100 protein-coding genes, 1 tRNA gene, 1 other RNA gene and 2 pseudogenes (1 of these 104 only partly in view) are annotated in these 114,750 nt (G+C 67.7%); 42 read left to right on the forward strand and 62 right to left on the reverse strand.

Annotated features, from left to right (window positions below; all coding sequences use genetic code 11):
• Positions 1-117: 117 nt before the first annotated feature.
• Positions 118-1,209: a 2Fe-2S iron-sulfur cluster-binding protein gene (locus tag ABQJ56_RS09720; RefSeq protein ID WP_437343415.1), complete on the reverse strand. Its 1,092-nt coding sequence runs from the start codon at positions 1,207-1,209 to the stop codon at positions 118-120.
• Between the two features lie 25 nt (positions 1,210-1,234).
• Here ABQJ56_RS09720 and ABQJ56_RS09725 point away from each other — a divergent pair.
• The 3 genes and pseudogenes from ABQJ56_RS09725 (at position 1,235) to ABQJ56_RS09735 (ending at position 3,222) form a co-directional block, all read left to right on the forward strand.
• A pseudogene (locus tag ABQJ56_RS09725) lies at positions 1,235-1,673 on the forward strand (hotdog fold thioesterase).
• A 114-nt stretch (positions 1,674-1,787) separates the two neighbouring features.
• The gene (locus ABQJ56_RS09730; RefSeq protein WP_367844823.1) at positions 1,788-2,741 is read left to right on the forward strand and encodes a serine/threonine protein kinase; all 954 of its coding nucleotides are present in this window, start codon (positions 1,788-1,790) and stop codon (positions 2,739-2,741) included.
• Positions 2,742-2,787: 46 nt separating this feature from the next.
• Positions 2,788-3,222, forward strand: a complete 435-nt coding sequence (locus ABQJ56_RS09735; RefSeq protein WP_367844824.1) for a hypothetical protein — start codon at positions 2,788-2,790, stop codon at positions 3,220-3,222.
• Positions 3,223-3,310: 88 nt separating this feature from the next.
• On the opposite strand, the gene ABQJ56_RS09740 is transcribed toward ABQJ56_RS09735, so the two are convergent.
• The 5 genes from ABQJ56_RS09740 to ABQJ56_RS09760 all read right to left on the reverse strand — a co-directional run bounded on the left by ABQJ56_RS09740 (position 3,311) and on the right by ABQJ56_RS09760 (position 7,136).
• On the reverse strand, positions 3,311-4,594 hold the full coding sequence (locus tag ABQJ56_RS09740; RefSeq protein WP_367844825.1) for a sensor histidine kinase: 1,284 nt from the start codon (positions 4,592-4,594) through the stop codon (positions 3,311-3,313).
• Entirely contained in the window at positions 4,578-5,264 is a 687-nt protein-coding gene (locus ABQJ56_RS09745; RefSeq protein WP_367844826.1) for a response regulator transcription factor, read from the reverse strand. Before ABQJ56_RS09745 ends, ABQJ56_RS09740 begins: the two co-directional genes overlap by 17 nt.
• 349 nt (positions 5,265-5,613) lie before the next feature.
• Positions 5,614-6,519 (reverse strand): 30S ribosomal protein S6--L-glutamate ligase, encoded by a 906-nt coding sequence (gene rimK, locus ABQJ56_RS09750; RefSeq protein ID WP_367844827.1) that lies wholly within the window; start codon positions 6,517-6,519, stop codon positions 5,614-5,616.
• Positions 6,516-6,968, reverse strand: a complete 453-nt coding sequence (locus ABQJ56_RS09755; protein ID WP_367844828.1) for an ATP-dependent zinc protease family protein — start codon at positions 6,966-6,968, stop codon at positions 6,516-6,518. Before ABQJ56_RS09755 ends, rimK begins: the two co-directional genes overlap by 4 nt.
• Positions 6,969-7,062: 94 nt before the next feature.
• A tRNA-Gly gene (locus ABQJ56_RS09760) sits at positions 7,063-7,136 on the reverse strand.
• A gap of 252 nt (positions 7,137-7,388) precedes the next feature.
• Here ABQJ56_RS09760 and ABQJ56_RS09765 point away from each other — a divergent pair.
• The 5 genes from ABQJ56_RS09765 to ABQJ56_RS09785 all read left to right on the forward strand — a co-directional run bounded on the left by ABQJ56_RS09765 (position 7,389) and on the right by ABQJ56_RS09785 (position 14,087).
• Positions 7,389-9,560 carry a DUF6600 domain-containing protein gene (locus ABQJ56_RS09765; RefSeq protein WP_367844829.1) on the forward strand — a complete coding sequence of 724 codons (2,172 nt, stop codon included), beginning with the start codon at positions 7,389-7,391 and terminating at the stop codon, positions 9,558-9,560.
• Between the two features lie 10 nt (positions 9,561-9,570).
• The gene (thiS, locus tag ABQJ56_RS09770) at positions 9,571-9,849 is read left to right on the forward strand and encodes a sulfur carrier protein ThiS (protein WP_437343416.1); all 279 of its coding nucleotides are present in this window, start codon (positions 9,571-9,573) and stop codon (positions 9,847-9,849) included.
• Positions 9,850-9,916: 67 nt separating this feature from the next.
• A complete protein-coding gene (locus ABQJ56_RS09775) occupies positions 9,917-10,717 on the forward strand; it encodes a thiazole synthase (protein ID WP_367844830.1) in 801 nt (266 codons plus the stop codon).
• A 248-nt stretch (positions 10,718-10,965) separates the two neighbouring features.
• Complete coding sequence (trmB, locus tag ABQJ56_RS09780; RefSeq protein ID WP_367844831.1) at positions 10,966-11,670, forward strand: tRNA (guanosine(46)-N7)-methyltransferase TrmB; 705 nt, start codon at positions 10,966-10,968, stop codon at positions 11,668-11,670.
• Between the two features lie 599 nt (positions 11,671-12,269).
• Entirely contained in the window at positions 12,270-14,087 is a 1,818-nt protein-coding gene (locus ABQJ56_RS09785; protein WP_367844993.1) for an SLC13 family permease, read from the forward strand.
• 166 nt (positions 14,088-14,253) lie between these two features.
• On the opposite strand, the gene ABQJ56_RS09790 is transcribed toward ABQJ56_RS09785, so the two are convergent.
• From ABQJ56_RS09790 to ABQJ56_RS09860, 15 genes are all read right to left on the reverse strand, one after another.
• The gene (locus tag ABQJ56_RS09790; RefSeq protein ID WP_367844832.1) at positions 14,254-14,988 is read right to left on the reverse strand and encodes a nucleotidyl transferase AbiEii/AbiGii toxin family protein; all 735 of its coding nucleotides are present in this window, start codon (positions 14,986-14,988) and stop codon (positions 14,254-14,256) included.
• The gene (locus ABQJ56_RS09795) at positions 14,981-15,613 is read right to left on the reverse strand and encodes a helix-turn-helix domain-containing protein (RefSeq protein ID WP_367844833.1); all 633 of its coding nucleotides are present in this window, start codon (positions 15,611-15,613) and stop codon (positions 14,981-14,983) included. Before ABQJ56_RS09795 ends, ABQJ56_RS09790 begins: the two co-directional genes overlap by 8 nt.
• Before the next feature lie 479 nt (positions 15,614-16,092).
• Positions 16,093-16,803 carry a phosphatase PAP2 family protein gene (locus ABQJ56_RS09800; protein WP_367844834.1) on the reverse strand — a complete coding sequence of 237 codons (711 nt, stop codon included), beginning with the start codon at positions 16,801-16,803 and terminating at the stop codon, positions 16,093-16,095.
• 82 nt (positions 16,804-16,885) lie between these two features.
• Positions 16,886-17,860, reverse strand: a complete 975-nt coding sequence (gene galE, locus ABQJ56_RS09805) for a UDP-glucose 4-epimerase GalE (protein ID WP_367844835.1) — start codon at positions 17,858-17,860, stop codon at positions 16,886-16,888.
• 85 nt (positions 17,861-17,945) lie between these two features.
• Positions 17,946-19,106 carry a hypothetical protein gene (locus ABQJ56_RS09810; RefSeq protein ID WP_367844836.1) on the reverse strand — a complete coding sequence of 387 codons (1,161 nt, stop codon included), beginning with the start codon at positions 19,104-19,106 and terminating at the stop codon, positions 17,946-17,948.
• A gap of 124 nt (positions 19,107-19,230) precedes the next feature.
• Positions 19,231-20,685: a hypothetical protein gene (locus ABQJ56_RS09815; protein ID WP_367844837.1), complete on the reverse strand. Its 1,455-nt coding sequence runs from the start codon at positions 20,683-20,685 to the stop codon at positions 19,231-19,233.
• A complete protein-coding gene (locus tag ABQJ56_RS09820) occupies positions 20,648-21,178 on the reverse strand; it encodes a serine O-acetyltransferase (protein WP_367844838.1) in 531 nt (176 codons plus the stop codon). The genes ABQJ56_RS09815 and ABQJ56_RS09820 overlap by 38 nt, the downstream gene beginning before the upstream one ends.
• A 2-nt stretch (positions 21,179-21,180) precedes the next feature.
• A complete protein-coding gene (locus tag ABQJ56_RS09825) occupies positions 21,181-21,723 on the reverse strand; it encodes an acyltransferase (RefSeq protein ID WP_367844839.1) in 543 nt (180 codons plus the stop codon).
• Entirely contained in the window at positions 21,720-22,532 is an 813-nt protein-coding gene (locus ABQJ56_RS09830) for a glycosyltransferase (RefSeq protein WP_367844840.1), read from the reverse strand. Before ABQJ56_RS09830 ends, ABQJ56_RS09825 begins: the two co-directional genes overlap by 4 nt.
• Complete coding sequence (locus ABQJ56_RS09835; RefSeq protein ID WP_367844841.1) at positions 22,529-23,677, reverse strand: glycosyltransferase; 1,149 nt, start codon at positions 23,675-23,677, stop codon at positions 22,529-22,531. Before ABQJ56_RS09835 ends, ABQJ56_RS09830 begins: the two co-directional genes overlap by 4 nt.
• Entirely contained in the window at positions 23,667-24,800 is a 1,134-nt protein-coding gene (locus tag ABQJ56_RS09840; RefSeq protein WP_367844842.1) for an EpsG family protein, read from the reverse strand. Before ABQJ56_RS09840 ends, ABQJ56_RS09835 begins: the two co-directional genes overlap by 11 nt.
• A 216-nt stretch (positions 24,801-25,016) precedes the next feature.
• Positions 25,017-26,360, reverse strand: coding sequence for a UDP-glucose dehydrogenase family protein (locus ABQJ56_RS09845; protein ID WP_367844843.1), 1,344 nt, complete (start codon positions 26,358-26,360; stop codon positions 25,017-25,019).
• 122 nt (positions 26,361-26,482) lie between these two features.
• The gene (locus tag ABQJ56_RS09850) at positions 26,483-27,907 is read right to left on the reverse strand and encodes an undecaprenyl-phosphate glucose phosphotransferase (protein ID WP_367844844.1); all 1,425 of its coding nucleotides are present in this window, start codon (positions 27,905-27,907) and stop codon (positions 26,483-26,485) included.
• Positions 27,908-28,835: 928 nt separating this feature from the next.
• Complete coding sequence (locus ABQJ56_RS09855; RefSeq protein WP_367844845.1) at positions 28,836-31,040, reverse strand: polysaccharide biosynthesis tyrosine autokinase; 2,205 nt, start codon at positions 31,038-31,040, stop codon at positions 28,836-28,838.
• A gap of 45 nt (positions 31,041-31,085) precedes the next feature.
• Positions 31,086-31,523 (reverse strand): low molecular weight protein-tyrosine-phosphatase, encoded by a 438-nt coding sequence (locus tag ABQJ56_RS09860; RefSeq protein WP_367844846.1) that lies wholly within the window; start codon positions 31,521-31,523, stop codon positions 31,086-31,088.
• A gap of 636 nt (positions 31,524-32,159) precedes the next feature.
• Between ABQJ56_RS09860 and ABQJ56_RS09865 the strand changes: the two genes are divergently transcribed.
• The 6 genes from ABQJ56_RS09865 to ABQJ56_RS09890 all read left to right on the forward strand — a co-directional run bounded on the left by ABQJ56_RS09865 (position 32,160) and on the right by ABQJ56_RS09890 (position 38,760).
• On the forward strand, positions 32,160-32,474 hold the full coding sequence (locus tag ABQJ56_RS09865) for a hypothetical protein (protein WP_367844847.1): 315 nt from the start codon (positions 32,160-32,162) through the stop codon (positions 32,472-32,474).
• A 124-nt stretch (positions 32,475-32,598) separates the two neighbouring features.
• On the forward strand, positions 32,599-33,702 hold the full coding sequence (locus ABQJ56_RS09870; protein ID WP_367844848.1) for a polysaccharide biosynthesis/export family protein: 1,104 nt from the start codon (positions 32,599-32,601) through the stop codon (positions 33,700-33,702).
• 35 nt (positions 33,703-33,737) lie between these two features.
• Entirely contained in the window at positions 33,738-34,445 is a 708-nt protein-coding gene (locus ABQJ56_RS09875; RefSeq protein WP_367844849.1) for a YjbF family lipoprotein, read from the forward strand.
• Complete coding sequence (locus tag ABQJ56_RS09880) at positions 34,442-35,212, forward strand: capsule biosynthesis GfcC family protein (protein WP_367844850.1); 771 nt, start codon at positions 34,442-34,444, stop codon at positions 35,210-35,212. The genes ABQJ56_RS09875 and ABQJ56_RS09880 overlap by 4 nt, the downstream gene beginning before the upstream one ends.
• Positions 35,213-35,265: 53 nt before the next feature.
• Positions 35,266-37,380 (forward strand): YjbH domain-containing protein, encoded by a 2,115-nt coding sequence (locus ABQJ56_RS09885; RefSeq protein WP_367844851.1) that lies wholly within the window; start codon positions 35,266-35,268, stop codon positions 37,378-37,380.
• A 27-nt stretch (positions 37,381-37,407) separates the two neighbouring features.
• Positions 37,408-38,760, forward strand: a complete 1,353-nt coding sequence (locus ABQJ56_RS09890) for a phosphohexomutase domain-containing protein (protein ID WP_367844852.1) — start codon at positions 37,408-37,410, stop codon at positions 38,758-38,760.
• Between the two features lie 13 nt (positions 38,761-38,773).
• Here ABQJ56_RS09890 and ABQJ56_RS09895 read toward each other — a convergent pair whose 3' ends face one another.
• Positions 38,774-39,124, reverse strand: coding sequence for a Rieske (2Fe-2S) protein (locus tag ABQJ56_RS09895; protein ID WP_367844853.1), 351 nt, complete (start codon positions 39,122-39,124; stop codon positions 38,774-38,776).
• 78 nt (positions 39,125-39,202) lie between these two features.
• Here ABQJ56_RS09895 and ABQJ56_RS09900 point away from each other — a divergent pair, with 78 nt between their 5' ends.
• The 4 genes from ABQJ56_RS09900 (at position 39,203) to ABQJ56_RS09915 (ending at position 43,131) form a co-directional block, all read left to right on the forward strand.
• Entirely contained in the window at positions 39,203-39,475 is a 273-nt protein-coding gene (locus tag ABQJ56_RS09900) for a hypothetical protein (RefSeq protein ID WP_367844854.1), read from the forward strand.
• A 68-nt stretch (positions 39,476-39,543) separates the two neighbouring features.
• A complete protein-coding gene (locus tag ABQJ56_RS09905; protein WP_367844855.1) occupies positions 39,544-40,416 on the forward strand; it encodes a methylated-DNA--[protein]-cysteine S-methyltransferase in 873 nt (290 codons plus the stop codon).
• 253 nt (positions 40,417-40,669) lie between these two features.
• Complete coding sequence (yedA, locus tag ABQJ56_RS09910; protein WP_367844856.1) at positions 40,670-41,590, forward strand: drug/metabolite exporter YedA; 921 nt, start codon at positions 40,670-40,672, stop codon at positions 41,588-41,590.
• Between the two features lie 149 nt (positions 41,591-41,739).
• On the forward strand, positions 41,740-43,131 hold the full coding sequence (locus ABQJ56_RS09915) for a short-chain fatty acid transporter (protein WP_437343418.1): 1,392 nt from the start codon (positions 41,740-41,742) through the stop codon (positions 43,129-43,131).
• A gap of 138 nt (positions 43,132-43,269) precedes the next feature.
• Here the strand turns inward: ABQJ56_RS09915 and ABQJ56_RS09920 are convergent, their stop codons facing one another.
• The 4 genes from ABQJ56_RS09920 to ABQJ56_RS09935 form a co-directional block, all read right to left on the reverse strand.
• On the reverse strand, positions 43,270-44,589 hold the full coding sequence (locus ABQJ56_RS09920; protein ID WP_367844858.1) for an ABC transporter permease: 1,320 nt from the start codon (positions 44,587-44,589) through the stop codon (positions 43,270-43,272).
• 10 nt (positions 44,590-44,599) lie between these two features.
• A complete protein-coding gene (locus ABQJ56_RS09925) occupies positions 44,600-45,766 on the reverse strand; it encodes an ABC transporter permease (protein WP_367844859.1) in 1,167 nt (388 codons plus the stop codon).
• Between the two features lie 262 nt (positions 45,767-46,028).
• Positions 46,029-46,715: an ABC transporter ATP-binding protein gene (locus ABQJ56_RS09930; protein WP_367844860.1), complete on the reverse strand. Its 687-nt coding sequence runs from the start codon at positions 46,713-46,715 to the stop codon at positions 46,029-46,031.
• Between the two features lie 100 nt (positions 46,716-46,815).
• Complete coding sequence (locus ABQJ56_RS09935) at positions 46,816-48,057, reverse strand: efflux RND transporter periplasmic adaptor subunit (protein WP_367844861.1); 1,242 nt, start codon at positions 48,055-48,057, stop codon at positions 46,816-46,818.
• 200 nt (positions 48,058-48,257) lie between these two features.
• Here ABQJ56_RS09935 and ABQJ56_RS09940 point away from each other — a divergent pair, with 200 nt between their 5' ends.
• The 4 genes from ABQJ56_RS09940 (at position 48,258) to ABQJ56_RS09955 (ending at position 51,585) form a co-directional block, all read left to right on the forward strand.
• On the forward strand, positions 48,258-48,806 hold the full coding sequence (locus tag ABQJ56_RS09940; RefSeq protein WP_367844862.1) for a hypothetical protein: 549 nt from the start codon (positions 48,258-48,260) through the stop codon (positions 48,804-48,806).
• Positions 48,807-48,834: 28 nt separating this feature from the next.
• Entirely contained in the window at positions 48,835-49,521 is a 687-nt protein-coding gene (locus tag ABQJ56_RS09945) for a fumarylacetoacetate hydrolase family protein (protein WP_367844863.1), read from the forward strand.
• 101 nt (positions 49,522-49,622) lie between these two features.
• A complete protein-coding gene (mscL, locus tag ABQJ56_RS09950) occupies positions 49,623-50,033 on the forward strand; it encodes a large-conductance mechanosensitive channel protein MscL (RefSeq protein WP_367844864.1) in 411 nt (136 codons plus the stop codon).
• Positions 50,034-50,148: 115 nt separating this feature from the next.
• Entirely contained in the window at positions 50,149-51,585 is a 1,437-nt protein-coding gene (locus ABQJ56_RS09955; protein ID WP_367844865.1) for a M20/M25/M40 family metallo-hydrolase, read from the forward strand.
• Between the two features lie 57 nt (positions 51,586-51,642).
• Here the strand turns inward: ABQJ56_RS09955 and ABQJ56_RS09960 are convergent, their stop codons facing one another.
• The 3 genes from ABQJ56_RS09960 to ABQJ56_RS09970 all read right to left on the reverse strand — a co-directional run bounded on the left by ABQJ56_RS09960 (position 51,643) and on the right by ABQJ56_RS09970 (position 56,820).
• Positions 51,643-54,747 carry an efflux RND transporter permease subunit gene (locus ABQJ56_RS09960; protein ID WP_367844866.1) on the reverse strand — a complete coding sequence of 1,035 codons (3,105 nt, stop codon included), beginning with the start codon at positions 54,745-54,747 and terminating at the stop codon, positions 51,643-51,645.
• Positions 54,748-55,012: 265 nt separating this feature from the next.
• Positions 55,013-56,140, reverse strand: coding sequence for an efflux RND transporter periplasmic adaptor subunit (locus ABQJ56_RS09965; RefSeq protein WP_367844867.1), 1,128 nt, complete (start codon positions 56,138-56,140; stop codon positions 55,013-55,015).
• Between the two features lie 215 nt (positions 56,141-56,355).
• The gene (locus tag ABQJ56_RS09970) at positions 56,356-56,820 is read right to left on the reverse strand and encodes a MarR family winged helix-turn-helix transcriptional regulator (RefSeq protein WP_367844868.1); all 465 of its coding nucleotides are present in this window, start codon (positions 56,818-56,820) and stop codon (positions 56,356-56,358) included.
• A 57-nt stretch (positions 56,821-56,877) separates the two neighbouring features.
• On the opposite strand from ABQJ56_RS09970, the gene ABQJ56_RS09975 reads away from it, so the two are divergent.
• Positions 56,878-57,399, forward strand: coding sequence for an O-acetyl-ADP-ribose deacetylase (locus ABQJ56_RS09975; RefSeq protein WP_367844869.1), 522 nt, complete (start codon positions 56,878-56,880; stop codon positions 57,397-57,399).
• Here the strand turns inward: ABQJ56_RS09975 and ABQJ56_RS09980 are convergent.
• From ABQJ56_RS09980 to ABQJ56_RS10030, 11 genes are all read right to left on the reverse strand, one after another.
• Positions 57,386-59,122, reverse strand: a complete 1,737-nt coding sequence (locus ABQJ56_RS09980) for a BatD family protein (RefSeq protein ID WP_367844870.1) — start codon at positions 59,120-59,122, stop codon at positions 57,386-57,388. The two genes, ABQJ56_RS09975 and ABQJ56_RS09980, sit on opposite strands and share 14 nt — an antisense overlap.
• A gap of 86 nt (positions 59,123-59,208) precedes the next feature.
• Positions 59,209-61,194 carry a tetratricopeptide repeat protein gene (locus ABQJ56_RS09985; RefSeq protein WP_367844871.1) on the reverse strand — a complete coding sequence of 662 codons (1,986 nt, stop codon included), beginning with the start codon at positions 61,192-61,194 and terminating at the stop codon, positions 59,209-59,211.
• Positions 61,191-62,171: a VWA domain-containing protein gene (locus ABQJ56_RS09990; RefSeq protein WP_367844872.1), complete on the reverse strand. Its 981-nt coding sequence runs from the start codon at positions 62,169-62,171 to the stop codon at positions 61,191-61,193. Before ABQJ56_RS09990 ends, ABQJ56_RS09985 begins: the two co-directional genes overlap by 4 nt.
• Positions 62,164-62,682 (reverse strand): DUF4381 family protein, encoded by a 519-nt coding sequence (locus tag ABQJ56_RS09995; protein ID WP_367844873.1) that lies wholly within the window; start codon positions 62,680-62,682, stop codon positions 62,164-62,166. Before ABQJ56_RS09995 ends, ABQJ56_RS09990 begins: the two co-directional genes overlap by 8 nt.
• On the reverse strand, positions 62,679-63,614 hold the full coding sequence (locus ABQJ56_RS10000; RefSeq protein ID WP_367844874.1) for a DUF58 domain-containing protein: 936 nt from the start codon (positions 63,612-63,614) through the stop codon (positions 62,679-62,681). Before ABQJ56_RS10000 ends, ABQJ56_RS09995 begins: the two co-directional genes overlap by 4 nt.
• Entirely contained in the window at positions 63,611-64,606 is a 996-nt protein-coding gene (locus ABQJ56_RS10005; RefSeq protein WP_367844875.1) for an AAA family ATPase, read from the reverse strand. The genes ABQJ56_RS10000 and ABQJ56_RS10005 overlap by 4 nt, the downstream gene beginning before the upstream one ends.
• A 139-nt stretch (positions 64,607-64,745) precedes the next feature.
• Positions 64,746-66,971 (reverse strand): type IV pilus secretin PilQ, encoded by a 2,226-nt coding sequence (locus ABQJ56_RS10010; protein ID WP_367844877.1) that lies wholly within the window; start codon positions 66,969-66,971, stop codon positions 64,746-64,748.
• A gap of 56 nt (positions 66,972-67,027) precedes the next feature.
• The gene (locus ABQJ56_RS10015) at positions 67,028-67,567 is read right to left on the reverse strand and encodes a pilus assembly protein PilP (protein WP_367844878.1); all 540 of its coding nucleotides are present in this window, start codon (positions 67,565-67,567) and stop codon (positions 67,028-67,030) included.
• Positions 67,567-68,229 carry a type IV pilus inner membrane component PilO gene (locus tag ABQJ56_RS10020; protein WP_367844879.1) on the reverse strand — a complete coding sequence of 221 codons (663 nt, stop codon included), beginning with the start codon at positions 68,227-68,229 and terminating at the stop codon, positions 67,567-67,569. The genes ABQJ56_RS10015 and ABQJ56_RS10020 overlap by 1 nt, the downstream gene beginning before the upstream one ends.
• Entirely contained in the window at positions 68,226-68,948 is a 723-nt protein-coding gene (locus ABQJ56_RS10025) for a PilN domain-containing protein (RefSeq protein WP_367844880.1), read from the reverse strand. Before ABQJ56_RS10025 ends, ABQJ56_RS10020 begins: the two co-directional genes overlap by 4 nt.
• A complete protein-coding gene (locus ABQJ56_RS10030) occupies positions 68,948-70,006 on the reverse strand; it encodes a pilus assembly protein PilM (RefSeq protein ID WP_077485010.1) in 1,059 nt (352 codons plus the stop codon). The genes ABQJ56_RS10025 and ABQJ56_RS10030 overlap by 1 nt, the downstream gene beginning before the upstream one ends.
• 306 nt (positions 70,007-70,312) lie before the next feature.
• Between ABQJ56_RS10030 and ABQJ56_RS10035 the strand changes: the two genes are divergently transcribed.
• Positions 70,313-72,856 (forward strand): penicillin-binding protein 1A, encoded by a 2,544-nt coding sequence (locus ABQJ56_RS10035; protein ID WP_367844881.1) that lies wholly within the window; start codon positions 70,313-70,315, stop codon positions 72,854-72,856.
• A 70-nt stretch (positions 72,857-72,926) separates the two neighbouring features.
• Entirely contained in the window at positions 72,927-73,601 is a 675-nt protein-coding gene (locus ABQJ56_RS10040) for a hypothetical protein (protein WP_367844882.1), read from the forward strand.
• Positions 73,602-73,686: 85 nt separating this feature from the next.
• On the opposite strand, the gene ABQJ56_RS10045 is transcribed toward ABQJ56_RS10040, so the two are convergent.
• The 7 genes from ABQJ56_RS10045 to rpoZ form a co-directional block, all read right to left on the reverse strand.
• The gene (locus ABQJ56_RS10045) at positions 73,687-74,982 is read right to left on the reverse strand and encodes a citrate synthase (RefSeq protein ID WP_367844883.1); all 1,296 of its coding nucleotides are present in this window, start codon (positions 74,980-74,982) and stop codon (positions 73,687-73,689) included.
• Positions 74,983-75,226: 244 nt separating this feature from the next.
• Entirely contained in the window at positions 75,227-75,472 is a 246-nt protein-coding gene (locus tag ABQJ56_RS10050) for a type B 50S ribosomal protein L31 (protein WP_367844884.1), read from the reverse strand.
• A 74-nt stretch (positions 75,473-75,546) separates the two neighbouring features.
• The gene (locus tag ABQJ56_RS10055) at positions 75,547-76,479 is read right to left on the reverse strand and encodes a nucleoside hydrolase (protein WP_367844885.1); all 933 of its coding nucleotides are present in this window, start codon (positions 76,477-76,479) and stop codon (positions 75,547-75,549) included.
• Between the two features lie 96 nt (positions 76,480-76,575).
• Positions 76,576-78,675 (reverse strand): ATP-dependent DNA helicase RecG, encoded by a 2,100-nt coding sequence (recG, locus tag ABQJ56_RS10060; RefSeq protein WP_367844886.1) that lies wholly within the window; start codon positions 78,673-78,675, stop codon positions 76,576-76,578.
• Positions 78,676-78,691: 16 nt separating this feature from the next.
• Entirely contained in the window at positions 78,692-79,075 is a 384-nt protein-coding gene (locus tag ABQJ56_RS10065) for a RidA family protein (protein ID WP_367844887.1), read from the reverse strand.
• 78 nt (positions 79,076-79,153) lie between these two features.
• Entirely contained in the window at positions 79,154-81,322 is a 2,169-nt protein-coding gene (locus tag ABQJ56_RS10070) for a RelA/SpoT family protein (RefSeq protein ID WP_367844888.1), read from the reverse strand.
• 127 nt (positions 81,323-81,449) lie between these two features.
• Positions 81,450-81,740, reverse strand: coding sequence for a DNA-directed RNA polymerase subunit omega (gene rpoZ, locus ABQJ56_RS10075; RefSeq protein WP_077484992.1), 291 nt, complete (start codon positions 81,738-81,740; stop codon positions 81,450-81,452).
• Positions 81,741-81,946: 206 nt separating this feature from the next.
• On the opposite strand from rpoZ, the gene ABQJ56_RS10080 reads away from it, so the two are divergent.
• On the forward strand, positions 81,947-82,792 hold the full coding sequence (locus ABQJ56_RS10080; RefSeq protein ID WP_367844889.1) for an MlaA family lipoprotein: 846 nt from the start codon (positions 81,947-81,949) through the stop codon (positions 82,790-82,792).
• Positions 82,793-82,863: 71 nt separating this feature from the next.
• Here the strand turns inward: ABQJ56_RS10080 and ABQJ56_RS10085 are convergent, their stop codons facing one another.
• The 6 genes from ABQJ56_RS10085 to gmk all read right to left on the reverse strand — a co-directional run bounded on the left by ABQJ56_RS10085 (position 82,864) and on the right by gmk (position 87,243).
• Complete coding sequence (locus tag ABQJ56_RS10085; RefSeq protein ID WP_367844890.1) at positions 82,864-83,172, reverse strand: STAS domain-containing protein; 309 nt, start codon at positions 83,170-83,172, stop codon at positions 82,864-82,866.
• Positions 83,162-83,836 carry an MlaC/ttg2D family ABC transporter substrate-binding protein gene (locus ABQJ56_RS10090; RefSeq protein WP_367844891.1) on the reverse strand — a complete coding sequence of 225 codons (675 nt, stop codon included), beginning with the start codon at positions 83,834-83,836 and terminating at the stop codon, positions 83,162-83,164. Before ABQJ56_RS10090 ends, ABQJ56_RS10085 begins: the two co-directional genes overlap by 11 nt.
• A gap of 29 nt (positions 83,837-83,865) precedes the next feature.
• Positions 83,866-84,735, reverse strand: a complete 870-nt coding sequence (gene mlaD, locus ABQJ56_RS10095; protein ID WP_367844892.1) for an outer membrane lipid asymmetry maintenance protein MlaD — start codon at positions 84,733-84,735, stop codon at positions 83,866-83,868.
• Between the two features lie 180 nt (positions 84,736-84,915).
• Positions 84,916-85,689: a lipid asymmetry maintenance ABC transporter permease subunit MlaE gene (gene mlaE, locus ABQJ56_RS10100; protein WP_367844894.1), complete on the reverse strand. Its 774-nt coding sequence runs from the start codon at positions 85,687-85,689 to the stop codon at positions 84,916-84,918.
• On the reverse strand, positions 85,686-86,513 hold the full coding sequence (locus ABQJ56_RS10105) for an ABC transporter ATP-binding protein (RefSeq protein WP_367844895.1): 828 nt from the start codon (positions 86,511-86,513) through the stop codon (positions 85,686-85,688). The genes mlaE and ABQJ56_RS10105 overlap by 4 nt, the downstream gene beginning before the upstream one ends.
• A gap of 70 nt (positions 86,514-86,583) precedes the next feature.
• Positions 86,584-87,243, reverse strand: coding sequence for a guanylate kinase (gene gmk, locus ABQJ56_RS10110; protein ID WP_367844994.1), 660 nt, complete (start codon positions 87,241-87,243; stop codon positions 86,584-86,586).
• Between the two features lie 327 nt (positions 87,244-87,570).
• Here gmk and ABQJ56_RS10115 point away from each other — a divergent pair, with 327 nt between their 5' ends.
• Positions 87,571-88,470: a hypothetical protein gene (locus ABQJ56_RS10115; RefSeq protein WP_367844896.1), complete on the forward strand. Its 900-nt coding sequence runs from the start codon at positions 87,571-87,573 to the stop codon at positions 88,468-88,470.
• 220 nt (positions 88,471-88,690) lie between these two features.
• Here ABQJ56_RS10115 and ABQJ56_RS10120 read toward each other — a convergent pair whose 3' ends face one another.
• Positions 88,691-89,548, reverse strand: a complete 858-nt coding sequence (locus tag ABQJ56_RS10120; protein WP_367844897.1) for a YicC/YloC family endoribonuclease — start codon at positions 89,546-89,548, stop codon at positions 88,691-88,693.
• 69 nt (positions 89,549-89,617) lie between these two features.
• Between ABQJ56_RS10120 and rph the strand changes: the two genes are divergently transcribed.
• The 5 genes from rph (at position 89,618) to ABQJ56_RS10145 (ending at position 95,049) form a co-directional block, all read left to right on the forward strand.
• Positions 89,618-90,358 (forward strand): ribonuclease PH, encoded by a 741-nt coding sequence (rph, locus tag ABQJ56_RS10125; RefSeq protein ID WP_367844898.1) that lies wholly within the window; start codon positions 89,618-89,620, stop codon positions 90,356-90,358.
• Between the two features lie 93 nt (positions 90,359-90,451).
• Positions 90,452-91,054, forward strand: coding sequence for an RdgB/HAM1 family non-canonical purine NTP pyrophosphatase (gene rdgB, locus ABQJ56_RS10130; protein ID WP_367844899.1), 603 nt, complete (start codon positions 90,452-90,454; stop codon positions 91,052-91,054).
• On the forward strand, positions 91,051-92,217 hold the full coding sequence (hemW, locus tag ABQJ56_RS10135) for a radical SAM family heme chaperone HemW (protein WP_367844900.1): 1,167 nt from the start codon (positions 91,051-91,053) through the stop codon (positions 92,215-92,217). Before rdgB ends, hemW begins: the two co-directional genes overlap by 4 nt.
• A 91-nt stretch (positions 92,218-92,308) precedes the next feature.
• Positions 92,309-94,723, forward strand: coding sequence for a DUF1631 family protein (locus tag ABQJ56_RS10140; protein WP_367844901.1), 2,415 nt, complete (start codon positions 92,309-92,311; stop codon positions 94,721-94,723).
• The gene (locus tag ABQJ56_RS10145) at positions 94,720-95,049 is read left to right on the forward strand and encodes a PilZ domain-containing protein (protein ID WP_367844902.1); all 330 of its coding nucleotides are present in this window, start codon (positions 94,720-94,722) and stop codon (positions 95,047-95,049) included. Before ABQJ56_RS10140 ends, ABQJ56_RS10145 begins: the two co-directional genes overlap by 4 nt.
• Before the next feature lie 33 nt (positions 95,050-95,082).
• Here the strand turns inward: ABQJ56_RS10145 and ABQJ56_RS10150 are convergent, their stop codons facing one another.
• A complete protein-coding gene (locus ABQJ56_RS10150; RefSeq protein WP_367844903.1) occupies positions 95,083-96,705 on the reverse strand; it encodes a tryptophan halogenase family protein in 1,623 nt (540 codons plus the stop codon).
• A gap of 128 nt (positions 96,706-96,833) precedes the next feature.
• On the opposite strand from ABQJ56_RS10150, the gene pepQ reads away from it, so the two are divergent.
• Entirely contained in the window at positions 96,834-98,153 is a 1,320-nt protein-coding gene (gene pepQ, locus ABQJ56_RS10155) for a Xaa-Pro dipeptidase (protein WP_367844904.1), read from the forward strand.
• 88 nt (positions 98,154-98,241) lie between these two features.
• Here pepQ and ABQJ56_RS10160 read toward each other — a convergent pair whose 3' ends face one another.
• Together ABQJ56_RS10160 and ABQJ56_RS10165 are read right to left on the reverse strand one after the other, a co-directional pair.
• Positions 98,242-99,573, reverse strand: a complete 1,332-nt coding sequence (locus ABQJ56_RS10160) for an aminopeptidase P N-terminal domain-containing protein (RefSeq protein ID WP_367844905.1) — start codon at positions 99,571-99,573, stop codon at positions 98,242-98,244.
• A gap of 8 nt (positions 99,574-99,581) precedes the next feature.
• Complete coding sequence (locus ABQJ56_RS10165) at positions 99,582-100,145, reverse strand: UPF0149 family protein (RefSeq protein ID WP_367844906.1); 564 nt, start codon at positions 100,143-100,145, stop codon at positions 99,582-99,584.
• Positions 100,146-100,268: 123 nt separating this feature from the next.
• Here ABQJ56_RS10165 and ABQJ56_RS10170 point away from each other — a divergent pair, with 123 nt between their 5' ends.
• The 6 genes from ABQJ56_RS10170 (at position 100,269) to rpiA (ending at position 103,296) form a co-directional block, all read left to right on the forward strand.
• The gene (locus tag ABQJ56_RS10170; protein ID WP_367844907.1) at positions 100,269-100,508 is read left to right on the forward strand and encodes a TIGR02449 family protein; all 240 of its coding nucleotides are present in this window, start codon (positions 100,269-100,271) and stop codon (positions 100,506-100,508) included.
• A gap of 4 nt (positions 100,509-100,512) precedes the next feature.
• Positions 100,513-100,863: a cell division protein ZapA gene (locus tag ABQJ56_RS10175; RefSeq protein WP_367844908.1), complete on the forward strand. Its 351-nt coding sequence runs from the start codon at positions 100,513-100,515 to the stop codon at positions 100,861-100,863.
• Positions 100,864-100,875: 12 nt separating this feature from the next.
• Positions 100,876-101,062, forward strand: a non-coding RNA gene (gene ssrS / locus ABQJ56_RS10180) — 6S RNA.
• Between the two features lie 331 nt (positions 101,063-101,393).
• Complete coding sequence (locus ABQJ56_RS10185; protein WP_367844909.1) at positions 101,394-102,014, forward strand: 5-formyltetrahydrofolate cyclo-ligase; 621 nt, start codon at positions 101,394-101,396, stop codon at positions 102,012-102,014.
• Positions 102,011-102,478 (forward strand): EVE domain-containing protein, encoded by a 468-nt coding sequence (locus tag ABQJ56_RS10190; protein WP_367844910.1) that lies wholly within the window; start codon positions 102,011-102,013, stop codon positions 102,476-102,478. Before ABQJ56_RS10185 ends, ABQJ56_RS10190 begins: the two co-directional genes overlap by 4 nt.
• A 176-nt stretch (positions 102,479-102,654) precedes the next feature.
• Positions 102,655-103,296: a ribose-5-phosphate isomerase RpiA gene (gene rpiA, locus ABQJ56_RS10195; RefSeq protein WP_367844911.1), complete on the forward strand. Its 642-nt coding sequence runs from the start codon at positions 102,655-102,657 to the stop codon at positions 103,294-103,296.
• 60 nt (positions 103,297-103,356) lie between these two features.
• Here the strand turns inward: rpiA and ABQJ56_RS10200 are convergent, their stop codons facing one another.
• The 3 genes and pseudogenes from ABQJ56_RS10200 to ABQJ56_RS10210 form a co-directional block, all read right to left on the reverse strand.
• Positions 103,357-104,715 carry an alkaline phosphatase family protein gene (locus ABQJ56_RS10200; RefSeq protein WP_367844912.1) on the reverse strand — a complete coding sequence of 453 codons (1,359 nt, stop codon included), beginning with the start codon at positions 104,713-104,715 and terminating at the stop codon, positions 103,357-103,359.
• A 94-nt stretch (positions 104,716-104,809) separates the two neighbouring features.
• A complete protein-coding gene (locus ABQJ56_RS10205; protein WP_367844913.1) occupies positions 104,810-106,411 on the reverse strand; it encodes a glycoside hydrolase family 30 protein in 1,602 nt (533 codons plus the stop codon).
• Positions 106,412-106,600: 189 nt separating this feature from the next.
• A pseudogene (locus ABQJ56_RS10210) lies at positions 106,601-109,524 on the reverse strand (TonB-dependent receptor).
• Positions 109,525-109,772: 248 nt separating this feature from the next.
• Here ABQJ56_RS10210 and ABQJ56_RS10215 point away from each other — a divergent pair.
• Positions 109,773-110,006: a hypothetical protein gene (locus ABQJ56_RS10215; protein WP_367844914.1), complete on the forward strand. Its 234-nt coding sequence runs from the start codon at positions 109,773-109,775 to the stop codon at positions 110,004-110,006.
• Between the two features lie 67 nt (positions 110,007-110,073).
• Here the strand turns inward: ABQJ56_RS10215 and ABQJ56_RS10220 are convergent, their stop codons facing one another.
• Complete coding sequence (locus tag ABQJ56_RS10220; protein ID WP_367844915.1) at positions 110,074-112,014, reverse strand: chloride channel protein; 1,941 nt, start codon at positions 112,012-112,014, stop codon at positions 110,074-110,076.
• A gap of 282 nt (positions 112,015-112,296) precedes the next feature.
• Positions 112,297-112,626: a hypothetical protein gene (locus ABQJ56_RS10225; protein WP_367844916.1), complete on the reverse strand. Its 330-nt coding sequence runs from the start codon at positions 112,624-112,626 to the stop codon at positions 112,297-112,299.
• Between the two features lie 247 nt (positions 112,627-112,873).
• Here ABQJ56_RS10225 and ABQJ56_RS10230 point away from each other — a divergent pair, with 247 nt between their 5' ends.
• Both ABQJ56_RS10230 and ABQJ56_RS10235 read left to right on the forward strand, forming a co-directional pair.
• On the forward strand, positions 112,874-114,616 hold the full coding sequence (locus ABQJ56_RS10230) for a phospholipase C (protein WP_367844917.1): 1,743 nt from the start codon (positions 112,874-112,876) through the stop codon (positions 114,614-114,616).
• Between the two features lie 74 nt (positions 114,617-114,690).
• Positions 114,691-114,750, forward strand: partial view of a cytochrome-c peroxidase gene (locus ABQJ56_RS10235; RefSeq protein ID WP_367844918.1) — the 5' end (the start) only. 1,338 nt of this gene lie beyond the right edge of the window; 60 of the gene's 1,398 nt are visible here — the first part of the coding sequence; its start codon is at positions 114,691-114,693; its stop codon lies beyond the right edge, outside the window.

A 114,750-nucleotide genomic window follows, 5' to 3' on the forward strand; every position in this document is an offset into this window, starting at 1 on the left:
AAGTGCGCCAAGGTCGCCATCACCGCCTGCATGCGCGTCCTCCTCACCCGCCTCAACGCCATGGCCCGTGACCGCACCGAATGGAGAGTGCCCAACCCGGGGTGAAGACAGTTGCTCCTACGCGTGGAATCCCGCGCGGCTGGCGATGATCTGCGCCAGCACGTCCGGCGCATAGTCGAACGAGTCGTAGTACAGCCGGTCCTCCGGCAGCCCCGCCGCCACGAAGCGATGGCGGGCGATGTCGATCATCGCGGGCGGGCCGCTCATGTAGATGTCGTGGCCGGAGAGGTCGGGATGATCTGACAGCACCGCCTCGTGCACCAGTCCCGTACGCAGCGGTGCGGCGGCGAGCGGCGCCATGTCGGACAGCACCGCATGGAAACGCAGCTGACGCGCCTGCCTTTGCCAGCCTTCGATCTGCGTCCGCAGGTACAGGTCTTCCGCGTGCCGCACGCCCCAGTACACGTCCATCGCGCGGCGCGTGCCCAGCGCGAGGAAGTGCTCGACGATGGCCTTCACCGGCGCGATGCCGGTGCCGCCGGCCACGAAGATCATCGGCCGTTCCGAATCCTCGCGCGCCACGAAGGTGCCCAGCGGCCCCTCGATGCGCAGCGTGTCGCCCACGGCGAGCTCATCGGCCACGCGCGAGGTGAAGCCGCCGCCGGCGACGTGGCGCACGTGCAGCTCGATCGTGCCATCCGGCTGCGGCCCGTTGGCGATCGAGAACGGCCGGCGTCTGTCCTCGTCCAGCAGCACGTCAAGGTACTGCCCCGGCAGCCACTGCAGCCGCGGCTCGCCGTCGACGGGCCGCAGGTGCAGCCCGGTCACGTCCGGTGCCAGCAGGTGCTTCCCGGTCACGCGCACGCCGAGCTGGCGGCGTGCGATGTCCTCCACCGAGGCCACCTCGCGCGCCTCCAGCAGCAGGTCGCTGGCCGGCACCGCCTGGCACAGCAGCACGGCATGATGGGCACGTTCGTCCGCATCCAGCGCCAGCGGCGGGTTGCGCGGATACCCGCAACGGCCGGCCAGCAGGGTGGCCTTGCAACTGCCGCAGACGCCGGCGCGACACGAGTACGGCAAGGCAATGCCGGCGCGTTGTGCGGCTTCCAGCACGGTTTCGCCCGCGGCCACGTCGAAACGGCGGCCGGTGCTTTGCAGGGTGACGGTGAACACGCGCGCATTGTCGCCGCGATGGCGGTCGGCCGACAATGGAGGCCTTCAGGCGAGGACGGGCATGAGCATCTGGCAGCAGGACACCGATCTGGTGCGCATCAACGCGTGGAGCACGAACACCCTGATGGAGGCGTTGGGCATCCGCATCACCGACGTCGGCGAGGACTGGCTGCGCGGCACCATGCCGGTGGACCGCCGCACCCACCAGCCCTACGGCCTGCTGCACGGTGGCGCCTCGGTGGCGCTGGCCGAGACGCTGGGCAGCTCCGCGGCGATGCTCACGCTCGATCCGGCGAAATTCCGCGCGGTGGGCCTGGAGATCAATGCGAACCACGTGCGCGGCGTGCGCGAAGGCACCGTCACCGGCACCGCGAAGGCGCTGCACCTGGGCCGCAGCACCCAGCTGTGGGAGATCCGCATCGAGTGATGAGCGGCAGAAGCTGGTGTGCGTGTCGCGCATCACCATGGCGGTGGTGCCGGTCGAGGCGGCGGCCAAGTGAGGCACGCGCACGGTTTTACTCCCTCTCCCCATAGGGAGAGGAGGCGAACGCGCCGTGCGGGCCCGCATGCCCGTGTACCCTGCCGCCTGAGCACCTTCGAACATGGAACTTCACATGATTGAAGCGGAAGCCGCCCCCTACGCCACCCTCACCCCGGACCTCGTCCTGGATGCCGTCAATGCCTGCGGCCTGTGGCCGGACGGCCGCCTGCTCGCGCTCAACAGCTACGAGAACCGCGTGTGGCAGGTGGGCATCGAGGACGCCGCGCCGGTGATCGCGAAGTTCTATCGGCCCGGACGCTGGAGCGATGCGGCCATCCTCGAAGAACACGCGTTTGCACAGGAGCTGGTCGCGGACGAAGTACCGATGGTGGCGCCGCTCGAATCCGGCGGCCGCACCCTGCTGCACCACGGCGGCTTCCGCTACGCACTGGCGCCGCGCCGCGGCGGCCGCGCGCCGACGCTGGAATCGCGCGAGCAGCTGGAGTGGCTGGGCCGCCTGCTCGCGCGCCTGCATGCGGTGGGCGCGCGGCGCGCCTTCGCGCATCGCGGCACGCTCGACCGCGCCACGCTGATCGCGCAGCCGATGCAGGCCGTGCTGGCCTCGTCGCTGCTGCCCGTGCATCTGCAGGCCGCCTACCGCAGCGCCGCGCAGCGGCTCGACGCGGCGGTGGTCGCGCGCTTCGACGCCACGGGTCCGGTGCGCACGCTGCGCCTGCATGGCGACTGCCACCCCGGCAACATCCTGTGGACCGACGCCGGCCCGCACTTCGTCGACCTCGACGACGCGCGCACGGGTCCCGCGGTACAGGACTTGTGGATGCTCGCCAGCGACGACGCGGCGATGCGCGCGCTGCTGGACGGCTACACCCAGCTGCGCGACTTCGACCACGCGGAACTCGCCCTGGTGCCCGCGCTGCGCGCGATGCGCCAGCTGCACTACGCCGGCTGGATCGCCCTGCGCTGGCACGACCCCGCCTTCCCCGCCGCGTTCCCGTTCGCCGCGGAGGCGCGCTGGTGGGACGAGCACATCGCCGACCTGCACGAACTGGCCGACACGCTCGCTTGAACTCCTCGCCTACAATGCCTCCCCGTTTTCCCGGAGCCAGTCCACCATGCGCCTGTTGCTGTTCCGCCTGATCGGCATCCTCGAAGTGGCCGGTGGCTGCTACGGCATGATCCAGATGCTGTACTGCCTGCTGCCGTTCCGCGCGCACGACAGCGTGCTCGCGCTGATCGGGCTGGCGCTGTATGCCTTTGTGCTGGTGGCCGGCGTGCTGCTGCTGGAGAACAGCGAGCGCGGCGTGCGCTGGTCGGGCTGGGCGCAGCTGCTGCAGCTGCCGCTGATCGCCACGCCGGTCTTCAGCTGGGCGCTGCACTGCGGTGGTTACGTCAACGTGTTCGCCACGCTGCATCTGCCGCCGCACCTGGGGCTGGCCGCGCACTTCGGCAGCCAGGCTTTCGTGCTCGCCGTCGGCGGTCCCGCCGCCGCGCACCTCGGCATCAACCTGCTGGCGCTGCTGTCGTGGCTGGCGTTGAAGCTGCGCTGAGCTTGCAGGGCCCTCCCTGTGCGCGAATGCTCCCGGCCTCGACCAGGCGCCGGAGCCATCGCGCACGGGGTGCGCTCCCGCGCAGGGTTCAGCCGAACACGATCGTGGCGATCGCGCCATTGGTGTCGGTGCGCGGACGCATCGACACTTCCCAGCCGTAGAGCTCGCACAGCCGCCGCACGATGGCGAGGCCCAGGCCCGCGCCGCTGCCGCCCGCGCCTTCGCCGCGCACACCGCGCTGGAACAGCTTCTCGGCATCCTCCGGCTTGATGCCGGGGCCGGTGTCGACCACCTCGACGCGGCCTGCGCCCACTTCCACCCGCACCGTGCCTTCCAGCGTGTACTTGATCGCGTTGCCGATCAGGTTGGTAAGCGCCACCGACAGCACCGAGGCCGGCGCGTTGACGCTGACCGGCTCGCGCGCCGCCAGCTCGATCTCCAGCGGCTTGCCGCGCACCTGCGGGCGCTGGCTCTCGATCACGTCGGCAGCGACCCTGGCCACCTCGGTGGTCTCGCCGCGGGTGGGGCCGCGCCGCTCGGCACGCGACAGCAGCAGCAGCGCCTCGATCAGCTCGGTGGCCTGGCGCGAGGCGCGCTCGATGCGCTTCAGGCGCTCGCGCAGCTTGTCGGTGAGGTCGGGCGAGCCCTGCAGCAGCTCGGTGGTGCTGGCGATCACCGCCAGCGGCGTGCGCAGCTCGTGGCTGACGTCGGAGTTGAACTCGCGGTCGCGCTCCACCATCGCGGTGAGGCGCGCCGCATACTCGTCCAGCGCGTGCGCCAGTTCGCCCACCTCGTCGTCGGCGAAATGCTGCGCCAGCGGCTCGGCCTTGCCGGCCTTGCGGAAATCGCGCAGGCGCTGCGCGAGCTGGCTGACCGGCTTGAGCACCTTGCGCGACAGCCACAGGCCGATCGCCAGCGACAGCAGGCTGAACAGCAACACCACTGCGAACAACGAAGTCACCAACTGGCGCTTGCCCAGCTCCTCGCGGCTCACGTCGTAGCGCACGAAGCCGATGATGCCATCCTTGCGCCGCACCGCCAGCTTGTAATGCCGCAGCACGCCGTTGGCGTCGGCCTCGGTGATGTCGTGCACTCCCGTACTGAGGTCCTGCCAGGCCAAAGGCATCTTGTAGAGCGTGCGGTCGCTCTTGAACCAAGCCTCCAGCAGTTCGGAGTGCGTCTGCTGGTCGGGGTGCGCAATGATCTGATCCACTGCCTGGTCGACGTCGTGCTGCAACGCCGACACCACCAGCTGGTCCTCGACCTTGGAGCGCACGTACAGCGAGGCGACGGCAAACAACACGCTGAGGCCGAAGCCGAACAGCGCGAAGGAGAGGACCAGGCGGAAACGGAGCTTACGCCTGGATTGCATCCGGCTCGACCATCCGGTAGCCGATACCGTGCCGCGTGTGGATCAGCGGCTTGTCGAAGGGCTTGTCGATCGCCGCGCGCAGGCCATGGATGTGCACGCGCAGCGAATCGGAGTCGGGCAGCTCCTCTCCCCACACCTTCTGCTCCAGATCCTGCCGCGTCACCACCGAGGGGCTGGCTTCCATCAGCGCCTGCAGCAGCTTGAGGCCGATCGGGTTGAGCTGGATCGCCTTGCCGGCGCGGCTCACGGTGAGCGTGTCGAGGTTGTAGGTGAGGTCGGCCACCTTGAGCACGCGGCTCTGCGGACCCTTGCCGCGGCGCGCCAGCACTTCCAGCCGCGCGGACAGCTCCTGCAACGCGAACGGCTTGGTCATGTAGTCGTCGGCGCCGGACTCGAAGCCGGTGAGCTTCTGCTCCAGCGCGTCGCGCGCGGTGAGCATCAGGATCGGCGTCTGCTTGTGCGCCTCGTGGCGCAGCTTCTTCGCCACCTCCAGGCCGTCCATGCCGGGCAGTGTGAGGTCGAGCACGATCACGTCGAAATCGTGCACCACCGCCAGATGCAGGCCGGTGACGCCGTCGCCGGCGAAGTCCACCACATGGCCACGATCTTCCAGATAGTCGCCGATGTTGGTCGCGATATCGCTGTTGTCTTCGATCACCAGTACGCGCATGCGCCGCTCCGCGATGCCGCCGGCGACATGGGCCGGCTCCGGCCGCAAGCTTAACATTTGCGCCGCACAACCCACCGTGAAGCCTTGAATCTTGAATCGAAGCGGCTTTTCCTGAGGAGTGCGGCCATGGACGGCCGCCCGTTTGACTTTCGCGTTCACGGCCGAACGCACAAATACACCAAGAAAAAACCCGGATGTGCCGGCTGGTCGCCGTCGCATCCGGGCACAGGCTCGTCCCGTTACCGCCATCCACCGTCATCGAACCTCGCGGCACGCTTACGGCACATCGACAGCGGTATCGTTTATAGAAGCTCGCGGGTTACGACCCGGTTAACCCACCGCGCGGCGTTCATCTCGCATTTGCCCTGCCGCGACGCGCACCACCGACCTGCGTCTCCAGCAACGCGATGATTGCGTCGGCCACGTCCACGCCGGTCGCCGCCTCGATGCCTTCCAGTCCGGGCGAAGCGTTCACCTCCAGCACCAGCGGCCCGCGATCCGAACGCAGCAGGTCGACGCCGGAGATGCCCAATCCCATCGCGGCAGCGGCACGCACCGCGATGCGCCTCTCCGCGGCGCTCAGCTTCACCGCCGCCGCGCTGCCGCCGCGATGCAGGTTGGCGCGGAAGTCGCCCGCATTGGCTTCGCGCTGCATCGCCGCCACCACCTTGCCGCCGACCACGAAGCAGCGCAGGTCGCAGCCCTTGGCCTCGGCGATGAACTCCTGCACCAGGAAATTCGCGTACAGGCCGCGGAACGCCTCGATCACGCTCTGCGAGGCACTGCGCTTTTCCGCCAGCACCACGCCGGTGCCCTGGCTGCCCTCGTTGAGCTTGATCACGTGCGGCGGTTCGCCCAGCATCGCGAGCAGATCCTCGGTGTCGTCGGGGTTGTCGCCGAACACGGTGACCGGCATCGCGATGCCCTGCGCGGCGAGGATCTGCAGGCTGCGCAGCTTGTCGCGCGCGCGCAGCACCGCGTCGGAGGAATTCGGCGTGTACACGCCCATCGTCTCCAGCTGGCGCAACACCGCGGTGCCGTAGAACGTGCTCTGCGTGCCGATGCGCGGGATCGCCGCATCGAGATCGCGCACCGGCTTGCCCTTGTAGCGGATCGCCACGCTGTCCGGCGCGATCCGCACGTAGCAGCGCAACGGGTCAAGCACGCGCACCACGTGGCCGCGCGCACGCGCCGCGTCCACCAGGCGCTGGGTCGAGTACAAGCGGGTGTTGCGCGAGAGGATGGCGATCTTCATGGACGGTCCGTGGCCGCCAGCGGCAGCCGGGGCTGGGTGTAGGCGCGCGCCGGGTCGACCGCGAAGCGCCCGTGCAGGGCGCTGCGGCCGAGCAGCATGGGAAACAGCAGGTGGCGCCGATCGGTCAGGTTGATGTCGGCCGCGAAGCGTCGCCCCGCCAGCAGGATCTCGCTGCGGATGAACCAGCGCTCGGTGCGGCGGCCGCCGGTGTCGGTGACCACGCGCCGGTCCAGCGCCGGCGCCTCGCAATGCACTTCGCCCGATGCGTGCCGTCCGGTGCGCACGATGAAGCGCAACCACACCGCGCCGTCGCGCTGGAAGCTTTCCAGCGTCTCCACGTGCAGCGCGCTGCTGCGCGCACCGGTATCGAGCTTGGCCTTGAGCTGGGCGATGCCCAGCTGCGGCAGCGCCAGCCGCTCGCGCCAGCCCAGCACGAGCGGACCCGGCACGATCTGACACGGGGTGGTCGGATCCGTCATCGGTGTCGGCGCACTCGCTGGGGTGGCGATGGGGGCGGCGCCTGGCCATTGCGGCGGAAGGCAATGGAGCGGGTGAAGGGAATCGAACCCTCGTCAGTAGCTTGGGAAGCTACAGCTCTACCATTGAGCTACACCCGCGTCGGCCCGCGGATGGTAACCCGGGAAATGGCGCGGTGGGAATCGTCGACCGGCGTTCCCGCATGAATCGCCGCCGGCCGGCGGATATCCGCCGGCTGAACCATCGATGGGGCCGGTGCGGAAAACTAAGCCGGCCCTAATCCCCTCCATGGGCATAATCGGATCGTCAATGCACGTCGCGCAACGTGCCCTGGGGCCGAATGGCAATCGCGCCATGCCGGTCCGCGTTGCGCCTGGAACCGGGAGACTCCGATGCGTGTGCCTGCTTTTCTGCTTGCTTCGTTGCGCCGCGGCTGGCGGCCGCTGGCCGTGCTGCTGCTGTGCGTGGTGGCCGGACTGGCCCAGGCGCAATCCGCCGACACCGATGGCAGCGCGCCACCGGATCGGGTGGCGCGGCTGTCCTACATCGCCGGCGATCTCGGTTTCCTGCCCGCCGGCAGCCAGGACTGGGCCGGCGCCGACCTCAACCGGCCGCTGACCACCGGCGACCGCCTCTCCACCGGCGACGACGCCCGCGCCGAACTGGAGCTGGGCGGCGCCAGCCTGCGCATGGCCGGCGGCAGCGACTTCGGCCTGCTCAACCTCAACGACAACCTCGCCCAGATGGAGCTGACCCAGGGCACGCTGAACCTCAGCGTGCGCCACCTCGACCAGGGCCAGAGCTACGAGATCGATACGCCGACGCTGGCACTGGTAGTCAGCAGCCCCGGCACCATCCGCGTGGACGTGGACAACAACGGCAGCGGCACCCGCGTCACCGTGTTCAACGGCCAGGCCACGGTCTACGGCGAGAACGATGCCCGGCACGACGTCATCCAGGGCCGCAGCTACCAGTTCGACGACGCCTCGCTGGCGGCGCTCGCGGTCAGCGACATCGGCGGCGGCGATGCCTTCGATGCGTGGTGCAGCGAGCGCGACCGGCGCTACGCGCAATCCGCGGCGGATCCCCATGTCTCCGCCGACGTGGTCGGCTACCAGGACCTGGATGAATACGGCAGCTGGCAGGACTCGCCGGACTACGGCGCGGTCTGGTATCCCAGCCAGGTGCCGGTGGACTGGGCGCCGTACCGTGACGGCCACTGGGCGTACATCGCGCCGTGGGGCTGGACCTGGGTGGATGCCGCGCCATGGGGCTTCGCGCCGTACCACTACGGCCGCTGGGCCTGGGTCCGCGGCGCCTGGGGCTGGATCCCCGGGCCGCGGCTGGCACGGCCGGTGTATGCGCCGGCACTGGTGGCCTTCGTGGGCGGTGGCGGCTGGGGCGTGTCGGTCGGCATCGGCGGCGCGCCGGTGGGCTGGTTCCCGCTGGGCCCGGGCGAGATCTACAACCCGTGGTACCACTGCGACCGCGCGTACTACCGGCGCGTCAACGTCACCAACATCTACGTGCGAAACGCCGGCTACCGCAACACGGTCATCAACCATATCGACAGCCGGTACGACGACTACCGCGAAGGACGCGTACCGCCGAACCTGCGCTACGCGAACCGCGCCGCGCCACGCGGCTTCACCGCGGTGTCCGGCGCGACCTTCGCCGGCGGCCAGCGCGTGCAGCGCGGCCTGCTGCGCGTCGATCCGCACCGGCTCGCCGCCGCGCCGGTGCTGGCTCGCGGCATGGCCACGGTGCGCCCCGACCTGCGCAGCGCGGCACCGGCACGCAGCCCGCGGACACCGACCGCCGATTTCCGCCGCAACGTGGTGGCGCACACGCCGCCGCCGGCCATGCTGCCCGCGGTGCACGCGAACTTCGCCCCGGCGGGCGGGCGCACGCCGCAACGCATGCCCGCGCCGTTCGCCAACGTGCGCGTGCTGGACAACCGCGGCACGGCGCGCCCCGTCGCTGCGCCGCAAGGCGAATCGGCCCGCGTCGCACCGGCACAGCCGCGCACGATGCGCGCCCCGGATGCCCCTGCCGGGCTTCCGGACGTGCGCCGGGTGGAACCCGCACCGGCGCAGGCAGGTGCACTGCCTTCGGCCCGCTTCGCCCATCCGTACACCAACGGGCGCGGCCTGCCCGCGGCCGAACCGATCCGCCGCGCCGAGCCCGCTGCGGCGCCGCGCCCCGGCGTGAGCTACATCGCAGGGCCGGAGCAACCGCGCCCGCAGCCGGAAAGCCGCGGCGAGCGCCCGGCCAACGCCTTGCCGCAACCGCCACGCTTCGAACGCGCACCTGCACAGGCTGCGCCGATGGAACGCGCCCCCGCGCCGGCCTACACGCCGCCGCGCCCGGCGTACCAGCCGCAGCGTGAATACAGCCGGCCGGCATACCAGCCGCAACGCGAATACGCCCAGCCGTCCTATCAGCCACCGCGCGAATTCGCCCAGCCTCGCCACGAGGCTCCGCGTCCCGCCGCGCAGGGACAGCAAGGGCATGCCGCGCCGGAGCACAGCGCGCCACCGCCGCGCAAGGACGAGCAGCACTGAGATCGTCGCCTTGTCGCTCGCCCGCCGCGGCGACAAGGCGACCCTGCCCCGATTCGGCACCGATGGCGCCAGCGGCTACAATGGGCGCATGCAGATCACGCTCAACGGCCAGCCGCACGTTTGCGCTCCCGCCACCACCATCGTCCAGCTGCTGGAAGCGGCCGGCTACGGCGGTCGCCGCGTGGCCGTGGAGCTGAACCACGAGATCGTGCCGCGCAGCCAGCACGCCAGCCGCACGCTCGCCGAAGGCGACCAGGTCGAGATCGTCCAGGCCATCGGCGGCGGGTGAGTCCGCACACCCGGTTCCCGCATCCCCGCGACGTTCGCGCCGGACGCCGCCCTCGCAAGGCATCCCCATGAACCTCAAGACCTTCGACGTCGCCGATCCGCTGGTCATCGCCGGCAAAAGCTATGCCTCGCGCCTGCTCACCGGCACCGGCAAGTACAAGGATTTCGACGAAACCCGCCGCGCCTCGCAGGCCGCCGGCGCGGAAATCGTCACCGTGGCGATCCGCCGCGTGAACGTCGGCCAGGACGCGAACGCGCCCAGCCTGCTCGACGCGCTGCCGCCCGACGAATTCACCCTGCTGCCGAACACCGCCGGCTGCTACAACGCCGTGGACGCGGTGCGCACCTGCAAGCTGGCGCGCGAGCTTCTGGACGGCCACAAGCTGGTGAAGCTGGAGGTGCTGGGCGACCAGCGCACGCTGTTCCCCGACGTGGTGGAAACGCTGAAGGCCGCCGAGACCCTGGTCGCCGACGGCTTCGACGTGATGGTCTACACCTCGGACGACCCGATCCTGGCCAAGCGGCTGGAGGAAATCGGCTGCGTGGCGGTGATGCCGCTGGCCGCGCCGATCGGCTCGGGCCTGGGCATCCAGAACCGCTACAACCTGCTGGAGATCGTGGAGAACGCGAAGGTGCCGATCATCGTCGACGCCGGTGTGGGCACCGCCTCGGACGCCGCGGTGGCGATGGAGCTGGGCTGCGACGGCGTGCTGATGAACACCGCCATCGCCGGCGCGAAGGACCCGGTGCTGATGGCGCACGCGATGAAGCTGGCGATCGAGGCCGGCCGCGCCGCGTTCAAGGCCGGCCGCATCCCGCGCAAGCGCTACGCCTCGGCCTCCAGCCCGATCGACGGCACCATCGGCTGATCCGCTGCCTTCTCCCCTCTCCCTCCGGGAGAGGGGCTGGGGGAGAGGGTGCGGCTGGAACGCTGCGTTTGGGTCTTGCGCAAGGCTCCACCCGCTCGCTCCGTCCGCACCCTCTTCCGCCTGGATTCGCGCCATCCTTGGCGCCCCCCCTTCGGGGCCAGCTTCGCTGTTCCGCAGGCGCCTCGGCACCTGCAGGTCGGCACCCTCTCCCGAAGGGAGAGGGTTCACTCGCCAGTTTTCCGCCTGTCATGACCGACACCTCGCCCACCGAACACCTCCGCCGCGTCCGCAGCTTCGTGCTGCGCGAAGGCCGCATGACGCCGGCGCAGCAGCGCGCCTTCGACGAGCACTGGGCGCGCTACGGCATCGACTACAGCGGCGCCGCGCAGGACTATGCCGCGCGCTTCGGCAGGTCGGCACCGCTGGTGCTGGAGATCGGCTTCGGCAACGGCGAGGCGCTGGCCTGGGCCAGCGAGCACGATCCGGCGCGCGACTATCTCGGCGTGGAGGTGCACGGCCCGGGCGTGGGCCGGCTGATGAACGCGCTGGCCGCGCGCGACGCGCGCAACGTGCGCCTGTACAAGCATGACGCGGTGGAAGTGCTGGAGCACGAGATCCCGCCCGGCACGCTGGCCGAGGCGCGCATCTGGTTCCCCGACCCCTGGCACAAGAAGCGCCACAACAAGCGCCGCATCATCCAGCCCGCCTTCGTCGCCCTGCTCGCCTCGCGCATGGCGCCCGACGGCCTGCTGCACCTGGCCACCGACTGGCAGCCCTATGCCGAACACATGCTGGCAACGATGGAAGCCGCGCCCGACTGGCACAACGCCGTCGCACCCGGCCAGTACGCCGGGAAGCCGGCATGGCGCATCGAGACCCACTTCGAGCGGCGCGGCTTGAAGCTGGGGCACGGGGTGTGGGACCTGCTGTATCGGCGTGCTCCAATGAAGTGAAAGCCACGCCGCCCGTTGGGCGGCGTCTCGTTTGCTCCCTCTCCCCTGCGGGGAGAGGGGGGCCCCCCCCCCCCACGCTGCGGAAGCGCCCGCTCGAAGCAACCATCACCGCAAGCCCCGGCCCCTCACCCTGCCCTCTCCCCGAAGGGGAGAGGGGACAGCACTTCCTTGCTCCCAGGACAGGGGCATCCATGGCCCTTCCCCGCATCCCAAAGAAGCGGGGTTCCGCCCGGCTCCCTCTCCCCTGCGGGGAGAGGGTTGGGGTGAGGGGCCACGCTGCGAAAGTGCCCGTTCGAAGCAACCATCAACGCAAGCCTTGTCCCCTCACCCTGCCCTCTCCCCGAGGGGGAGAGGGGACAGCACTTCCCCGCTCCCAGGACAGGAGCATCCATGGCCTCTTCCCCGCGTCCCAAAAGAGAGAGAGGGGCGATCGTGCGCATGGCCCGTGGTTCACCAGCCCTTGCATCGCGCCGCTTATACTTGCGCGAACCTGCCAGGGACGAGCGCCGCAGCGTGAATTCGCCACTGCCACCCCGCATCCATCCACATCCGACGCCCTGCCGGGAAGCGCGCTAGTGCCGCTTACGCTCACCCCCGAAATGATCCTGGTGCTCGGGCTGGTGGGCTTCACCATGCTGATGCTGGTGCTGGAGTGGATCCGCGCCGACATGGTGGCGCTCTTGGTGGTGGTGGTGATCGGCCTCACCGGGGTGATTCCCTCCGACCGCGTGTTCAACGGCTTCGCCGGCAACGCGGTGATCGCGATCATCGCGATCATGATCATGGGCGAGGGGCTGGACCGTGCCGGCGTGCTCAACCTCACCGCGCACATGGTGATGCGGCTGGCCAAGGGCATGGAGTCGCGCCTGGGCGTGGTCATCAACATCATGGCCAGCCTGTTCAGCGCGGTGATCCCCAGCCAGGCGCTGGCCGCGCTGATGATCCCGGTATCCAGCCGCCTGTCCGCGCGCACCGGCGTGCCGCTGTCGCGGCTGCTGCTGCCGATGGCGTTCTGCATCCTCACCGCCACCAACACCACGCTGATCGCGAACTCGCCGCTGATCGTGCTGAACGACCTGATCGCCAGCGCGAACGCGAACCTGCTGCCGGGCGCGCACACGATCCCGAAGTTCGGCCTGTTCAGCGTCACTCCCGCCGGCCTCGCGCTGGCCGCGGTGGGCGTGGCGTATTTCTACTTCTTCGGCCGCAAGCTGCTGCCCGGCCACGAGGACGAACGGCTGAAGGTGACGCCCGGCCGCACCGAGAGCTACTTCGCCGACACCTACGGCATCGTGGGCGAGACCGCCGAGCTCACCGTCACCGCCGAGAGCCCGCTGGTGGGCATGAGCATCGGCGAGGCCGAGGCCTTGCACGACGCGCCGCTGATCCTGGCGATCAAGAGCGGCAACGAGGCGCGCATGGCGCCGCCGGCCGACCACGTGATCTGGGTGGGCTCGGTGCTCGGCGTGCTGGGCCCGCGCGAGCAGCTCAACCGCTTCGCCAACAACCAGCTGTGCCGGCTCTCCACCCGCATGCGCCAGCTGGCCGAGCTGTTCAACCCCACCCGCGCGGGCATTTCCGAAGTGGTGATTCCGCCGGTGTCGCGCTTCATCAAGCACACCGTGGGCGAACTGCGGCTGCGCAAGCGCTTCGGCATCTCGGTGCTGGCGGTGAACCGCGGCGACCAGGTGCTGCGCGACGACGTGCGCGCGGTGACCCTGCGCGCGGGCGACACCGTGGTGGTGCACAGCACCTGGCGCGACCTCTCGCTGGCGGCGGAGGACAAGGACCTCGTCGTCGTCACCGACATCCCGAAGGAAGAACAGCGTCCCGGCAAGATCTGGCAGGCGGTGGGCTTCTTCGTGCTGGCCAAGTGCCTGGCGCTGTTCACCAACCTCGACCTGTCGGTGGCGATGATGACCGGCGCGATCGGCATGCTGCTCAGCGGCGTGCTGAACATGGACGAGGCCTACAAGGCGGTGAACTGGAAGACGATCTTCGTCACCGCCTGCCTGATCCCGCTGGGCTGGTCGATGGACTCCACCGGCACCGCGGCGTGGCTGGCGCAGTACGTGCTGCACTACCTGGGCAGCGCCTCGCCGTGGGTGCTGCAGGCCACGCTGGCCGTGCTCACCCTGCTGTTCTCGCAGGTGATGTCCAACGTGGGCGCCACCGTGATGATGGTGCCGATCGCGATCTCGGTGGCGGTGGCCACCGGCGGCAACCCGTCGGCCTACGCGCTGATCGTGGCGGTGTCCTCGTCCAACACCTTCCTGCTCAGCTCCGGCCACCCCGCGCTGATGATGGTCACCGGCCCCGGCGGCTACAAGGGCAGGGATTTCCTGCGCGTGGGTGCGCCACTCACCCTGGCGATGCTGATCGTCACCCTGGTCTCGATCAACCTGCTGTTCCGCTGAGCCGCCAGCCACGCCCCAACGGACGCCCGCGCCCGCATGCAGGCAGTGTTCCGGGTTCAAGGCTCGTCATCCCGGCGAAGGCCGGGATCCAGCGGCTTTCACCACGCCGCGAAGGCATTCGATTCCGGTCTTTTCCGACATGACGGCCAGCAGGGTCGCTCTTGGCTCAATCCGCCGTCGGCGACTCCCCTGCCACGCGCTCCAGCCGTCGACGCAACACGCGCAGGCGTTGCTGCAGCACGGCAGGCGGCATCGCCATCGCCAGGGTGCGGATGCAGCGTTCGAGGTGCGCCGGCCGTTCGCGCAAGGCATCGAGCGCGCGTCGCATGTCTTCGACGACGGCATCGCCATAAGCCTGCCCGGCCTTGTCCAGCGCAGCGCGCAGGCGGCGCGGCGGCAGGCCCATCATCGCCAGGTCGATCGCGTCGCGTGAAAAAGCGCTGTCGTCGCGCCAACGGTCGGCATTCGCGAGCAGTTTGCTGGCGGCAAGATCGACCGTCGTGAGCGTGGCAATGTCGCATACGACATCACTGCGCGCAGGCTCGTCCAGCGCGATCCGCGCCTCCCTGATGATTTCGAATTTGATGCGCACGTCGTCCACCAGCAACGCCGTGCGGATGCCGTACTGGTCGGCACGGATGTCTCGGGCAAGCACGACCGGCCGCGCATCCGCGTGCAACAGCGCATCGATGTTCGCGGCACCAGCCAGGCGCTGGCGCAACTGCCGGTAGCCATCGGGATCGGAGACCAGGAAGTCGATGTCGACCGACTCGCGGTATTCGCCATGGCGCAGCGCGATGGCCGTGCCGCCGCCAAACCAGCACTTGAGTTCGCGCAACTTCGCACCGTCGAGCGCGTCCAGGATCCGGGCGATGCGCCGATGATGCGGCCGCTCAAACACGCAGGTCGTCCGCACCGTACACCTCGCGCAAGGCATCGATCAGAGCACGCTCCTCCGGCTCCAGCAACTCCGGCTGCAGATGCCTCCAGTTGCGCTGGTACAAACCGAGCGCCTCGCGCGGAGACACGGCTTGGGTCGCATCGCCGACCTGCCATGCAAGGCTCCGGAGCTGCGGGTAATCGTCCAACCGGATGTGCAGTGGCAGCCCGACGTCGAGCGGATATTCCGCAACCGGCGATGACGCATCCTTGGCTTGCAGGCGCAGATCCATGCCGAGCACGCGCGCGGCGGCGAGCAAGGAGCCCAACGCAACCGTGGCTTCACCCTTTTCCAGCCGATGCCACGTGATGCGAGAGACCTGCGCCGCCTCGGCCGCCGCAGCCATGCTGATGCCCAGCGCCTTGCGCCGCGCGCGCAAGGCAGCGCCCAGCATCACGCTCCCGAGAGCCGGGGCCGCATGGGGATGAGCGTCTGCAGGAGGCATGTATCCATCTCGAATAGTGTTTCCCAAAATATACAAAATCGACAATTTGTCAATTGTGAGATACATTTTATGGTCGATCCGCCCCGCAAGCGCGCCGCTTGCCAGCATCTCCACCTGCGCCCAACAGCCCACGCTGGACATTCAGCCCATTCACAAACAGGCACCTCGACTCCAGTCGGCGTGCGCAATCAGGCAAGCATCGTCGTTCCGCGAAAGGAATCAGGCACACCACGGAACATCGGCATCCGATCGCCGGTACGGCCTTTGCCAGGGGGCCATGGCCCTCACCGGGCGTACATGAACAGGCATCCGCGGCGCCACATCAATACAGACTGTGACGTGGTGGTCACCCATCGGAATTCCATACCCGGAGAATGGCCGCACTCGACCGCATCGCGGTCCGCGTCTACAGGGGGCGTGAATCATGCTTGTCTTCGTACTTGGAGTTTCCTTGGGCGCCTGCCTGGGTGTCATCGTGGCCGGGCTGTGCGTGTCGCTCAGCAGGAGCGAGTCGATCTCCTGAGCCGCCGCCGTTCGTCCCTTTGGCGGGCCTGAGGCAAACGGATATTGCGCCAGCCGCCGGCTGACCCGCCCCCATCGCATCGATTCATCGCGGCAGGTCAGTGATGCAGATGGGCACGGAGGTGCAGCTGCCCGTTGGCGGCAAGGCTGCTGGCCACGCGGGTCAACAACTGTTGCGACGGGAAGCGCTGCCCGTAGACCCAGGGCAACGCCAGCAGCAGCGAGAGCAGCAACGGCCAGGCCCGCAGCGGCAGTTTCCACGCGCGCCAGGACCACGCCAGCCACGCCGCGCTCGCCAGCGCACCCAGCGACCAGCCCAACACGATCTCCGGGATCGAGTGCGCATCCAGCGCCACCCGCGACCAGGCAATCGCGGCAGCCAGCAGCATGCCCACGGCCACGGCCAGCAGGCGCACACCGTTGCGGGCACCGCCCGCCAGCAGCGCCAGCAGGGTGGGCCACGACAAGGCCGCCATCGCGCTGTGCCCGCTCAACCCCGTGTAATCCAGGCCCGGCAAACCGATGCCCCAGACCATGAAGAGCAGCTTGCTGCCCACCACCACGCCGCCGACGCCACATACGGCCAACAGCCAACCCAGCGCGAGGCCACGGGTCGCACGCGATACCAGCAACCACGCCACCATCAACGCAACGCAGGGAAGGATCACCGCGCTGTCGCCCAGCGCGGTGAGGTGCAGCCAGGTCGAACGGTCCAGCAGGATCAGCACCACGCCCCCGGCCACGCCAACGCCCTCGTAGAAGCGCGCCCCGTGCGCGATGACTCTACCCTGCAACCCACCCGAGAGCATCGCAGACAGAGCCTGCCCCGGACTTGTGCCGGGGGCGCGCCTCTACGGCCTTGGCGGGATGCGATGCGCATGGCGCTCCCCATCAGAAGCGCGGATCGCCGTGCCAGCGCCACGCACTCGCGATGATCGGCGCCAGCTCGGTGTACTGCGGCCGCCAGCCCAAGGCATTGCGCGCCTTGGCGCTGGCGGCGACCAGCACCGCGGGGTCTCCAGCTCGGCGTGGCGCCAGTTCGTGGGGGATCGCGCGGCCAGTCACCTGCTGCGCGGCGGAGATCACCTCGCGCACCGAGAAGCCGCAGCCATTGCCCAGGTTGAACACGTGCGCGCCATCGTTCGCGTCCATGTACGCCAATGCCAGCTCGTGTGCCTGGGCAAGATCATCCACGTGCACGTAGTCGCGCACGCAGGTGCCATCGGGCGTGGGGTAATCGTCACCGAATACCTTCAGCGCCGGCCCGGTACCCAGCGCCGCGCGCAACACGTTCGGGATCAGGTGGGTTTCCGGCGTATGCGCCTCGCCGATCTCGCCATCCGGGCTGGCGCCGGCCGCATTGAAGTAACGCAACGCCACCGAGCGCAGCCCGTATGCATGGGCTGCATCGGCCAGCATGCGCTCGACCATCAGCTTGCTGGCGCCGTAGGGGTTGATCGGCGCCGTGGGGTGATCCTCGTCGATCAGGGCCGACGTCGGCTGTCCATACACCGCCGCGGTCGAGGAGAACACCAGACATTCGACCCCATGTCGCTGCATCGCATCCAACAGATGCAACGTGCCCACCACATTGTTGGCGTAATACGCATAGGGCTGCTGCATCGATTCGCCCACCAGCGAACGTGCACAGAAGTGCATCACCGCATCGAAGTGCTGTCCCCTGAAAACGCGTTCCAACGAGGCCGAGTCCAGCAGGTCCGCCTCGATCAGCTCGCCCCACAGCACTGCCTTCTGATGGCCGGTGGAAAGATTGTCTAGAACGACAACCCGATGACCAAAGCTCGCGAGGTACTTCGCCATGTGGCTACCGATATAGCCTGCTCCACCGCAAAGCAAAATCTTCATTAATCATTTACTCTAATGAACAACCGAATATTGCGGGTGAGATCGGCCGGTGCATGACCAAGGTGATGACCTCAGGGCACTTTCACTACTGAAGCAAAGAAGGATCGAGCGCCAAACGTCCACTCGCCGTTAGACTGCCGCACTGATAAAGGCTGAATGGGTCGACCGATTTCGCCCACGGATCCGTGTTCCACCCAAAATATATCAGACCCTTAAGTCTTCCCTGCTCAACGTACGGCTTGAAGTCTCCCATCATTTCTCTCACCAACGTTACCCGCTCACTGTCGTTCACAGGGCACATCGTATCCTGCAACTTGAAACCCCACTCCGTAATCCAACACGGCTTGCCGATCTCGCTCCCTGGTGGATGGCAACGAGCCAACACAAATTGTGCTAGGCGACGCCGACGTCCTGCCGCCGCGAGAGGATCCCCAGGATGATCGCTCCATGGATAAACGTGAACGGCATAACCATCCACCCATTGATCTAGGCCATGTGCACGCAGGAAGTCTAATGTAGCGTTTAGGCTGACAAGCCCGGGGGTATGTTTGCTCAGCGGCCCCTCGGGCCCCTCATACGCACCAAATCCGGCGGTGAGGATGGGTGTAGTGCGATTCACCCGAGTGTGATCGCGAACATTTTTAACCTGGGCAAGAATCTTCAGATACTGAAGATAACCTTTCGCAATCTGTTGTGCCCCCGGATCGTGCTCAAGGTCTTCCAGACTAAACTGCCTACTTTCGCTTGGCACTGGAAAATCTGGATTGAACCCGGCCATGTTGATCTCGTTACCGATCTCCATGGCCTCAAGCTTCACCCCAGCTGCATCAAGCTTGGCCAGAACGCTGGAAAATTTAGCCTTGAAAAGATCGGGGTCAAGAGCGGACAGTGGGTGCCCGCTCCACATGTTCGAGTACGTCGACTTCTGATAGGTCCGAGTGGGCGCGCCGACCTGATAGGCGTCTAGGAAGCTGACGATCCAGTCGATCCGGATCCCCATCGCATAGGCCCGTCGGGCGAAATCTACTCCATCATCGGTGGCTGGAATGCCGGAACGGATGACAGTGACGCCGGCAGACTTGATCGCCTTGAGCATATCATTCTGCCGCACCACCGAAAGATGATTGACATTAACGACGTTGACACCTATGACCACATTAGCGGCGCAACATGCGGGCACACTGCACAAGAGAATGACCAGAGCACCCATGAGATCCCAAAGCCAACCCGACACTTTTGAACTCATCATAGTCATTCTTCCGGCAATCACTCGAAGCATAAGTGCTTCTTTAGAAGCACTGAATCCAACCGCAAAACCATTACCGAATACGCGTGTAAAGATGCGTAGTTTTCACTCGGCCACTCCAAGCTCAAACCGTAACCCACTTCTTCCGCAAGATCGGCACATCCGCGAGCACGAAAACAGCCACATATGACACCCCGCCAATCATGCACAGCAGCAAGAACTTGCCAGCGGTCGAGAATCCGGAAGTCATTGCGAGTAATGTCAATCCATAAGCACACGTGCTGCAAATCAGGATACGTAGCATAGGCCCCCATGCTACCAGTCTCGTGGAGATGTGTCGCACCATGAGCTTCGCCACTAGGCAACTAACCAAAACCGACAAAACCACAATCCCAGCTACCGATTCAACAGACCATGACCCTACCAAATTGAGCACAGCCACTAACAACATAAATGCCACAAACGTCGAAATCGGAGCGACACATGACCGTTTGGGTTGCTTAGCAACAAAGAACGCCGGATCCACACCAAATTGACGAAACGCCAAAAGCCCAGCACCAATAACCGCCCAGACATAGCACCTACTGAAGCCGTCTACCAGACTAACCGGAACGAGTAATGCTGCCAATTCCCGCGCACCACACGCCATGCCAACGGCAGGGAATATCAGAGAAGCGACGGTGACAAGATGAGTCTTCAACACTCCCTCCCGCCCACCCTCTCCATCGGCCTGGTCGTATGCCCGGACAGAAATCTGTAGAAAAAGGACGTTTATGGCCAAGCCCGCGATGGCAAACACCTTGAGGGCCAGATCTAGAGCAAAAATGAATGCCGCAGAATCGGTAGGCGCCAATGTTCTAGCCACTGCAGTACGCGCAACTGCCGGGAAGGCAAAAGTAAACACACTCGATGCGGCAGTGAATGCGCCATAGGAAGCAAGCTCCTTGGCTCGCGCGCTGAGACCCGTGAACTCTTTCCTACGAAACTGAAGCGCATCATGAAATCGTCTGGCCACTATTGTTGCGGCCAGCCACAAGGCAAGCGACATACCCGCCATGACACCAACAGCCGTCCTGAACGTGACGGCAGCCAACAACGCGCAAGTTACAAGCAGCCCCCCCCTACTCAGCCCAAGTCGCGCATAGCTTCCATTGGAAAACTGGGCTCGATGGTAGGCGAGCTCGCCATCGAGCCGTCCTTGGAGCACGGCGTACTGAAGAGTTGTGGCAGCAAGCATGAAAGCCGAACGCCACCAACTCCCAATAACAAGTATCAATACGATCGCCAGCAGAGCAACGGACACCAGCCCATAGGCCGCTCTGAGTAGTTTCGTCGATTCGCCACTAGTGGCCCCCTCTCCCGTGAACCGAATCACAGAAGTCCTCAACCAGTCAAAAGACAGAGAGGCAATAAGTTGCGCATAACCGAGTGCCACAGCAAACTCGGTATACTGCACAGGATTTAGCAATCTTGGAAGCAGAAGCTGGATAATCAACGCGGCAACATTCGCCGCCGCGATGGCCAGCAGAAGATAAAAAGAGCTACGCATGGGATACGTCCATGCGTGCTTGTTGCTCATTTCGGCAAACCGCATTGCTTGGGATCGTCCTCGAAACTACCAAGCCTGCGCCAATTACCGATCGATTACCGATCACGATCGCACCGAATACCACGGCGTTTGCATAAATCTGTACGTCATCACAAATACAAGGATACGCTGGAGGGCCTGCCTTACGGGACGTCCCAAGCGTCACGTGCTGGTAGATTGTTACCCTATCGCCAACCACCACACCCTCGCCGATAACAATACCCACCGCATGAGGCAGACAGAGGCCTGGGCCAATACAGGCTCGGGGCGAGATGTGACACGCAGCCAAACGAATATTGCGCAACCACAGCCACTTGCTAACCAAGCGTCCCACTGCGCCGCGGTTGAGAAGCGCGCGCGACAAACGATAGCGAAAGATTGCTTTGACGCTGTGCGAAACAAGAAGCGCCTTCAATACCGCCACATTGCCCTTTGCGCCAGTATTAACAAGGACGTCCTGCTGCAGGTCATACCAAATTGCCATGGTTAGCGAACCTTCCTCAGGCCACCACCTTGGGGTACATAAACTCCCGCCTCACGCGTGGATACAGACACGGTTGTGCCCGACCCGATGATTGACCTATCAGCCAATTGCGTACCTTTCAGCACGACTACATTCGATCCAAGCCAGCAGCCCTGGCCGATCTCTACATCACGCTCCACAAACTGCGAATGATCGACAAGGAAATCCGACGATATCACGTGATCATGATCATAGATTTTCACGCCCTCGCCCATAAGGACATCAGCGCCAATGGAAATGCGGCTTCTACTATTGATGGATACACCTTGATTGAGGAATACACCGGAACCGATCCAGACATGTCCACCATCACAAAAGATCTGGCCACATCCTCGCGTCTTCACACGCCCGAAAACAAGGGTACCGCCCCGTCGAAGCCGAACCGACACCCGAGGACCCAGCCCAAGTAAAGGGCCACGGAATGCACTCCGGTACATCAACTTGTAAAATACGAATCGCGACGCCGAAACGAGAACATAATGAACCCTGACGAAGATTTCGATCACGCGTGCCCCCTCCGCTTCAGCGCATGGACGAAACGATAGGGTATAGCGAGAAGAGCGAGAGTCATTCCAACGCCAATCATTTTGCTCAGAGTTAACGGGTGCCGATATCGCCATTGCACGCGCAAGCGTGCAAGCAATTGCTGGCGTCGCCGACTCAATGAAATTCCCGCTGGGTCCACCTGATATTTGAGAAGAACTTTTGGAACGTTACACACACTGTGACCAGTAGCAATCGCTCTTCGCAGGAACTCATAATCTTGGGCGACAGCGAAGGATTCGTCATAGAGACCAATCTCGGCAAAGAGTGCTGTACGAACCATCCATGCCGGGTGTGCTATGCATGAATTGCGATGAAGGAACCGATTCACTTCGGTTATTGTTGTCGGAGGCTGATAAAGAAAAAGCCTGCGCCCGGTCTGCACATCGACGTAGTCTGCCCACGAACCGACGAGCCATAGATCAGGATGATCCCTCAAATAATCTAGTTGCTCCTGCAGACGCCCGGAAATATTTTCATCGCCTGCATCAATACGGCAAATGAAGCCGTAACCCAGGGCCTGAATCCTCTTCAACCCGACATTCAGTGCTCGTGTTAGCCCCTTATTGGAATCGAGTCTAACAACTTCCACATTTGGATCGCTTGCATAATGCTCTAGTGACGTTGCCGATCCATCATCTACAATCACAATTGCGATCTCGCTTGAATCACCTCTCACGCTCTCGAGAGTACGCTGCAATGAGGGGCTGTCCCTGTTGCACGCGATCAAAACAACGGCTTTGTTGGAATTCAAATTGGGCCGTACGCTCACGGGCTGATTTCCTTATAGAGCTTGTACGTCGCAGACAGCATCGCGTCCGGAGAAAACACCTCTCGGCAGAACTCCTTGGCTCTTTTGCCAATAGCCTGCCATTCCTCCACGGTAGTTGCCTTAAGGATAGAGGCAAGCTCGTACGCCGTGCCGCTATCGAATCGCTTACCGGAAACACCTTCGATCACGGCTTCTGGCAACGAGCTCGCCCCCGAACTCAAGACTGGCGTTCCCAAACACATGGCTTCGAGTGGCGCCAACGCGAAACCTTCCCAACGACTCGGCACGACGAGAACCGTGGCACTACGCATGTGCTCGTACACCACCTCGGGCGGCTGCCAGCCCAGCGCATCGACGCCCGCCGGAATAGGGGCATCACCTCTGCGCTTCCTAACAGCCTCACCGATCAGAGTGAAGTGGATGGCTTCATTTTTCAACAAATCAATCGACTCGACCAGAATATCAAAACCCTTTTGGTGATCGAATCGACCAACGAAGAGGACTCTATATTCGCCAGGTCGCACACTTAGTCTATGGTCGGCGTCGTCTAACCGTGGATGTGCGTTATAGATTAGCCTGATCTTGCGCTCAGAAATTCTGGCCCCCTTGGCCAGAGCAAGCTCATGCTTGCTTAGGCATACCACGCGATCGCATAATTTACTTAGAATAAACTCTACGCCTCGATAGAGCGCGTTGGCCAAACCATGTCCCGATCTATCGAACGACCACCCGTGCGCGGTGTAAGCCACCGACACTTCACGCTTCAACCACTTCCTGGCGAGAACAAGTCGCACAACCATACCGGCAAACGTACTGTGGGCGTGGACAACGTGAGGTCGGTATATCTTAATCTGCGCGTGAAGCGCGATGGCCAGCCGAACAAGCGACTGGAAGTTGCGGCCACTTCGCCTGTAGGCCACTGAGGTTACTCTCTGATTCAACCCCGAAATTGGATGCTCCTCAGGGTGCAATACCGAGTGAAAAAGGACGGTGTCGTCACCACCATTGGCAATGTCCCTGATGGCTGAGCCAACCCCTCCCCTGCACGTCTCCGCGACATGCAACACCCGAATGACATCTGTACAAATGTTCTCCGCCACCAACTCTCTGACCTTATTAATTTGTCGCCCAAGGTTATTTGGCATGATTAGTTAAACCAAGGGTGTACGTACTGCTTTCCTGAGAAAAGACAAGAACACCCATTGCAATAAAGACCGAAGCCAGAATTACACGCTTCAAAATACCTGCACGAGGCACAAACCGCTGTAGGAAAGCCCAAGACATCAAAGGAGCAAAGAAAAGTTGATTGGTAATGAATCGCTCAGATAGAGTCGGCACACTCACCCCCACCAACACCATTCCGCTGAATAGCAAAAAGCATGCGGACACTACGGGCCACTCTACGACCAGATCGAAGGAGATCACAAATATAAGTATCAACAAGACGGACAAGGCAAAATTGAAAGTATGATAGATCTCGCCAAAGTTGGTAACACCTTGAGAGTAGTATGCGGCCTTGTCAGAAATCGACATCAAGCCCCCGAGCGCTCCCATACGCTGGGCCAGCAACAAGATTAGATGTGATAGCGCAACGCAAGCCACAAAGAAGATAATGGCCCGGCTTTTACTATTGATCCGCAAAGCCCATATGCCAGGCAGAAGCAAGAATATTATTGATGACCAATGAAGGCCTATCGCAAGCACCACCAATAGCGCAGCCAATGTGTATGAGCGGCGATGGAAATAATAAACGCCAACAATACCGATTGGATATGACATCACCTGCCGAATTATGTTTCCGAAATACACTGCCTCATATGAAAACAGAAGCATCACGAAAATAACTGCCGGGGCCCCGCTTTCCTTGGACATCCGTGAATATGCGATTCCGGATAGACCGAATGTCAGGGTGTATACCAAGACAAGCCACAAAGATCCCGAATTGATGAATGGGCGCCATAATGCTTGCAGTGGCCAAAAGAGGACCTCAGTGTTGCCGAAATACTGAATCCCAATCGCGTGCGCAGTTGCCACATCCCTCAAAGCCATGAAAGTTGTCACGTACTTTGGCGTATCCGATCCACCATTAATTGGCCGTAAACCGATGAAGTAGAGACCGACTATATAAGCCGCCAAGACGCACAGCCAGTCGAACACCCGACGTCCATTGACGCGCTCTGAGGCATTGCCGGACATACCGCCAACAATGAAGAAGAGCATAGTCGCAAAACTGCCAGCGAGAAAAATGCTCCAGTTTTCAAGGTCCATTACACACCCTCTATTGCTTACGGTCTCTTTAACTGAATGACTCTTCCCTGTCTAAACGAAGAACCTCACGCCCCTGTCAGAAATTTTGTCTAATTATGCATTCATAAAAAAGAAGCGATGCCATCTACAGGTGGAACGTAATTAATGAGGGCTGACTATGAATATGGCGTAAAGGCACCAATCAGGGATATGTTGATTTCGCATAGAATCCCCGGATCAACGATTCGGCGACGCACTACGCCCACGACCAATTCCGTAATAGCTAAAACCCATTGCCTCAATTTCTTGAGGCTGATAGATATTTCGACCATCGAAAATCACACGATCAGCCAAGACAATTTGCAGATTCAAAAAATCGGGACTGCGGAACTGCTTCCACTCCGTCACCACAACCAGGGCATCAGCACCCTGCAACGCAGCCTGTGCCGAGTCGCACAACTCTAGATCACTGCGCTCACCGAAGATGCGCCGGGCCTCATGCCTTGCTTCTGGGTCATACGCTCGAACTTTCGCGCCAGTAGCCCACAGCTTCGCCAGCAGAGCCTGACTGGAGGCGGCTCGCATGTCGTCGGTGTTCGGCTTGAATGCCAGTCCCCACACAGCAAACGTCTTACCCGCTAGTGCCCCGCGGTAATGCCGTTCGATCAACTCAAACAGGTGACCTTTCTGGCTTTCGTTGACTGCTTCGACTGCGTTCAGCAGTCGCGCGTCGTAGCCCATCTGCTGTGCGGTGCGCGCCAGCGCCTGCACGTCCTTCGGGAAGCACGAGCCGCCGTAGCCGGCACCTGGGTAGATGAAATGCCAGCCGATGCGCGGGTCCGAACCGATGCCCTGGCGCACCATCTCCACATCGGCGCCCACGCGCTCGGCAATGTTGGCGATCTCGTTCATGAAGCTGATCTTGGTGGCCAACATGGCATTGGCCGCGTATTTGGTCAGCTCGGCCGAGCGCACGTCCATCACCACCAGACGATCGTGGTTGCGGTTGAACGGCGCATAGAGGTGGCGCAACTTTTCCACCGCGAGGCTGCTGTCGGCGCCGATCACGATGCGGTCCGGCCGCATGAAATCGTTGATGGCGTCGCCTTCCTTGAGGAATTCGGGATTGGAGACCACGTCGAATGGCAGCTCGATGCCACGTGCAGCCAGTTCGGCAGCGATGGCATCACGCACCTTGTCAGCGGTGCCCACCGGCACGGTGGACTTGTTCACCACGATAGCGGCCTTGTCCAGGCATTGACCGATGGTGCGGGCCACCGCCAACACGTACTGCAGGTCGGCACTGCCATCCTCATCCGGTGGCGTGCCTACGGCGATGAATATCAGCTCGCCATGGGCAATGGCTGCGGCGGCATCGGTGGTGAACTTGAGGTGCCCCGAAGCATGGCAGCCGGCGACCGTGGCCTCCAGGCCCGGCTCATAGATAGGGATCACCCCGCGATTGAGCCCTTCGACCTTGGCGGCATCGATATCCACGCAGACCACATCGTGACCGACCTCGGCGAGGCAGGCACCGGAAACCAGACCGACGTAGCCGGTACCGAAAATGACAACGTTCAATGTACGAAAACCTGCTGCGCGTTACTGCCATGAAGTCCTTGCATCATCGCCGTGACGATGGCGCAGGGACCATATCTCAAATCTTTAGTTGAAGGAGCGAGCCCGATTGCGAGCGTCCATCGTCAATATGCATTGGTACGCTTCAGCAGGACCAGCGGCGTACGCAGGATGATCTTGAGGTCAAGCCAGATCGACCAGTGATTGATGTAATGCAGGTCGAACTCGATTCGCTTGGCAAGGTCCGTATCTCCACGCAAACCATGTATCTGCGCCCATCCCGTGATGCCGCCCTTTACCAGATGCTTGTGCATGTAGCCGGGAATCTTTTTCTTGAACTGCTCGACGAACATGGTCCGCTCGGGGCGTGGACCCACGATGGAAAGTTCGCCTTTCAACACATTCAGGAACTGTGGCAGTTCGTCCAGACTGGTGACGCGAATGAACCGGCCGAAGCGGGTGGCGCTTTTGTTGCCCGCGTTGCCCCAGACCACACCATGCTTCTCGACATCTACCGGCATGGAACGGAACTTGAGCATCTCGAACTCCTTGCCATCCAGCCCCAGGCGCTTCTGCCGGTAGAACACAGGGCCGGGGCTGCTGAGCTTCACACCCAGAGCCAACAGCAGCATGACCGGGCTGAGCAGCAGCACGATCAACGCAGCAAGCGCCCGATCCTCGATCGCCTTCAAGATTCGCGCATGACCGTTGATCCGGCTGCCGCGCAAGGTGATCACCGGCACGCCAGCCAGTTGCACGGCCTGGTGATTGAGCAGCTCGTAACCGAACAGATCCGGCACCAAGCGGATCGTGGTGGGCAAATCACTGGTCGCATCCAGCAGGCGCTTGATCTCGGCCTCGGCACGCATCGGCAGGGCTACCCAGATCTGGTCCGGCGCGTGCTGTTGCACGTTGGCGATGAAGGTGTCGAGGTCACCCACGCACGGAACATCGGTGCCGGCCGGCTGGTCGTACGGAGTCCGCACGTAGCCGACAACGTCCAGACCCATCCAGGGATTTTGGTTGGCGGCAGCCGCGATCTTGCGGCCTGCCTGGGTGACGCCCACCAGCACCACCTTGCGCGCGTCGATGCCGCGGGCGCGGATGCCGCCCAGCAGGCGGCGCCCTGTCCAGCGGTGCACGCCCAGCAAGACCAGGGCGCCAACGAACCAGCTGCCCAGCCACAGTCTCGAATAGTCTTCCACGCTCTTGACCGCCCATTCCGACATCAGCAGGACCACCATGACGGTGCTCCATGCCAGCGCCATACGGGCGATTTCCCTTCCCGGACTTTCGCCACGCCAGCTGCGGTAGAGGCCGAATATCGGGAACAGCAGCAGAACCAGCAGCACCACTCGAAGCACCACGGAGGGATTGCCTGCGGCCAGCCATGGACTGCCGAACCGCGCCCAATGCGCCAGGCAGGCCGTCAGCACCACGATGGCCACATCACCCACCCGTACCAGGATGTGCAGCAGCGCGGCGTATTTGGAGAAGAACATGGTTTCCGAACTGCGGTGCCGGAAATCCCCTGGTGTCAGCACAAGCATCACAACATCCTTGCTATTGAATTCTTCTACGCCCCGAGGAGATGCTTGCGAGCCCAGGCGATCACCATGTCACGGCGGGCAAGCCGTGATTGGCCCATGCAGCACCGCCCCCGCCGGACTTGCCGGCACGCATGGCCGTTGCGTCCCCTTGGACATGATAGCCCACGGATTCAAGTTATGTGACTACCATCACATTTTCATGTCGCTGGGGCGAATCGCACCGGCTTCGTTGATCCGTAGATGCAACGCAAGATCTAGGCGCATCTCGTCTGCAATGCGGCCCACGAACGGCGCAGTGCCATCGAGGGGCGCACTGCATGCGACACAACGGCCACGCATCGGCCGGCAGGTGCGCAAATGCATCGAACAGGGCCTTGTCCGGGTCGAGACGGCTGGCGACCTTCGCAAGTTTTCGCGGACCGATTGGGCGAAGGCCCATGCCTGGGTGCACGGGCATTTGCGGCATGCAGCCTGATCCGGCCGGGCGGCATCGGCGAGCGGGATGACTGCCGCCGGCATACGTCCAACCCACCCTGCCTGCCGCGAGGCGAGGTCGATGGATGGGCATTCCAACAACCTGCTGCCAGGGATGCCCTGATCAATCGACTTTTTGCTCGTCATTCCTGCGAAAGCAGGAATCCAGAGCCTTCGCGTTCAATGATCTACAGGCACTGGATCCCAGCTTTCGCTGGGATGACGGGCAAAATCAGAAACCCGCCCTGCCTGCCGCGAGGCGAGGTCGATGGATGGGCATTTCCAACAACCTGCTGCGAGGGATGCCCTGATCAATCGACTTTTTGCTCGTCATTCCTGCGGAAGCAGGAATCCAGTGCCTTTGCGTTCAATGGTCTACAGGCATTGGATCCCAGCTTTCGCTGGGATGACGGGCATAATCAGAGACGGGCAAAACCAGAGCTCTCCGGACGGATTACGTGGCGTCCTTGTATTCGTAATAACCATACGAGTAATAGCCTGCATTGCGCTTCTCCACCGCATTGAAAATGACGCCCTTGATCTCGACGCCGTTCTGTTCGAAACGTTGCTTGGCCAGTGCGATTTCGCGCACCTGATTCAGCCCGAAGCGCACCACCAGCAGGCTGGTGCTTGCGTGGTGGCCGATCACGGCGGCATCGGTCACGGCCAGGATCGGCGGCGTATCGATGATGACCAGGTCATAGAGCGGCATCACCTGCTCCAGCAGCGCGGTGAACCCGGCGTTCATCAGCAGCTCGGAGGGGTTCGGGGGCACCTTGCCTCGCGCGATGAAGTGCAGTTTCTCGACGCCGCCCACCGGGCGGATGGCGGCCGCCAGGTCGAGCTGGCCCGCGATCAGTTCGGACAGTCCGCCTTCCGCACGCCCGCCCAGCGCACGGTGCAGGCCGCCCCTGCGCAGGTCGGCGTCGATCAGCAGCACGCTTTGCCCGCCTTGCGCTATCACGGTCGCCAGGTTCGCCGAGACAAAGGTCTTGCCGGCACTTGGACTGGAGCCGGAAATCATCAGCACGTTGTTCCGGGCTTGCAGCCGCGCGAAATGCAGGCTGGTGCGCAGGCTGCGCAACGCCTCGGTCGCCAGGTCGGCGGGCGCACTGACGGCCAGCAGGTGTTGCCGCCCATCGCCATGCCGCCCCGGGTCGCGTACCGAGATGGCGCGTTCCTGGTCGCTGAGCGGGATGGAGGCATAGATCGGCATCCCCAGCTTCTCGATCTCGGCCGGATCCTCCACGCCACGCCTGAGCATCTGTCGCAGCAATACAAAAGCCACTGCCAGCAGGCCACCCAGGAACGTGCCGCCGATCACCACGAGCGCCTTCTTCGGCTTCACCGGCTTGTCCACGTTCACCGCGGCGTTGTCCACGATGCGCACGTTGCCCACGGTGCCCGCGCGGGCAATTTCCAGCTGCTGCGCCTGGTTGAGCAGGCCGGTATAGGTGGTGTTGCTGACCTGCACATCCTCGGTCAGGCGCAGCAGGTCACGCTGGGTGTCGGGCAGGTTGTTCACCTGCTTTTCCATGGCCGCCTTCTGTGCTTCCAGTTGCTCGATCTGCTGCATCAGGGCCTGGTAAGCCGGATGGCCCTTGGTGAAGCGGCGCTCCATGTCCGCCTTCTGCATCTGCAATTGCTGGATGCTGGTTTCGATGGCCACGACCTGGTCAAGCAGGCCCTTGGTCTGCAGGGTGATATCGACCGAATGCGCCTTGGTCTGGAAGTCGTTCAGCGCCGACTGGGCCTTTTCCAGCTTTTCGCGCACCAGCGGCAGCTGTTCCTTGACGAACTGCAGGCTGTTGCCGGCCTGGGCCGAATTGCGGTCCACGTTCTGGCGTACGTACGCCTCGCTGATCTGGTCGAGCACGTTGCGCGCGAGGTCGGGATCGGCGTCGTCGTAGGTCAGGCCGATGATGCCGGAATCCTTGCCCTGCTCACTGGCGTTCACCAGCTGCTGCAGTTCGTCCAGGGTCTCCAGTTCGCGATTGCGCACCACGTCGAAGCGCGTGCCCGGATTGGCGGTGAGCGTCTTGACCTGCATGGTCACGCCATGCCCCTTGGCCACCTGGCCTGTCTGCCCTTGAAGCAGGAGGTCGTCGTGGTTGTCGAGCAACGTGTAGGCCCCATCCTTGCCAGCGACCAGGGTCAGGTGCTTGGCGAACAAGCGGTCGGGCACATCGAGCTGGAACACGTCCAGCACGGAGCCGCCCCAGTCGTCCCGGCTGATGCCCAGCCAGGGCGTGGCTACTTCACCTGGCTGGTCCGGTGCGTAGTACCGGGCGATGAAGCCGCCGATCAAGGGAAAGCGGTGGGGCGTCACCACGATGTTGAGGTTGAGGTTGTCCACCGCCTTGCCGAGTACCGAACGCGAAGTGATGATCGCGATTTCGGTGGTGGCCTCGGAACTGGAGGCTCCGAGCGTCTGGGTGATCGCGCTCAGCCCGGGCAGGTCGGGCACCTTCTGCTCCACCTGCACGATGGCACTGGCCTCGTAGATCGGCGCAGCCAGGATGGCGTAGCCCACGCTGACCACGAAAAAGATGGAGGTGACGATGATGATCAGCCACTTGTGGTCGATCAAGGTGCCCAGCAGGGCATTGAGATCGATCTCGTCGTCGTCGCTGGATGTCGTGCTTTGCGCGGCTGCCATGGGGGTCGCTTTTGGTATCAAATTCAGGTGGGGGATGGATGCCGACTACTGAAGGTACGGCAGCCAGCTGCGGACGCCTCGATCGATCAACGCGAACACGTGCTCGAAAGCCGGACGCTGCTGGCGATAAGGGTCGGGAATGTCCTGTGCCTGTCCCCACTTGTCGAGCAGGAACAGCTTGCCGCTGGCCTCGGGCGCCAGTCGCGCCAAGGCGGCCAGATGGCTTTTCTCCATGCCAAGGATCAGGTTGGCTTCGCGCAGCAGCGCCGGGGTGACCTGGCGGGCGCGATGGCCGGTGCCATCCACGCCGTGCTCGCGCATGACCTGCAGCGCGGTCTCGTCCAGGGGGCGGTCGATCAGGGCGGCAAGGCCGGCGCTGCCCACCTCGATACCCAGGTGCGCAACCTGTTGTCGCAGCAAATATTCGGCGGTCGGGCTGCGGCAGATGTTGCCCACGCAGACGGTCAAGATCCGTTTGAACACGATGTCAGGCCCGCTCCAGGAGCACCAGGCGACCCAGGGCCCCGGGCGGGCACCATGCCACCGAAGCCCCGGACTCCTGCGACGAACACGCACCGGAACGGGAAAAGCCCGGCGTGTTGCGCATTTGCGCTGCCAGCCAGGCGAGTGGCGCCTTGTGACAAGCCCCCTTTGCGCACCGATCGGTATCAACGTGCGTTCGCGGCATCCTGCTGAGCATCTACGTATCTTTCTGAAAACCGGTGAATGGCCAAATACCGACGAAACGCCTTGCTGAAATTTCCGCCTGCCGCATTCCGACCCGGCGCCCGGGCCCGCGCGAACAGGTTGCGGAAGGCCGATCAGACCGGCGCCGCACCCCAGACCTGCCCGCCCAGACTCAAGCCCAGATGGACGCACCCATCGCGCAAGCCACAAGGTCTTGCGCCATGCTGCAATCACTTTGCGACTTCCCCTGCGTCGGACTGCACCTGCGCCGCAGTCGGTCAACACGACCCGGCATCATAGCAGACAAATACAGACACCATACGCAGGCCGCAGGCATCGACTGGCCTTTCGCCGCCATCCGATTGGCGTATACTCCGCCGGTGGTTGTCGGCGCCGTCGTGCCGACATTTTTGTATGCCAAGGGGATTCTCCATGAACAATGCGAGCAAGCTGGCCGTTGCGGCCCTGGCCTCCACCCTGATGGGTTCGGCACTGGCGCAAACCACCCAGCCTCCGGCTCCGGCTCCGTCGTCCCAGTCCGCCCAGCAGGCTCCGGCATCGCCGTCGATACCTGGCGCCACGGCGGCCACGGTGCAGTCCGTAGGTGAAATGACGCCGTACTACGTAGTCATCGGTGCCGCAGCTTTGGGTGCCGTCGCGGTGGCCGCGAGCGGCGGCGGCAGCAGTCACAGCGGCAGCGGCAGCGGCGGAACCACCGGCACTACCGGCACCACTGGCACGCACTGATCCCATACCGACCATGAAGCCGCGCGGACCGGGTCCGCGCGGCTTTTTTTGTGAGCTGGCGGCTGGCGCATCCCACACGCACCACGATCACCCTCGCCGCCGTCCCTGCAGGCATTCATTGCGCATGAAAACACCTTCCACTTTCGTCCTGCTTGCCCTGGTCGCCCTGCTGCAAGGTTGTGCACTGGCGCCGGGCCAACACCTGTCCAGCCGCGACCTGGCACACGGCGACGCAGCCAACGACAGCCAGCTCACGCTCATACAGATCACCCCGAAACTGCTGGCGATGGATCGCGCCAGCGCCAAGGTGACCGCCCTCCCCGCCGCGCTGCTGGACTACCAGCCCCAGCCCTACCGGATCGGCGTCGGCGACACGCTCTACATCACCGTGTGGGATCACCCCGAACTGACCTCGCCGGCCGGTCCGCAGCAGCAGCCCCTGGCCAATGGCCGCCTGGTGCGTTCCGATGGCACCTTGTTCTATCCGTATGTCGGCCTGCTGAAAGTCACCGGCATGACGATCGAGCAGCTGCGCGAGGCGCTCAGCAACAAGCTGGCCGCCTATATCGAGAAGCCGCAAGTCGACGTCAACGTGATCGGTTACCAGAGCCAGCGCGTGCTGCTGCAGGGCGCATTCCTGAAGACCGATCCGCAGCCGATCACCGCGGTGCCACTGACCCTGGCCCAGGTACTGGGCACGGCGACGATCAATACCCAGGAAGCCAATCTTTCCGGCCTGGTACTCAACCGCGACGGTCACAACTACCACATCGACCTGGATACGCTGAACCGCAATGGCAACCTGGCGCAGGACATCTACCTGAAATCCGGTGATCGGCTGTTCCTGCCCTACAACGACCGCCAGGAGGCCTACGTGGTGGGCGAAGTGGTACGCCCGATGGCGATCTCCTTCAAGACCGCCGACCTCACCCTGAACCAGGCACTGGGCCGCGCGGGAGGGCTCAATCAGACCACGGCCAAGGGCAAGTCGGTCTACGTGATCCGTGGCGTCCGCGATCTGGAACAGGCGCCGGCCGAGATCTTCCACCTCGACGCCCAATCACCGGCAGCGTTTGCGCTGGCCAGCCAGTTCAAGGTCGAGCCCGGCGACGTGGTCTTCGTGGGCGCGGCCGGCATCACCCGCTGGAGCCGCTTCGCCAGCCAGTTGCTGCCGTTCTCCGGGCTGATCAGCAGCGTCGCCAACACCCAGTACGACCTCCACAACTGAACCGTCGGGGGCGCAGCAGGATGGGGCGGAGCAATGTGCCTACTGGCATCGGGGATGCCTGTACGCAAGACGCGGGGCGGGGCGGACGCAACCGGCACCGGCCACCGGCATGGCTGCTGGCCCTGCTGTTGCTGCAGGGTTGCAGCGACCTGTCGCGCGCCTCGTATGACACCTTGCGGCTTGCCTTGCACGGCAAGCCCACCGTGCACCCTACCGCCGCCACGGTGGCGGCAAAGCCGTACTACCAGATGCAGGCAACCGGTCCAGGTGGCAGCGCCGTATTGATTCTCGGCAACCTCGATGGTGGGCGCCAGGCCTGGTACGGCGCACATGGCGTGGTGGTGTTTCTTGAACACGGCCGCGTCGTGCAGACCAGTGGCCTGCAGGCCAATCTCGACCACTTGCTGCCACCGGCCGACGACCCGTTTGTCCACGGGCTGCAAATGCTCACTGCCCCGGTCAGCTACCGGATGCGCCAGGACTGGTCACCCGGCTATCGCTACGACGTACCGGTCGACGCCACGTTGACGCCGGCAGGACGCGAGCGCATCGACATCCTGGGCGAAGTGCACGACGTGCTGCGGGTGGATGAGCAACTGGCAGCGCCAGGCCTGCATCATCGCGCCACCAATCATTACTGGGTGGACCCCCACGACGGCTTCATCTGGAAGAGCGAGCAGCACATTGCGCCGGGGGTCGACCTGCAACTGGTGCAACTGCGCCCCTACCGGGGGCAGCCATGAACCGCCTGCTTTGCCTGCTGCTGATGCTGGCGTGGTCTGTTGCGGCGCATGCCGTGCAGGTACAGGCCAGCGGCGCGGCAGCTCATACCGGCCCGCTCGACCTGCCCGATGGCGCGCGGCTCAGCAACGCGGCGCTGGCCGCCCAGCCACTGCCCCAGGCTTACCTGCTGGGCGCGGCATGGCTGCGGCCGAGCCTGACTGACACCCAGACGCGACTGAAGGCCGGCGTGCTGTTCGACCTGGATGCGCTGCAACGACAGGCGCGCGCCAAGGGGCATGCCGAACTGGCCGCCACCGCCGGCGCCCTGCGCCACTGGCTGGGCAGCTTGCCGGTCACCGGGCGACAGGTTCCCGCCCTGCTCGATCCGCGCGTGGTGGAAGTAACCGCCGCGGCGAACCATCTGCTGGCCGATGGCGATCGGCTGTTCTACCCGCAGCGCCCCACCACGATACGCGTGGTGGGTGCCGTGCATCGGCCGTGCAACCTGCCGCAGGTCGCGTTGCAGGATGCGCGCCTCTATCTCGCCGCCTGCCCCCGCGACCCTGCGACCAGCCCCGACGACATCTACGTGATCGAGCCCGACGGCCGGGTGTTCGTGCAGGGCATCGCCTTGTGGAACCGTTCGGCGCCGCTGGCACTGGCCCCGGGTGCGATCATCTACGTGCCGTTGCGCGAGCGGGCAGTGGGTGGGGTCAACCCGGGCCTGAACCACGACATCGCCACCTTGCTGGCCACGCAGGTGTTGCCCGGCCCGGGAGCTCCATGATGGCCGGTCGTCGCAGGCAGCGCCGCGTTCCTCCCGTGTGCCGCAAGGCTGTCGTGCCGGCGCTGCTGCGTCGCCGCTGTATTTGCCTGCTGCCGCTGGCCGGGGGACTGCTGACCTGCGCGGTACACGGACAGAACGCCCCCACCCAGGGCGATTTCGGTGGTGGCGGCTTGTGGCAGACGCCCACCGCGCGCATGGCGGACGAGGGCGAGGTGGCTTTCACCGCCAGCCACGTCTCGCCTTACACCCGCTACGACTTCACCTTGCAACCGCTGCCGTGGCTGGAGGGTGGCTTCCGCTACACCAGCATCGGCAATCACCCGTATGGCCCGACAGCCTTGAGCGGCCATCAGAGCTACAAGGACAAGTCGATCGACTTGAAGCTGCAGGCGTGGCGCGAAAGCCGCTGGTTGCCCGCAGTGGCGGTGGGTATCCGTGACATGGGCGGCACCGGACTGTTCTCCAGCGAATACGTCGTGGCCAGCAAGCGCTTCGGACCGGTCGACGCCAGCCTCGGCCTGGCGTGGGGCTACATGGGTAGCCGCGGCGACATCAGCAATCCGTTCGACATCCTCAGCGACCGGTTCCGCACCCGCCCAACCGATACCCCCGGCAGCACTGGCGAGTTCAGCACCTATCGTTATTTCCGTGGGCCGGCCGCCTTGTTCGGCGGCTTCAGCTATCAGACGCCCTGGCAGCCGCTGGTGCTGAAACTGGAATACGAAGGCAACGACTACAAGCACGAACCCTTCAACGACAACCAGCCTCAACGCACCCCCATCAACGTCGGCGCGGTCTATCGGCTCAATCAACACGTGGATCTCAGCGTGGCGCTGGAGCGCGGACGGGTGGGCATGCTGGGCTTCACCTTGCACACCAATCTGGCCCGCAGCGAAGGGCCGCCCAAGCTGCTCGACCCACCGCCACCCCCGCGCCAGTCGGCGCCTGCCAGCCAGCCACTTGCCCAGGTGGACTGGGCCAAGGTGGGTCGCGAACTGCACGACAACGCCGGCCTCCGCGTGTCGAAAGTTGCCCAGCGCGGCCGCGAGCTGGTGGTCACCGGTGAGCAGACGCGCTACTTCTACGACGCCCAGGGTATCGGCCGCGCAGCCAGGGTGCTGGACAACCACCTGGGCACGGACATCGACTGGTACACGGTCGAGTCCACCGTGGAGGGCTTGCCCGTCGTTGATACCAGCATCCACCGCCAGCGGTTCGATGCCTTGGTCAACCATGACCTCGACCTCGACGCCTTCCGCCGCAGCGTGGAGCAGGACACGCCCCTGCCGCAACCCGAACAGGTCCTGTATCAGGCAGCGCCCAAGCGCCTCGACCAGAACCTGTCGCTGGGCTACACCCAGTCGCTGGGTGGACCAAACGCGTTCATCCTGTACCAGCTCTACGCCAACTACGACGTCGATTTCCACTTCACACCGAATCTGTGGTGGAGCGGCGACCTCGACGCGAACCTGCTGAACAACTACAGCCGCTTCACTTACGACGCCCCAAGCAACCTGCCACGCGTACGCACCTATGTGCGCGAATACCTGACCAGCTCCCGCCTCACCATGCCGGTGTTCCAGCTCACCGCCACGCAACGCCTTGGTCCCGACCTGTACGGCATGGTCTACGGCGGCATGCTGGAAAGCATGTTCGGAGGCGCCGGCGGCGAGGTGCTGTATCGCCCGATGGGCGAGCGGTGGGCGGTAGGCGCCGATGCCAACTGGGTGAAGCAGCGCGGATTCGACCAGGATTTCGCGTTCCGCAGCTACCACGTCGGCACCGGCCACATTACCGGCTACTTCGACCTGGGGCCGCCGCATGTCCTGCTGCAGCTCAGCTACGGTCGCTACCTTGCTGGCGACTGGGGCACCACCATCGACGTGTCACGCGTGTTCCGCAACGGCGTGCGCATGGGCGCCTATGCCACCTTCACCAACGTGTCGGCAAAGCAGTTCGGCGAAGGCAGTTTCGACAAGGGCATCTACATTTCGATCCCGTTCGACCTGATCCTGCCAGGCTCGCATCGCAACAGCGCCAACCTGCTGTGGCAACCCTTGCTGCGCGATGGCGGCGCACGCCTCAACCGGCGCTACACCCTGTATGACCTGACCGGCGAACGCGACACCGGCGCCTTCCAGGACAACCTGCAGATGATCACCAACTAGCCGCGCCCCACGTATGGAATACCAAGGATGACACCGCTGCCCTGCTTCAAGGCCTATGACATCCGCGGCCGTGTCCCCGACGAACTCGACGAGGCACTGGCGCGCCGGATCGGCCTGGCGATGTCCGCACAACTTGGGCCTGGACCGGTGGTGCTGGGCCGTGACGTGCGCCTGAGCAGCCCCGCGCTGCAGGCGGCGCTGGCGGACGGGTTCGGGCATGCGGGACGCGAGGTGATCGACATCGGCGTGGGTGGCACCGAGGAGGTGTATTTCCAGACCGCCCACCTCGGCGCGGCCGGTGGCGTGATGGTCACCGCCAGCCACAATCCGATGGACTACAACGGCATGAAGCTGGTGCGCGAGGGCGCGCGGCCGATCAGCGGCGATAGCGGCCTGTTCGCGATCCGCGATGCGGCCGCGGACGCCCGCCCGCTGATTCTCTCCAGCGTTGCCGCACCACGCGTGATGACCGACAAGTCCGCCTACGTCGGACACCTGCTCGGCTACGTGCGGCGCGATGCACTGAAGCCGCTGAAGATCGTGGTCAATGCCGGCAACGGTGGCGCCGGTCTGGTGGTGGACCAGCTCGCGCCGCAGCTGCCCTTCGACTTCGTACGCATCCAGCACGAGCCGGATGGCCGCTTCCCCCACGGCATCCCCAACCCGCTGTTGCCCGAGTGCCGCGCCGCCACTGCCGAGGCGGTACGCGCCCACGGCGCCGACTTCGGCGTGGCCTGGGACGGCGACTTCGACCGCTGCTTCTTCTTCGATGCCGATGGCCGCTTCATCGAGGGCTACTACCTGGTCGGCCTGCTGGCCCGCGCGTTGCTGGCGCGGCACCCCGGCGGGCGCGTCATCCACGATCCGCGACTGACCTGGAACACCATCGAGATGGTGCGCGAGGCCGGCGGCGTTCCGGTGATGAGCAAGACCGGCCACGCCTTCATCAAGGAACGCATGCGCGCCGAGAACGCCGTCTACGGCGGCGAGATGAGCGCCCATCACTATTTCCGCGACTTCGCCTATTGCGACTCGGGCATGATCCCGTGGCTGCTGATCGCCGAGCTGGTCTCCACCAGCGGCCAGACCCTGGCCGGGCTGGTGGAGGATCGCATGCGTGCGTTCCCGTGCAGCGGCGAGATCAACTTCAAGGTGGTCGACGCGCGCGCCGCCATCGATCGGGTGCTGGCGCATTACGCCAGCCTGGCGCCACTGCTGGATCACACCGACGGCGTCAGCGCCGATTTCGGTTCGTGGCGCTTCAACCTGCGCAGCTCCAATACCGAGCCGCTGCTGCGCCTCAACGTGGAGTCGCGCGGCGACACTGCGCTGATGCGCGAGCGCACCACCGAGCTCGCCGAACTGATCGCGAGAGAGTGACTGACGCGTCAGGTCAGGTCGTGGTCAGCAGCCACACCTCGCCACCGCGCAACTCCACCGCCAGCGCACGCAGGTGTTCGCCGCGGCAGGGACCGGCCACGCAGATGCCGTCATTGCGGTTGAAGCTGGCGCCATGCACGGCGCAGATCAGCAGCTCGTCCTTGCACAGGAAGCGGCCGGGCGCGTAGTCCAGCCGGCGGCCGGCATGCGGGCAGACGTTGAGCCACGCCCGCACCGCGTCGCCGTGGCGCTCGACGATCGCGCTCTCGCCGTCGAGCGCGGCCACGCCCTCGATCGCGGTGACGCCGCCATCGGGAATCTCGTCCAGGCGGCACAGCGGGGAGGCGGGGAAAACGGTGTCCATCGGCACTTGTCCTGCGGGCCGGATGGCCTCATCGTTGCACGCGTAAGTCCTTGATTTTAGCACACGGATTTTTAACACATGCGCTTCCATCTGCCCCCGCCCCGCCGTTCCCGCCACCCGCTGGTGCGCGCCCTGTCGCTGCTGCTCGGCATCGTGATGCTGGGTGTGCTGCTGGTGTTCGGGTTGGCCGTGGCCGGCGTGCTGCTGCTCGGCGGCGGCGTGCTGCTGGCATGGCGGCTGTGGAAGCAGGCGCGTACGCCGATCGCTACGGCGGCCAGGCCGAACAGGCCGGCGCCGGAGGTGCTGGAAGGCGAGTTCGTGGTGATCCGCCAGGGACCGGTCGCACACTGACGCAAGATCCGGATGGCGCGCGACGCCGCACCGGCCCAGCATGGCGCCATGCACTGCCGGATGACGCCATGAACGCCCAGCTTGCCCCCCTTGCCGAAACCCTCGAACGCGTGCGTGCCCGCATCGAGCATGCCGACGAGCCCCCGACGCTCGATGCGCTGGCGCAGTTCGCGCAGTTGAGTCCCAGCCACCTGCAGCGCGCGTTCCGCCGCCGCTACGGCATGAGCCCGGCCGAGTACCACCGCGCGCGCCGCTTCGGCCAGCTCAAGGCGGCGCTGCGCGACGGCGCCGCCGTCACCGACGCGGTGTACGAGGCCGGCTTCGGTTCCGGCAGCCGCGTCTACGAACACAGCGACCGCCTGCTCGGCATGACCCCGGCCAGCTATCGCGCCGGCGGCGCAGGCGCCAGCATCCGCTACACCACCACTGCCACGCCGCTGGGCCGGTTGCTGGTGGCGGCCACCGCGCGCGGCATCTGCGCGGTGACCCTGGGCGCGGACGACGCCGAACTCGAAGCACGCCTTGCCGCCGAATTCCCGCACGCCGCGCGCGAACGCGTGGACGCGGGCCGCGAGGAATGGCTGGATGCGGTGATCGCCCACATCGCCAGCGAGCTGGGCTGGAGCGACGCCGACGCGCCCGCGCTGCCGCCGCTGGACGTGGCCGCCACCGCGTTCCAGTGGCGGGTATGGGACGCGCTCACCCGCATCCCCGCCGGCGAGACGCGCAGCTACGGCGAGCTGGCCGCCGCGATCGGCGCGCCGAAGGCCGCGCGGGCCGTGGGCAATGCCTGCGGCAACAACCGCCTCGCCCTGATCGTGCCCTGCCACCGCGTGGTGCGCGAGGACGGCACGCCCGGCGGCTGGCGCTGGGGCGTGGAGCGCAAGCGCAACCTGCTGGCGCGCGAACAGCGCATGGCGGGGCGGCAGGAACGGCTGTAGGGGCGGCTTCGGCCGCGATGCTTCCCGCTGCACGCTGCGCGGATCGCGGCTGAAGCCGCTCCTGCGGCTTGCGTCTTGACGCCGCCTCAAGCCTGCCTTGCGGAACACTCGCTACCGCACGGCACGCGCCTGCTCCAACATGCACATACTCGCCATTCCCCCATGGCGATGCGCGGCGCCAGCCGAAGCTCCGGAAGGCTCCCCCGTTGCCTGTAGACTGCGCCGCGCGCAACACCCTCCGCCGAGTCCCGTCATGAACGATGCCACCGCCCTCGCCGCCAACGGCGCGGCAAACACCGCCATCGACCGCTCCCGGCTGCTGGTGCCGCTGGGCTTGCTGGCGCTGTACGTGATCTGGGGTTCGACCTATCTCTGCATCCGCTTTGCGCTGGCAAGCTGGCCGCCGTTCCTGCTCGCCGGCGTGCGCTTCCTGATCGCCGGCGCGCTGCTGTTCGGCTACCTGCGCCTGCGCGGCGTGGCGCCGCCCACGGGGCGGCAGTGGCGCAACGCGGCAGTCGTCGGCACGCTGCTGCTCGGCCTCGGCAACGGCCTGGTGTGCTTCGCCGAGGAGCGCGTGAGCTCGGGCATCGCCGCCGTGGCGGTGGCCAGCATGCCGCTGTTCGCCGCGCTGTTCGGGCGCTGGTACGGCCACCGGCCGAACCGGCGCGAGACGCTGGGCCTGCTGATCGGCTTCGCCGGCGTGATCGTGCTCAATCTCGGTGGCGACCTTTCCGGTTCGCGCATCGCCGCGCTGGCGCTGCTGGTGGCCGCCGCCGCATGGGCGTTCGGCTCGGTGTGGAGCAAGCAGCAGGACATGCCGGCCGGGCCGATGAACACCGCGGCGCAGATGCTGTGCGGCAGCGTGGCGCTGCTGCTGATGGGTTTCGGCGGCGGCGAGCGCCTGCCGGCGCATCCCGCGCTGCACGCCAACCTCGCACTGGCCTACCTGGTGGTGGTCGGCTCGCTGATCGGCTTCAGCGCCTATCTCTACGTGCTCAAGCACGCGCGCCCGGTGCTCGCCACCAGCTACGCCTACGTGAACCCGCCGGTGGCGGTGCTGTTCGGCATGCTGCTGGCGGGCGAACACATCGGGCCGCTGGAAGTCGCCGGCATGGCGGTGATCCTGCTCGGCGTGGTGGCGATCACGCTGGCGCGCCAGCGGCAAGCACGGTGATGCGATCGCGGCTGAAGCCGCGATCCCCACTCACCCAGGGCTGCCATCCACGCATCGACCATCGTCGGCTTGCCCTGCCGGCGCAGTGCGCGCCACCATGCCCCGGACATCGCACGGGGACCGGCATGAACACCACGAACGAAGGCCTGATGGCGCGCCTGGCGCTGCGCAGTGCGGCGTGGTCGGAGCGCTGGTTCCCCGATGCCTGGGTGTTCGCCGCGCTGGGCGTGGTGATCGTGGCGGTGGTTGCGCTGGCTTTCGGCAGCACGCCCGTGGCCACCGTCAATGCGTTCGGCGGCGGCTTCTGGAGCCTGATCCCGTTCACCATGCAGATGGCCTTCGTGGTGATCGGCGGCTACGTGGTGGCCACCGCACCGGTGGTGGCGCGCTTCATCGACCTGCTGGCGCGCGTGCCGAAGAGCGGGCGCGGCGCGATCTGCTACGTGGCGCTGGTGAGCATGCTGGCCTCGCTGCTGTCGTGGGGCTTCTCACTGGTGTTCGGCGGCCTGCTGGTGCGCGCGCTGGCGCGGCGCGACGACCTGCGCATGGACTACCGCGCGGCCGGCGCGGCGGCCTATCTCGGCCTCGGCGCGGTATGGGCGATGGGCTTGTCGTCATCCGCCGCGCAGCTGCAGGCGAACCCGGCCAGCATGCCGCCGGGCCTGCTCGCGATCACCGGCGTGCTGCCGTTCACCAGCACGATCTTCCTGTGGCAGTCCTTCGCGCTCACCGCCTGCCTGATCGCGGCCTCGCTGCTGGTGTGCTGGCTCACCGCGCCCTCGGACCGCAACGCGCGCACGGCGCACTACTTCGGCGTGAGCGAGGCGACGGCCGTGCCGGAACTGCCGCCACGCCAGCGCCCCGGCGAGTGGCTGGAGTACAGCCCGCTGCTGTCGGTGCTGGTCGGCCTGCTGGGCCTGGGCTGGCTGGGCCACGAGTTCGTCAGCAAGGATGCAGTGACCGCGATCGCCAACCTCAACACCTACAACTTCCTGTTCCTCACCGTGGGGCTCTTGCTGCACTGGCGCCCGCGCAGCTTCCTCGACGCGGTGGCGCGCTCGGTGCCGAGCACGGCCGGCGTGCTGATCCAGTTCCCGCTGTACGGCGGCATCGCCGCCCTGCTCACCCATGCGCAGGGCGCCGGCGGCATGACGCTGGCGCACCGCCTGTCGCAGCTGTTCGTGCACGTGGCCAGCACCGACAGCTTCCCCGCGGTGATGGGCGCGTACTCCGCCATCCTCGGTTTCTTCGTGCCCTCGGGCGGCGGCAAGTGGCTGGTGGAGGCGCCCTACGTGATGCAGGCGGCGAACGACCTGCACGTGCACCTGGGCTGGGCGGTGCAGGTGTACAACGCCGCCGAGGCGCTGCCCAACCTGATCAACCCGTTCTGGATGCTGCCCCTGCTCGGTGTGCTGGGCCTCAAGGCCCGCGACGTGGTGGGCTACACCTTCATGCAACTGCTGGTGCATGTGCCGCTGGTGCTGGGCTTGCTGTGGTTGCTCGGCTTGACGCTGAGTTACGTGCCGCCGGTAATGCCCTGAGCGGAAAACCCCGAGGTATATCCCTCTCCCTCCGGGAGCGGGCGGCGGCAGCCGGGTGAGGGTACGGGCGAAGCGAGCACCACGGCAGCACCGAACCCTCGCCCCTGCCCCTCTCCCGAAGGGAGAGGGGTTTGAACATCAAAGTTCGCGCAGCGCCGTGGTCACCGGCAAGCGCGCCGCACGCACGGCGGGGAACAGGCCGCCGACGAAGCCGATCGCCAGCGCCCACTTCAGGCCGGTCCACAGCAGCGCGGGCGTCACCGCCAGCTCGAAGCTGAGCTTGCCCACCGTGCCGGCGGCCAGGGTGGAGGCGCCATAGCCGTTGAAGACCAGCCAGGCCAGCGCGCCGCCGATGACGCCGCCGAGCAGGGCCAGCAGCATCGTTTCCAGCATCACCGCCACCACCACCGGCAGGCCGCGGAAGCCGATCGCGCGCAGCGTGGCGATCTCGCGGGCGCGCGCGGCCACCGCGGCGAACATGGTGTTGAGCGCGCCGAACATCGCGCCGATCGCCATGATCAGGCCCACCGTGATGCCCATGATGCGGATCACCTTGGTCATGCCCTCGGACTGCTTGGCGTAGTAGTCGAGCGTAGTGTCGGTGTCCACCTTCAGCTGCGGGTTCGCCGCCAGCGAGGCCTTGAACGCATCGAACGCCTGCGGGTTGGCGAGCTTCGCCACCACCGAGGCGCGGCTGCTGCCACGGCGGTAGGTGTCGGCCACCACGTTGGCGTCGCCCCACACTTCCGAATCCATCGCGTCGCCGGAGGCGAACACGCCCGCCACGGTCCACTGCTGGCTGCCCAGGCGCACCTGCTGGCCGGGCACCAGGCCGGCGAACTGCTGCGCCGCGCCCTTGCCCACGTCGAGTTCGCGCATGCCCGGGTTGAACTTGCGCCCCTCGACGATCTTCACCTGCGGCCGCACCGCCCAGGCCTCGTCGCCCACGCCGCGCAGCTGCACGCTGCCCTCGTCGTCGGCGCTGCCGCCCTTGAGCGGCAGGTTGGCGGCCACCACCAGTTCCGGCGAGGCCAGCGGCTGGCCCTTGGCGTCGCGCGCGATGCCGGGCGTCTGCACGACCTGCACGATGCTGTCGTGGTCGAGCACCGACATCACCTCGGAAGCCGAGGCGCCGCGCATCACGATGGCGGTGTCGGCGTTGCCGGTCTTGCGCAGCGTCTCGCTGTAGCCCTCGCCCATCGCCAGCAGCGCCACCAGCACGCCGACCACGCCGGCGATGCCGATCACGATCACCGCGGACGAACCCAGCCGCTGGCGCAGCGTGCTGATGCCCACGCCGGTGACCGAGGCGGCCTGCCGGCCGTGGCGGGTGAACGCCATCCACAGCGCGCCCAGCACTGCCAGCGCCAGCACGGCCGGCCACGGCAGCTTCACCCAGATCGCCAGCGCCACGGCGAGCGCGACCAGCAGGGACAGGTTGATCAGGAATTTCTTCATGGTTCGCTCCTCAGCGCCCGGCCAGCGCGTCGACGATGTTGAGTCGCATCGCGCGCAGCGCCGGCAGCGCGCCCACCAGCAGGCCGATCAGGATCATCAGCACCAGGCCCAGCACCCAGCTGCCGGCACCCACCGTGGGCAGGTTGAGCATGCCGCCACTGCCGCTGCTGACCACCGGGATCAGCACGGCGGCCAGCCCCAGCCCGATCACGCCGCCGATCAGCAGCAACAGCACCGATTCGGCCAGCACCATCGCCAGCACGCTGCGGCTGGAAAAACCGATCGTCTTCAGCACCGCGAGTTCCGAGGTGCGCTCGCGCACCGCCTGCATCATGGTGTTGCCCGACAGCAGCAGCAGGGTGAAGAACACCGCGCCCATGATCGAGCCCACGATCAGGCCGATGTCGGCCAGCTGCTTCATCCAGCTCGCGGTGGCGGCCTGCTCGGTCTGCGTGCGCGTCTCGTGGTCGGAGTTCGCCGACAGCGCATCGATCGCCCGCGCCACGCGGTCGGCCTGGTTCACGTCGGCCACGCGGGTGACGTACCAGCCCACGGTGCCGCGGTTGTACGGCGTGGTCTCGTCGAAGTACTTCCAGTGCAGCAGGAACATCTGGTCGTAGAAGCCCGCGCTCTTCTTGTCCTTCGCGTGCATGATGCCGACGATGTCGAAGGCCCAGGTCTTGTTGCCGCTCTTGTCCGGGAAGATGGTGGATTGCAGCGGGATCTTGTCGCCCACCTTCCAGTGGAAACGCTGCGCCAGCGTCTCGCCCACCAGCGCGCCGGTGCGCGTGTCGTCGAAGGCCTTGCGCTGGGCCGGGTCCACCGCGATCTCGGGGTAGAGGTCGAGATAGTTCGGCGCCACCGCGAAACTGAAGACCTGGTTGTGCGGGTCCTGGTAGGCGCCGCCGAACCAGTTCGCGTACGTCACCGCTTTCACGCCCGGCACCTGGGCGATCCGCGCGTCCAGCGCCTGCGGCAGGGTCTGGATGAAGGACAGCTTCGAGCCGGTCTGCAGGCGCTCGGCGCCGTTCGCGCTCTGCCCGGCCTGGTCGAACGAGGTGCGCACCGCGTCCAGCATGCCGAACAGCAGGAACGCCGCGACGATCGACACCAGGGTGAGGATGGTGCGGGTCTTGCGCCGGAACAGCGCGGCCCAGATGAGATGGAAGTATTTCATCGGCATGGCTCCACGGCATGTTCCCTTCTCCCCTGCGGGGAGAAGGTGCCCGAAGGGCGGATGAGGGACGGGTGCTCGCGGCAAGCTTGCCCGAGGCAGGCTTTCGTGCGACCCCGCGGCGAGGTTGGCCCCACGCCCCAGCCCTCTCCTAAAAGGAGAGAGGGAGTCGCACTGGCCAGACCCCGCGGCGAGGTTGGCCCCTCACCCCAACCCTCTCCCCGGAGGGGAGAGGGAGTGACCGAGGGCGCCATGGCGCGCGCGCTCACGCCACCACCTGCTCGACCAGGGTGCCCTTGTCCAGATGCAGGGTGTGGTTCGCGTACTCGGCGGCCTTGGGATCGTGGGTCACCATCACGATGGTCTTGCCGTGCTCGCGGTTCAGCGTGCGCAGCAGGCCCAGCACTTCCTCGGCCGACTGGCGGTCGAGGTCGCCGGTGGGCTCGTCGCAGACCAGCAGGGTGGGATCGGAGACGATCGCGCGGGCGATCGCCACGCGCTGCTGCTGGCCGCCGGACAGCTCGCCGGGCTTGTGCGAGGCGCGATCCGCGAGCCCCACCAGCTGCAGCGCGATGCCCGCGTTCTTCTTCCGCTGCGCGCCCGAGAGCTTGGTCAGCAGCAGCGGCAGTTCCACGTTCTTCTGCGCGGAGAGCATCGGCATCAGGTTGTAGAACTGGAATACGAAGCCGACGTTGGACGCGCGCCACTTCGCCAGCTGGCCGCCGCCCAGCTGGTCGATGCGCGAACCACCCACGCCGATGCTGCCCGCGGAGGGCGAGTCGAGGCCGCCGATCAGGTTGAGCAGGGTGGTCTTGCCCGAACCGGACGGACCCATCAGCGCGAGGAAATCGCCTTCGGCGATGTCGAGGTTGATGTGGTGCAGCACCTCGACCTTCTGCTTGCCGCGCTCGTAGACCTTGGAGAGGTCGCGGATCTGGATCAGTGTGTCCATGGTATGTCTCCGGTGTTTGCCTGCATGTTTGGCACGGGCGGCGCAGGAGCGGCTTCAGCCGCGATGCTCATGTCGCGGCGGAAGCCGCTCCTGCGGGCAATCAGGGTTTCGATGCTTCGGTGCGGACATCCATGCCGTCGCGCAGCGCGGCCGGCGGCGACAGCACCACCGCATCGCCTGCCTGCAGCGCCTCCGGGACCAGCTTCATGTCGCCGTAGTCCTGCGCCGCCGGCTGCACCGCACGCAGCTGCGCCTTACCGCCGGCGACCACGAACACCACGCTGCGGCCGTCGCGCTGCGCGATCGCCTTGGCCGGCACCAGCACGCCCTTCGGCGCCTGCGCCACGCCCGCCGGTTTCTGTTCGAGGAAGGACACCCGCACGCCCATGTCGGGCACGATGCGCGCGTCCTTCTGCCCCAGCGCCACGCGCACCTTCACCGTGGCCTTGCCGCGGTCGGCGGCGGGCACGATGGCGATCACGTGGGCGGGAATCTTCCAGTCCGGGTAGGCGTCGAGCACCGCCTCGGCGGGCATGGCCGGCTTCACGCGGCCGATGTAGGCTTCGTTGACGTCCACGTCCACTTCCAGCGAATCCATGTCGACGATGGTGCCGATGCCGGTACGGGTGAAGCCGCCGCCGGCGGAGAACGGCGAGACGATCTCGCCCACCTGGGCGTCCTTGGTGGTGATCACGCCGTCGAACGGCGCGCGGATCACGCAGTAGTCGAAATTGACCTGCGCCTCGACCACCTGCGCGTCGGCCGAGGCCACCTGCTTCCGCTGCGAGACCAGCTGGGCGCGCGTGCTGTCGGCCAGGGTGCGCGCCTGCTCGGCCGCCTGCTTCGGCACCAGCCCTTGCGCGGCCAGCTGCTGCTGGCGGTTGGCATCGCGTTCGTTCTGCGCCAGCTGCGCCTGGTATTGCGCCACCAGCGCGTGCGCGGCGGCGGCCTGCGCCTGCGCCGCGTCCAGCGCGGCCTTGTAGGCGCTGTCGTCCAGCCGGGCCAGCACCTGGCCCCGCTTCACGCGGTCGCCTTCCTCGATCAGCACGGCGGTGAGCGTGCCGGTGATCTGCGCCGACACCGTGGCCTGGCGCCGCGCGGTGACGTAACCGGTGGCCTGCAGCACCGCGCCGGCGCCCGGATCGCTGGCCGGCGACACCGCGGCGGCAGTCTGCACCGTGATCGCGCGATGGCTCGCCGCCCACCACACGCCCGCGCCGATCAATGCCAGCAACAGCAGGAGCGCGAGCACGATCCACGGCCAGCGCGACGGCCCCTGGCGATGGTCGTCGCGCTGGTGCTTCTCGATGCGCAGTTCCTTCAGCAACTCGGCCTGGCTCACCGTCGTCCCCGTGACCCTGTGATGCACACTACCGTAACGGCTCCCTGGCATCGAGGCCACGGGCGGTTATCAGCTGTCGACGATGACAGATGTCATCCAGCCCGCGCCATTGACGCATCGGGCCGGCCCGCGCCGGCCGGATGGGCGATTTGCGGCGACACCTGGGCCGCGCCGTCCTGCCATGCCCGCGGAGCCGCTTCATGCCGACTCGTCCATTTGCCGCACTCGTCGCCACCGCCGTGGGATTCGCCGCCCCCGCGCTGCCGGCGCAGGCCGCCGTCGCGGCGCCTGCCGGGCATTGTGCCGCGCCCGCCTATCGGCAGTTCGACTTCTGGCTGGGCGACTGGGACACCTACCGCGTGGACAAGACGGGCAAGGTGCCGCCCGCCGCGGCGTCGGTGGCGCGCAACCGCGTCACGGCCATCCTCGGCGGCTGCGTGCTGCACGAGGTGTACCGGCGCGCGGACGGCTACACCGGCGAGAGCTTCACCATCTACGACGCGACGCGCCACGTGTGGCACCAGAGCTGGGTGACCAACGAGGGCGAGCTGCTGGTGGCCGAGGGAAGCCGGCAGGGCAAGGCCGTCGTGCTGACCGGCGCCACCCGTGACGCGGAAGGCGCCCAGCTGCAACGGGTGAGCTGGACGCCACAGGGCGACGGCGTGCGCGAGACGGCGCTGCAGTCGCGCGACGGCGGCAGGACCTGGACGCCGCTGTTCGACATCCTGTTCCGGCCGCATCCGCACTGACCGGCGCCCACCCGCTAGACTCATGCGCATGAACTACGCCATTCCCCTGCCCGCCGTGCCCAGCCTGCCGATCCTCGGCAGCGAGCTGCGCTTCCCGATCCGCCGCGTATTCTGCATCGGCCGCAACTACGCCGACCATGCCAGGGAAATGGGCGCCGCGGTGGAGCCCGGCCGGCCGATGTTCTTCTGCAAGCCGGCCGATGCGGTGGTGGCCGATGGCGCCGACGTGCCCTACCCCTCCGCCACGCAGGAGCTGCACCACGAGGTGGAGATGGTGGTGGCACTGGGCGCGGGCGGCCGCGACCTCACCCCGGCGCAGGCCCAGGCTGCGGTCTTCGGCTACGGCGTGGGGCTGGACCTCACCCGCCGCGACCTGCAGGCGCAGGCCAAGGCCAAGGGCCATCCGTGGGACGTGGCCAAGGCCTTCGACCACTCCGCGCCGGTTTCGGCGTTGCGCCGGGCCGATGAAGCCGCCGTCGGCCCGGATACCGGGCTGCGCCTGACGGTCAACGGCGAACTGCGCCAGCACGGCCGGCTCGGCGACATGCTGCACGACGTGCCGGCGATCCTGGTGGCGCTGTCCACCCTGTTCGAGCTCAAGGCCGGCGACCTGGTGTTCACCGGCACGCCGGCCGGCGTGGCCGCGCTGCAGCGCGGCGACCGTTTCCACGCCGAGCTGGACGGCGTCGCCGAGCTGCGCGGCCGCATCGCCTGAAAACGACCGCAGGATATTGCGGCGAGCCATGCATGGCTCGCCGGCGGCCCCTGCGCTAGAGTTCCTCCCGCCATTCGGCGTACCAATCGGGGAGAAGATCCATGGGCATGATGCAGGAGTTCAAGGCGTTCGCCATGCGCGGCAACGTGATGGACATGGCCGTCGGTATCGTGATCGGCGGCGCGTTCGGCAAGATCGTCAGCTCGCTGGTCAGCGACGTGATCATGCCGCCGATCGGCATGCTTACCGGCGGCATCGACTTCTCCGCCATGAAGTGGGTACTCAAGCCCGCCGACGACAGCGACCCCAAGCACAAGATCGCCGAGGTGGCGATCAACTACGGCACCTTCATCAATACCATCATCACCTTCATCATCGTCGCGTTCGCGATCTTCATCGTGATCAAGCTGATGAACCGCATGCAGAAGAAAAAAGAGGAAGCGCCCGCCGCACCGCCGGCCGACGTGGCCCTGCTCACCGAGATCCGCGACCTGCTCAAGAACAAGCAGTAACCCTGGCGTGCGGGGCGGCCGAGAGCCGCCTCCGCACCTTGCATGTCGTGACTTCCGGCCCAAGCAGGCCGTTGCATCGGCGCGATAATCGCGGCTCCTTTGCCTGGAGCCACGCATGCGCCACCCCGCCCTCACCCTGCTCGCCGCCAGCCTGCTGCTGGCCACCGGCCTCGCCAGCGCCGCCGACACCGCCATTCCCGCCGCGGCCGTAAAGACGGCCGAACAGCTGCGCGACAAGGCGCTGCGCGACCCCACCGCAATGGCCGTGCTCACCTCGCTCACCACCGAGGTGGGCCCGCGCCTGGCCGGCAGCGACGCCGACCAGCGTGCCCGCGACTGGGTGGTGGCGAAGTTCAAGGCGCTGGGCTTCGACAAGGTCTACACCGAGCCGGCGACCTATCCGCTGTGGGTGCGCCGGCGCGAAAGCGCTGCCATCGTGGCGCCGTTCCCGCAGCACCTGGTGCTCACCGCGCTCGGCTATTCGCCGGGCACGCCCAAGGGCGGGCTCACCGCGCAGGTGGTGGGCTTCGACAGCCTGGCCGCGCTGAAGGCGGCCGACCCGGCCACGATCAAGGGCAAGATCGTCTACGTCGGCTTCCGCATGCAGCGCCACCAGGACGGCCATGACTACGGCATGGGCTCGATGGTGCGCGTGGCCGGCCCGGTGATCGCCGCGCAGAAAGGCGCCGCCGGCTACCTGCTGCGCTCGGCCGGCACCGACGCGCACCAGCGCATCGCCCATACCGGCGTCACCGGCTTCAAGCCCGGCGACAAGGCCATTCCCGCCGCGGCGCTGTCCAATCCCGACGCCGACCAGCTCGAACGCGTGCTGGTCTACGGCAAGCCGGTGACGGTGAAGCTCGACCTCGACTGCGGCATCGTGGGCGAATACACCGGCGCCAACGTGATCGGCGAGATCACCGGCAGGAAGCACCCCGACCAGGTCGTCGCCATCGGCGGCCACCTCGACTCCTGGGATCCGGGCACTGGCGCGATCGACGACGGCGCCGGCATCGCCATCTCGATGGCCGCCGCCAGGCTGATCCACGACCTGCCGCAGCGCCCCGACCGCACCATCCGCGTGATCGCCTTCGCCAACGAGGAGATGGGCCTGTGGGGTGCGCGCGCCTACGCCGACAGGCACGCGAAGGAAGTGGCGAACTTCATGCTCGGCACCGACTCCGACCTCGGCGCCGGCAAGGTGTACCGGATGAGCGCCAGCGTGAAGCCGCAAGCGCGGCACGCGATCCAGCAGATCGCCGATGTGCTGAAGCCGCTGGGCGTGGCCTACGACCCCAACCGCCCCGGCGGCGGCGGCTCCGATCTCGGTTCCATGCACGCCAGGGGCATGGCCGCGCTCACCCTCGACCAGGACGCCACCCACTACTTCGACTGGCACCACACCAGCAACGACACGCTGGACAAGGTCGTTCCCGCGGAGCTGGCGCAGAACGTGGCCGCGTATGCGGCGTGGACCTGGATGGCGGCGCAGGCCGACGGCGACTTCGGCTCGGCACCGGGCGCGTTCAAGGGCGACGGCGCCGAGGAGTGAAGCCTGCGGCATGCGCCCGCGGAAACGAACGAGGCGGCCTGCGGGCCGCCTCGTTCGTCATGACGCCGGCTGGCTCTCCGCAGCCGGCTTGCGCTTGTGTCCGAAGCGCTGCTGCAGCTTGTCCATGTACAGGTAGATCACCGGCGTCAGGTACAGCGTAAGCACCTGCGACACCACCAGGCCGCCCACCACCGCGAGGCCCAGCGGGCGGCGCGAGGAGGCGCCCGCGCCGATGCCCAGCGCGATCGGCAGGGTGCCGGCGAACGCGGCCATGGTGGTCATCATGATCGGGCGGAAGCGCACGTGGCAGGCTTCCACGATGGCCTCGGCGGGCGACATGCCTTCCACGCGCTGCCGCTCCAGCGCGAAGTCGATCAGCATGATCGCGTTCTTCTTCACGATGCCGATCAGCATCACGATGCCCACGAAGGAGAACAGGTCCAGCGGCGCGTGGAAGAACATCAGCGTGAGCAGCGCGCCCACGCCCGCCGCGGGCAGGCCGGAGAGGATGGTCAGCGGGTGGATGAAGCTCTCGTACAGGATGCCCAGCACCAGGTAGATCACGAACAGCGCCAGCGCCAGCAGCATGCCCATGCCCTGCATCGACTGCTGGAAGGCCTGCGCGGTGCCCTGCACGCTGCCGGTGATCGAGGCCGGCAGGCTGAGCTGGCGCATCGCGCCGTCGATCTCGTTCACCGCCTGGCTGAGGCTGACGCCGGGTGCGAGGTTGAACGAGATGGTCACCGCGGGCAGCTCGCCCTGGTGGTTCACGGTGAGCGGCTGCGACCTGCGCGTGAAGGTGGCCACGGTGCTCAGCGGCACCAGCGTGCCGGTGTTCGAGGTGACGTAGAGCTGCGACAGCACCGACGGGTCGTTCTGCAAATCGTACGGCACCTGCAGGATCACCCAGTACTGCGTGGCGGTGCCGTAGATGGTGGAGATCTGGCCCTCGCCGAACGCGGTGCCCAGCGCGCTCTGCACCTGGTACATGGTGAGCCCCAGCGGCGCCAGCTTGTCGCGGTCCACCTTCACCTGGATGGCCGGGCCGTTCAGGTCGAGGTCGCTGGTGACGTCCTGGAAGCCGGGCAGCCTGGCGAAGGTATTGAGCACCTTGCCCGACTCGCCGTACAGCGCGTTGAGGTCGGTGGACTGCAGGGTGTACTGGTATTCCGCCTTGGAGGCGCGGCCGCCCACCTGGATCGCCGGCGGGTTCTGGATGTAGGCGCGGATGCCCGGCACCTTGGCGAACTTCGCGCGCAGCTCCTGGATGATCTGGTCGGGATCGAGCTTGCGCTCGTCCGCGGGCTTCAGCCGCATGAAGATCGAGCCGTTGTTGGTGGTGGTGCGCGAGCCACCCGAACCCACCGAGGACATGTACGAGGCGATGTTCGGATCCTGGCCCACGATTTCCGCCAGCTTCTGCTGGCGCAGGCTCATGCCGGCGATGGAGATGTCGTCGGGGCCTTCGGTGTTGACGTTCAGCTGGCCGGTGTCGCCGGCGGGAATGAAGTCCTTGTTCACCACCACGAACAGCACCGCGGTGGCGACGAGGCTGGCGAAGAACACGCCCAGCACCGTGCGCGGGTGCGCCACCGCCCACGCCAGCGAGCGGTTGTAGCCGTCGCGCACGTGGTTGAAGCCGCGGTCGAAGGCCAGCGCCACGCGCGACTTCTGCTCGTGCTCGGCATGCTTGACGAAGCGGCTGCACAGCATCGGCGTGAGCGTGATCGAGACGAAGCCCGAGATCAGGATCGCGGTCGAGATCACCACCGCGAACTCGTGGAACAGCCGGCCCACGATGCCGCCCATGAACATCACCGGCAGGAACACCGCCACCAGCGACAGCGTCATCGAGAAGATGGTGAAGCCGATCTCGCCGGAGCCCTTGATCGAGGCCGCGTACGGGTCCATGCCGGCCTCGACGTGGCGCACGATGTTCTCCAGCATCACGATCGCGTCGTCCACCACGAAACCGACCACCAGGGTCAGCGCCAGCAGCGAGAGGTTGTCCAGGCTGTAGCCCAGCGCGTACATCACGCCGAAGGTGCCGATCACCGACACCGGCAGCGCCAGCGCGGGGATCAGCGTGGCCGAGGCGTTGCCGAGGAACAGGTAGATCACCAGGATCACCAGCACGCCGGCCAGCAGCAGGGTGTACTGCACGTCGTCCACCGAGGCGCGGATCGAGTCGGAGCGGTCGTACAGCGTCTGCAGCCTGATGCCCGGCGGCAGCGTGGCCTCGAACTGCGGCAGCACGGCGCGGATGCGGTCGATCGTGGCCACGGTGTTGGAACCGGGCTGGCGGTCGATCGCCAGCACCACCGCGCGCTTGCCGTTGAACCAGCTCGCCACCTGGTCGTTCTGCACGCTGTCCGCGGCGTGGCCGAGCTGCGACAGGCGCACCGGCGCGCCGTTGCGGTATGCCACGATCACGTTGTTGTACGGCGCGGCCTTCTGCAGCTGGCCGTCCGAACTCACCTGCAGCAGCTGCCGGCTGCCGTTGAGCGAACCGGTGGCGAGGTTGACGTTGGCGTCCGCGATCGCCTGCTGCACGGTGTCGATGCCGATGCCGTTGGCGGCCAGCTTGGCGGGGTCGACGCTGATGCGCACGGCGTACTTCTGCGAGCCGAACACGCTCACCTGGGCCACGCCGTTGATCATCGACAGCTCCTGCGCCAGCTGCGTCTCGCCGTATTGGTCCACGGTGGACAGCGGCAGCGTGTCGGAGCTGAGCGTGAGGTAGAGGATCGCCTTGTCCGCCGGGTTCACCTTGCGGAAGGTGGGCGGCGTGGGCATGTTGGTGGGCAGCTGGCGCTGCGCCGCCGAGATCGCCGCCTGCACGTCCTGCGCGGCGCCGTCGATGCTGCGGCTGAGATCGAAGGTCAGCGTGATCGAGGTCGAGCCGAGCGCGCTGGTCGAGGTCATCTGGTCGATGCCGGCGATGGTGGAGAACTGGTTCTCCAGCGGCGTCGCCACCGCGGTGGCCATGGTCTCCGGCGAGGCGCCGGGCAGGCTCGCGCTGACCGAGATGGTGGGAAAGTCCACGTTCGGCAGCTCGTTCACCGGCAGGTTCGGGTAGGCGACCACGCCGAACACGATCAGCGCGATCATCAGCAGCGCCGTCATCACCGGCCGGCGGATGCACAGGGCGGGGAGATTCAAGGGATCCGCCCTCCCTTCCAGACCACCCGTTCCCGCAAGCCCGGCACGTTCCGGTCACGAGTCGCACCATCATGATGCGAACCTGCACAGCAGGTTTGCTCCCTCTCCCCTCCGGGGAGAGCCCTGCCCTGAGCTTGTCGAAGGGGATTGGGGAGAGGGGCCGGGCTTGCCGCAACCGCCATCGAAGCGCGGCAGCGGCGCACCATCGGCCATGCGAGGAGCATTCGCGCACAGGATGCGCCCCTACGGCGAAGCATGGCGACGCTCACCCCTTCACCACCTGCACGTGCGTGCCGTTGGTCAGCAGCATCTGGCCGTCCGTGATCACCCGCTCGCCGGCATCCAGGCCCTTTTCGATCACCATCCGGTCACCGCTGCTCTGTCCCGTCGTCACCATCCGCTGCTGCACGCTGTCGTCCGCGCCGACCACGAACACGAAGCTGCCGTTCGGCGAGTTCTGCAGCGCCTCCACCGGCACGGTCACGACGTTGGCGAGGCGGGTGGTGGGCAGCTGCACCTGCACGTACTGGCCCGGGGTCAGCCGGTCGTCCGTGTTCGGATACACCGCCTTCAGCTGGATCGTGCCGGTAGTGGCGTCCACCGTGTTGTTGATGAAATCCAGGGTGGCTGCGAGCGGCGGGCCCTTCGCGCCCGGGATGGTGGCGCTGACCGCCACCTTGCCGTGCGCATGGGCGGCCTTCACGCCGTCCAGGGCGGTCTCGGGCACGGAAAAGGTGAGGTAGATCGGGCGCACCTGGTTGAGCACCACCAGGTTGGTGCTGTTGGCACTCACCTGTGCGCCGGGATAGACCAGCGGCGCACCGGCGATGCTGTCCACCGGCGCGACGATGCGTGCGTAGCCGAGCTGGGTCTGCGCCATCTCCACCGCCGCCTGGTCCGCCTTCACCGACGCGGCGTAGATGCCCACGTTCGCCTTGTAGGTGTCGTAGTCGGTCTGCGCGACATAGCCCTTGGCCAGCATCGGCGTGTAGCGGCGCAGCACCTGTTCGGCATTCGCCAGCTGGGCCTGGTCCTTGGCCAGGTTGCCGCGCGCCTGGTCCAGCTGCGCCTGCAGCAGGCTGGGATCGATCTGCTCGATCACCTGCCCCGCCTTCACCCGGCCGCCCGGCGTGAACGCCAGCGACTCCAGCTGACCGCTGACGCGCGACTGCACGGTCACGGTGGAATACGCCTCGACGCTGCCGATCACCTTGAGCGAAAGGTCGAGGTCGCCGCGCTGCGCCACCGCCACCTTCACCGGCACCGCCTGCGTCGCCGCCGCCTTGCCCGGCCCGGCCTTGCCGTGGCCCGACCATGCATGCGCAATCAGCGCAACCAGCACCACCACGATCAGCAGCGCTACGGGTTTCTTCCAGGAGATGCGCTGCGGCATGGGGTCTCCGTTGATGGAATCCGGACTTTCCCGTCGAACGGGGACCACGGCGCAGCGACGCCGGGATATCGACGGGAGCTAAACGAAGATTCAACGCGCCATGTGTCGATGCGTTGACTGTCACGACACATTTTGCGCCGAATGCGCACCGCAAAACCCGCAACGCCCGGCACTTGGCAGACGCGACGAATGCGGTTAAAGCGGCCGCGCCGCCGCTATTCCTTGTGCGCCGCCGGCGCGTCGGCCGCATCCAGCGCCTGCAGGTTTTCCTTGATCCGCCCGATCACCGCCAGCGCCTGCTTCAGGTCGTCGTATTCGATGCCCTGGGTGACCTCACGGCGCAGCTCGCGCGCGATCTGCTCCATGTCGTCCACCACGTCGTGCGCCTGCGCGGTGACGTACAGCCGCCACGCGCGCCGGTCCCTCGGATCCGGCCGGCGCTCCACGAAACCGGCGGCCTGCAGGCGATCGATCACCCGGCCCACCGCGATCGGCTCCATCTCCAGCGCCTCGGCCAGCTCGTTCTGGCGCATGCCCTCGCGGTGGTACAGCATCTTGGTGGCGCGCCACTGCGCCCGGGTGAGGCCGAACTTCACCGCGCGCCGGTCGAAGTGCTTGCGGAACAGCAAGGTCACGTCGTTCAGCAGGTAGCCGAAGGAAAGCTCTTCCGTTTTCGCCATGATGATTGCAACCTCGCCGTCACATGCCTCAAGCATAAGCCGAAAGCGCCTGCCGCCATGCTGATCTCCGTCATCGCCGCCGACATCACCACGCTCGCCGTCGACGCCATCGTCAACGCAGCGAACGAGGCGCTGCTCGGCGGCGGCGGCGTCGACGGCGCCATCCACCGCGCCGCCGGCCCCGCGCTGCTGGCCGCCTGCCGCGCACTGCCGCAAGTCGCGCCCGGCGTGCGCTGCCCCACCGGCGAGGCGCGCATCACGCCTGGTTTCGCGCTGCCGGCACCCTGGGTGATCCATACCGTGGGCCCGGTCTGGCGCGGCGGCGCGCATGGTGAGGCGACGCTGCTGGAAAACTGCCACCGCAACGCAGTGCAGCTGGCGCGCGAACGCGGCCTGCGCCGCATCGCGTTTCCCGCGATCAGCTGCGGCGTCTACGGCTATCCTGCGCCGCTGGCCGCCACCGTGGCAGTGCGCACGCTGCGCGAGGCGCTGTCACGCGACCCCGCGCTCGAGCTCACCCTGTGCTGCTACAGCGAACCCATGCGCGCGGTATTCCAGGCCGCGCTCACTTCACCTTGAACGGGTACAGCGGCGGCAGGGCGTCGTCGCCATCCACCAGCTCCACTTCGCGCCACGCGAAGCCGCGCTTGAACACCTCGGCAAGATCGTCGCGCCACGCCGCCGATGCCGGCACCGCGCCATAGCAGCGTTGCTGCAGTTCGGCGAGCGCGCGCCGTTGCGCCTCGTCCGCCAGCGCGTCCGCCAGCGCGCCCGGATGCCGGATCGCCGGCCGCTCCGCCTGCGCCCAGGCCAGCAGGCTGCGCAACTGCAGCGACGCGTCGCTGCCGCGCGCGGCGGCGAGAAAAGCCTGTCTCGCGCGGCGGGTGGAATCGCCGGCGACGCCGCCGTTCGCTGCCACGGCAATACGGCGCCCCGCGCGCCGCGGCCACAACCACCATGCCAGCAGGGTAAGCAGCCACAGCAGCAGGCAGATCAGTGCGACCCAGCGCCAGGGCAATTCGTGCGTACGGCCCGTCGCCGGCACCGTGGTCGCGGCAGGCAACGCCGTCGCCGTCGCCGTCGCCGCCGGCGTCGCGGCTGCGGGCGCGGCTGCACCGGCCGCCGGCAGCACGGTGATGCTGTGCGCGGGAATCTCGGCGGTCCGCGCCTGTCCCGAAGTCACGTCGAACCAGCGCAGCGTGGTCGCCGGCAGGGTCAAGGTGCCGGCCCGCTCCGGCACCACCGCGAAGCGGCGTTCGCTGCTGCCCTGCAGCCACGCGTCGTCTTCCGCGGTGGCCGTCTTCGGCTGGTCGGGGTACACCGTGGCACCCTGCATCGCGGGCAGGCTGAGCTTCGGCAGCGCATCGGCCGGCAGACCGGTGGCGCTGAGCGTCATGGTGAGGTTGATCGGCTGGCCCACGCGCACCGGCGTGCCCGCATCCGGCCAGCCCGTGAGGGTGAGGCTGAGCGCACGCGCCGGCAGCCACGCGGACTGGCCCCAGTTCGCGGGTGCGGCCTGCACCTGCACGGTTTGCGCAGGCGCACTGGCGCCGACCGGCGTGCCCGCGCCGAAGAAACTGTCGGGATCGCCGGGATCGAGCGCCACGCCCTGGAAACCCAGCGCGGGAATCGTCAGCGTGCCCGCATGCTGCGGCACCAACGCGTAGCGGCGTTCGATCACGCGGTATTCGCGGCCGCCACGCACCTTGTCGTAGCGCAGGTCGCCGCCGATCTGGCTGAGTTGCACGCCATCGACCTGCGGCGTGTCCAGCGTACCGCTGGTGATGTTGCCGCTGACGTAGAGCCGCACCACGTAGCTGAGCTGCTGGCCCACCCATGCCTGCTTCGGCGCGACCTCGACCTCCATGAACACGTTCTTGTTCGTCGCCGCGGCGGTCGCCGGATTCGCCGGAGCGACCTGCAGCTGCAGCGGCGCGGTCCGCGATCCGGCCACGGTCAGCGACGGTATCGTGAGCGTGCCCGCATGCTTCGGCCGCAGCACCACGCCGATCACCAGTTCGGCGCTGCGCTGGCCGTTGACGATGCTGAGGTTGCTGCTCTGCGAACGGCCCAGGATGTCGAAATCCTGCTGCAGCGGACTCAGGTCGGGCATCGCCACATTGCCGCCGCCGTCGACGTGCAGGTTCAGCGTCACCGTCTCGCCCAGCTGCATGCTGCCGCGATCCAGCGTGGCCTGCACGCCGGTGGCCTGCGCCACCAGCGGCAGGGTCAGACACAACAGCAGGCACAGCCATTGAAGAGTGCGGCCATGGATGGCCGCCCGTTTGATCCTCGCGCTCATGGACGAGCGCAAGAATTGAAGAGTGCGGCCATGGACGGCCGCCCGTTTGACTATCGCGATCATGGACGAACGCACAGATACATCCCTCACGGCCCATCCTCGTCGGGCGCGCCGCCGTGGCGACGCTGGTATTCCAGCTCGAACTTGCGGCGCAGCAGCGCGCCGGGATCGTCGGGCACGCGCTGCAGGGCCTGGCGCAGGTCCGCGGGCAGCTTCGACTGCGCATCGTCGGCGCCTGCCACGCCGAGCTGGTGCGCGGGCGGCTGCTGCGCCGCGGGTTTGCCGGGCGCGCCCAGCTGTTTGTCGAGCTGCCGTTTCAGCGCCTGTTGCGCCTGCGCGGCCTGTGCCTGTTGCGCGGCCTGCTGCTCGGGCGTCGGCTGCTGGCTGTCTTGTTGCGCGCCGGAGTGGCCGGGCGACGACGGGTTGCCCTGCTTCGCCTTGTCCTGCGGCGGCTTGCCGGTGTCGTTCGACGCAGCCTGCCGGCCCTGCTGCTTCGAATCGTCGCCGTGCGACGGCGACTGGCTGGACTGGCCGTCGCTCTTGTCTTGACCGTTCTTGCCTTGACCGCCCTTGCCTTGACCGCCCTGTCCCTGCTTGTCCTCGCCTTGCCCGCTGTTGCCGCCCTGACCCTGCGGCGAGGACGAGCCGCCCTGCTTCTGTCGCTGCTGCGGCGAGGACTGGTTCCGGGGCTGATCCTTCTGCTGCTTCTGCTGCTTGCGCAGCCAGTCCTCGACCGCCTGTTTGTTGGCCTTCGCGTCGGCATTGGCGGGATCGCGCTTCAACGCCTCGTCGTAGGCATGGATCGCGTCCTCGTACTTGCCCTCGCGCGCCAGTGCATTGCCGAGGTTGTACGTGGCGTCGCTGCCCTTCGCCGCGCGCAGCGCCTGCGCCGCGGCGGCGTAATCGCCGGCGCGATAGGCGGCCGCGCCGCGCAGGGCAGGATCGTTCGCCAGCTGCATCGCCCGCTTCGCGTCACCATGCCCGAGCGCCGCGGCCGCCTGCTGGTTCCTGTTCTGCCAGAGGTCGCGCCAGCCCGTTGCGTGCGCCGTGCCCGGCAGCATCGGCAGCAGCGCCAATGGCAACAGCAGCAGCCAGCCGCGCCGGAATGCCAGCGCCGCCAGCGGCAGCAACAGCAGCAGCAGCCACGGGCCGCGATCCTGCCATTCGTCGCCGAGCTGGTCTTGCGCGGCCTGCGTGGAGCCTGCGTGCAATTCGCCCTTGAGCGTGCCGACGTCGCTGTCGTCCGCGCTCATCGCCACGTAATGGCCGCCGCCCGCGGCCGCCACCGCGGCCAGCGCCGCGTCGTCGCGCGCGGCCAGTTGCAGGTTGCCCTGGGCATCGTGCAGGAAACCGCCGCCGGGCAACGGCACCGGCGCGCCCTGCGGGGTGCCCACGCCCAGCACGGAAACACGCACACCGGCCCCAAGCGCCTTGCGCGCGGCCTCCTGCGCTGCCGCGTCGGCGGTATCGGTGACCAGCACCAGCGAGCCGCCGCCGGCCTTCGCGTCCTGGATCAGGGCCACACCACGCGCGATCGCCGTCGCCGCGTTGTCGCCGTCCACCGGCATGGTGTCCGGCGCCATCGCGTCGAGCAGGGTGGCGAGGCTGTGCACGTCGGAGGTGAGCGGCGCCACCACGAAGGCCTCGCCGGCGTAGCCGATCAATGCGTTGAGGCCGTCGCGATTGGCCACCAGCAAATCGTGCGCCTTGTAGCGTGCGCGGTCGATGCGACTGGGCGCCACGTCATGCGACAACATGCGCTGCGACAGCGAGATGGCCACCACCTGCGCGGCACGCCGCGCGTACAGCGGTTGCTCCACCCGGCTCCACGCGGGACCGGCCAACGCGAGCACCGCCAGCAGCCAGGCCAGCGCGAGCAGGCCCAGCGGCAGGCGTTGCCGGGTGGCCCGTCCGTGCAAGAGCTGCGGCAGAAGTTCCGCATCGACCAGCCGCGCCAGGGCCTGCAGGCCGCGGCCACGCCGCGAGGCCTGCCACAGCAGCCACGGCAGCACGAGCAATGCGCACAGCCACGCAGGCCGCAGGAAATGGAACTGCGCCAGCGCCGCGCTCATGCCGGCACCTCGCGCGCCCGGCGGCCCGGCAACGTGGCCAGCAGCCACGACAGCAAGGCGGCCGCCAGCGGCCAGAAGAACCATTCCTTGCGCGGCCGCAGGCTGGGGCCGTGCTGCGGCATCGGTTCCAGTGCGTCGATGGTGCGATAGGCATCCGCCAGCTGGTCGCTGTCGGTGGCGCGGAAGAAGCGGCCGCCGGTCTCGTCGGCGATCTTCGTCAGCATGCCCGCATCGAGATCGGCGGACGGATTGACGACCTGGCTGCCGAAGAAGCCCGGCACGCGCATGCGGGTGGCGCCGATGCCCACGGTGTAGATGCGCACGCCGGCCGCCTTGGCGGCGCGCGCGGCCTCCAGCGGGGCGATGCTGCCGGCGTTGTTGACGCCATCGGTGAGCAGCACCAGCACGCGCGCCTGTTCGGGCAAGGCGGACAGCCGCTTCACCGCGATCGCGATGGCATCGCCGATCGCCGTCTCGGTGCCGGCCAGGCCCACGGCCGCGCCCTGCAGCTGCGCGCGCACCGCGTCGAGGTCGTAGGTGAGCGGCGTCACCAGGAAGGCCTGGCTGCCGAACAGGATCAGGCCCATCTCGTCGCCGCGACGGCGGTCGATGAAATTGCCGGCGATCGCCTTCACCGCGCCGAAGCGGCTCACCGACTGGCCGGCCAGTTCCATGTCCGGCGTGTGCATGCTGCCGGACAGGTCCACCGCCAGCAGCAGCGCGCGGCCGCTGCGCTGCTGCGCCTGCGGCGGCCCCACCCATTGCGGACGCGCCGCCGCGACCACCAGGCACAGCCACGACAACGCCAGCAGCCAGGGCGTGAAGCTGCGCGCCACGTGGCCACCCGCCGCGGCGAGGCGCAGGCCCGGCTGTGGCAGATGCAGCGCCTGCCCGGGCGTCGTCGGCGGCAACACGCGCCGCAGCAGCCAGGGCAGCGGCAGCAGCAGGAACAGCCAGGGCCAGGCGAACTCAAACATGCCCCGGCTCCGTGGCCGGCGGCATCCACGCGCGTGGACGCGCGGCCGCCTGCAGCCAGTTGCGCGCAGCGGCCAGCGTGGCGGGCACGTCGAATTTCGCCTGCGGGCGATAGATCGCCTGCTCCAGCACCATCAGGCGATCCAGTACCGGCGGCGCCACCGGCACGCGCGCCAGCGTCCGCCGCCAGCTCTCGCCACGCTGCTTCGCCGCAGCCTCGTCGTGCCGGCGCGCCACGCGGCGCAGCAGTTGATGGAGCGACGCCGCCAGCGCGGCATCGTCGCCGTCGCGCACATGGCTTGCCGCCAGCATTTCCAGTTCGCCCAGCAACAGGCGGCGTTGCTGCCGCAGGAGACGGTGGCGCCGCCACAACCACGCTGCCGCAACCAGCATCAGCAGCAGCAACGCGGCCAGCATCCACCAGCCCGGCGCCCACGGCCACCACGGCGGCGCGGGCGGCAGGTGGATGTCGCGCAGCACCGGGCCGTTCGATGCGGGTGGTTGCGGCATCATCGGCGCGTCCCCGTCGCGCCCAGCAACTCGCCGACCGCCGCGTGAGGGTCGTCGCGCGTGTCGATCACGCGGCATTGCAGTCCGGTGCCGCGCGCCAGCGCCTCGAGTCGCGCCGGCCCGCGGCCCAGCGCCTGCTGGAACTCGCGTCGCTGGCGTTCGCCCAGCAGCACCATGTCGCGGCGCTCGCCGCCGTGTTCCAGCGGATAGCGCCCCGGCGGTGGCGGTTCGCGCTCCAGCGCATCGGCTACCACCAGCACGCCGACCGTGGCCCGCGTTTTCAGTTCGAGCAGGTGTCGGCGCGCCTCGTCGTCCGCGCTGAAACCGTCGCTGAGCAACAGCACGCGACTGGCGCCATGTTGCAGACGGCGCGCGCGCAGCAGCGCGGCGGACAGCGGCTCGGCGCGATCCACCGCTGGCAGCGCATCCCATTCGGCCAGTGCGCCGCACACCGCGAGTGCGCCACGCGCCGCACCCTGCGGGCGCAACAGGCGATCATGCTCGCCGAAGGCCATCATGCCCACGCGTTCGCCCGCGCGCACGGCCAGCCACGCGGCGACGGCGGCGGCGCGCGCAGCCTGCACCGACTTGAAGCGGGCGCGGGTACCGAAACGCAGGCTGGCGTGGGTGTCCAGCAGGATCAGCAACCGCCCTTCGCGCTCCTCCTGGAACAGCTTGGTGTGCAACCTGCCGCTGCGCGCGGTGAGCCGCCAGTCCATCCGCCGCACGTCGTCGCCGGCCTGGTAGACACGCGACTCGGCGTAGTCCATGCCGCGGCCGTACAGGCGGCTGGAATGCTGGCCGCCGCGCGCGGCGCGGCTTTCCGTCGGCGCCAGCTTCGCGCGGCCGACGCGGGCACCCAGCGCGATCAGCTCGGCCAGCGACACGTGCGTGCGGCCGTCGCCATGCTCGCGATTCGGCAACACGGCGCTCACGGCAGCGGCACGAGATCCAGCAGCCGGGCGATCACCTGGTCGCTGCGCACGCCTTCGGCCTCGGCTTCGTAGCTGAGCAGCACGCGATGGCGCAGCACTTCGTGCACGATCGCGTGCACGTCCTCGGGCAGCACGAAATCGCGGCCGGCCAGCCAGGCTTGCGCGCGGGCGCAGCGGTCCAGCGCGATGGTGGCGCGCGGGCTGGCGCCCCAGGCGATCCAGCGTTTCAGTTCCGGCCCGTAGCGGCCCGCGTCGCGCGTGGCCAGCACGAGCTGGGCGAGGTATTCCTCCAGCGCGGGCGCCATGTGCAGCGCCATCGCGGCATCGCGCGCGGCGAACACGTCGGACTGCTGCAGCAGGGACGCGGGCGCAGGCGCCGGGTGCGCACGGCGGCTGGCCTGCTCGCGGGCCAGCTTGAGAATCGCCAGTTCCGCCGCGGCATCGGGATAGCCGATGGTGACGTGCAGCAGGAAGCGGTCCAGCTGCGCCTCCGGCAGCGCGAACGTGCCTTCCTGCTCGATCGGATTCTGCGTCGCCATCACCATGAACAATTCCGGCAACGGCCGGGTGGCGCGGCCCACGGTGATCTGCCGCTCGGCCATCGCTTCCAGCAAGGCCGACTGCACCTTGGCCGGCGCGCGGTTGATCTCGTCGGCCAGCACGATATTGTGGAACAGCGGCCCTCGCTCGAACTCGAAGGCGCCGCTCTGCGGCCGGAACACGTCGGTGCCGGTGAGATCGGCGGGCAGCAGGTCGGGGGTGAACTGCACGCGGTGGAAGTCCGCCTCGATGCGCGCGGCCAGTGCCTTCACCGCGGTGGTCTTGGCCAGTCCGGGGGCGCCTTCCACCAGCAGATGGCCATCGGCGAGCAGCGCCACCAGCAGGCAGTCGACCAGCCGGGGCTGGCCGATGATGCAGCTGCGCAATTCGTCGCGCAGCTGCGCGAAGGCCTGCTGCAAGCGGTCGCGGGGTGGGGTTTCGGGCATGTCCATCGTGAACTTCCGGATGCAGGCTGCCGTTGTTGACCACGGCGAAGCCCGGAAGTTTAGTCGACCACGCCGGCTCATTCAGTCGCACAACGCACAGGGGCGGCCGGAGCCGCCCCTGTGCGTACCGTGCAGACGCGACGCCTTACTGCAGCGAATCGTTGAGGATGCGCGGCGTCACGAAGATCAGCAGTTCCGCCTTGGTGTTGTTGCGGTAGGTGTTGCGGAACAGGAAGCCGATGCCGGGAATGTCGCCGAGGCCCGGCACCTTGGTGATCGTGTTGTTCTTGTTGATCTCGTAGATGCCGCCCAGCACCACGGTCTGGCCGTTGTCCACCAGCACCGAGGTATTCACTGACTGGGTGTTGATCTGCGGCACCTGGCCGTTTGGCGTGGTGAGGAACTTCGCCAGCGAATCCTTCTTTACGCTGATCGCGAGATAGACGCGGTTGTCCGCGGTGATCGTGGGCGTGACCTTGAGCTCCAGCACAGCGTCCTTGAACTGCACCGAGGCGGTGGGCGCGGCGGTGCCGCCGATGCCGCCCTGGTAGGTCACGTAGCCGATCTCCTGGCCCTGGCGGATCACCGCTTCCTGCTGGTTCGCGGTGATCACGCGCGGACTGGAGATCACCTCGCCACGACCCTCGGTCTGCGCCGCCGACAGTTCCAGATCCAGTGCGTAGTTCTTGCCGAGGATGGCCAGACCCAGCACGCCGGAGGCAGGCGAGTTCGACACCGGCAGGTTCACATTGAGGCCGGTGCCGCCGCCCAGGGTGGCACCGGTCGTGGTGCTGGTGCCCGTGGTGGTGGTGCCGTTGTTGCCCAGCGTGCTGCCGTTGGCGCCGCCGATCTGCAGCACCTGGCCGCTGGGGTTGGTGCGCTGGCCGTTCGCGCCCCACTTCACGCCCAGCTCGCGGGTGAAGTCGTCGGTGGCGATCACGACACGCGACTCGATCAGCACCTGCTGCACCGGCTTGTCCAGCACCGCCACCAGCTTGCGGATCTGCTCGGTCTTCTCGGCCGTGTCGTTGAGCAGCAGGGTGTTGGTGCGCTCGTCGTAGGAGACGCTGCCGCGCGGCGACAGGAAACCGCGCGACACGCCGGCGCCGCCGGCGCTCGATGTGCCGCCGCCGCCCTGCATGCTGCCGGTGGTGAGCAGCTTGGCGATGTCGGTCGCCTTGCCGTAGCTGATCGGGATGTAGGTGGTGATCAGCGGCGCGTTGTCTTCCGCCTTCATGCGCGCCGTGGCGAGGTCATCCTCGTACTTGGCCAGCTCCTGCTGCGGAGCCACCCAGATCACGTTGCCGTCGCGGCGCTTGTCCAGGCCCTTGGCACGCAGGATCACGTCCAGCGCCTGGTCCCATGGCACGTTCACCAGGCGCAGGGTGATGCTGCCGGTGACGCTGTCGGAGGCCACGATGTTGAGCTTGGAGGTGTCCGCGATCAGCTGCAGCACCGAGCGCACCGGGATGTCCTGGAAATTGAAGGTGGCGCGCGTGCCGGTGTAAGCCGCATGCTGGTCCAGCGCCAGCTTGCCGCCGGCAACGGCGTTCTCGCCCTTCTTCGCCGCCACCTCGACCACGTACTGGTTGCCCTCCTGCCAGGCCGAGGTGTCGACCACGCCCTTGGTGGCGATCGTCATCTGCACGCCGCCGGTGGCGCTGGTACGGGTAGTGATGGATTGCACCGGGGTGGCGAAGTCCAGCGTGTCCAGCCGCTGCGCCAGTTCCGACGGCACGCTGGCATTGGGGATGCTGACCTCGACCTTGTCGCCGATCGTGCGCATCTGCGCATCGGCGCCCGGACCGCTGAAGTTGACCAGCACGCGGCCCTGGCCGTTCGCGCCGCGGCGGAAGTCGATACTGGTGACGCTGATGCCGCCGGTGGCGGATGCCGGCACGCGCTTGGACGGATCGATGATCGCCGCGGTGGTGACGCTGCGCTGCGCCGGCGCCGGGGCGGCTGCCGCCTGCGGTGCGCTGTCGTTGGCCACGGTGAGCACCAGGCTGTCGCCCTCGACTGCCGACTGGTACGACGCCGGACGCATCAGCTCCACGATCACCCGGGTGCGGCCGCCGGCGGCGACCGCCGAGACGCCGGAAGTGGCGCCCTGGCCGATGTCCGTGTGCCGCTGGGCGGTGGTATCGGTGTTGGCGAAGTCGATCGCGATGCGCGCAGGATTGTCGGTGGTGAAGATGCGCGGCTGCGGCACGGCACCGGTGAAGTTCAGGTGCAACTGCACGCTGCCACCGGGCAGTGTGGTGTAGTTGATGTCTTTCAGCGTGCTGCCGCCGGCAGCCAGCACGGCCTGGCTGAAGCCCGCACCGGCGAGCAGCAGCAACGACAGGAGACAGCGAATGGCGTGGCGCATGACCCGGCCCCGGACGGATTGAATGTGGTTGCTCATTGCATCAGCCCCTGTGTCCCCTATTTCTCGCCGAGCGCGATGCTGGCCGGACGTTCCATCCAGCCACCATTACCGTTGGATACCAGCTCGATCAGGTCGATGTGGTCATCGCTGATGGCGGTGATGCGGCCGTAGTTCTGGCCCATGTATTCGTTGCGGTGCACCGGATGGATCACGCCCTGCGGGTCCTTGATGAGTGCCTCGGTACCCGGCCCGGCGCCGATCGTGCCGACCATCTTCAGGCTGTCCAGCGCGAACATCTCCAGCGGCTGCTTGGGCCGGTTCTGGTCCGGTCGCGGCCCGCTGGTGACAGCCGACTCCTGTTCCGCGGCGCTGGGGCCGAACGGATCGCGCAGATCCTGGTCGGCGTAGGTGAAGGTCTCGAAGGTCTTGATCACCGGCAGTGGCGGGATCGGCGCGCCCTTCTTCGCCTTCTGCTGGGCGATCCATTCGCGCAGGTCCGAGGTGCCGCGGGTGCAGCCGCCCAGCACCAGCGCGGCGACCAGCAACAAGGCGAGGCGCGACAGCGTGGACGGCTTCATGGCAGTGGACAGCTTCATCACTTGCGCCCCCCTGCCTTCTTGGCCGAACCCTTCGCGGCCGCCGCGGCCTCGTCCTCATCCAGGTAGCGATAGGTCTTCACCGTGCCCTGCAACACCAGCTGGCCGTCGGTGGAGGTACCGTCCTTGCCCGCATGCTGGGGCGTGAGCGCCACGTCGTGCATGGTCAGGATCACCACGCGCGGCAGCGAGGCAACGCCGCTGATGAAGGTGCCGAACTGGTGGTAGGTGCCCACCATCTTCAGCTGGATCGGCTTCTCGGCATAGAAGTCCTTCGGCACTTCGGGCTGCGGCACGAAGGAGTCGACCTGCAGGCCGGCCGACAAGGCGGTCTGCGAGATGTCGATCAGCAGCTCGGGCATCTCGGTCCTGCTGGGCAGCTGGCGCAGCAGCTGGCGCAGCATGTCCTTCATCTCGTCCAGCTGCTGCTGCAGCGCGTCGAGGTTCACCGCCTTGGCCTGCTTGGTGGTGAATTCCTGCTGCAGCTGGATCTCCTTGTTTGCCAGCGAGGCCAGCTCGTCCTGCTGGCTGCTGACGTAGAAGTACCAGCCCAGCAACACCACGACCAGGAACAGCAGTGCGGTGAAGAAGATCTTGACCGACTGCGGCCAGCCGCCAATGTTGTTGCGGTCCAGGCCGCGCAGATCGTCGAGGAGTTTCATGACTTGGCTCCCCCCTTGACCGCGGCATTCGTCTTGGCAGGCTCATGGCCGGCGGCATGCACCACTGCCGGTTTCAGCGTCGCCGAATCCGGTGGGGGCGCGGCCGCCGCGCTGCCGGCATGCGCCGGCGCCGCGACCGACGCCGCGCCTGCCGGCGTGGCACCGGCCTCGTCCGCCTTCGGCTTGCCCAGTTTCACGCTGAGGCCGAAGCCGTAGGGCATGCGCGAGGCATCGTGGCGGTTCTCGGTCTTGCGCAGGTCCACATGGCCCATCCACGGCGAGGCCTCGATGTTGCGCATGTATTCGGCCACGCTGGCGTTGGATTGCGCCACGCCGTCCAGCGACATGGTGTCGCCCGCCTGCTTCAGCGCGCTCAGGCGGGCACTGGACGGAATCGTCTTCACCAGTTCGTCGAACAGGTGCACCATCTTCGAACGGTCGGACTGCAACTGCTCGATGATCTGCTTGCGTGCCAGCAGATGCTCGCGCACCTTGTCCAGCTCCTTGATCTTGTCGATCTTCACGTCGAGCTGCTTGATCTCGCCCTGCAGGATGGCATTGCGGTCGTTCTGGTTGTCGACGCGCGCGCCCATCCAGATCGCCCACAGCAGCACGAATCCCAGCCCGGCGACGAAGGCGGCGCCGAGCTGGCCGTAGAACTCGCGTTCGCGCAGCTTGCGCCGCTCCGCACGCCAGGGAAGGAGGTTGACGTGGGCCATCAGTCGAAGCTCCTCAGGGCCAGGCCGACCGCGATCATCAGCGCCGGCGCATCCTGGGACAGCGACTGTCCCTGCACCTTGGGCGACATCGACATGCGCGCCAGCGGATTGGCCACCACGCAGGGCACGCCAACGTGCTCCTCGAGCATCGCGGCGATGCCGTCGATGGTGGCGCAGCCGCCGGCCAGCACCACCTGGTCGACCTTGCTGTATTCGCTGCCGGCGAAGAAGAACTGCAGCAGGCGGCTGACCTGCTGCACCAGCGATTCCTTGAACGGCTCCAGCGCCTCGCTGTGGTAGGACTCCGGCAGGCCGCCCTTGCGCTTGGCGCGGCCGGCCTCCTCGTAGGAGAGCCCGTAGCGGCGCATGATCTCGTCGGTGAGCTGCTTGCCGCCGAATACCTGCTCGCGCGAGTAGATCGTGCGCTGGTTGCGCAGCACCGAGAGCGTGGTCATCGTCGCGCCCACGTCCACCACCGCCACCAGCGCATCGCGTCCCACGTTGAGCTGGTCGGTGAGCAGGGCGAACGCGTTCTCCATCGCGAACGCCTCCACATCGACCACCTTGGCGGTGAGGCCGCCCAGTTCCAGCGCGGCCACGCGCATGTCCACGTTCTCGGTGCGCGAGGCGGCAAGCAGGATGCTGTTCATCTCGGGGTTGTCGCGCACCGGGCCCAGCACCTCGAAGTCGAGGCTCACTTCATCGATCGGGTAGGGGATGTACTGGTTCGCCTCGACCTGGATCTGGCCTTCCAGATCCTCCTCGCTCAATTCGCTCGGCATCGGGATGATGCGGGTGATCACCGCCGAGCCCGCCACCGCGGCCGACGCATGCTTGAGCTTGGAACCGGAGCGCGCCAGCGCGCGACGGATCGCCTCGCCCACCGCCTCGACCTCGACGATGTTCTTCTCGACCACGGCATTGGGCGGCAGCGGCTCGACCGCATAGTGCTCGACGCGGTAACGCCCGCCCGCCTGGCTGAGCTGCAGCAGCTTGACGGCGGTCGAACTGATGTCGACGCCGATCAGTGCCGGCTTCTTGGGTGTGAAGAGCCCCACGGTGTTCCCCCTTTGCCCCTGGGCACCAACCGCCGGATTTCCGACGGATGTGCGCTGGCATTAGATCGAAAATTTAATGCCCCCGCAATGGCCTGCCGGAGTTTTCTCAAGTATTTCCCGTGATGGCGCCCACATTTGGATCAACGCCTTCGTGCAGCGTGATCGGGGCCTCGTTTCGGCATGGACACAGGTTCTTGCGGTCGCCCTGCCCGTCCACCCGGAGATATACCCCTTCGTCCTTCGCCGGGGTGCCGATGGCGCACCCTCTATACTCTTCCGGGTTTCGATACGGGCCATCCGCCACACATGCGTATTCTCAAGCGTCTGCTGCGCTGGGCACTGATCCTGGCGTTCTCGGGTTTCCTGCTGGCGGTGCTCGCGGTCGGGGTGGCGTACTGGCTGGTGGCGCCAAGGCTGCCGTCGGTGGCGGTGCTGAAGGATTACCACATGCAGGTGCCGCTGCGCGTGGAGAGCGCCGACGGCAAGCTGATCGCCAGCTTCGGCGAGACGCGGCGCATCCCGGTGGTGATCGCCAACGTGCCGGACAACCTCAAGCACGCGGTGCTGTCGGCCGAGGACGCCGACTTCTACCACCACCCCGGCATCGACCTGCGCGGCATCGCGCGCGCCGGCTGGCACGTGATCCTGGCCGGCGGCGACAAGGTGCAGGGCGGCTCGACCATCACGCAGCAGGTGGCGCGCAACTTCTTCCTGAGCCCGGAGAAGCTCTATTCGCGCAAGCTGATCGAGGTATTCACCGCGCTGCGCATCGAGCACGAGCTGAGCAAGGACCAGATCCTGGAGCTCTACCTCAACAAGATGTTCCTCGGCCACCGTTCCTACGGCGTGGCCGCGGCGGCCTCGTACTACTACGGCAAGACGCTGGACCAGCTCAGCATCGCGCAGTGCGCGGCGATCGCCTCCACCTTCCAGCTGCCCTCGGTGGTGAACCCGCTCAACAGCCCCGCGCGCCTGCTGGCGCGGCGCAACTGGGTGCTGGGCGAGATGCTCAGGCATCGCTACATCAACGACGCGCAGTACAAGGCGGCGGTCGCCGAACCGAATGACCCCGCGCCGCACGAGGCGCCGATCGAGGTGGACGCGCCCTACCTCGCCGAAATGGTGCGCCGGCAGGTGCTGGACCGCCTCGGCAACGACGCGCTCACCGAGGGCTACGTGGTGAAGACCACGGTGCAGAGCGCGCGCCAGCAGGCCGCGGTGGCAGCGGTGCACCAGGGCCTGATCGCCTATGACCACCGCCACGGCTGGCGTGGCCCGGAAGCGCACCAGGACCTCGCCGCCGATGCCGGCGCGCAGGATTACGAGCGCGCACTGGCCGGCTACGGCGACATTTCCGGCCTCGATCCGGGCCTGGTCACGGCCAGTTCCGCCACCGACGCCACCGTCTTCCTCGCCGGCGGCAAGAGCATCCAGCTCGACCTCGCCGCGGTGGCATGGGCGCGGCCGTACATCAACGACAGCCGTACCGGTCCCGCGCCAAGGCAGGTGGACGCGGTGCTCAAGCGCGGCGACATCATCCGCGTCTCGCAAGATGCCAAGGGCACCTGGCAACTGGCGCAGATTCCCACCGCACAGGCCGCCCTGGCCTCGATCCGGCCGGAGGACGGCGCCGTCGAGGCGCTGGTGGGCGGCTTCAGCTTCACCCGCAGCAAGTTCAACCGCGCCGTGATGGCCGCGCGCCAGCCGGGCTCCAGCTTCAAGCCCTACCTCTATTCGGCGGCGTTCGACCACGGCTTCACGCCGGCGTCGATCATCAACGACGCGCCACTGGCGCTGCCCGATCCCTCGCGCCCCGGCGGCCTGTGGACGCCGAGCAACGACGACGACAAGTTCGCCGGCCCGATGCGCCTGCGCGAGGCGCTGATCGAGTCGAAGAACCTGGTCTCGGTGCGCCTGCTCGACGCGATCGGCGTGCGCTACGCCCGCGAGTTCATCACCCGCTTCGGCTTCCCGCTCGACGCGCTGCCGGCGAACCTGTCGATGGCGCTGGGCACCGCCTCGGTGTCGCCGATGAACATGGCGCGCGGCTATGCGGTGTTCGCCAACGGCGGCTACCTGGTCACGCCGTACTTCATCAGCGAGATCGACGACCGCAGCGGCAAGCCGGTCTACCTCGCCAACCCTGCACGTGCCTGCCGCGAATGCCAGGAGCGCCTGCTCGACAGCACCCCCCCCGGGCCGCCGCCCGCGAACATGAGCCAGCGGACGGCCAACCGCCTCGCCGAAAGCGGCAGCGCCACGGCGACGGCCAGCGCCGCAAGCGTCGACGATTCCGGCGTGCAGACCCTGCCAGCCGACGCCCACGGCACCGGCGCGCACCTGCCGGTGCTCGCGCCGCGCGTGCTCGATCCGCGCAACGACTTCCTGGTCACCTCGCTGATGAAGGACGTGATCGCCAGCCCCAAGGGCACCGGCCATGCGGCCCAGGCGCTCAACCGCGCGGATCTCGCCGGAAAGACCGGATCCACCAACGACCACCGTGACGCCTGGTTCGTGGGCTTCAACGGCGACATATCCACCGCCGTGTGGGTGGGCTTCGATGATTTCAGCTCACTGGGCAAGGCCAACGGCGTGGGAGAGTTCGGTGCACAGGCGGCGTTGCCGATCTGGATGGCCTACATGGGCCCGGTGCTCAAGGACATGCCGCTGAATTCGCTGCCGATGCCGCCGGGCATCGCCTCCGTGCCGATCGACCGTTCCAGCGGCCTGCCCACCACGGATGACGACCCGAACCGCATGAACGAGTTCTTCAAGGTCGAGGACGTGGACCGCCTGCGCGCGCAAGCCACCCAGCAGCAGGAACAGCAGAATCCCTACAACATCTTCTGATCACCCGATGGGGTTTCCGGGACTCCGCCGCTTGCGCTAGGCTGGACGTGCAAGCGGCGGAGGAACCGACATGGCCCGAGGCGAACATCACCGCATCCATGCAAGCGACCGCCAGCAGCGCAACCGGCGGCGCGTGGCCCAGGAAGCGGCCCGCCTGATGAGCGAGCACGGCATCCGCGACTTCCACCGCGCCAAGCTCAAGGCCGCCGAACGGCTGGGCATCCTCGACACCCAGGCGCTGCCGCGCAACCAGGAGATCGAGCAGGCGCTGCGCGAACACCAGCGCCTGTTCCTCGCCGACAGCCAGCCGCAACTGCTGCGCGCACGGCGCGAGGCGGCGCTGGAGGCGATGTGTTTCCTTGCCCGCTTCGAGCCGCGCCTGGTCGGCGCGGTGCTGGACGGCACCGCCGATGCGCATTCGGCGATCTGCCTGCACGTGTTCAGCGACGACCCCGACGCCGTGCATCGCCACCTGCACGAGCACCGCGTGCCGTTCGAGACGCAGACGCGCCGCCTGCGCACCAGCCGCGACGAACAGGCCGAGTTCCCGGTGCTGCTGTTCGCCGCCGATGCGCTGCCGTTCGACCTCACCGTGCTGCCGCGCGACGCGTTGCGCCAGGCGCCGCTGGACCGCATCGACGAGAAGCCGATGCGCCGGGCATCGCTGGGCGCCGTGGAGGCCCTGCTGGCCGGGAGCGACGACGCGGACGAACTGGAACGCATGCTGTCCGGCGTGCTGCGCTGAAGCGTGACGCGGCAGCGATGCACGCCCCGAAACGACGACGCCCCGGCCATGGCCGGGGCGTCGTGCATCGGCGAAACCGCCGTGCTCAGCGCTTGCCTGAAGCCGTGTAGTCGCGCACGTCGTGGCCGGTGTAGATCTGGCGCGGGCGACCGATGCGCGCGCCGGGGGTCTCGTGCTGCTCGATCCAGTGCGAGATCCAGCCGGCGGTGCGGGCGATCGCGAACATCACGGTGAACATCTCGGTGGGGATGCCCAGCGCCTTGTAGATGATGCCGGAGTAGAAATCCACGTTCGGGTACAGCTTGCGCTCGACGAAGTACTCGTCCTTCAGCGCCGCCTCCTCCAGCTTCATCGCCACGTCCAGCAGCGGATCGCTGACGCCCAGCTCGGCCAGCACCTTGTGGCACATCTCGCGGATGATCTTCGCGCGCGGGTCGAAGTTCTTGTACACGCGGTGGCCGAAGCCCATCAGGCGGAAGCTGTCGTTCTTGTCCTTGGCGCGCTTCACCGCCGACTCGACGTTGTCCGGCGTGCCGATCTCCCGCAACTGCTTGAGCACCGCCTCGTTGGCGCCGCCGTGCGCGGGGCCCCACAGCGCGGTGATGCCCGCGGCCACCGAAGCGTACGGGTTGGCGCCGGTGGAGCCGACCAGGCGCACGGTCGAGGTGGAGGCGTTCTGCTCGTGGTCGGCGTGCAGGATGAACAGCAGGTCCAGCGCCTTCGCCGCCACCGGGCTCATCTGCAGCGGCTCGCTCGGCACCTCGAACATCATGTGCAGGAAGCGGTCGACATACTCGAGGTTGTTGCGCGGATAGCGGAACGGCCAGCCGATCGAGTAGCGGTAGCAGGCCGCGGCGATCGTCGGCATCTTCGCGATCAGGCGGATCGCGGCGAGCTTGCGGTCGGCCGGGTTCTCGACGTCGAGATCGTCGTGGTAGAACGCCGACAGCGAGGCCACCGCGGCGGCCAGCATCGCCATCGGATGCGCGTCGTGGTGGAAGCCCTGGAAGAAGTTCTTCAGCGACTCATGCATCATCGTGTGATGCGAGACGTCGTGCTCGAAGCTGGCGAACTCGGCCGGCTTCGGCAGCTCGCCGTTGAGCAGCAGGTAGGCGACTTCGAGGAAGCTGGACTTCTCGGCCAGCTGCTCGATCGGGTAGCCGCGGTACAGCAGCACGCCCTTGTCGCCGTCGATGTAGGTGATCGCGCTCTTGGTGCTGGCGGTGGAGCCGTAGCCGACATCGTAGGTGAAGTGACCGGTGTCCTTGTACAGCGTGCTGATGTCGATGCAGGCCGGACCGAGAGTGCCGGCGACCAGCGGCATCGTGCTGCTGCGCTGGGTCGACTCATCCACCAGCTGGACAGTCTTGGGATCGGACACGGGAACCTCCTTAGCGTGGGTCGTCGCCGACCGTGGCCGCGGAGCGGCGTCGGCCGGCGAGGGGAAACGGGCATCGTGCCGGGGAAAGCTGCGATGCGATCCGGGCATTATCGCACATCGACCGTTCACACATGCGTTCGCGGATGGTCGTATGGCAAACGCAAAAACGCACGGGGCAGGCTAGGCCTGCCCCGTGCGCGGATGCTTCATCCCGCCATCGCGACGCGATGGCAGTGGAACGCGCTTACTTCTGCGCGTAGCGCTTGCGGAACTTGTCGACGCGGCCGCCGACGTCCAGCGTCTTCTGCTTGCCGGTGTAGAACGGGTGCGAATGGCTGGAGATATCCACCTTGATCAGCGGGTACTCGTTGCCGTCCTCCCACTTGACGGTGTCCTTGGCGACGATCGTCGAACGCGTCAGGAACGCGAAGTCGGACGACAGATCCTGGAACACCACCGGGCGGTAATTCGGATGGATATCGGGCTTCATGACGGGCTCAATGCAACGTGAAAAGAGGGCAAGTTTAGCGGGCTGCGGGACGGCGCGTCAACCGAATCGATGCGTCACGCCGCCCCCAGCGCCGTGCGCACCATCGCCGCGAACCGCGCCTGGTCCACCCCCAGCACGATGCGTGCCTGCGCGGGACGAGCCAGCCGGTTCGCCCAGTCCACCACGGTGGCGCCGCGGGTGAGCCGGCCGTCCAGCTCCACCGCCACGGCGCGGGTCTCGCTGCGGGTCACGATGGCGGGGTCGATCGCCACCGCCATCGCCAGCGCGTCGGCCGCGACCACGCCGTGGCGGTCGTGTTTCGCGTTGTAGTCGCGCGCGGTGCGGAACACCTGGCCGAAGAATTCCGCCCGGCGGTCGCCGGCCGCCAGCCAGGCATCGAATTCGGCGTCGTCGAAGCCGTGGCGCAGGGTGGCCTCCCAGTCGACCAGGTCAAAGGCGGGAAACGCCTCGAACACCACGTGCGCGGCCTCGGGATCGAAGCCGACGTTGAATTCGGCCGGAATCTTGCCGGTGTTGCCGCGACCGGTCACCGCGCCGCCCATCACCACCAGCCGCTTCACCCGCTGCGGCAGCGCGGGGTCGAGCCGCAATGCCAGCGCCAGGTTGGTCAGCGGCGCCAGCGCCACCAGGGTCAGTTCGCCCGGGCGCTCGCGGGTGAGCCGCAGCAGGGCCAGCGCGGCGGCTTCGGCTTCGGCCGCGGCAGGCGGCTCGGGAAAGCCGACGTCACCCAGGCCATCCACGCCGTGCACGAAGGCGGCGTCCTCGTCCGGCGCGCGCACCAGCGGCGTGGCGCAGCCGGCGAACACGGGGAACGAGGCGCCCAGCAGGTCGCGCAGGATGCGCGCGTTGCGCACGGTATGGCCCAGGCCCACGTTGCCGGCAGCCACGCTCAGGGCCGCGATGTCGGCGTGCGCGTGCGCCATCATGACGGCCAGCGCGTCGTCCACGCCGGGATCGGTATCGATCAGCAGTTGCGGCTTGCTCATGCCCGGCTTTTCCTCGGAAAAGTCGGCAAGTCTAACTCAGCGCGCTCTGGGCAATTCTGTCGCTACCCCTGCCTCCACGCTCACACGATACCAAGGCTACGCCCGCGCATAGCGCGCCGCGCCGCCGATCCAGCGCGCGATCAGCCGATCCGCCTCGTGCGGGTGCGCGACCAGCAGGCGTTCGCCGACCTGCTGCACGGCGGGCAGGAGGTGCGCGTCGCGGGCAAGGTCGGCGATGCGGAAGCTGAGCTGGCCGGTCTGCCGCGTGCCCAGCACCTCGCCCGGGCCGCGCAGTTCCAGGTCTTTCTCGGCGATGCGGAAGCCGTCGCTGGTCTCGCGCATCACCGCGAGCCGCTCGCGCGCCAGCTGGCCCAGCGGCGGCTGGTACAGCAGCACGCAGTTCGAGGCCACCGCGCCGCGCCCCACGCGCCCGCGCAGCTGGTGCAACTGGGCCAGGCCCAGGCGCTCGGAGTTCTCGATCACCATCAGGCTGGCGTTGGGCACGTCCACGCCCACCTCGATCACCGTGGTGGCGACCAGCACGGCCAGCTCGCCGGCCTTGAACGCGTCCATCACCGCCTGCTTGTCCTTCGGCTTCAGGCGGCCGTGGATCAGGCCCACCTTGCAGTCCGCAAGCGCAGCGGAAAGCTCGGCGTGCGCCACTTCGGCGGCCTGCGCACGCAACTGCTCGGATTCCTCGATCAGGGTGCACACCCAGTAGACCTGCCGCCCCTCGGCGCAGGCCACGCGGATGCGCTCGATCACCTCGCCGCGGCGCGCGCTGGACACCGCCACGGTCTGCACCGGCGTGCGTCCGGGCGGCAGCTCGTCGATGGCGGAAACGTCGAGGTCGGCATAGGCGCTCATCGCCAGCGTGCGCGGGATCGGCGTGGCGGTGAGCACGAGCTGGTGCGGCACCTCGCCGCGCGCGCGGTCGGCGCCCTTGTCGTGCAAGGCAAGGCGCTGCTGCACGCCGAAGCGGTGCTGCTCGTCGACGATCACCAGGCCCAGCCGCGCGAACTCCACGCCTTCCTGCATCAGCGCGTGCGTGCCCACCGTCACCGCCGCCCCCTCGGCCACGCGGCGCAACGCCGCCTGCCGCGCCTTGCCCTGCTGCTTGCCGGCCAGCCACTCCACCTCCACGCCCAGCGGCGTCAGCCAGTGGCGGAAGTTGCGCAGGTGCTGCTCGGCGAGCAGCTCGGTGGGCGCCATCAGCGCCACCTGGCAACCCGATTCCACCGCGGCCAGCGCGGCCAGCGCGGCGACCACGGTCTTGCCCGAACCCACGTCGCCCTGCACCAGCCGCAGCATCGGGCTCGCCTGCGCGAGGTCGCGCCGTACCTCCGCATCCACCCGCCGCTGCGCGGCAGTGAGGGCGAACGGCAGCGATGCGATCAGTTGCCGCCGCAGCGCACCGTCGACCGCGAGCCTCGGCGCCCGGCGCCGCTGCACCGCGGCGCGCATGCGCTTGAGGCTCAGGTGCTGGGTCAGCAGCTCCTCGAAGGCGAGGCGCTGCTGCGCGGGGTGCCGGCCGTGCAGCAGCAGGTCCAGCCGCACGTCGGGCGGCGGCCGGTGCACGGTGAGCAAAGCCTCGCGCAGCGAGGCAAGGCCATGTGCCGCGCACAGCTCGCGCGGAATCAACTCCAGCGCCGACTCGGGCGGCAGCAGCGCCAGCGCCTTGGCGATCACGCTGGCCAGCCGCTTCGGCCCCAGCCCTTCGGTGGCCGGATAGACCGGAGCCAGACTGTCCTCCACCGCCACGGCCTCGCCGGCACCGAGCCGGCGGTACTGCGGATGCACCATCTCCAGGCCCTGCGACGCATGGCGCACTTCGCCGAAGCACAGCAGGCGCGCGCCCGGCGCAAGCTGTTCGGCCTGCGCGCGGTTGAAGTGGAAGAAGCGCAATTGCAGGGTCTGCCGCGAATCGTCGGCGATCGCCACCTTGAGCTGCGGGCGATAGCGGAAGCCGCGCTCCACCGCCTCCACCGTGCCCACCACCTGCGCGCTCTGGCCCGGGCGCAGGTCGGCGATCGCGGTGATGCGGGTACGGTCCTCGTAGCGCAGCGGCAGGTGGAACCACAGGTCCTGCACGCGCTCCAGCCCCAGCCTGTGCAGCAGGGCGGCGAGCGCCGGGCCCACGCCCGGCAGCGTGGCCACGGGCTGCGCACCCGCGTCGACGGCGGCGGCGACGTTCATCGCCACGCGGGACGGATCAGCCCAGCACCATGACCGCGTCGACCTCCACCTGCGCACCCTTGGGCAGCGCCGAGACTTCGATGGTGGAACGCGCGGGGTACGGCGCCTGGAAGTACTCGGCCATCACCGCGTTCACCGCGGCGAAGTTCGCCAGGTCGGTGACGTAGATGCCCACGCGCACCACCTGCGCCAGCGAACCACCGGCTGCCTGCGCCACCGCGACGAGGTTGTCGAACACGCGCCGCGTCTGTGCCGCGATGTCGCCTTCGACCAGGTTGCCGCTGGCCGGATCGAGCGGGATCTGCCCGGAGAAATACACGGTGTCGCCGGCGCGCACGGCCTGCGAATACGGACCGATCGCGGCAGGCGCCTGCGTGGTGGAAACGATGCTGCGGGACATGGGACGGCCTCGGGATTCGGGATGCGGAGGGGCAAAAGCGTACAGCGCCCTGCCGCCGCTGCCCACCCGAACCCCGGATCACAACGGATAGCGGTAGACCCCGCTCACCACGCCGGTGCGGCGCACGCGGCGGATCACGTCGGCGAGGTGCTTGCGGTTCTTCACCTCGATCGCGAACAGCAGGGTGGCGGCGGCGAGGTCGCGTTCGGCGTATTCCACGTTCTCGATGTTGGAATCGGCCGCGGCGATCGCCGCGGCGATGGTGGCGAGCACACCAGGGCGGTTGATCACCTCGATGCGCAGCTCGGCGCGGTAGTCGCCCTGCACGTCGTGGTCCCACTCGATCGCCACGCAGCGCTCGGGCGACTTGCGCAGCTCGGCCACGTTCGGGCATTCCTCGCGGTGCACCACGATGCCCTTGCCCGGCGAGAGGTAGCCGATAATCGCGTCGCCCGGCAGCGGGTGGCAGCAATTGGCGAAGCTGAGCACGCCGCGCTCGGCGCCGGTGATGCGGATCTTCTCGTGCACCGCCCTGGCGCCTGGCGCGGTGTCGTCGGACTGGCCGTCGCGCAACGCCAACAGGTGGCGCGCCACCACGTCGGGCATGCGGTTGCCCAGCGCGATCTCGGCCAGCAGCTCTTCCAGCCGCTTCAACCGGGCCTCGTGCAGGAAGCGGTCCAGCACCTCGGTCGGGATCGCGTCGAGGCTGCTGCCGCGGGCATCCAGCGCGCGGTCGAGCATGCGATGGCCGAAATCCACCGCATCCTCGTGCTGCAGGTGCTTCAGGTACTGGCGGATTGCGGTGCGCGCCTTGCCGGTGACCACCGACTCCAGCCAGGCCGGGTTCGGCACCGCCGACGGCGCGGTGATGATCTCCACCAGCTGGCCGGATTCCAGCCGCGTGCGCAGCGGCAGCAGCTTCTTGTCCACGCGCGCGGCCACCGCGTGGTCGCCCACGTCGGTGTGCACGGCGTAGGCGAAGTCCAGCGCGGTGGCGTTGCGCGGCAGCGACAGGATGTCGCCGCGCGGCGTGAACAGATAGACCTCGTCGGGGAACAGGTCGATCTTGACGTTCTCGATGAACTCGGCGGACGACGCGGTGTTGATCTGGTTGTCGGCCAGGGTCGACAGCCATTCGCGGGCGCGCGCCTGCGCGCTGTTCGCCGGGCCGGAATCGGTCTTGTAGGCCCAGTGCGCGGCCACGCCGCGCTCGGCCACCGCGTCCATCTCGGCGGTGCGGATCTGCACCTCGATCGGCGCGCCGAACGGGCCCAGCAGCACGGTGTGCAGCGACTGGTAGCCGTTCGCCTTGGGGATCGCGATGAAGTCCTTGAAGCGCCGGTCCACCGGCTTGTACAGCCCGTGCACCACGCCCAGCGCCATGTAGCAGTTCATCGCGTTCTCGACCACCACGCGGAAACCGTACACGTCCATCAGCTGGGCGAAGCTCTTGTGCTCGCCGTGCATCTTCGAATAGATGCTCCACGGCGACTTGATGCGCCCCAGCACGCGCGCCGGCAGGTGCTCGCCGGCCAGCCGCTGCGACAGCGCGGTCTCGATCCGGCCCATCGCCTCGCGACGGTTGCCCAGTGCGGCGCGGATGCGCTCGCTGATCACCCGGTAGCGGTCCGGATGCAGCGCGCGGAAGCCGAGGTCCTGCAGTTCGGCCTTGATCTTGTTCATGCCCAGGCGCTGGGCGATCGGCGCGTAGATCTCCAACGTCTCGCGCGCGATGCGGCGGCGCGAGGGCGCGTCCTTCGCGCCCAGCGTGCGCATGTTGTGCAGGCGATCGGCGAGCTTGATCAGGATCACGCGCAGGTCGCGCGCCATCGCCAGCAGCATCTTGCGGAAGCTTTCCGCATCGGCCTCCTGGCGGCTGCCGAAGCGCATCTTGTCGAGCTTGGTGACGCCGTCGACCAGCTCGGCCACGGTCTCGCCGAACTCGCCGGCCAGCGCGCTGCGGCTCAGCGCGGTGTCTTCCAGGGTGTCGTGCAGGATCGCCGCGATGATGGTCTCGGCGTCCATGCCCAGCTCGGCGAGGATGCCGGCCACGGCGACCGGATGGGTGATGTAGGGTTCGCCGCTCTTGCGGGTCTGGCCTTCGTGGGCCTGCGCGCCGACCTGGAATGCGCGCAGCACGCGCTCGAGTTGCGGCGCCGGCAGATAGCCGAGCTGATCCTTCAGTGCCAGCACGTAGGGCGGCAACACGGCGGGATCGATGGCAACTGGCGTGCTGGCGGCGGTCATGACTGGACCTGCCGCCGATACTGCGCCGACGGCGCGGTCATGTGGTCCGGTGGATTGCGGCCGGCCGTGCGTGCAGGTGCATCGGCCGCCCCGATGCGATGCATGCGCGGTCTACAGCCGCCCTCCATCAATCGTCGCCGACCTTGGACAGATCGTCGTCCACCTCGGCCGCGGCCCACTCCAGCGCCTCGCGCTCGGCGCGCTCGCGCTCGGCCTTGTCGATCTCGTCGATGGTGGCCTGGTCGATGCGGCGGCCGGCGATCTCGCGCAGCGCCAGCACGGAAGGCTTGTCATTGTCCGGGTTGACCGCCGGCTCGGCACCCTTGGCGAGCTGACGGGCGCGCTTGGTCGCCATCAACACCAGCTCGAATCGGTTGTCGACCACCTCGAGGCAGTCCTCCACGGTAATGCGTGCCATGCCAAATCCTCAGAAAATAGAGACTTATACAGGTCGCCAGTGTAGAGCAGCCGGCGCTGGCCTGGCAATGCGAGCGGCGCGTACCATGGATGGTTTCGCCAACGGCGCGCGAAAGCGGAGCGAAACGCGTGCAAGATATAAAACCAGACAGTACACTATTAAGCTTGCTGCGCTTCAAGCCACGCCCCCACCCTGGCCGCGACCCCATGCCGACGCTTTCACTGCCTCGCCCCTTCCTGCCGCGCCGCGGCTTGGCCCTGCTTGCCGTGTTGATGCTGGCCGGCTGCGCGATCGCGCCGCCGCGCACCGACGACCCCCTGCAGAAGGTCAACCGCAAGGTCTACGCCTTCAACGATCGGCTGGACAAGGCGGTGCTGCGCCCGGCCGCCGTGGGCTACCGCAAGATCACCAATCCGCCGGTGCGACGCTCGGTCAACAACTTCTTCACCAACATCGAGATGCCGGTCACGGTGGCGAACGACCTGCTGCAGGCCCGGCCTTCGCAGGCGCTGGGCAGCACCGGGCGCTTCCTGATCAACCTCACCATCGGCGTGGGCGGCATCTTCGATCCGGCCACCAAGATGGGCCTGCCGCTGCAGACCACCGACTTCGGCATCACCCTGGCGCGCTGGGGCCTGCCCGAGGGCGACTTCCTGATGCTGCCCCTGCTCGGCCCATCCACGATGCGCGACGTGTGGCACTACCCGGTGGACGGCTATTTCTTCGATCCGCTGAGCCTGATCGCGAAAAACCACGGCTTCAACTACGGCCAGTACTACCTGCCGCAGGTGCTGTACGTGGTGTCGATGCGCTCGCAGCTGATCGACGCGGAAGGCTTCCTGCAGACGGCCTACGACCCCTACGCCTTCCTGCGCGATGCCTACCGCCAGCGCCGGCTGTACATGCTGTACGACGGCAACCCGCCGGCCGACGTGATCGAGAAGATCCAGGGCGTCGACCAGCCGGGTTTCGATCCCGACGAGCTGCTGGAGCAGCAGAAGCAATGGGAGCAGCAGCACGCCACGTCGAAGCCGGCGCCCACCAAGAGCTGAGGCACCCGCACGGCACACATGGAAACGGGGCCGCTGGCCCCGTTTCCATGTGTGCAATCGAACCCGCTGCCTTACGCCGGCGTCAGCAAGGCCTCCACGCCGCTGACCCGGGCCAGCGTGCGCAGCCCGTCCGGCACGTGCTGCAGCGCCACGGCGTGGCCGCGTACGCGCGCCGCGGCCAGCGCGGCCAGCACGCAGGCCAGCCCGGCGCTGTCGCAGGCGCGCACGCCGGCCAGGTCGAGCCGCGGACGATCGCCCGCCCGCAACCCCTCATTCAAGGCCTGCAGGGCCGCGGCCGCGGTGGCGAAGCCCAGCATGCCGGACACGGCCAGCGTGCCCGGTTCGCTGCGATCCAGCCGGAAGGCAGCTTCAGCCGCCATGGGCCTTGCCGCTTTGTTCCATCGCCTTCAGCGCCTGGTCGCCCTGGGTCTGCAGGTTCTTGATCAGCTGGTCGAGGCCGACCTTGCGGATCTCCGCGTCGACCTGATTGCGGTAGTTGGTGATGTAGGAAATGCCCTCGATGACCACGTCGTAGGCCTTCCACTCGCCACCGGCGGTCTTGCGGAACACGAAGTCCACCGACACCGTCTTGCCGTCGCCGGTGGCCACCTGGGTACGCACCACGCTGCGCTTGTCGTTGAGGTCACCGGCAAACGGCAACACCTTCACCGCACCCGTGGTGTAGTTGAGCAGACCTTCGGCATAGCGGTGGGTGATCGAGTTGTAGAACGCCTTGGCGAACTGCGCGCGCTGCTCGGGCGAAGCCTCGCGCGCGTGCTGGCCGAGCACCAGGATCGCGGCGTAATCCACGTCGAAGTGCGGCAGGAACACCTGGTTGACGACGCTGATCACCTTTTCCCGGTTGCGCTGCAGCTCGGCCTTGTGCCCGGCCACATCGGTGTCGAGCTGGTGGGCGATCTCCTGTACCACCTGCTCCGGGGTCTGCTGGGCGGCAGGCTGCTGGGCTGCCTGCTGGGCGAAAGCCGGCGCGGCGAACCCGCTGCCAAAGGCCACGGCGATGGCGAAAGCCAGATGACGCATCATGCGGAAACTCCTGTGTGCGGGGAACCGGCTCAGTGCTTGCCGGCGGGGGTGGTGGACGGGTTGGTTCCCGGCTTGTTGTCGCCGCTGCCGGAACCGTTGACCAGGAACTTGCCGATCAGGTCTTCCAGCTGCATCGCCGACTGGGTCAGGATCATCTCGTCGCCGTTCTTCAGCATGTCCGGCGAGCCGCCGGGCTGGATCGCAACGTACTGGCTGCCGATCAAACCGCTGGTGAACACCGCGGCGGCGGAATCGTCGGGAATCTGGTTGTACCTGTTGTCGATCGCCAGCGTCACCAGCGCATCCAGCTTGGTGGGATCGGCCTGCACCGAGGCCACCTGGCCGATCGCCACGCCCGCCATCTTCACCGGCGCGCCCGCCGACAGCGTGCCGACATTGGTGAAGCGCGCGGTCACCCGGTAGCTGCCGCCGATGTTGTCGGCCGCGCCGCCGGCGCCGAAGAACTTGCCCAGCATCTCCTCCAGCGGCTCGCTGGAACGGGTGAGCGCCAGCTTGCCGCCGTCGGCGACGTAGTTCTTGGCGTGGCCGTACTCGATGCCCACGTACTGGTCGCCGAGCAGGCCGCTGGTGAACACGGTCGCCACCGAATCGGCGGGAATCGTGGCGTAGCGCTTGTCGATGGCCAGCTTCACGTCGGCCACGGACTTGCCCGGTTCCAGCGTGATCGATTGCACCTGGCCCACGCGCACGCCGGCGATCTTCACCGGGGCGCGCTCCTTCAGCTGGCCGATGTTCTCGAACTGCGCATCCACCGTGTAGCTGGCACCCTGGTGCCGGTTCGCCACCGAGCTGGTCTGGGTGGCGAGATAGGCCAGCGCGGCGAAGCCGAGCACGATGAACAGGCCGGTGCCGACGGCATAGGATTTTCTCTGGCTCACGGCAACATCCTCGAAAATTTGTAGGGATCTCGAAAACCCGCCTTCCTGGCGGCTTGTCGAGTCGTCAGGCCCGGCGCATGTCCGGGCTCGGCTCCGCCGGCCAAGCACTCGCGTGCTTGACCGCAGGCGGCACATCCATGCGCCGGGGGCACCACGATGCTTCCACGCGTCGTCATGGCGTCACATCAGGAAGGCGGTCAGCACGAAGTCCAGCGCCAGGATGGCGATCGACGAGGCAACCACGGTGCGGGTGGTGGCGTAGGCCACGCCTTCGCTGGTGGGCGGCGCGGTATAGCCCTGGAACACCGCGATCAGCGAGACCACCGCGCCGAACGCCAGGCTCTTCCAGACCACGCCGTTGATGATGTCCTGCCACACGTCCACGGTGGCGGTCATGTTCGACCAGAACGTGCCGTTGTCGATGCCCAGCCAGGACACGCCGACGAGATGGCCGCCGAAGATGCCCAGCGAGCAGAACACGCAGCACAGCAGCGGCATCGCCACCAGCCCGGCGAGGAAGCGCGGCGCCGCCACGTAGGCCAGCGGGTCCACCGCCATCAGCTCCATCGCGGCGATCTGGTCGGTGGCGCGCATCAGGCCGATCTCGGCGGTGATCGCGGTGCCGGCGCGGCCGGCGAACAGCAGCGCGGTGACCACCGGGCCCAGTTCGCGGTAGATCGCGATCGCCACCACCGTGCCGGTGGCCGCCGTGCCGCCGAAGATCGACAGCACGTGGTACAGCTGCAGCGCCAGCACCATGCCCACGAACAGGCCGCAGACCATGATGATGGTGAGGCTCATCGCGCCGACGAACCACAGCTGGCGCACCGTCTCGCGCGCGTGGCGCAGGCTGCGCGGAACCGCCGCGAGGATCTGCAGCAGGAACAGTCCGCAGTCGCCGATCTGCGACAGCGAACGCATCACGATGTTGTCGTCACCGACCCGCGCGTTCATGGCTTGCCTCCCGGGAAACCCAGCGCCTCGGCGTAGTCGCCGGCCGGGTACTGGAACGGCACCGGGCCGTCCGCCTCGCCGCCGAAGAACTGCCGCGTCCACGGCGAACCGTCGTCGGCGATCGTCTTCGGGTCGCCCTGCGCCACCACCTTGCCGTTGGCGATCAGGTAGATGTGGTCGGCCACCTGCTTGATCGCCTCCAGCTCGTGCGCCACCAGCACGCTGGTGATGCCCAGCGTCTCGTTGAGCGTGCGGATCAGCTTCAGCACCTGGTTCAGCGCGATCGGGTCCAGGCCCACGAAGGGCTCGTCGTAAAGAATGAGCATCGGGTCGAACACAATCGCGCGCGCCAGCGCCACGCGCCGCGCCATGCCGCCGGACAGCTCGCTGGGCATCAGCTGCGCCGCGCCGCGCAGCCCCACCGCCTGCAGCTTGGTCAGCACCAGGTTGCGGATCAGCACTTCGGGCAGTTTCGTGTGCTGGCGCAGCGGGAACGCCACGTTCTCGAACACGTCGAAATCGGTGAGCAGGGCCGAGTTCTGGAACAGGTAGCCGATCTTCTCGCGCAGCGCGTACAGCGCCTCGCGCCCCAGCTCCGGCACGTTCCTGCCGTCCACCATGACCTGCCCCGCATCGCCGCGCATCTGCCCGGTGATGTGCTTGAGCAGGGTGGTCTTGCCGGTGCCGCTGGGCCCCATGATCGCGGTGACCTTGCCGCGCGCTATGTCCATGTCCAGCGCGTCGAAGACCTTCTTGCCGTTCAGCACGGTGGTGAGGCCGCGGATGCGGATCAGCGTGTCGTCGGAGGGGGCGGCGGCGTTCATAAGCAGGCTACGTTAGCGGAGCGGCGGGGGACCGCCAAGCCGGAGAGCATCCCGGGCAATGGCGCGGCGTTCAGGCCAGCAGCTCGGCGATCAGGGCTTCGTGCCGGCGGCACTGCAGCGAACTGCGCAGGCGCACCGCACGCACGATGGCCTGCAGTTCGTCCAGCGCATCCTCGAAACGGTCGTTGACGATGATGTAGTCGAACTCGTGGGCATGGGCGATCTCGCCGCGCGAATTGCGCAGGCGGCGCTCGATCACCTCCGGCGCATCCGAGCCGCGGCCGCGCAGGCGGCGCTCCAGCTCGATGCGCGACGGCGGCAGGATGAATACGCTGACGCAGTCGGGCTTGCTCTTTCGTATCTGCGCGGCGCCCTGCCAGTCGATCTCCAGCAGCACGTCGCGGCCCTGCGCCAGCAGGCCCTGCACCTTGTCGCGCGAGGTGCCGTACAGGTTGCCATGCACTTCGGCGTGTTCGAGGAAGATGCCCTCGGCCACCTCGCGCTCGAACTCCGCACGCTCCACGAAGTAGTAGTGCCGGCCGTACTGCTCGCCCGGCCGCGGCGGCCGCGTGGTGTGCGACACCGACAGCGAGATCGCCGGCTCGCGCTCCAGCAGCGCGTTGACCAGGGTGGACTTGCCCGCGCCCGAGGGCGCGGCCACCACGAACAGGGTGCTAACGACCGATGCGTTCTGCACTTGAACCTCACTGGAGTCGGCGTACCGCGTCACCACGCGGCGTTCTTACTCAACCGTTTCCTTGGACTCGACTCCGAAGTTCACTAGTTATCAGCGACGAAGGGAAGGAAACAACTGCGGCAGTATAGCCGGAGCCGACATCGGTGCCCCCGACGACCCCAGGTCTTTCAGCCATCGCACCTGTGCCATGGGTGGCCTACATTGCCCAAATGATGCCATGCTAGAGAGGGGCAGAGGTCCCTCATCAACAGTAGTTCCGCTCTCTTTAGCTTGCATGAAGACGAGCCTGTTGCGTTGCCGCAAAGCTCACGCGCGTTTCAACGAAACCACCAGGAACATCCACACTGAAGGGGAATGGAAGTGTCGAAGATCAACACCAAGTGCGCACTGATCACCTGCAGCCTCCTGCTTGCCATAAGCGTTGCGCCGTCCACATCTGCGCAGGTCTTGAAAGTAACCACCAACCCAATCACACCGTCCAATCCGATTGGAATTCTTCCGCCACGCCCGTTGCCAATTCCTGCCCCCCCAAGCCCCCTGAAGCCATTGGACAACAATCTCTACACGACCTACACAATGTCGAATTCATATACCTATCTGAATTGGATGGTTTGTGGTTCCACTGAAGAAACCGAGGGATGCTATGACTTTGGAAGCCTGGGACCTTTTGGCAGGATCGGGGCAATAATCGAAGACAATGAGATCACCAATTACACCACGGGAACCGTAACCCAGAACTTCTATGTGGTGGATCAAGCGGCTAATGGTGGAACTGGAGTGACTCTTTATGTGTATCAAAGAACCGACACCATAACCAACAGCTTTGACACGACCACCATGACGCTCAGCCATACCATACCACTCTCCCTCACCGGCGGCACCGACGCCACTACTTATATGGCAGGCAACAACAGCATTCTCCTTATCGGTACCAACAAGAGTGCGTATGCCTTGGAAGTTCAAAAATCCGACTTCGCCTCAAGAATGGTGGGTGGCTTCAGCCCACCGAGCAACGTGTCGTCCATCACCACCAGCAGGTACGGCTACATAACCGTGACTTTCGGTGACAATGGCTTCTACACCCTTGATCCTTCCGGCAGATCATCCGGAGACGGTGGCGGCGGCGATTTCATGCTCAATACCACAAACGGATTTTCGACTGGCAATAGCAACATTGTTTCCAGCGCAACCAGCCCCAATCTTGCCGCGCGCATGCAAGTTCATATGAAGCAGCAGCCAACGTCGCAAGTAAATCCCTGATACTCCATCATTTCCATAACCCTGCAATAAAAGGGAATTGTTGGAGCGATGCATTCTCCGCCCGAAGGTCACCTCATTACAAAAAGACGGGGCTCTCGACAAATCTCTGGCGGCCAGCCGCCAGAGATTTTTTATGCGGCGCGCGTGATACAACGTCACGGCAACACAGCAAACAGCCGACACCACACAGCCTTTCAAGGACTCAGGTTTCTATAAAGCATCATTCAATGTTCTGCACCTGCTCGCGCATCTGCTCGATCAGCACCTTCAGCTCCACCGCGGCGTTGGTGCTGCGCGCGTCCACCGACTTGGAGCCCAGCGTGTTCGCCTCGCGGTTGAATTCCTGCATCAGGAAGTCGAGGCGGCGGCCCACCGGCTCCTTCAGACCCAGCACGCGGCGCGTCTCGGCGATATGGGTGGTGAGCCGGTCCAGTTCCTCGTCCACGTCGCTGCGGGTGATCTGCAATACCAGCTCCTGCTCGAGCCGGCCGGGATCGGCAGGCTGCTTCAGATCGGCCAGCCGCGACTCCAGCCGCGCGCGCAGCGCGGCGCGGATCTCCGGCATCCACTCGCGCACCTGGGCCACGATGCGCTCGATCGCGTCCAGCCGCTCGCGCAGGATCTCTCCCAGCTTGGCGCCTTCGCGTTCGCGGGTGGCGGTCAACGCATCCAGCGCACGATCCAGCACGTCGAACAAGGCGGCCTGCCGCGCCTCGGGGTCGGCGCCCTCCTGTCGCAGTACGCCGGGAAAGCGCAGCAGCTCGGTGAACTGCACCTGCATGCCGGGGAAGCGCGCCTGCATGTCCAGGTTCAATTCGGACAGGCGCGACAGCAGCGCGTTGTCGACCTGCAGCGATTCGCTGCGCGAATCGCTGCAGCGCACGGCGACGTCCACCTTGCCGCGCGAAAGCCGCGCCGCGATGCGTTCGCGCAGCGCGGACTCCAGGCTGCGCAGCTCGTCCGGCAGGCGCGGCGAGAGTTCCAGGTAACGGTGGTTGACCGTGCGCAGCTCGCAGCTCAGCGTGCCGGCGGAGCCGCCGGTTTCGGCGGAAGCATAGGCGGTCATGCTGCGGATCATCGGCGGCCTGCGGTGGGCGGGAAAGGCCGCAATGGTAAACTTTCCCGCCCGGCCTTGCCTAAGAGCCCCATGAACCAGCCATCCAGCCGCCCCAGCGGCCGCGCCAGCGACCAGCTGCGCACTGTCACCCTCGAACGCCACTACACCCGTCATGCCGAAGGCTCGGTGCTGGTCGGCTTCGGCGACACCCGCGTGCTGTGCACCGCCAGCATCGAGGACCGCGTGCCGCCGTGGCTGCGCGGCAAGGGCGAGGGCTGGGTCACCGCCGAATACGGCATGCTGCCGCGCGCCACGCATACCCGCATGCAGCGCGAGGCCGCGCGCGGCGGCCAGGGCGGCCGCACCATGGAGATCCAGCGGCTGATCGGCCGCAGCCTGCGCGCCTGCGTCAACCGCCAGGCACTGGGCGAACGCGTGATCACGCTGGACTGCGACGTGCTGCAGGCCGATGGCGGCACCCGTACCGCCGCGATCACCGGCGCCTACGTGGCCCTGGTCGATGCGGTGAGAGGGCTGATGCGCCGCGAGAACCTCAAGCGCAATCCCATCGTGGGCGCGATCGCCGCGGTGTCGGTGGGCATCTACAAGGGCGTGCCCGTGCTCGACCTCGACTACGCCGAGGATTCGGACTGCGACACCGACATGAACGTGGTGATGAACGACGGCGGCGGCTTCATCGAGGTGCAGGGCACCGCCGAGGGCCACGCCTTCCGCCGCGACGAGATGGATGCGCTGCTGGCGCTGGCCGAGAAGGGCATCGCCGAGCTGGTGGCCGCGCAGCGCGCGGCGCTGGCCGCTTCCATCGAATAACGTCGTCGCGCGCAGCGCGACGATCACTCCCCCTCTCCCGCCCGCGGGAGAGGGCCCGGGGAGAGGGCAACCTCTTCCAAAGGCCCCGTCGACATGAACCGCATCGTCCTCGCCAGCAGCAACCCCGGCAAGCTGAGGGAATTCGGCGCGCTGCTCGCCGACAGCGGCTTCGAGGTGGTGCCGCAGGCCAGCCTCGGCGTGGACGATGCCGAGGAAACCGGCCTCACCTTCGTCGAGAACGCGCTGCTGAAAGCGCGCCACGCCGCGCGCGCCACCGGCCTGCCCGCGCTCGCCGACGATTCCGGCCTGTGCGTCGACGCATTGGGCGGCGCGCCCGGCCTGTACTCGGCACGCTACAGCGGCGGCCACGGCGACGCGGCGGCCAACAACGCCAAGCTGCTGCAGGCGCTGGACGGCGTGCCTGCGGAACGGCGCAGCGCCTTCTTCATCGGCGTGCTGGTATTGCTGCGCCATGCCGAGGATCCCGCCCCGCTGATCGCCGAAGCCCGCTGGCACGGGCGCATCCTCACCGAGGGCCGCGGCAGCGGCGGCTTCGGCTACAACCCGGTGTTCCTGCCGGACGGCTACGCGCAGAGCGTGGCCGAGATGGACGACGCGCTGAAGAACCGCCTCAGCCACCGCGGCCAGGCGCTGGCCCTGCTGCGCGAACGGCTGCACGAGCTGCATTGGCAATGAGCCTCGTCGCACCGCCGCTGGCGCTCTACGTGCACATGCCCTGGTGCGTGAAGAAGTGCCCGTACTGCGACTTCAACTCGCACGGCCTGCGCGGCGCGGCGCCGCCCTACGCCGAGTACACGGAGCTGCTGCTGGCCGACCTCGACGCCGACCTGCGCGACTTCGGCGAAGCCGCGCACCAGCGCGAGATCGTCAGCGTGTTCTTCGGCGGCGGCACGCCCAGCCTGTTCGCGCCGGAACTGGTCGCGCGCTTTATCGACGGCGCGCGCACGCGGCTGCCGTTCGCGGCCGATTGCGAGATCACCCTGGAAACGAATCCCGGCACCGTGGAGCACGGCCGTTTCGACGGCTACCTCAAGGCTGGGGTGAACCGCCTCTCCTTCGGCATCCAGAGCTTCGACGACGACAAGCTGGAGCGGCTGGGCCGCATCCATTCCGCCGCCGAAGCCGAGGCCGCGGTGAAGTCGGCGCAGGATGCCGGCTACGCCAACCTCAATCTCGACCTGATGTACGCGCTGCCGGAACAGTCGCTGGACGGCGCGCTGGCCGACGTGGAACGCGCGATCGCGCTGGCGCCCGCGCACATCTCGCACTACCAGCTCACGCTGGAGCCGAACACCGCGTTCGCCGCCAACCCGCCGCCGCTGCCCGACGACGACCATGCCTGGGCGATGCAGGAGGCCTGCGAGGCCCGCCTGGCCGGAGACGGCTACACGCAGTACGAAATCTCCGCCTACGCCCGGCCGGGCCGGCGTTGCTCGCACAACCTCAACTACTGGCAGTTCGGCGACTACCTCGGCATCGGCGCCGGCGCCCACGGCAAGCTCAGCGACGCGGCCGGCGGCAGCGTGCGCCGGCGCTGGAAGGCCCGCCACCCCAAGGCCTACATGGAAGCGGCCGCCGGCCCCGGGCGCATCGGCGGGGACAACCCGGTCAGCCCCGCCGAGTTGCCGTTCGAATACATGCTCAACGCGCTGCGCCTGATCGACGGCGTGCCGCTGGCCGACTTCGCCCGGCGTACCGGCCTGCCGCTGCAGCGCATCGCCGCCCCGCTGGCCGAGGCGAGCCGCCGCGGCTGGCTCGCCGACGATCCGCAGCGGCTGCGCACCACCGCGCTGGGCCAGCGTTTCCTCAACGACGTGATCGCCGCCTTTCTCGACTGAACGGCTCCGCGCCTGTTCGCGGTCTCCAAGCGTAGCGGCCCCGCGGCAACCAGCCTACACTGCCGCGCAGGGGAATCGACGGAAATGCGTCATGGATGCCGAGCATCTGCACCGGTACTCGTCCACCGCCACAGGCGGCCGCACACGCGGCCGCTGGCCGGCACGCACGCAACGCCTGCTCGGCGTGACCGGCCCGCTGTGCGCGCAGTGGCTGGAACCGGCGCTGCAGCAATGCCTGGACCGCTTCGACCACGAGCTGTACCTGCAGGCCGAACGTTCGCGCAGCCATCTCGAGCAGCAGCACTGCTTCGACAGCCGCGCGCTGCTGCAGCTGCAGCGGGCGGCCTTCATGCAGGCCTACGCCGACCATCTGCGCACGGGTTTCGCGCGGCTGGGCGAGGTCGACGAAAGCGCGGACGAGGCGCTCGCGCACCAACCGCTGAGCCTGCTCGAACGCGGCGAACACGAGCTGACCGCCGCGCTGGACAAGCTCGCCGCGCGCGGCGAAGCGCATCACGGCCCGGTGCTGACCGAACTCTCCTACCGCTTCGCCGTGCTGGTCGGCGCCGCGCCGCTGGAAGGCGCGGCGCTGCCGATCGCGCCGGCCGGACTCGCCGGGGCGATGCGCACCGCGATCGACACCATGGACCTGCCACCGGAGCACCGGCTGCTGCTGCTGCAAAGCTTCGAGCAGGCGGTGATCATGGCGGCCGGCCCGCTCTACGAGGTCGTCAACGCACAGTTGCAGGGTGACGGCCTGCTGCCGCAACTGCGGCCGTATGCGCCACCGCGTGCCGCGGCCGTCACGCGCACCGCGCCGGCGAGCGAGGTGCCGGCAGCCACCACCGAAGCCGCCGGCGCGCCGCAGGCGCCGATCACCGTGCTGGAAAACCTGCGCGACCTGCTCGCCCAGCGCCGTGTCGGCGTGAGTGGCACCGCCGCCGTCGGGCGTGCGGCCACGCCGGACGAGTTGCAGACCGCGCTGGGCGCCCTGCAGCAGCACCTGGCCCAGGTCACCGACCAGGCCAGCCGCGAACTGCGCAGCGCGCAGCGCCTGCGCGACGAACTGCTGCTGCAGCTCAACGCCGGCAAGCCGGAAGACGCCGTACCCACCCGGCTCAGCGCCGAGCAGGACGATACGGTGGAACTGGTGGCGATGCTGTTCGAGCAGATCGGCCGGCAACTGCACCACGGCCCGCACGCCCGCTCCGTGCTCGACGACCTGCAATTGCCGATGCTGCGCCTCGCCGTCAGCGACCGCGACTTCTTCGACCAGAGCGAACATCCCGCGCGGCGCCTGCTGGGCGCCGTGGCCGAGGCCGCGAACGACTGGCTGGACGGCCCCGACGGCGATGCCGACCACCAGCTCACCGCGCGGCTCAACCAGCTGGTCGAGCGTGCGCGGCACGAACCGCCCAGCGCCGGCCTCTATACCAGCCTGCTGGCCGACATCGAGCACCATCTCGCCCAGCTGAACCGTCGCGCCCAGGCCGCCGAACGCCGCCACGTCGAGGCCATGCAGGGTCGCGAAAAGCTGGAGCTGGCCCGCCAGCGCGCCAGCGAACTGCTGGCCGAACGCTTCGCCGCGAATCCGCCGCGCGGCCTGCTGCGCGCCCTGCTCGACCGCGCCTGGGCCGACGTGCTGGCGCTCACCCTGCTGCAGCACGGCGATCACAGCCCCGCGGTCGCCCAGCGCCTGCGCGTCACCGACCAGCTGCTGGGCCGCCTGCCGGTGGACGATACCGACCTGCTGCGCCGCGAGGTGCAGGCCGGCCTGCAGCAGATCGGCATGCACGCCGAGGAGGCCGGCCAGGTGGCATTGCGCCTGATCGGCGAGGGCGCGATCACGATCGCGCCCACTGCCGTGACACCGCCACCCGCGACGCACAAGGCGGCATCCCGCCCGGCGGCGCCTGCCCCGGCAGTCACCGCCGCACCGCCAGCACCGCATGCTGCCGTTGCCCGCGGGACCAACGAGCAACCTGTCGCAACCACGGCACCCGCGCTCGCCGTGGCCGCCGTGCCCGCCGCGCCCGCCGTGCCGGCACCGCCCGCGACGGCGACGCCCGCCCACGACCTGCCCAGCGCCACCGACCTCGCGCTGCGCCTGAAACAGCGCCAGCGCCTGGGGGAATCGCAACGCGCGAAAGCCGCGACGACCGGCGACAGCGAGCCGCCGCTGGGTCCGCAGGAGGCGCGCATCCACAACCGCCTGCGCCAGTTGCCCTATGGCAGCTGGTTCGAATTCACCGACCCGGCCACCGCCGAGGTCACCCGGCGCAAGCTGGCCTGGTTCTCGCCCATCACCGGCAACAGCCTGTTCGTCAACCGTCGCGGCCAGCATGGCGAAGAGATGAACCTGCGCGAGCTGGCCCGCGCGATGGCCGCCGGCCAGGTGCGCGAGCTGCCACCGCAGCGCGACGGCCTGCTCGACCGCGCCTGGCACGCGCTCACCGGCAACCTGTTGCGCAACGCCCCGCCGCTCGCGCCCGGAGCCCGCCCATGAGTACACGCGAGCAACGGCGCGCACCGCGCAAGCCGGTCGACGCCGGCATCGTGGCGATCGACACGATTGCCGAGCAGCCGCTCGGCCACCTGTGCAACCTGTCGGCGAATGGCTTGATGCTGATTGGCAGCCGCAAGCCACGCAGCGAGGGCATCTACCAGGTGCGCCTGCCGCTGCCGGACGCCAGCGGCAACCTCGAACTCGGCCTGCAGGAGCAATGGCACGAGCCGGCGGCCAGCCCCGGCCAGTTCTGGGCCGGCTATCGCATCATCGCGATCAGCGCGGCCCACGGCGAACTGCTCGAACGCTGGCTGCGGCAGGGCTGAGCACGCACGCCAGGCCCGCCGGGCCGGCTGCCGTCACCACAGGTACAGCTGCAGCGAAGCCTCCGTGGGCCGCGGCGGGATGTTCGCGAGCAGGGCACGATGTTCCGGAAAATTCGCGGCGCTGCGTTCCAGCAGGTTGTCGATGGCGGCCAGGTTGTGGCGCAACTTGGCGGGTGCCGCGGCGCCCGTCGGCTGCAGGTCCGGGAACAGGCCCACGCCGGCGAGCAGGCAGTACCACGACATGGCCGGGTAGCCGCGGCCATAGATGCCCTGCTGCAGGCCGCCCGCGATCGGACGGCTGGACAGCCAGGTGCGCAACAGGTGCTGCAGCGGCTGGGACAGCCTGATGTTGGCGGCGTTGGCGCGCCAGTAGTCGGTGTCGGTGCGCGTATTGGTCTTGTAGTGCGTGACGACGTAGTCGCGCGTGCCCTCGAAGCGATCGTTGATCGCGTCGTTGAAAGCGTCCTGCGCACGCTCGCCCAGGTCGCCCTGCTCCAGCGCCTTCACCAGCATGGACGCGGTGCGCTGCACGAACAGCAGGGCGGTGGCTTCCAGCGGTTCGATGAAGCCCTGCGCCAGGCCGATCGCCACGCAATTGCGGTTCCAGTGCTTGGCGACGCGTCCCACGCGCATGCGCAGATGGCGCGCGGGCGTGGGGTCGTCGAGCAGGCCCAGGTGGGTGCGCATCTCGGTTTCCGCCTCGTCCGGCGAGCAATGCGCGGTGCTGTACACGTAGCCGTTGCCCTGGCGATGCGCGAGCGGGATCTTCCATATCCAGCCGTGGCGCAGCGCGGTGGACACGGTCTCGCCCATCAGCGGACGCCCGCCATAGCCATCCGCGGGCGAAGGCATGGCGACCGCGGCGTCGTTGAACAGGTTGTCGGCGAACGACACGTACGGCGTCTTCAGCGCCTTGCCGATCAGCAGCGAGGCGAAGCCGGTGCAGTCCACGAAGAAATCCGCCTCCAGCGCCTCGCCGCCGTCCAGCTGCAGCGCCGCGATGTCGCCTCGCTCGTCCAGGCGCACATCGTGCACATGGCGCGTGAGGTGGCGCACGCCGCGTTCCACCGCCTTCCTGCCGAGGAAGGCGCCGAGCAGGGTCGAGTCGAAGTGGTAGGCGTACCACACGTCGAACGGGAAATCGTGCCGCGGCCGCGGCCCCAGTCCCTTGCTCGCCAGCCGGTTGGCGATGAAGTAGCGGTCGGGATGAGCCTCCACGTCCTCGCCTTCCAGCCGCCGGTGCACGTTGTCGAGGAACTGCGTCATCGTCATGTTGTCGAGCATCGACGCGAACGGGTGGAAGTAGCTCGCGTAGCCCGGCCTGGTGCTCCAGCCGTCGAAGCGGATGCCGTTCTTGTAGGTCGCGTTGCAGGCCGGCATCCATTCCGACTCCTCGATGCCCAGCCCGTCGAAGAAGCCGCGCAGCCACGGCGTGGAACCCTCGCCCACGCCGATGATGCCCACCTGCGGCGACTCCAGCACCGTCACCTGCAGGCGCGGGCCGTAGTCGGAATTGGCGAGCAGCAGCGCCGTCATCCAGCCGGCCGTGCCGCCACCGACCACCACGACGTGTTTCACCGGCGGCTCGGCGTCGGTGCGCGGGCCGGGAGCGTAGGGCGTGATGTTCTCGTTGAAGACGGTGGCGACGTCGGCCATGCGCGGGTACCGGTCGGGTGGGCAAGATGAGGCGCTAGCGTAAGCCTTCCGGCTGGCCTGCGGAGCAGCGGGCGGTGATTCCGTCACGCGCTACACTCACAGGCTGCCTTCCCCGCCCCGGAATCCGCATGAACGCGCCACTCGCCCCGCTCTACCCCGCGCATCTCGCCACCCTGCGCACGCGCGCCGACCAGGCGCTGGCGCTGGGCGGCTTCGACCACCTGCTGGTCGCCGCGAGCATGCCGCTCGGCAAGTTCCTCGACGACCAGGACTACCCGTTCGTCGCCAACCCCCATTTCAAGCACTGGCTGCCGCTGACCGACGCGCCCGGCAGCTGGCTCGCCTATACGCCGGGCGGCAAGCCGAAGCTGGTGTTCGTGCAGCCGCACGACTACTGGCACGTGGTGCCGGGGGCGCCGCACGGCTACTGGGTGGAACACTTCGACATCGTCACCGTGCGCAGCGCGGCGGAAGCGGTGGCGCAGCTGCCGCAGGGGCGCAGCGCGGTGCTCGGGCCTGCCTGCCCCGCCATCGACGGCGTCACGGCCAACAATCCGCAGGCCGTGCTCGACTACCTGCATTGGCACCGCTCGTACAAGACGCCGTACGAACTGGCGCTGATGCGCGAGGCCAGCCGCATCGGCGCACGCGCGCACCGCGCCGCCGAAGCCTCGTTCCGTGCCGGCCGCAGCGAGTTCGGCATCCACCTGACCTACCTCGCCGCGGCGCGGCAGACCGATGCCGAGCTGCCCTACGCCAGCATCGTCGGCCTCAACGAGCATGGCGCGGTGCTGCACTACACGGCCTTCGACCGCGCGCCGCCGCGCGAAAGCCGCTCCTTCCTGATCGACGCCGGCGCCAGCTGCGCGGGTTACGCCAGCGACATCACCCGCACCTACGCGGCCGATGGCCACGGCGAATTCCAGGCGCTGATCGCCAGCATGGACGCCGCGCAACAAGGCTTCGTGTCGAAGGTGCGCGCGGGCCAGAGCTATCCCGAGCTGCACGTCCACGCCCACCACGTGGTCGCCGGCGTGCTGCGCGAGCACGGCTTCATCCGCATGAGCGCGGAAAGCGCGGTGGAATCCGGCGTCACCTCGGCGTTCTTCCCGCACGGCCTCGGCCACCCGATCGGCCTGCAGGTGCACGACGTCGCCGGCTTCCAGCAGGACGAGCACGGCGGCAGCATCCCGCGTCCCGCCGGCCATCCCTACCTGCGCATGACCCGCGTGCTGGAACCCGGCATGGTGGTGACGATCGAGCCCGGCCTGTACTTCATCGACATGCTGCTGGCCGGACTGCACGACAAGCCGGTCGCCGCCGACATCGACTGGGCCAGGGTGGACGCGTTCCGCCGCTACGGCGGCATCCGCATCGAGGACGACGTGGTGTGCACCGACGGCGCGCCGGAGAACCTCACGCGCGACGCGTTCGCGCAGCCCCATTGACTGCCCGGCCGGCGTACCGTCCGCAAGGGCGCACCCGCGCGCGGCGAGGTCTTCCGCGCAAGGCTCCGATCGCGCGCGGGGTGCGCTCCTACCGCCCGGCCAGCAGCGCCTCGATCTCTTCCGCCTCTTTCGGCACGGCGGCGCTGAGCACCTCGTGGCCGTCGCGCGTCACCGCGACGTCGTCCTCGATGCGGATGCCGATGCCGCGCCAGCGTTCGTCCACGCCGGCCTCGTCGGGCGGCACGTAGATGCCGGGCTCCACCGTCACCACCATGCCGGGCTCCAGCAGGCGCGAGACGCTGTCGATGCGGTAGTCGCCCACGTCGTGCACGTCCAGGCCCAGCCAGTGGCCGGTCTTGGCGGGGAAGTAGCGCTGGTAGCTGCCCTCGGCGATCGCCGTATCCGCGTCGCCGTGCAGCAGCCCCAGCGCGCACAGCCCCTCGGCGATCACCCGCACCGCGGCGTGGTGCGCGGCGTCGAACGGCCGGCCCGGTCGCACCTCGTCGATCGCGGCGAGCTGGGCGGCCAGCACCACCTCGTACAGCGCGCGCTGCTCGCGGCTGTAGCGGCCGTTGATCGGGATGCTGCGGCTGACGTCGGAGGCGTAGCAGTCCAGCTCGGCACCGGCGTCGATCAGCAGCAGGTCGCCGGCGTCGAGCCGGGCACGGTTGTGCTGGTAGTGCATCGTGCAGGCGTTGCTGCCGGCGGCCACGATGGGGGTGAACGCGGGCACCGCGCCACGGCTGCGCAGCGCGTGCAGCAGCTCGGCTTCCACCTCGTACTCGTGCCGGCCCGGCAGCGCGCTGCGCCACGCGGCGAGATGGGCCTCGGCGGCGATGCCGGCGGCGGCGCGCATCAGCTTCAGCTCGGCGCGCGACTTGTACAGGCGCAGGTCGTGCAGCAGGTGGCCCAGCGCCACGAACTCCTTCGGCACCACGCCACCGCCGCGCAGCTGGCGCAGGCGGCGCATCCAGCCCAGCAACTGCGCGTCGAACGCGGGCTCGCGGCCGAAGTGGCAATACACGCGCGCCCGGCCTTCGATCATGCCGGGCAGGATGTCGTCGATGTCGTCGATCGGGAACGCGTCGTCCATGCCGTAGTCGGCCACCGCGCGTTCGGTGCCGATCGAGCGGCCGTGCCAGCGCGCCTGCTCGGCGTCGTGCTCGCGGCAGAACAGCACCACCTCGCCGTGCAGGCGGCCGGGCAGCAGCGCCAGCACGGCGTCGGGCTCGGGGAAGCCGGCGAGGTAGTGGAAATCCGAGTCCTGCCGGTACGGCCAGGTGGCGTCGGCGTTGCGGGTGCGCTCGGGCGCGGCGGCGATCAGCAGCACCGCGTCCTCGCCGGCCATCTGCATCAGCTGGCGGCGGCGGCGGGCGAATTCCTCGCCCGCGATCGCCGGCGCGCCGGCACGGTCGGGCAAGAGCCTGTTCAATGCAGGCGGTCGCTGCCGGGCTGGCCGCGGCCGGCGGACTCGGTGTACAGCAGCAAGGCGCCCACGCGCAGGAATTCCTGCACCTCGACCAGCGCGTCCTCGTCCTCGGCGGCGTCGCCGAAGTCGAACGACGCGGCGGCGATGGTGCCGAAGTCGCGCAGCACTTCCTGCGCGTCGTCCGACAGCTGCGCGTGCGCATCGGTGCCGGCGAGGCCGAAACCGCCGAGGAAGCCGCGGCACCATTCCGACACCGCCCCGGCGCGTTCGTCCAGCGGGTGGTCGTCCTCCGGCAGCAGCGGCTCGAAGCCCAGCTCGGGATCGGCCAGCGCGTCGCGGCACTGTCCCAGCAACCGTTCCAGCACGGCCTGGTCGGCCGGCCCGGGCGAGACCTCCTCGCCGTCCAGCTGCAACGCGGCCAGCAGGTTGCCACCGTGCGGCGTGGCGCCACCGGCGAGGTAGCCGCACAGCGAGCCGTGCAGTTCGCTGGCATCCACCCCCAGGCGCAGGCGCACGATCAGCGCGTCCAGATCGTCGTGGCTGAGCGGTTCGGCGGGCGGCATGGGAAGCTCCTCGGGGATGGCCCGCCATTCTACGCCAGGCCTGCCGCAGCACCGTTTCCGGCCGTGGCGGGAGACGCAAAACCGCCCGCTGTTCCGGCGCATCGTACTGCTATAGTTCCGCGCATGAACCCTGCCGATGCCATCCCGCCTGATCCCGTCCAGCTGGAGCTGGAGGCGCTCGGCCGCCAGGTCGATCGCCTGCTCGATACCGTGCGCCGGCTGAGCGAGGAAAACCGCAGCCTGCGGCACAGCCAGGAGCAGCTGTCGGGTGAACGCGCCAGCCTGCTCGCGCGCAACGAGCAGGCGCGCAGCCGGGTGGAGGCGATGATCCAGCGACTGAAGTCGCTCGAAGGCAATGGCTGACTCCATGAGTGATGCAAACAGCAACAACCCGGTCGCGCTGCGGCTGATCGACCGCGAATTCCTGATCGCCTGCGCGCCGGAAGAACGCGATGGCCTGATCGAAGCCGCCAGCCTGCTCGATCGCAAGATGCGCGAACTGCGCGCGAACGCCCGCGCACCCAGCTTCGAGCGCCTCGCCGTGCTCGCCGCGGTGAGCATGACCCACGAGCTGCTGGCGCTGCGCAAGCAGCAGGGCGGCCATGACCAGCAGACCGCGCAGCGCCTCGCCGCGTTGCGGCAGCGGCTGGAGATCGCGATGGAAGGCGCCGCGGCGCGCCATGGCGAACCGGTGGCGGATTTGCTGCCGAAAGCCTAGAATCGATCCCGGCGTTTTCTGCGGTGTGCGCCGGCACACTCTTACATTTGCCTTGTTCCTAAATACGGCCCCGGGTCGGCTTTTCATCGGTCGTTGTGCATGTCCGCCGCGTGCGGAAAGCCTTGAGACCATGTCGCCCTCCCACCTGATCCATCGTGGATCAAGGTCGTTCGGTGGGCAGCGGCATCGCGGTTGACGCCACCTATTCCACGCCCCGTTCCTCGACACGATGAACGGGGCGTCTTTCAATGGAGAGGAGAGCCTGCGCATGCCTTCCAAACACCCCGCGTTGCCATCGAGTGGCCGCCAGGTGGTAGTGCGTGGCGCAGGCCTGACTGGCCGTCAGGCCAAACCGCGCGCTGCCGCATGGCGGCCACTCGATGGCAACCCGCAGGGCCGGGTCTGTTTGCCCGCATCCCGGCGTCATCACTCGGTCGTGGACGGACGTCCACTTCCTCCTTCTTCCTTGGTCTGCGCGCAAACAGATTCCGGCGCGGGGCGCTTGGAAGGCATGCGCAGGCTCTAGCCTCGTGGACGCCACCGCCCACCGTCGCAGCCTGCGAGAGCAGATGGCCGAGCGCCGCCGCGCGCTGCCGCCGCCCGCGCGCATGGCCGCCGCGCAGGGCCTGCGCCGCACGCTGGAACAGCTGCCCGAATACCTCACCGACCTGCGCGTGGCCGGCTACTGGGCCAGCGGCGGCGAGCTGCCGCTGAACCTGGTGATCCCGCCGCTGGCCGCGCGCGGCCAGCGCTTCCTGCTGCCGATCCTGGCCAAGGGCAAGGAACTGCGCTTCGCGCCCTGGCGCGACGGCGACCCGATCGCGCCGAACCGCTACGGCATCCCCGAGCCGGTGGCGCCACACGAATGGTTCGCGCCGTTCCAGCTCGACCTGGTGCTGGTGCCGCTGCTGGCCTTCGACCGCCGCGGCCACCGGCTGGGCCACGGCGGTGGCTGGTACGACCGCAGCTTCGCCTTCCTCGGGGAACAGGCCCGCCCCACCGAACCGCTGCTGGTCGGCGTGGCCTACGCGTTCCAGGAAGTCGAGCGCCTCGAAGCGGAAGCCTGGGACGTGCCGCTGGACTACGTGGCCACCGACCGCGAGCTGATCGCCTGCAGCACCACCGAACAAGACGGAGCCGCCCACGCATGAGCCCCCGCGAACGCCACTACTGGCTGATGAAGTCCGAACCCGACGCGTTCTCCATCGACGACCTCAAGCGCAAGAAGCAGGAAGCCTGGGACGGCGTGCGCAACTACCAGGCGCGCAACTACATGCGCGACGGCATGCGCGTGGGCGACAAGGTGTTCTTCTACCACTCCAACTGCGCCGAGCCCGGCATTGTCGGCATCGCCACCGTGGCCACCGACGCCTACCCCGACCCCAGCCAGTTCGACCCCAGGAGCAAGTACTTCGACCCCGGCAGCTCGCGCGACAACCCGCGCTGGCTGCTGGTGGACGTGAAGTTCGCGAAGAGGCTCAAGCGCACCATCACGCTGAAGGAACTGCAGGCCGACGCCGCGCTGGACGGCATGGTGCTGCTGCGCAAGGGCAGCCGGCTGTCGGTGCAGCCGGTGGAGGCCGCGCATTGGGAGCATATCCTCGCGCTGGAGTGAGGGTGGTGCGCGCCAGGCGCGCGGTGCATTGCTCCCTTCCCTAGCCCTGCTTCCGGCGTACCGGATCGTGCCCGGGACAGGCGATCGCCGCGGCGACGGCGGTGGTTGCCAACAACCCCGTGCGATGCGCGGGCAAATCGACGATCATGGCGCCCTTTCCAGCCTGCGGTGCCAGCATGAACCAGCCCAACGAAAAGAAACTCGCCGGCGAGACCGCGCTGCGCTACGTCGAGGACGGTGCCGTCGTGGGCGTGGGCACCGGCAGCACGGTGGCGTATTTCATCGACGCGCTGGCCGGCATGAAGGACCGCATCAGGGGCGCGGTGTCCAGCTCCGAGCAGTCCACCGCGCAGCTGAAGAAGCACGGCATCGAGGTGCTCGACCTCAACGCCGCCGGGCCGCTGGCGATCTACATCGACGGCGCCGACGAGTGCGATCCGTTCAAGCGCCTGATCAAGGGCGGCGGCGCGGCGCTCACCCGCGAGAAGATCGTGGCGGCGGCGGCAGCGAAGTTCGTCTGCATCATCGACTCCAGCAAGCGGGTGGACGTGCTGGGCAGGTTCCCGCTGCCGATCGAGGTGATCCCGATGGCGCGCAGCCTGGTGAGCCGCGAGATCATGAAGCTGGGCGGCCAGCCGGTGTGGCGCGACGGCGTGACCACCGACAACGGCAACTGGATCATCGACGTGCACGGCTGGCGCATCGCCGACCCGGTGGCGCTGGAGCAGCAGCTGAACCAGCTCGCCGGCGTGGTCACCGTGGGCCTGTTCGCGCAGCGCCCGGCCGACGTGGTGCTGGTGGGCGACAAGGAGATCTGAGCGGCCCGCCGGGGCGCCGCGCCCGGCCGCGCCTCCAGCGGCGAGGCGCGGCGGCGGTGCTCAATCGCCCGGTTCAAGGATGCCCGTCAGCGGCTTGCCCTGCACGCCGTCGAGGCGCACGTGCAGGAGATGCGCCAGCGTCGGCGCGACGTCGATGTCGGGAAACGCGGGGATTTCCCCCGCGGGCCGGATGCCATGGCCGGCGGCGATGAAGATCGCCTGCATCAGCGGATCCGAGTTGGGATAGCCGTGCGCGCCGATCTGCAGCGTCGGCGCGTCGTAGCGGCGGGTGTCCTTGTCGCTGAACTCGTAGTCGTCGGCCGCATAGAGCAGCAGGTCGGGCGCCTGGTTGCTCGCGGCCGGCGTGGGCCAGCCTTGCTGCGCGGCCTCGTCCGGCGTCAGCGCGGCGCGGATGCCGGGCTTGCCGGCGAACAGCGCCTTCAGCGCCTGCCGCGACGCCTGGGTGGCATGCTGCTGGAATACCAGGGCGAAGCCGCCCTCGGGGATGCAGAACGCCGGCTGGCCGGCGCTGCCGCCCTGCAGCCCGGCCTGCCGCAGCAGCACGTCGGGATTCAGCCGGTGATGGACGCTCTGCTGGCCGTGGTCGGAGACGATGATGAAGGTGGTACGGTCCAGTTCGCCGGCGGCGCGCACCGCGTCGACGACGTCCTTCACCCGGTCGTCGAGGAAGGCGATGGTGTTGCGCCCGGCATCGTTGCCGTAGCCGGTCTCGTGCTCGATGCTGTCCAGCGCGAGCAGGTGCAGCAGCAGCAGGTCGGGATGGTGCCGGCGGATGATGTCGACGGCCGCGCGCGTGTAGACCAGGTCGCGCCATGCCTGCGAGGGCGCGCCGAAATGCACGAGTTCGTCGCGCGTGACCACGCCCGCGCGCACCAGCTCCTGCTCGATCGCGCCGTCGGGGTCGGGGTTCTCGGGAAAGCGCCAGGTTATGGTCGGCGCGTCCATGATGGCGACCCAGTCCACCTCGGCCGTGACGAGTCCCGCCGCGTGCGCGGCATCGTAGACGGTGGGCACGGCGACCAGCGCGGATTTCGGCGCCTTCATGTCGATGCGCGGCGGCGTGGCCTGGCGCTGGTTCACGATCAGCCCGTTGACCAGCACGTGGTGCCGGCTGGCGTCGACGCCGGTCACCATGCTGGTGTGGTTGGGCCAGGTGATGGTGGGGTTGACCGGCTGCATGGAAACCGCATGCACGCCCTGGCGCATCAGCGCATGCAGGGTGGGCGCGGGCAGCTCGGGATCCTTGAGGCTGCCGGCGGCGAAGGCGTCCAGGCTGATGACGATCACCCGCGGCCGTGGCGCGGCCGCGGCCGCCTGCGCAGCAGGTGCCAGCACGGCGATGCCCGCGAGGAAGATGGCCGCGGCCGACAGCCGCCGCCAGAGGCTGCATGGATTCATCGCGCGATTCTCCGTCATGGAAAGACTTCGCCGGCGGGCGGCATGGACCGGCATCGCCGGATACCGGCCGCGGGCGCGACCCGTGCGCGCCGCCTCACTGCGGGCCACCCTGCGCCGCGCCCGGGGCGACCACGCGCAGCGCCTTCTCCAGGAAGCGGCGCGTGCGCTGTTCCCACGAGTCCGCGGCGAGATCCGGATTCCACGTGAGCGTCGCCACGCTCTCGGGCGGCATCGTGTACCGGAAGTACACCTTGTCCTGCGCGACACTGACGCGACGCGCCTGCGGCTTGCTGTTGACCACCACCAGCACGACCGAGCCGTCGTCGGCATTGCGGAAGGCCACGTTGTTGAAATCCGGGCCGGTGGCGGTGGACCACACCCGCACGGCATCCGGCCGCACGAAGCGGCTGTAGTGGGCGAACGCGTAGTACTCGTCGTTGCGGCTCACCGCGCCGGTGTGCGAGTCGATCACGACCATGCCCTTGCAGTTGTCGCAGCCGCCGTAGTGCGGCCCATGCTGCTCGTCGAGCGCCAGGTTCCAGTAGACCACGCCGCGTGCCCAGTTGCGCAGGCTGCCCAGCAGCAGGTCGCGCGCGAACCACAGCAGTTCGCCGTTCTTCGCGGACGCCCAGTCGCCGCCCGAGCACTCGGTCACATAGGCGTCCCTGCGCGGAAAGGCGCGATGCACGCGGCTCTGCGCCGCGGGGTCGCCCACGTAGCAGTGCCAGGCGACGGCATCGACGTAGCGCGCGGCGGCGGGATCGGCGAGCACGCCCAGCGGCTGCTCCGGCGCGTCCCAGTTGTGGTCCCAGTCGAAGATGCGGGTCTGCGGATCGCGGTCGGCCAGGGCCGGGCCGAGGTACTGGCCGATGATCCGCGCGCGCGCCGCCGCGGGCAGCAGCATGCCGGGATAGGTCAGCGGCTCGAAGGCGGGCTCGTTCTGCACCGTCAGCGCCCAGATCGGGATGCCCTGGCCGCGGAACGCGTCCACGTACTTGACCAGGTACTGCGCGTAGGCGGCTTCGTACTGCTCCAGCAGCGTGCCGCCGATCAGGCTGTCGCCGCTCTTCATCCACGCCGGCGCGCTCCACGGCGTGGCGATGACGCGCAGCTGCGGACGGATCGCCAGCACCTCGCGCATGACCGGTATCACGTCCTGCTGGTCGGCGGCGATGTTGAAATGCGCCAGCCCGGGGTCGAGCTGGCCGGCGGGAAGATCGTCCAGCGTGTAGGGCTTCAGCGAAAAATCCGAGGCGCCGATGGTCAGCCGCAGCAGGTCCAGGTTGAGTCCCGGCGGCGGGCCGAACATCTCCCGCAGCAGCGCGAAGCGCTGCAGCGCATTCATGCGGTTGCGCAGCAGCCATGCCGACGAGTCCGTCAGTGCCGCGCCGAAGCCGACGATGCTCTGGTAGGTCCGGCCGGTGTCGATGACGATGTCGGCCGCGGCGACGGCCGAGGTCGATGACGACGCCGGCGCGGCGATCGGGACATCCGGCTGCCGGGCCAGGCGCAGCCGGCGATCCTGCGTGCTCAGCCACAGCTCGACCGCCGGCCCCGCCGGCAGCGCCGCGGGCAGCAGCAGTGTCGGCGCAGGCGGCAGGCGCAGCGGCAGGCGCAACGCGGCGAGTGCGCATACGGTGAGCACCGCGATCGACGCGGTTGCGGCCCAGCCGGAAGTGCCCCTGCCTTCATTCATGCGCAGCGCTCGTGCTGCGGAAACCCGTCGACTGTATCGCGATCACCATGCACACCGGATTCGAACCATGGCCAACCTCATCGGAACGTCTGGAACACCTGCCTGCCGAGGCGCTGCGCCGGGCGGGCGGGGCACCGCCCGGCAGGCAGGGGCCGGGAACCCGGGCGACAGGGACCGGGTTCCACGAGGCTACAGCTTGTAGTTGAAACCGAGCAGCACGGTGCGCCCCCAGGTGTCGTATTCCAGCGGCCGGGTGATCGGCACGTTGTTGGCCAGGGTGGCGTACTGCACCGTCGCATCCGGCGAGTTGGACAGGTTGTTGACCTGCAGCAGGATCGACAACCCCTTCCAGCGGCCGCTGGAGAACTCGTAGCCCAGCTGCAGGTCGGTCTGCCGGTTCGCCAGGATCTTGGTGTAACCGAGCTGGTCGAACAGCGCCACCGCCTCGCCGGTGTACGAGGAGCGATAGCGCTCGGCCACGCGTATCGAGAAACCGCGGCGCTCGTAGTACAGCGTCAGGTTGCCCACCTTGTGCGACAGGCCGGGCAGCGTCTTGGGACCGCCCGGAATCGCCGAGACGGAACTGGTGGGTATGTTGCTGTTGGTCAGCGAATAATTGACCACCGCGCCGAAGCCTTCCAGCGCGGGCGCCAGCAGGCCGCCTTCCAGCGAGCCGGACAGTTCCAGTCCGTCCATCGAACCGCCGGTGCCGTTCTCGGGGGTGGTGAACGCGCCGTAGTTGCTGGTCGGCACCAGGGTCGGCGTGTTGTTGGTGTAACCGGAGAAGTCGTAGTCGAGGACGGTCTTGTTGTAGATGTAGTTCAGCAGGTTCTTGTGGAACACCGCCACGGCCACGTAGCTGGCCTTGCCGAAATACTTCTCCCACGACAGGTCGGTGCCGACCGCGACGTAGGGCTTCAGCTTCGGGTTGCCGCCGCTGCCCGACCATACCACCTGCCCCGCCTGCGGACCGCTGGTGAGCTGCGACACGCCGACGGAGCTGGCCACCTTCTCGTCGTCGATGCGGCCGCGGGCATGGTCTTGGCCAGGCCGAAGCGCAGGTACTGGCGGTCGCCCAGCGTGGCGACCAGGTTGAGGCTCGGCAGCACGTTGTTGTACGAGGTGCCGCCGTGGAGCGTGCCGACCAGGGTGTTGCCGTTGGTCTGCAGCGCGTCGGACGACTGCTGCGTGTGCACGAACTGCACGCCGACATTGCCGCGCAGGGGAATGCCCGCCAGCTCGGTCTCGATGTTGAACTTGGCGTAGGCGAGCGGCACCTTTTCCTCGACCGTGTAGTTGCGGCTCCAGTCGCCCTGGCCGTTTTCCGGCGTCAGGTAGAACTGGCTGTACATGGCGCCGAGCACGTCGTAGTTGAGGATGCCCGGGATCCCGCCGTAGCCGAGCGAGGTCGGGTGGTAGAGGAAGGCCGGGTCGACCGGCGTGCTGAAGTGGTTCTGGTAGGTATCCAGCGTATTGCCGTTGCCGTTCAGCCATGCGAAATCGACGTCGGCATGCTTGGTCTTGGTGCGGTCCGAATAATCCAGGCCCAGGTCCATGCTGCTGAAGATCCAGCCCAGCGGGTGGCTCGCCTGCAGGCGCAGGGCGTGGATCGTGTCGTCCTGGCGGTCGAACTCCTCGCGGCCGTCGTAGCCGTAGTTGTCCGGGTCGGTGAAGACCATGTTCGCCGGGCTGGCCAGGTCGACGCCCGGCGTGAAGTCCGGGTAACCCTCGCCGCCCGGCGTGTTGAAGCCCGCGCTGGTGAACGCGCCGTTGGCGAGGCCGCTGAACAGGTAGGCATCGTGCAGCTTCACCCGGGCGGAGGAGGTGGACAGGTCGAGCGAGGTGGTCCAGTCGCCGAGGTAGAGCTTGTTGTTCCAGCCGATCGAATACAGCTTGTCGTGCTCCTTGGTGTATTCGTTCTGCAGGATCGGCGCGATGCCGAAGACCGTGCCCGAGGTCACGACAGGCAGCGGCGTACCGGGCGAGGTGCCCACGCCGCTGTAGGAAACGTTGTCGTAGGGGCTGCTGGACCACTGCGCGCCGTTGGTGAACTTGCGCTTGCTGAACGTGGAGTAGTACATGTCCAGCTTGGAGTAGTAGACGTCGTTCGGCGCCCACTCCAGCACGGCCATCAGGCCGTTGCGCTTCTCGTCCTGCGATTGCGCGCGCAGTTGCATGCCTTCCTGCGAAATCACGTTGTCGGGCATGCCCGGCGTGTGCGGGCCGCCCCAGTTCTGGTCGATGCCCGCCGAGCCGTTGTCGGCGCCCCACCACCAGGCCTGGTACTGCTTTTCCTGGATCGGCTGGGCGAGTTGCGCGAAGCCGATGGCGACGCCCAGCGTGTGGTCGAGGAACTGGTCGATGTAGGAAAAACTGGCGCGGTGGCCGTTGGTTCCCGTGCCGGTGCCGGGGTTGAGGTTGCCGTCGGTGTCGTGCTCGCCGCGCAGGTTGAACACCATCGTGCGCCTGGGCAGGTCCAGCGGGTTGATGGTCTGCAGATCCACCGTGCCGGCCAGGCCCTGGCCGATCACGCTGGCGTCCGGCGTCTTGTACACCGTCGCGCCGTTGATCAGCTCGGCCGGGTACTGGTCGTATTCGACGCCGCAGTTCTCGCCTATCGTCGCCTGCTCGCGCCCGTTCAGCGTGGTGCCGACGAAATCCGGGGACAGGCCGCGGATCGAGATGGCGCTGGCCTGGCCATCGACGCGCTGCGTGGCCAGGCCCGGCAGGCGCGCCAGGCTGTCGGCGATGCTGACGTCCGGCAGCTTGCCGATGTCCTCGGCGGAAATCGCCTCGACGATGTCGTCGGAGCTTTCCTTCACCTTCAGCGCGCTCTGGATGCTGTTGCTGATGCCGTTCACCACGACGGCACTGAGCTGGCTGGCCGTCACCTTGGTCTTCCTGCCGGTGGCCGCTGCCGGCTTCGCCTTCTGCCCCGGCGGCGCCTGCTCTCCCGGGGCCGGCTTCGCCGCGGTCTGGCCCGTGGACTCCTGCGCCAGGACCGCGCCGGCCGGTGCGGCGCAAAGCCATGCGGTGGCACACGCCATGGCCAGCATCCGTCGGCTCCCGGGAACGGCACCACCCTCCGACATCCACATCTGACGATTGCTCATCAGCTTGCCTCCCTTGTCGCTTCTGCGGGGATCCCCCCTGGTTCCATCGGGTCATCGTGCCCGGCGCCATGTGAAGCCTCATGTGAAGATGAAGCCGCCCAATCCGTTTCGCAGCCGTCCTTTCCGCCGGTGCGGGCGGCGCGGATCGCGGCAGGGGGGCGCCCGCGCAGGCGTGCGCGCAGGCGTGAACGAACTATTAATGCCTCGCGATTTGCATCGCGGCTTCGCGCCGTCGTGCTTCCCGTTTCATGAAACCCACCGTTCGCCGTGCCGCGATGCGGGTGCTCGACCTCGCCCGCCGCAAGCTGCTGTTCCACGAGTCGGTGGCGCGTGGCGCGATTCCGCCGGTGGCGCGCGCTGATCGATGCGCTCAGGGCGGCCCGTACGTGTTCTCGCACTACCCGAACCCGCAGTGGCTGGCTGCCTCGCGCAACCTGCGGTGCAGCCCTGCGCAGACCGCCACGGCCAGCCTGGCGCATTGACCGCGGGCGCATCGCACGGCCCATGAAAAACGGCCCCGCGGGGCCGTTTTTCGTCATGTCGCGCGGCTCACTCCGCGACGTGGCCGGTGCCCTTGCGGGCGCCGGCCGGCGCATCTTCCGGGCGCGGCTTGAGGCCGTCGCGGAAACGCAGATAGCGCGAGGAATGCCGCGCCTCGCGCAGGCGCCGTCCGTGCGCGGCGAGGATGTCGCCGCGGGTGAGGATGCCGACCAGCTTGTGCGGGTCGTCCTTGCTCACCACGACCAGCCGGCCCACGCTCTCGGCCACCATGTGGTCGGCCGCCTCGCGCAGCGAGTGGGACTCGTTCACCGCGATCGGCGGCCGCGTCACCAGCTCGCCCAGGGTCAGCGTGTAGTGCCATTGCGGATCGAGCAGGCTGCGGCGGGTCAGCACGCCCTGCACGTGGCCGCCCTCGTCCACCACCGGGAAGCCCTGGTGCAATGACTCCGGCGTGCTCTCGTTGAGCCAGCGGCGCACCTCGGCCAGGGTCTGCGTGGTCTTCAGCGTCACCACCTCGCGCGCGCAGGCGTCGCCCACGATCACCTGGTCGAGGTAGTCGGCCGCGTACTCGGCGGGCACGCGCACGCCGCGGCGGGCGATCTTCTCGGTCATGATGGTGTTGCGCATCATCAGTGCGGAGATCAGGTAGGCAGCGGTGCAGCCGCCCAGCAGCGGCAGCAGGCCGGCGGGCTGCGCGGTGGTCTCGAACGCGAACACCACCGCGGTGAGCAGCGCGCGCGAGGCACCGGCGAAGATCGCCGCCATGCCCACCAGCGCGGCGATGCGCGGATCCACGCCGAAGTGCGGCGCGATCGCGGCGATGCCGATGCCGGCCACCGCGCCCAGCGCGCCGCCGATGGTGAACAGCGGCGCCAGCGTGCCGCCGGAGGTGCCGCTGCCCAGCGAGATCGACCAGGACAGGAACTTCATCACGCACAGGAAGGCCAGCGCCGACAGCGTCAGCCGGCCGTTGAGGATGTCCTCGATGTTGCTGTAGCCCACGCCCAGGGTCAGCGGCGCGAAGTAGCCAACCACGCCCACCACCACGCCACCGATCGCCGGCCACCACATCCAGTGGATCGGCAGTTCCTCGAACCAGTCCTCGATGCCGTAGACGATGCGCGTGGTCCACACGCTGAGCAGCCCGACCACCGCACCGATCAGCACGTAGATGGCCAGCGCCCAGCCGCCGGGCGAGGCCAGCACCGGCATCTGGAACACCGGCGCGGTGCCCATCAGCACGTAGCGCATGCCGGTGGCGGCCACGCAGGCCAGCGCCACCGGGATCAGCGAGCGCGGGCGCAGCTCGAACAGCAGCAGTTCCACCGCCAGCACCACCGAGGCGATCGGCGCGGAGAAGATCGCCGACATGCCCGCCGCCGCGCCGGCCGCCAGCAGCACCTTGCGCTCGCTGCCGGTGACCTTGAGGATCTGGCCGATGAGGGAACCCAGCGCGCCGCCGGTGGCGATGATCGGGCCCTCCGCGCCGAACGGGCCGCCGGTGCCGATCGCGATCGCCGAGGAGATCGGCTTCAGGAAGGTGATGCGCGGCGGGATCTTCGACTCGTTGAGCAGAACCTGCTCCATCGCCTCGGGGATGCCGTGGCCGCGGATCGCGCGCGAACCCCAGCGCGCCATGAAGCCCACGATCACGCCGCCCAGCGCGGGAATCAGCACCACCCACCAGCCCAGGTGCGGCACCGCGTCGGCGGGCGAGGAGAACGCGGTGGAGACGCGGCCGTAGAACACCAGGTTGGTGATCAGGCCGATCAACATCGTGAGGATCTTCGCGATCAGCGCCGCGCCGATGCCCAGCACCACCGACACCGCGGTGATGCGCAGCACGCGGCGATCGACCAGGGTGGAGCGGCGCGGCATCTTCGCCGCATCCAGCGTCGCACCCAGCGCGGGCGACAGCGGCAGCGCGTCGGTGCTGCCCTCGGTGCGCACGTCGGCGTGGCCGGGGAGATTGTCAGCCGGGGAGGTCATGCAAGGATCCGTCGCAACTCAAAGGCGGAAATTCTACGCTGCCGCCCGCGCGAACCGAAGCAGCAGGATCTTGCGGCAACGGCCCGCCGCGCCACCGGCGACGGACATCCAGACGGCCAGACGCGCCGCGCCGCACGCCGACCGGAAAGAAGGAGGGCCGTTGCCTGCCCTCCCGCCTTCCGCAACACCGCCGGCTCAGTGATGCAGCATCCCCAGCATCATGCCGCCGAACACCAGCACCAGCACGAACGCCAGCACGAAGAAGATCACCATGTAGACCAGCTACACCAGGCAGGACTTGCCGTAGCCGACCTGGCTGCCGTCCCGCCCCGGCAACAGCAGGTTGATGACCAGCGCACCCACCAGGAACTGCGCCACGAACGACAGCAGGTGGCCCGCGCCGCCATGCATGACCAGCGACACGACCAGCGAGGCCAGCCACGACGCCAGCACCGTGCCCAGGGCACGGGCGAAGGAGGGCATGTGCCCGACCACCAGCCGGTACGCAAGGCTCAGCAGCAGCGCCGAAACCACCACGCCGACCACGATCAGCAACAGACCCATCACCAGCCCCGCACCCGCCAGCGCGCCGAATACCGACATCCCCACCATGGCCATCTCCCCGTTTGTCCGATGAACCGCCGCGGCCCCTCTGCCGCGGCGCCAGCACAAGCCTAGCCGATGCCTCGCCCGGTGTCGCAAGCTTTTGCTGTCCCGGATCCTTCATACAAGGGTGCTGCAATTCCGCGCATGCCCCGGGCGACGCGGACAACGCAACCCGGAGCCCGTCGCAAGGGGGAATCCGCGCCAAGGATGTCTTGCCATCCAGTGTCGTCGCATCCACTCCGGGAGTTGCCACATGTCCAGTCTTCGCTTGCTCCGCAAGGCACTGTTGCCCGCGTCGATCGCCATCATGGGATTCGCGCTCGCCGCCCATGCCCAGGTCGATCCCGCTTCCAGCCGGAACGCGGGCGGTTTTCCGCATTTCCCGTGGCCCGGCCAGCACCGTTCGCCGCAGGACGAGATCCCCACCGCCACGCCGATCAAGCACCTGGTGGTGATCTTCGACGAGAACCGCTCGTTCGATCATTACTTCGGCACCTATCCGGTGGCCGCGAATCCGGCCGGCGAGCCCGCGTTCAAGGCCCGGCCCTTCACGCCGCGGGTGGAAGGCCTCACGCCTGCCCTGCTCAACGACAACCCGAACAAGTCCAACCTGGCCAACGGCGTCAACGCGGTGAACCCGTTCCGCCTCGACCGCACCCAGGCCAACACCGAAGGCCAGAACCACAGCTACACGCCCGAGCAGCTCGCCTACGACAACGGCGCCGCCGACCGCTTCCCCGCCTACACCGGCAACAACACGGTGACCACCACCGGCGCGTTCGGCACGCACGGCCTGGTGATGGGCTACTACGACGGCAACACCGTCACCGCGCTGTGGAACTACGCGCAGAACTTCGCGATGGACGACAACGCCTACACCGACACCTACGGCCCCTCGACCCCGGGCGCGATCGCCGTGGTCTCGGGCACCAACAACGGCGCCAAGGTGGTGCTGGGCTCGGCCGCCACCATCCCCGACGGGCAGGGCGGCCTCAGCCTGATCGGCGACACCGACCCGGCCTACGACGCCTGCTCGTCCACCAGCAGCACGATGCAGATGACGTCGAAGAACATCGGCGACCTGCTCAATGCCGCCCGCATCACCTGGGGCGGCTTCATGGGCGGCTTCGACCTGGGCGCCGCCAACGCGAACGGCAGCACGGGCTGCGCGCGCAGCACCTATTCCAGCGTGCTGGACGCCTCCATCGCCGACTACATACCGCACCACAACTGGTTCCAGTACTACGCCAGCACCTCCAACCCGACGCACGCACGCCCGACCTCGCTGGCCCAGATCGGCCATGCCGACGACAAGGACCGCACCGCCACGCCGGTGCACCACGAGTACGACGTCAACGACTTCTTCAAGGCCGTGTCGGCCGGCAACTTCCCGTCGGTGAGCTACATCAAGCCGCCCGCCGTGAACGACGCGCATCCGGGCAACTCCGATCCGCTGGACGAGCAGGCCTTCGTGGTGAAGGTGCTCAACTTCCTGCAGCAGCAGCCCGACTGGGACAGCACCGCCGTCATCATCACCTACGACGACTCCGACGGCTGGTACGACCACCGCTACGCCGCGCCCACCACCTCGTCCTTCGACGCGACCACCAAGGAAGGCTCGGTGATCGGCGCCGACCAGCTCAATGCACCGGGCGTGTGCAATGCCAAGGGCGCCAAGCCGGGCGTGGGCGTGAACGGCGGCACCGTCAACGGCCGCTGCGGCCCCGGCACGCGCGTGCCGTTCCTCGTCATCTCGCCGTGGGCGCGCAGCAACTACGTGGACGACACGCAGATCACGCAGGCCTCGGTGGTGCGCTTCATCGAGGACAACTGGCTGCACGGCCAGCGCATCGGCCAGGGCTCGAACGACGCCAGCACCGGCAGCATCATGGGCATGTTCGACTTCCGCCGCCGCGCGTTCGACCTGACGCCGCGCCTGTTCCTGGATCCCGACACCGGCTTGCCGGTGGACAAGCGCCGGCCCTGGCATTCCTGACGAAGGCCATCCTGTGCCTCTTTCCCGTCCGCGGGAAAGAGGCACAGCCCCGGGAGAAAAGAGCGCACCGAACGATGCCGGCCGACCGACCCACTGCGCACGCCCCGCACCCGCCGCATCGCGTGGCCGCGCTC

Source organism: Rhodanobacter geophilus, assembly GCF_040812275.1.
Taxonomy (GTDB): Bacteria; Pseudomonadota; Gammaproteobacteria; order Xanthomonadales; family Rhodanobacteraceae; genus Rhodanobacter_A; species Rhodanobacter_A geophilus.

Excerpts from the sequence above, each read along its gene's own strand:
- ABQJ56_RS10165 (WP_367844906.1), bottom strand. The coding sequence starts at position 100,145 with ATGCCGCCCGCCGAACCGCTCAGCCACGACGATCTGGACGCGCTGATC.
- ABQJ56_RS09995 (WP_367844873.1), bottom strand. The coding sequence starts at position 62,682 with ATGATGCCGCAACCACCCGCATCGAACGGCCCGGTGCTGCGCGACATC.
- ABQJ56_RS10225 (WP_367844916.1), bottom strand. The coding sequence starts at position 112,626 with ATGGTGGGGATGTCGGTATTCGGCGCGCTGGCGGGTGCGGGGCTGGTG.
- rpoZ (WP_077484992.1), bottom strand. The coding sequence starts at position 81,740 with ATGGCACGCATTACCGTGGAGGACTGCCTCGAGGTGGTCGACAACCGA.
- ABQJ56_RS10175 (WP_367844908.1), top strand. The coding sequence starts at position 100,513 with ATGAGTGATGCAAACAGCAACAACCCGGTCGCGCTGCGGCTGATCGAC.
- ABQJ56_RS10190 (WP_367844910.1), top strand. The coding sequence starts at position 102,011 with ATGAGCCCCCGCGAACGCCACTACTGGCTGATGAAGTCCGAACCCGAC.
- rimK (WP_367844827.1), bottom strand. The coding sequence starts at position 6,519 with ATGAAGATCGCCATCCTCTCGCGCAACACCCGCTTGTACTCGACCCAG.
- ABQJ56_RS09775 (WP_367844830.1), top strand. The coding sequence starts at position 9,917 with ATGAACCTCAAGACCTTCGACGTCGCCGATCCGCTGGTCATCGCCGGC.
- ABQJ56_RS10010 (WP_367844877.1), bottom strand. The coding sequence starts at position 66,971 with ATGCGCCACGCCATTCGCTGTCTCCTGTCGTTGCTGCTGCTCGCCGGT.
- ABQJ56_RS09880 (WP_367844850.1), top strand. The coding sequence starts at position 34,442 with ATGAACCGCCTGCTTTGCCTGCTGCTGATGCTGGCGTGGTCTGTTGCG.
- ABQJ56_RS09895 (WP_367844853.1), bottom strand. The coding sequence starts at position 39,124 with ATGGACACCGTTTTCCCCGCCTCCCCGCTGTGCCGCCTGGACGAGATT.
- ABQJ56_RS09975 (WP_367844869.1), top strand. The coding sequence starts at position 56,878 with ATGCTGATCTCCGTCATCGCCGCCGACATCACCACGCTCGCCGTCGAC.
- ABQJ56_RS10020 (WP_367844879.1), bottom strand. The coding sequence starts at position 68,229 with ATGAAACTCCTCGACGATCTGCGCGGCCTGGACCGCAACAACATTGGC.
- ABQJ56_RS09925 (WP_367844859.1), bottom strand. The coding sequence starts at position 45,766 with ATGAAATACTTCCATCTCATCTGGGCCGCGCTGTTCCGGCGCAAGACC.
- trmB (WP_367844831.1), top strand. The coding sequence starts at position 10,966 with ATGACCGACACCTCGCCCACCGAACACCTCCGCCGCGTCCGCAGCTTC.
- ABQJ56_RS09855 (WP_367844845.1), bottom strand. The coding sequence starts at position 31,040 with ATGGCAGCCGCGCAAAGCACGACATCCAGCGACGACGACGAGATCGAT.
- mlaE (WP_367844894.1), bottom strand. The coding sequence starts at position 85,689 with ATGAACGCGCGGGTCGGTGACGACAACATCGTGATGCGTTCGCTGTCG.
- ABQJ56_RS09900 (WP_367844854.1), top strand. The coding sequence starts at position 39,203 with ATGCGCTTCCATCTGCCCCCGCCCCGCCGTTCCCGCCACCCGCTGGTG.
- ABQJ56_RS10025 (WP_367844880.1), bottom strand. The coding sequence starts at position 68,948 with ATGGCCCACGTCAACCTCCTTCCCTGGCGTGCGGAGCGGCGCAAGCTG.
- recG (WP_367844886.1), bottom strand. The coding sequence starts at position 78,675 with ATGAACGTCGCCGCCGCCGTCGACGCGGGTGCGCAGCCCGTGGCCACG.
- ABQJ56_RS09810 (WP_367844836.1), bottom strand. The coding sequence starts at position 19,106 with ATGAGTTCAAAAGTGTCGGGTTGGCTTTGGGATCTCATGGGTGCTCTG.
- ABQJ56_RS09765 (WP_367844829.1), top strand. The coding sequence starts at position 7,389 with ATGCGTGTGCCTGCTTTTCTGCTTGCTTCGTTGCGCCGCGGCTGGCGG.
- ABQJ56_RS09820 (WP_367844838.1), bottom strand. The coding sequence starts at position 21,178 with ATGGCAATTTGGTATGACCTGCAGCAGGACGTCCTTGTTAATACTGGC.
- ABQJ56_RS09795 (WP_367844833.1), bottom strand. The coding sequence starts at position 15,613 with ATGTCCAGCGTGGGCTGTTGGGCGCAGGTGGAGATGCTGGCAAGCGGC.
- ABQJ56_RS09920 (WP_367844858.1), bottom strand. The coding sequence starts at position 44,589 with ATGAAGAAATTCCTGATCAACCTGTCCCTGCTGGTCGCGCTCGCCGTG.
- ABQJ56_RS10140 (WP_367844901.1), top strand. The coding sequence starts at position 92,309 with ATGGATGCCGAGCATCTGCACCGGTACTCGTCCACCGCCACAGGCGGC.
- ABQJ56_RS10070 (WP_367844888.1), bottom strand. The coding sequence starts at position 81,322 with ATGACCGCCGCCAGCACGCCAGTTGCCATCGATCCCGCCGTGTTGCCG.
- ABQJ56_RS09930 (WP_367844860.1), bottom strand. The coding sequence starts at position 46,715 with ATGGACACACTGATCCAGATCCGCGACCTCTCCAAGGTCTACGAGCGC.
- ABQJ56_RS09800 (WP_367844834.1), bottom strand. The coding sequence starts at position 16,803 with ATGCTCTCGGGTGGGTTGCAGGGTAGAGTCATCGCGCACGGGGCGCGC.
- ABQJ56_RS09865 (WP_367844847.1), top strand. The coding sequence starts at position 32,160 with ATGAACAATGCGAGCAAGCTGGCCGTTGCGGCCCTGGCCTCCACCCTG.
- pepQ (WP_367844904.1), top strand. The coding sequence starts at position 96,834 with ATGAACGCGCCACTCGCCCCGCTCTACCCCGCGCATCTCGCCACCCTG.
- ABQJ56_RS09835 (WP_367844841.1), bottom strand. The coding sequence starts at position 23,677 with ATGCCAAATAACCTTGGGCGACAAATTAATAAGGTCAGAGAGTTGGTG.
- ABQJ56_RS09915 (WP_437343418.1), top strand. The coding sequence starts at position 41,740 with ATGGCGCGCCTGGCGCTGCGCAGTGCGGCGTGGTCGGAGCGCTGGTTC.
- ABQJ56_RS10015 (WP_367844878.1), bottom strand. The coding sequence starts at position 67,567 with ATGAAGCTGTCCACTGCCATGAAGCCGTCCACGCTGTCGCGCCTCGCC.
- ABQJ56_RS09730 (WP_367844823.1), top strand. The coding sequence starts at position 1,788 with ATGATTGAAGCGGAAGCCGCCCCCTACGCCACCCTCACCCCGGACCTC.
- ABQJ56_RS09970 (WP_367844868.1), bottom strand. The coding sequence starts at position 56,820 with ATGGCGAAAACGGAAGAGCTTTCCTTCGGCTACCTGCTGAACGACGTG.
- ABQJ56_RS09815 (WP_367844837.1), bottom strand. The coding sequence starts at position 20,685 with ATGAGCAACAAGCACGCATGGACGTATCCCATGCGTAGCTCTTTTTAT.
- ABQJ56_RS10105 (WP_367844895.1), bottom strand. The coding sequence starts at position 86,513 with ATGAACGCCGCCGCCCCCTCCGACGACACGCTGATCCGCATCCGCGGC.
- ABQJ56_RS09955 (WP_367844865.1), top strand. The coding sequence starts at position 50,149 with ATGCGCCACCCCGCCCTCACCCTGCTCGCCGCCAGCCTGCTGCTGGCC.
- ABQJ56_RS09870 (WP_367844848.1), top strand. The coding sequence starts at position 32,599 with ATGAAAACACCTTCCACTTTCGTCCTGCTTGCCCTGGTCGCCCTGCTG.
- ABQJ56_RS09990 (WP_367844872.1), bottom strand. The coding sequence starts at position 62,171 with ATGTTTGAGTTCGCCTGGCCCTGGCTGTTCCTGCTGCTGCCGCTGCCC.
- ABQJ56_RS09985 (WP_367844871.1), bottom strand. The coding sequence starts at position 61,194 with ATGAGCGCGGCGCTGGCGCAGTTCCATTTCCTGCGGCCTGCGTGGCTG.
- ABQJ56_RS09850 (WP_367844844.1), bottom strand. The coding sequence starts at position 27,907 with ATGCTTGTGCTGACACCAGGGGATTTCCGGCACCGCAGTTCGGAAACC.
- ABQJ56_RS10205 (WP_367844913.1), bottom strand. The coding sequence starts at position 106,411 with ATGAATGAAGGCAGGGGCACTTCCGGCTGGGCCGCAACCGCGTCGATC.
- ABQJ56_RS10200 (WP_367844912.1), bottom strand. The coding sequence starts at position 104,715 with ATGAATCCATGCAGCCTCTGGCGGCGGCTGTCGGCCGCGGCCATCTTC.
- ABQJ56_RS10090 (WP_367844891.1), bottom strand. The coding sequence starts at position 83,836 with ATGATGCGTCATCTGGCTTTCGCCATCGCCGTGGCCTTTGGCAGCGGG.
- yedA (WP_367844856.1), top strand. The coding sequence starts at position 40,670 with ATGAACGATGCCACCGCCCTCGCCGCCAACGGCGCGGCAAACACCGCC.
- ABQJ56_RS09740 (WP_367844825.1), bottom strand. The coding sequence starts at position 4,594 with ATGCAATCCAGGCGTAAGCTCCGTTTCCGCCTGGTCCTCTCCTTCGCG.
- galE (WP_367844835.1), bottom strand. The coding sequence starts at position 17,860 with ATGAAGATTTTGCTTTGCGGTGGAGCAGGCTATATCGGTAGCCACATG.
- rph (WP_367844898.1), top strand. The coding sequence starts at position 89,618 with ATGAACCAGCCATCCAGCCGCCCCAGCGGCCGCGCCAGCGACCAGCTG.
- ABQJ56_RS10065 (WP_367844887.1), bottom strand. The coding sequence starts at position 79,075 with ATGTCCCGCAGCATCGTTTCCACCACGCAGGCGCCTGCCGCGATCGGT.
- ABQJ56_RS10170 (WP_367844907.1), top strand. The coding sequence starts at position 100,269 with ATGAACCCTGCCGATGCCATCCCGCCTGATCCCGTCCAGCTGGAGCTG.
- ABQJ56_RS10085 (WP_367844890.1), bottom strand. The coding sequence starts at position 83,172 with ATGGCGGCTGAAGCTGCCTTCCGGCTGGATCGCAGCGAACCGGGCACG.
- mscL (WP_367844864.1), top strand. The coding sequence starts at position 49,623 with ATGGGCATGATGCAGGAGTTCAAGGCGTTCGCCATGCGCGGCAACGTG.
- ABQJ56_RS09735 (WP_367844824.1), top strand. The coding sequence starts at position 2,788 with ATGCGCCTGTTGCTGTTCCGCCTGATCGGCATCCTCGAAGTGGCCGGT.
- hemW (WP_367844900.1), top strand. The coding sequence starts at position 91,051 with ATGAGCCTCGTCGCACCGCCGCTGGCGCTCTACGTGCACATGCCCTGG.
- ABQJ56_RS10080 (WP_367844889.1), top strand. The coding sequence starts at position 81,947 with ATGCCGACGCTTTCACTGCCTCGCCCCTTCCTGCCGCGCCGCGGCTTG.
- ABQJ56_RS10145 (WP_367844902.1), top strand. The coding sequence starts at position 94,720 with ATGAGTACACGCGAGCAACGGCGCGCACCGCGCAAGCCGGTCGACGCC.
- ABQJ56_RS10055 (WP_367844885.1), bottom strand. The coding sequence starts at position 76,479 with ATGAGCAAGCCGCAACTGCTGATCGATACCGATCCCGGCGTGGACGAC.
- ABQJ56_RS09745 (WP_367844826.1), bottom strand. The coding sequence starts at position 5,264 with ATGCGCGTACTGGTGATCGAAGACAACAGCGATATCGCGACCAACATC.
- ABQJ56_RS10005 (WP_367844875.1), bottom strand. The coding sequence starts at position 64,606 with ATGGACATGCCCGAAACCCCACCCCGCGACCGCTTGCAGCAGGCCTTC.
- ABQJ56_RS10215 (WP_367844914.1), top strand. The coding sequence starts at position 109,773 with ATGAAACCCACCGTTCGCCGTGCCGCGATGCGGGTGCTCGACCTCGCC.
- ABQJ56_RS09785 (WP_367844993.1), top strand. The coding sequence starts at position 12,270 with ATGATCCTGGTGCTCGGGCTGGTGGGCTTCACCATGCTGATGCTGGTG.
- ABQJ56_RS09965 (WP_367844867.1), bottom strand. The coding sequence starts at position 56,140 with ATGCCGCAGCGCATCTCCTGGAAGAAACCCGTAGCGCTGCTGATCGTG.
- ABQJ56_RS09945 (WP_367844863.1), top strand. The coding sequence starts at position 48,835 with ATGAACTACGCCATTCCCCTGCCCGCCGTGCCCAGCCTGCCGATCCTC.
- rpiA (WP_367844911.1), top strand. The coding sequence starts at position 102,655 with ATGAACCAGCCCAACGAAAAGAAACTCGCCGGCGAGACCGCGCTGCGC.
- ABQJ56_RS09840 (WP_367844842.1), bottom strand. The coding sequence starts at position 24,800 with ATGGACCTTGAAAACTGGAGCATTTTTCTCGCTGGCAGTTTTGCGACT.
- ABQJ56_RS09890 (WP_367844852.1), top strand. The coding sequence starts at position 37,408 with ATGACACCGCTGCCCTGCTTCAAGGCCTATGACATCCGCGGCCGTGTC.
- ABQJ56_RS10150 (WP_367844903.1), bottom strand. The coding sequence starts at position 96,705 with ATGGCCGACGTCGCCACCGTCTTCAACGAGAACATCACGCCCTACGCT.
- ABQJ56_RS10035 (WP_367844881.1), top strand. The coding sequence starts at position 70,313 with ATGCGTATTCTCAAGCGTCTGCTGCGCTGGGCACTGATCCTGGCGTTC.
- ABQJ56_RS10120 (WP_367844897.1), bottom strand. The coding sequence starts at position 89,548 with ATGATCCGCAGCATGACCGCCTATGCTTCCGCCGAAACCGGCGGCTCC.
- ABQJ56_RS10220 (WP_367844915.1), bottom strand. The coding sequence starts at position 112,014 with ATGACCTCCCCGGCTGACAATCTCCCCGGCCACGCCGACGTGCGCACC.
- ABQJ56_RS10050 (WP_367844884.1), bottom strand. The coding sequence starts at position 75,472 with ATGAAGCCCGATATCCATCCGAATTACCGCCCGGTGGTGTTCCAGGAT.
- ABQJ56_RS09905 (WP_367844855.1), top strand. The coding sequence starts at position 39,544 with ATGAACGCCCAGCTTGCCCCCCTTGCCGAAACCCTCGAACGCGTGCGT.
- ABQJ56_RS09980 (WP_367844870.1), bottom strand. The coding sequence starts at position 59,122 with ATGAGCGCGAGGATCAAACGGGCGGCCATCCATGGCCGCACTCTTCAA.
- ABQJ56_RS10040 (WP_367844882.1), top strand. The coding sequence starts at position 72,927 with ATGGCCCGAGGCGAACATCACCGCATCCATGCAAGCGACCGCCAGCAG.
- ABQJ56_RS10230 (WP_367844917.1), top strand. The coding sequence starts at position 112,874 with ATGTCCAGTCTTCGCTTGCTCCGCAAGGCACTGTTGCCCGCGTCGATC.
- ABQJ56_RS09940 (WP_367844862.1), top strand. The coding sequence starts at position 48,258 with ATGCCGACTCGTCCATTTGCCGCACTCGTCGCCACCGCCGTGGGATTC.
- rdgB (WP_367844899.1), top strand. The coding sequence starts at position 90,452 with ATGAACCGCATCGTCCTCGCCAGCAGCAACCCCGGCAAGCTGAGGGAA.